A 112,615-nucleotide genomic window follows, 5' to 3' on the forward strand; every position below is an offset into this window, starting at 1 on the left:
GATCGGCTACAAAGTCGAGGCCACACCGGTTTGACCAGACACGTTTCATTTCAGCTACCGTCGCGATCTGAAGTTGGGGGTCCACGGGAGGCGGACGACCGAGGCCGACGCCACCCCGCATCGAGAACTGCTGGCAGGTTACGGGAGGCGACGACGTCAGCTGGATGTGTCGCGTCTCGCGGCCAGTTCCTGGATCCAGCGCGTGATCTCGACATCGATCCAGGCACTTGCCGCGCCGACCTTGACGGGCCTCGGAAACTTGCCGGCCTTGATCAGTTCGTAGACCGCGGTGCGGCCCATGCTGACACGTTCCTGCACCGCCGGGAACCGGATCAGCTTTGCCTCGCCAAGTGCGTTGACTGTATGAACAACAACATCGTTCGTGGAGTCGCCACGCGCGGTGTTGCCGGTTCCGGCTCGGCCCGCTTGCCGCACGGACAGGCGGCGAGTTCCCCGGTCGGGTGTAGACGCCTCCATCGGCTGGGAGGACAACAGCTGGTCCATGGCAAACCTCCATAGAGTGTGGTGCCGACGCGCGGGGGCCGCTGTCCGCGTCAATGAGTGCGGAAGAGCAATGGCGGCAAATGAGCACGTGAGCATGGAAACAGGTATGAGCGGCGACACGGCCGAGCCGACCGCAGCCGGTAGCTGTGCGCGTCGGGAGGCGGACCAGCAGTGCGCTGTTGCCGGATTCGTGGTCCTGGAGCCATGGGCTGAGACACCCTGGCGGGCCGTTCGAGCCTGCTCCATCGAGAGGCAAGCTACTGTTTCGTTTCACGATCACCAGGGCTGCACCTTGGCAGCGCCCACGTTCATGTTCATCGGCAACTGCCGTCCTCAATGTCGCGCAGCGAAGGTGTCGTGAGCGTCATCGGCGGCACCGACGGGTCAGGACTTCGCGCGAAGGCGTCGAGCCTGCAGCTCTCGCGAAGCGATCAGGAGCATGTAGGCATAGACCGACAGCGTCGGTTCGATCGGAGGGAGGGTCACGACCTCGAACGGCTGCTCTGGCCCGGGAAGGGTAGCGGCGACAGCACCGGCCTGCTTCAGAACTGAACCGTCGATGGCAGGCGTGTTGCGACGGTCAAGCGCATTAAACCGGCACCATCGGCAAGCGTCAATCAAGGCAGATCATCAGACTTGGATCGACCAAATGATCCTGCGACACCAACGATGCCTGTGCAGTCCCCAGCGGCGTCAACCACCTGGTGCCCACGAAGAAAATCGGCCCCACCGCAGATGCGATGGGGCCTGAGTTGCAGCTTCAGGCTGCCAATGATTCTTCGGATGCTTCCAGGCCTTGGGTGCCGGCCTCGTCCTTGTCGAGGTCCAGTTCGGCAGCCAGTGCGCGCTGCCTGCCCAGCAGGTCGGTCAGCCGTTCCTCATGCTCGAACGGCTTGCCCAGTTCCTCGCGCAGTTCGTCCAGCCGGCGACGTGTCGACGCGAGCTTGCGCTCGGTCTCCACCCGCCGGTCCGGCATGGCCAGGATCGTGTCGCGCAGCGCCTGGTACAGCGCCGGCCCCGTCTGGCAGGACCGGCAGTCGTGGACGGCTTCGCCCTTCAGGTACAGGTGCACATCGTCAAACTCACGGCCGATGAAGACCCAGAGCTCGAAGCTGCCGACCTCGCCCAGTATTTCCTCGGTCGACCGGGCCGACACGCTCGCGCGCGCCATCCTGATCACCGCCCGCAGGGCATCGCCCAGGTTTTCCGGACCCCGGTGCGTTCGACCGTGGACCGTAGCCACCAGGTCGCCTGCGTTGAGCAGGCGGGCAGCCGTGTCGGCGTCACTCGTCAGCGCCCTGAGCAGCTTCGCGCTGCTTTCGATGCGCATCGGCAGGTGCGCCACTTCCGACTCGTTGGCATAGCGCTGGTTGCGCCACACCATGAACAGCGACGAGTAGCGCGCGATGTCGGCATCCACGCCGGCCTTCTCGATCACCTTCGGATTGCCTGAGGCAAGCGCCTTGACCTCCGCATAGCTCAGCGTCGCGAGTTCCACGTCCTCGATGGAACGCAGGCCCTTGTCGCCGCTCATCACCTGCGCGATGAACTTCGCCTTGGTCAGCACCGTCTGCCAACTGTAGGCGTCGAAGCTGCCCTCAGCGACGTAACGCACGATCTCCACTTCCTCGCAATCGTTGCCTTGCCGCAGGATGCGGCCTTCTCGCTGTTCCACGTCGCAGGGGCGCCATGGGCAGTCGAGTTCATGCAGGGCGACAAGACGCTTCTGCACGTTGGTGCCGATCCCCATCTTCTGCGTCGACCCCAGCAGGACACGCACCGAGCCTTCGCGGACCCGGCGAAACAGCCTTGCCTTCTGGGCATCCGTTTCTGCGTCGTGGATGAACGCGATCTCATCGGCGGGCAGGCCCCGTTCGACGAGGTGATCCCGCAGGTCCTCGTAGACGCTGAATTCCCTGCCGCCCTTCGGCGTCGACAGATCGCAGAACACGAGCTGGGCACACTTGCTGCCCGCTGTTCGCTGCCAGATCTCATGCACCTCGTGGGCACACTTCACCACCTTGCCTTCGGGATCGGCCAGGGCGGTCGCGTCGACGAGCCTCATATCCAGTGCAGCCTTGCGGCCGTCATTGGTGATGCTCAGCATGTTGTCCACTCGCGGATCGATGCGCTCAGTCCTGAGCCGCTCCGCCCGGCGCACCAGCGATTGCACATACGCCTTGAGGGCGCTGCTCGGCCGGCAGGTCACCGTCCGGGGCTTCTGTCCCCTCAGGTCCGGCACCGGCAGGTTCAGCATCTCCCTCGTGCGGATGTCGGCCAGCTCACAGAACACGCCCATCAGGTCCGGCACGTTGATGAACCGCGCGAACCGCGTGTTCAGGCGGTAGCCGCTGCCGTCAGGTGCGATCTCGAGCGCGGTGACAGTCTCGCCGAAGGTCGCTGCCCAGGCGTCGAACTGTTCCAGGCCCAGGGCCTCCAGCGTGTTGGGCTGCAGGTAGCGCTGAAAGGTGTGGATCTCCGCCATGCTGTTGGCCACCGGCGTCGCGGTGGACAGAACCACGCCCCGATGCTGGCCCCGGTAGAGGCTCATCGTGTGGCGCGTCTTCAGGTACAGGTCGAACGCCCGCTGTGAGTTGGCGATCGGCAGTCCTGCGATCCGCGCCATCTTGGTGTGGCGCCAGAGGTTCTTGGCCAGGTGGGCTTCGTCGTACAGCACCCAGTCGATGCCGAGCGACTCCCAGCTCAGGAAGTCGTCCCTCTTCCTCTCGTTTGCCAAGCGGTCAAGGCGTACCTTCCAGGCCTTCTTCATCCGCTCCAGCTGCTTCACGATCCGGTTGGAACGATCGTCGGACCTCGACATGCGGACGGCCATCTCCAGGTCGTGGATGATGGCCTTGATGTGCCGTGTGGTGTAGGCCACGGACATCCCGAGCATTTCGAAGGTCGAGTGCGTCATCACGATGGCATCCCAGTCGCCGGTGGCGATGCGGGAGACGAACTCGCGCCGGCGGTCGCCGGCCAGATCGTCCTTCGTGGCCATGAGGACCGCTGCGCAGGGGTACAGGCGCACGAACTCGGCCGTGTACTGCTCCAGCATGTGGTTCGGCACGATGTGGGCCGGCTTGGCCGCCAAGCCCAGCCGCCGCAGTTCCATGCTGGCCGCCACCATGACGGCGGTCTTGCCCGCACCCACCGCATGGAACAGCCCAGTGTTGCCGGACTGCACGATGCGCCAGATGGCGTTGCGCTGGTGGCTATGCAGTTCGAAGCAGCGGGAGAACCCCGGCAGCTTCAGGTGCGAGCCGTCGAACTCGCGCGGGCGCGAGCAATTGAACAGGTCGTTGTAGATCCTGCACAGCCTCTCGCGGCGCTCCGCGTCCTCGTAGGCCCAGGCCGCGAACCGCTCCTTCAGCATGCCCAGTTTCTCGCGCGCCGCCACCGTCTCCGGCTTGTTGACAACGTAGGTGTCGCGGTCGGGATGCGGGTCGCGGACCGTCGGCGTCTGCACGTTCAGCGAGCACAGCACCAGTTCGATCGCGTTCATGCGGGCCGTGCCGAACTCCTGCGAGCAGGTCACGTTCCCCTGGGCTTCGTACTTGTTGACCTGGACCGACCAGGTGCCGGCCTTGGCCAAGTACTGCACGGCGGCGCCGCGCAGTTTGAGGACCTCGCGAATGAAGGCCTCGACCGATTCCGCCGGGATCCACACCGCACCGAGCCTGGGCTCGATGGACGCGGGGGGCAGGTCTTCCGGGATGACTCGTTCCAGGGCCCGGACGTTCGACTCGTAGGCCGTGCCGGCCGCCAGCGCCGCGTGCAGCTTGCGCTTCACGTTGCCCGACAGGTAGGCGTCGGCGGTTTCGTGGTCGCCGGTTTCGGGGTTCCTGTAGATCAGGCCGCGATCCTCCAGGTCGCGGGCCACTGCATTCGCATCGGCCTGCAGCAGTTCGGCCATGTAGGCCAGATCGACGCGCCCCCGCCATTGCGTGGAGTGCGCCAGCGCTTCGTCGGGCTCAGCGGCCCGTACCGGTTCGACGACACGGCTGACCGTGCGCCGGTGAAAGATGTCGGCCTTGGTCGCCGCTTCCTCCTCTTCGTCGTAGTGCTCCAGCGACAGCAGGAGCGGATAGTCGGGATCCCGCCGAAAGGCGAGGGCGTTGGCACGACCGGTGAGGCAGCCGTGCCTGGCGACGAACCTGTCGTAGCTGCCGTTGAGGCCGCGTCGCAGGTCCGCCAGCGCGTAGTCGCTCACGTCGTCCAGTTGGGCGGCAAGGAGCTTGCGCGCGCGGTCACGGATGTCGCACATGCCGGCGATGCGCTGGCGCATGGTGGCGTTCGTCCTGTCGTGGATGTCGACGAGTGCACCCTGCTGTGCGATGTGGATGCGCCCGCCGTGCAGCACGTGGCTGCCCGGGCGTGCGCCCTCGGGTGCGGCGACCGCGGTCGCCGGAGCGCTTGGCGCTGCAGAAGCCACCGGCAGCGGCACATAGACACCGCTGGGTATCAGGCTGGCGGCCTGCTGCAGCGCTGCGCCGAGGTCGCCGTCGAGGATGACAGTGGGCATCGGCGTGTATCCACGGGTCACCTTGTCAATGAGGCCGAGCACGTTGCGCGGGTTGGCCGCGTACCAGGCGTTGAACTGCATGTACTTGTCCTGGCAGCGCGGATCGCGCAACTCGTCGGGGACGAAGTCGAGGTCGACCCACTCCGCGCTGCCCGACTCTCCAGGCTGGCTCCTGCGCAGCATCACGATGTCTGACTGCACGTCGGTGCTCGCCAGCCGCATGAACGCCCCTTGCGGCAGGCGGACGGCGCTGACCAGGTCGGCCAGTGAAGCCGCGTGGGCCCGGGCCGATTCGTCGCGTTGGTCGAGAAACCAGGCCGACGTGATGAGGCACACCAGCCCGCCCGGCCGCACGAGGTCGAGCGCCTTGCCGACGAACCAGTTGTGGATGCTGAACCTGCTGTACGGCCGGTTGCGGCCGTCGCTGACCTGGTAGTTGCCGAACGGGACGTTCGAGACCACCAGATCGAAGGAGCCGTCAGCCAGCGTCGCGGCTTCGAGCCCCTGTACGCGGACGTCCACCCCCACGGCGCCGTACAACGCCCTGAGGATGCGCCCGGCCAGATCGTCCAGTTCGACCGCCGTGATGCGGCTTCGCGTGGAGATGTCGGCCGGCATGCAGCCCAGGAAGTGGCCGTTGCCGCTGCTGGGGTCCAGGATTCGCCCGCCCTCGAAACCCAGGCGGCGCAGTGCCGCCCAGATCCAGTGGACGATGAAGGGCTCGGTGTAGTGGCTGTTGTTGACCGAAGCCCTGGCCGACTCGTACTCCGCGGGCTGGAGCAGTGCCGACAACTGCATGGCGCGCTGCTTCCACGCGGCGTCGGTGCCGTCGAGGTTGAAGCTCGCCGGAATGCCGCCCCATCCGGTGAAGCGCAGCAGCGCGACGCGTTCATCGGGAGTGGGCGAACGTCCATCCCGCTCGATGGCGCGCAGCACGGCGATGGCTTCGATGTTGGCGTTGAACTTCGTCGCCTGGCCTTCGAGGCCATCAAGCACCGAGTCCGTCCACTGCGGCCAGGTGATCGCCGGGTTGTCGGCGGTGGGCTGGGTGGCCCGGGCCGTGGCGGGCCGCCAGGGTCTTGGCAGATCGCCGGCTGTATCCGCGGACGCGGACTCGCCTGAGTCTGCCGATAGGACTGCTGCCGGGGCTGCAGCTTCGTCGTTCGAACTGAAGAGGTCGGGATAGGCTGGGGCATCGATCTCGAAGCCCGGCAGCCAGAGGGATGCGTGCGTGGCTTTGCTTGCCATGGGGTTTCTCCAGGGAATGGAGAGCGCACGTCCCCCAGGGGGAGCGTGTGCTCCCCGGTTGGGAGGATTCGGTCGATGCAGGCTTGTGGGTTCAAGCGCGGCTGATCGACCCCGAAGGATCTGTTGGAGGTCGGCCATGCCGCTGGCCGCGCCGGTGATCGGTACGGCTGGCGTTCGGAGGCTGGACTCGATTGGGGATGTGCCCTGCGTTCAGGGCGCGTCGCGGGGGAGCGCTCTGGCGGGTCGTGCGTGCCGTGGATTCACGGCGTACGCGTTCGATGAAAGGTCATGGGCGGGTCACGACCGCTAACGCCGACTTGCGTCGGTGCGCCCGGGAGGGCGGCACGGGCTGATGCCTGAAGTGCGACGCCAGTATGGCGAAAGGCCGGCGACGGCGAAAGGGTGCGAGTGCGACCGTCGCATGCTCATCTGCTCATACCTCGGACGGGTGCGCACGGTCTGGTGACCCTGCGCTGGCCAAGGGGTGAGGGTGCACGCGGTTGCAGCATCGTCCCGCGCCGGTGTCGAGAGCCTGAATGCTCATCCGGACACCACCCATGACACCGGAAAGCGGGCCATTTGCGGCGGGATTTCCGCTGGCGCGAGGTGGATCACAGGGGAACACTGGGCCCGAACGACAGCCGGCCTGCGCGACCGGCGTGGAGCCGACCCACACGAGAAAGCACGCGATGAAGCCGGAGACGATCGCCAAGGCCAGGACGATGCTTTCCAGCGTCCTGCTCGACGGCCTGAGCTATCGCGAGGCCGGCGCCCCTTTCGGCGTGGGGCGATCGACGGTCGAGCGTTCGATCAAGAGCCTGGTGTTGGAGGTCGCCCGCGAGCACGGCATACCCGAGCTGGACGAGGACGGACTGTCCTGCTTGCCGCGCCTGCGGCAGTTTCGTGAGCCCGTCCTGCGCGCCGTCGCCGCATACACACCGGTCCATCCGCGCCGAAAGCGCCTCACCTTGCTGGAGCCCGACGAGATCGCTGCGGGTGCCAACCGCGTCCGCCTGCGCAGCGAGAACGCCAACCGGGACGTCGCGCTGATCTACGTGCTCTTCTGCACCGGCGCCAAGCCGATCGAGATCGCACGGCTTGAGGTGCGCGACTACCTGAACAGCGACGGGTCGATCCGTGAGCGCTCGGAGATGCGGCCCGAAACCGCTGTCAACGGGCGGAGTCGACCACTCTTCTTCACTTCGTCGCGAGCCTGTGCGGCGGTGGATGCCTACCTCGTCGAGCGCCGCCGCCGCAAACTCGGCGTCGCGGTGCCTGCGTCCGGTTTCGACGCCTACAGGGGACTCGATCCTTCCAGTGCGTTGTTCCTGACAGAAGGGGGATGGCCCTTCGAGATCGGTGGACGGGGCCCGAACGATCAGCGTGAGACATGCCGACTCATGATCGCGACCCTGCGCGCCATATTCAAGCGGGCAGGGTGGACTGGCGTGACTGCGCAGTCCGCCCGGCGCGTGGTGGCTCGGAGGCTCGCGGACAAGGGCGCCGACGGAGCGCAGGTCGGGGAGATCCTGGGTCTCTCGAGTTCGCGTGCGGTGCGCCGCCTGCTGGGCAGCAACCGCAGGCCGCTCGAGAACCTGGCCCGCGAACTGGTGTGAGCAGAACGCGAACGCCGGACCAGACGAGAGTGCAGGGCGAGGACACGTTGGAGTCGACCCGCTACTTCATCAAGGGGCGGACCTACCCAGCGGCCGATCCGGGGCTGCAGGACGCCCTTGCTCAGGTCTATGGATCGCCGGAGCGACCGCGTTGCCTGTGCGTGTCCGGCGGCATCGAGATGTACATCGCCAGGCACGCCGAGTACATCGTCAAGCGCATGCCCGACACCGGGCATCTTCACCATCCGACCTGCCCGTCGTTCGAACCGGAACCGGGCATGTCGGGGCTGGGCGAACTGGCGGGCGTTGCGATCATCGAACACGCGCCGGATCAGGTCGAGGTGCGGACGGACTTCGCGATGTCGCGGTTGCCGGGCAAAGCCGTCCCGCGTGGCGAAGCGGTGATCGACCCTGCCGAGGTTCACGCGCCGCGCAAGCGCATGAGCCTTCGTGCGCTGCTGCACTTCCTCTACGAGCGGGGAGGATTCAACCGCTGGTATCCGGCGATGGAAGGCCGGCGCAACCAGGGCGTTCTTCACAAGTACCTGTCCGAGGCTGCCAGGGGTGTGACGGTCAAAGGAGCATCACTGGACGAGCGGCTGTATGTCCCGGAGCCGTTCAGGGTCGAACTCAAGGACGAGATCGGCGAGCGCAGGCGCAAGAAGCTCGCGCTGCTGCTGTCGCCTGAAGATGCCGGCCAGTACAAGATGGCCATCATCGTCGGCGAGTACAACGGTTCGGAGGCGACGGCCTTCGGCCGCAGGATCGTCGTCAAGCACATGCCGGATGTGCCTCTGTACATCGAGACCAAGGCATGGGAGCGCGTCGAACGCAGCTATGCAGCCATCCTGCAGGCGCGCGACGCGGATGTGCCGAAGAAGCCGCGCGTGATGATGGCCGCCCTGGTCTATGCCAAGCGCGAGCACGTCTACCAGGTGGACACGGTGAGCATGATGCTGACCACGGATCAGTGGATTCCCCTGGACGGGTTGCACGAACTGCCACTGATCGAGTTGCTCCAGCGCGAGCAGCGCGCATTCATGAAGCCGATGAGGTACGACGCCAGATCGGCGGCGGGTTTTCCCAACGTCTTGCTGCTGGACAGTGGAACTGTGCCGATGCCGCTGCATGTGACGAGTCCCCTCATGGAGGCGAAGGAGCGGTCGGCGAAGGAGAAGGTGCTGGCCGGTCTGCCTGCTGCGTGGATATGGATGACCGCCAAGAGCATGCCAGCGCTGCCTGCCCATCGATGAGGACGTCCGCCCCTGGAACTTTCGCGACGTTTCCTGACGCACGTCGCCTGGGCCTGCTTCTGACGCCCTGAGAAGTGTTCTTATCAGACGTCGTTTGGTATCGCAAATTCACTGGCGCAGCAGACCCCCTCAGATTAGCTGGTCTTGATCCCTGCCCCGGCCTGCTGTCCGAGCGACGCCGACTCGTGCGGCACAGAGCCTTCTTTGGCTCCGTGCGGGGCGTCATCGTGAGTCGTACTGCTCGGCCATGGTCGACCGTCCGACTCCCCCTTGCAATTGGCGCGGACCAGTTCCCATGTGCTCCCTGGAGATCCTGGCGATTACTCGGGGGCCAGTCACCAGAAGCCGTGCTCGTGCCAGACTTGCCTCGGCAGTGGGCGCCTTGCCGATGCGCTATCGTCCGACCGTGAGATTCAGCCAGCGCCTTCGTGCCCGCCTCATCGGCCTTGTGTCGATGGCCTTGCTGTCCTCGCAGATCGCCGTGGCCGCCTATGCCTGCCCGGCGATGGGCGACCGGTTCAACCGGGACGCGGCCGATACGATGGCGATGGCCGGCATGCCCTGCGCCGAAATGATGGCGGCCGGGGTGCCGCTCGATCCCGAGCAGCCGGCGCTGTGTCTGCAGCATTGCCAGTTCGGCACGACCACGCAGGTGGTCGACCATGTTCCCCCGGCCTTCGTGCCGGTGACGACACTGCCCGCGTTGTTCGAGGTCTCGCTCGACCAGGGGCTGGACACGGTCCTGAGCGCATGGGCCGAAGACGAGCGCCTGCGTGACCGACCTCCTCCGCTCGCGCTCAGCATCGCGCACTGCTGCTTTCGCATCTGATCTCCTGAAGTCGCCCGCTTGAACGGTCGCGGCGCTGCCGCGGCCAGGTTCCGGACTTCAGGAGTTCCCATGATTTTCTACCTGCCCCGGAGGCGCAACGGCCTCCGATTGGCGCCGTCGATCGCGCTGTGCGTGGCCCTCGGCACCCAGGCTGCGCTCGCGCAGTCTCCGCTGTCTCTCGAACGCGCTGTGGCCGCCGCCACCGGCCGCTCGCAACTCGTGATCGCCGCCGATGCCCAGGCGCGGGCGGCGCGCGAGACGGCCACGGCCGCGGGGCAACTGCCCGACCCGGTACTCAAGCTCGGCCTCAACAACCTGCCGATCGACGGCCCCGACCGCTACAGCGTCACGCGCGACTTCATGACCATGCGCTCGGTCGGGGTCATGCAGGAGCTGACCCGGGCCGACAAGCGCAGTGCCCGGGTGCGTCGCGCCGAGCGCGAGATCGAACTGGCCCAGGTGACTCGCCAGGCCACCATCGCGGACCTGCAGCGTGACACCGCGCTGGCCTGGCTGGAACGCTCGTACCAGGAGTCGATGCAGGAACTGCTGAAGTCCCAGATCGCCCAGGCCGAGCTGCAGGTCGAAGCCGCGCAGACGCTGTACCGCAGCGGCAAGGGCTCGCAGGCAGAAGTCTTCGCTGCTCGTGGAACAGTCGAGCAGCTACGCGACGGTATCGCGCAGGTCGAGCGCCGGGTGGCAGTGGCGAGCACGCAGCTCGGTCGCTGGATCGGTGACGGCGCGCGGGACTCGCTGGCGCCACGGCCAAGGCTCACCCTGCCGGCATGGACCGAGGGTGCGCTGGCGGACCACCTGGCCCGGCACCCGCAGGTTGCAGCCGCCACTCAGCAGGAGGCGATCGCCGACAGCGATGCCGCCGTCGCGCGAGCCGCACGATCGGCGGACTGGAGCGCGGAGCTGCAGTACAGCCAGCGTGGGCCGGCCTACTCGAACATGGTGTCGATCAACCTGTCGGTGCCGCTGCAGTGGGACCAGAAGAACCGACAGGACCGCGAACTGGCCGCACGGCTGGCCGGCGTCGACGAGGCCCGTGCTAGGCGCGAGGAACTGCAGCGGGCGCACGAAGCCGAAGTGCGCGCCATGCTGCAGGACTGGCGCAGCCACGAGGAGCGGCTGAAGCGCTACGACGCGTCCTTGTTGCCATTGGCGACTCAGCGCGGCGAGGCCGCCCTGGCGTCGTATCGCGCGGGGTCCGGTCCGCTGACTGCCGTCCTCGATGCCCGCCGCGGCGAGCTCGAGGTGCGCATGGAACGCCTGCGCATCGAGATGGACCGCGCCCGCATCTGGGCCCAGCTCAACTACCTGCTGCCGTCTCACGACGGCGCCCACGGCAAGCCGGAGGCACTGCAATGAACACTCGACACACGCTGATCGCCATCGGCGCCGCTGCTGCGCTGGCCGCGGGCGGCTATGCGCTCTACCGGTTCGGCATGCACCGTGGCATGGGGCAGGCCGGCGGCGCGGCAGCGCCCACGACCGGCTCGGTCGTGGGCGAGGACCCGACCAGAAGCATCGCTGCAGGCGAGGCCGCGACGCGCCGCCATATCAAGGAAGGGATCAAGGCCGGAGATGTCGATCCGGCCACGGGCAAGCCCGTCCTCTACTACCACGACCCCATGGTGCCGGGGAAGCGTTTCGACGCGCCGGCCAAGTCGCCCTTCATGGACATGATGCTGGTGCCGGTCTACGGCGGTGCCGGTGGCGACGACCAAGGGACCGTCACCGTGAGCCCGCGCATCCAGCAAAACCTGGGCGTGCGTACGGCCGATGTCGTCGAGGGTGTGCTGCAGCCGATGGTGAGCGCGGTCGGCAGCATCGCCTGGAACGAGCGCGATCAGTCGGTGGTGCAGGCCCGAGCGACAGGCTACATCGAGAAGCTGCACGTGCGCGCGACGCTCGACCGTGTGCGCGCGGGTCAGCCCTTCGCCGAGCTCTACGTGCGCGAGTGGGTCGCCGCCCAGGAGGAGTACCTGGGGGTCAGGCGCTTCGCCGCGGGCGATGCCGGGCTGATTGCCGCCGCACGCCAGCGCCTGCTGCTGGCCGGGATGAGCGAGGCCCAGGTCGCGCGCGTCGATGCGGCGGAGGCCGTGCAGCCGCGCATCACCCTCGTTGCGCCGTCGAGCGGCGTGGTCGCGGAGCTGATCGCCCGCGAAGGCATGACGGTCGCGCCGGGGATGCTGCTCGCGCGCATCAACGGCCTGACCAGCGTCTGGGCCAACGCCGAGCTCCCCGAGAGCCAGGCCGCGCTCGTACGCCCCGGCAGCCAAGTCGAGGCACGCAGTCCCGGGGTCCCCGGGGCGGTGTTCCGCGGCAGCGTGCAGGCGCTGCTGCCCGAAGTGAACTCGACCACGCGCACCCTAAAGGCGCGCGTGCAGTTCGCCAACCATGGCGGTCAGTTGGTGCCAGGCCTGTTCGTCACGATGCAGTTCATGGACACCCGCGCGGGCAAGGCCTTGCTGGTGCCGACCGAGGCGGTGATCCAGACCGGCCGGCGCGCGGTGGTGATGGTGGCCGAAGAGGGTGGGCGCTTTGCGCCGGTCGATGTGGAAACCGGCCTGGAGACCGGCGGCCAGACCGAGATCAAACGCGGCCTGAAGGCCGGCCAGCGTGTCGTCGTCTCGTCGCAGTTCCTGATCGACTCCGAAGCCAGCCTGAAGGGCGTCGAGGCGCGGCTCAACAACCAGCCGGCGCCGACGGCCGCCAACACCGCCCAGCGCCACAGCGCCCAAGGCCTGATCGAGTCGCTGGACCGCGAGAGCGTCACGCTCAGCCACGGCCCGATCCCGAGCGTCGGCATGGGCGCGATGACGATGGAGTTCAAGCTGCCGCCGCTGAAGCAACGGTCGCGCGGCCTGGCGGTGGGTGACCGCGTCGACTTCGAGTTCTATGTAGACCCGACCGATGGCCCGACGGTGACCACGCTTACGCTGCTGCCTCCGGCTGCACCTGCTGCTGCCGCACCGGGAGCGTCGCGATGATCGCCGCGCTGATCCGCTGGTCCATCGTTAACCGCTTCCTGGTGCTGCTGGCGACCGTCATCGTCACCGCCTGGGGCCTGTGGGCCGTGCAGCGCACGCCGCTGGACGCCCTGCCCGACCTGTCGGACGTGCAGGTGATCATTCGCACGCCTTACCCAGGCCAGGCGCCGCGCATCGTCGAGAACCAGGTCACCTACCCACTGACGACGACGATGCTGTCGGTGCCGGGTGCGAAGGTCGTGCGCGGCTATTCGTTCTTCGGCGACAGCTTCGTCTACGTGCTGTTCGAAGATGGCACCGACCCGTACTGGGCTCGTTCGCGCGTACTGGAGTACCTGAACCAGGTGCAGTCGCGGCTGCCAGCGGCGGCCAAACCGGCGCTCGGGCCGGATGCGACCGGCGTGGGCTGGATCTACCAGTACGCGCTGGTCGACCGCAGCGGCACAATGGATGCGGGTCAGCTGCGCGCGCTGCAGGACTGGTTCCTGAAGTACGAGCTGAAGACAGTGCCCAACGTCGCCGAGGTCGCATCGGTCGGCGGCATGGTGCGCCAGTACCAGGTGCTGCTCGATCCCGACAAGCTGGCGGCCTACAACGTGCCGCACGGCGCGGTGATAGCCGCGATTCGCAACGCCAACCAGGAGGCCGGCGGTTCGGTGCTGGAACTGGGCGAGGCCGAGTACGTGGTGCGCGCCTCGGGCCTGCTGGCGACGCTGGACGACTTCCGCAAGATTCCCTTGAGTGCCACCGACGCCGGCGTCAGCGTGCGCCTGGGCGACGTGGCACGCATCCAGGTCGGCCCGGAGATGCGCCGTGGCATCGGCGAACTCGACGGCGAAGGCGAGGCCACCGGCGGCGTGATCGTGATGCGCTCGGGCAAGAACGCGCTGGAGACCATCGCAGCCGTCAAGGCCAAGATCGCGTCGCTGCAGGCCAGCCTGCCGAAGGGCGTCGAGATCGTGCCGACCTACGACCGCTCCAGCCTGATCGAGCGCGCGGTCGAGAACCTGAGCCACAAGCTGATCGAGGAGTTCATCGTTGTCGCGCTCGTGTGCATGGTGTTCCTGTTCCACCTGCGCTCGGCCTTCGTCGCGATCGTCACGCTGCCGCTGGGCATCCTGGCCAGCTTCATCGTCATGCACTACCAGGGTGTCAATGCGAACGTGATGTCGCTCGGCGGCATCGCGATTGCCATCGGCGCGATGGTCGATGCGGCGGTGGTGATGATCGAGAACGCGCACAAGCACATCGAGGCATGGCGGCACGAGCACCCGGGCGAGGACCTGAAGGGAGAAGCGCAGTGGCGCGTGGTGGGCGATGCCGCGGTCGAGGTCGGCCCCGCGCTGTTCTTCTCGCTGCTGATCATCACGCTGAGCTTCATCCCGGTGTTCACGTTGGAGGCCCAGGAGGGCCGGCTGTTCTCGCCGCTGGCCTACACGAAGACCTATGCGATGGCGGCTTCCGCGGGGCTGGCAGTGACGCTGGTGCCGGTGCTGATGGGCTACCTGATCCGCGGGCGTATCCCCGACGAACGTCGTAACCCGTTGAACCGCGCGCTGATCGCCGCCTACCGGCCGCTGCTCGACGGCGTACTGGCCTGGCCGAAGGCGACCGTTGTCGTCGCCTTGCTGCTGCTCGCCAGCACCGCCTGGCCGATCCTGAAAATCGGCGGCGAGTTCATGCCGCCGCTGGACGAAGGCGACCTGCTCTACATGCCCACCGCGCTGCCCGGCCTGTCGGCCGGCAAGGCGGCCGAGCTGCTGCAGCAGACCGACCGGCTGATCAAGACCCTGCCCGAAGTGCAATCGGTCTACGGCAAGGCCGGCCGCGCCGAGACCGCCACCGATCCGGCACCGATGGAGATGTTCGAGACCACGATCCAGTTCAAGCCAAAGAACGAGTGGCGCGATGGCATGACGAGCGACAAGCTGGTCGAGGAACTGGACCGCATCGTCAAGGTGCCAGGGCTGTCGAACATCTGGGTGCCGCCGATCCGCAACCGCATCGACATGCTGGCCACCGGCATCAAGAGCCCCGTCGGGGTGAAGGTGGCCGGCACCGACCTGGTCGAGATCGACCGCCTGGCCGGCGAGATCGAGAAGGCGGTAAAGGGCGTGCCCGGCGTCAGCAGTGCGCTGGCAGAGCGGCTGACCGGTGGGCGTTATGTCGACGTGAACATCAACCGCGATGCTGCGGCACGCTACGGCATGAACATCGCCGACGTGCAGTCGGTGATCAGCGCCGCGGTCGGCGGCGAAAACGTCGGCGAGACGGTGGAAGGCCTGCAGCGCTTCCCGATCAACGTGCGTTACCCGCGCGAGGTCCGCGACTCGCTGGAAAAGCTGCGCAAGCTGCCCGTCCTGACGCCGCGTGGCGCACGCATAGTGCTGTCCGACGTGGCCGAGCTGCGCATCACCGACGGCCCGCCGATGCTGCGCAGCGAAAACGCGCGTCTGGCCGGCTTCGTCTACGTCGACATCCGCGGGCGCGACCTGAAGTCGGCGGTGATCGACATGCAGAAGGCGGTGGCCGAGCAGGTGAAGCTGACACCCGGCTACTCGGTCTCGTGGTCGGGGCAGTTCGAGTTCCTGGAGCGCGCGACGGCCAAGCTGAAGGTGGTCGTGCCCTTTACGCTGGGCATCATCTTCGTGTTGCTGTACCTGACCTTCCGCCGCTTCGACGAGGCGCTACTGATCCTGGCGACGCTGCCCTTCGCGCTGATCGGCGGCTTCTGGCTTCTCTACCTGCTGCGCTACAACCTCAGCGTGGCCGGCGCGATCGGCTTCATCGCGTTGGCCGGCGTGTCGGCCGAGTTCGGCGTGATCATGCTGCTGTACCTGCGGCAGGCCTGGGACGAGCGCATCCGCTCCCGCAACACAAGTGCCGAGGACCTGCTGGATGCGATCCGCGAGGGTGCTGTGCTGCGAGTGCGGCCGAAGGCGATGACGGTCGCAGTGATCCTGGCAGGCCTGTTCCCGATCATGTGGGGTACCGGCACCGGTTCGGAAGTGATGCAACGCATCGCCGCGCCGATGGTGGGGGGCATGATCACGGCGCCGCTGCTGTCGATGTTCGTCATACCCGCCGCTTACTTCCTGATGCGGCGGCCGCGATCGGCGAAGGCCAACAGGCATGCAGTGTGGCGAAGACAACGCGCAGCGACTTGATCGTCTCCTGCGACCGCATCAGGAGGCGGCGCTGGTCTGATAACCGGCCGCCTGAAATTAACCGTTGGTGTCTTGAGGGCTCACCTGCGGGTCTGCGGATCTCTGCCAACGTAGACCGCGAGGGGTTTGGCGGGAAACCCGGCAGGGGCAATCTTGACCACATCGACCGCACGACCGCCGAGCCCGTTGAAGGTCCACGAAAACTGCTGGCCTGCGCTGCGGAAGGTCACGGTTTCGCCATAGGCGACGTTGATCGCGCCGGTCGAAGCAATGTCGACAACACGCGCTGCGGAAGCTTGCGCGGTCGGCTGTCCATAGTAGGACTGCCCGTTCATGAAAGTATCTGTTCCGTTGGCCGCAAGACTGGCTAGGGACAAGCTTGCCAGGCCAAGCAGGGCCGCGGCTTTGAGCGATTGGATCGAGCGCATTGAGGTCTCCTTCTCGGATGTTCGCCCGTGCCGCCGGTGCGGCACAGGCGATGCCGTTTCTGGCATCGAGAAGGACTGTAGGAAGTTGCTTCCAACAGTCTCTGAACGGGAACATGACAAATCTGTCATGTCCGGACCGGCCCCCCCAAGGGCTTCGCAAGAGCCTCAGAAGGGCGGCCCAGTGCGACTGCCCTGCAAGTCAATGCGCGCCGCGGATGTGCCGGTGGGGTGAAGCCGAACTGCCGTGGCTCGCAGCGCCGTCCAATTCATTCAGGATGCCGCACGCTTCGATGGCATGCGGCGCGCTGCAGCGGGCGCGAAGGGCTTTCAGGTCCTTCTCCAACGCGCGCAACTCGCGGATGCGCTGGCCGACATGGCCGATGTGTTCGTCGAGCAAGGCATTCACCTCGCCGCAGTCCTGTAACGGTGCGTCACGCAGGCGCAGCAGCGAACGGATCTCGTCCAGCGCCATGTCCAGATTGCGGCAATGGCGGATGAAAGCCAGCCGATCGGCATGTGCGGCGGTGTACAGGCGGTAGTTGTTTTCAGACCGCTGCGCGGCCGGCAACAAGCCCTCACGCTCGTAGAAGCGGATGGTTTCGACCGGGGTGCCGGTCTGCTCAGCCAGATTGCCGATGCGCATGCGAAGTCCCTCTTGCCGTCCAGGGCTTGACTCTACACCGGCTACAGGGTTTTCAATGACTGCCACAAGCAGAAGGAAGCCACAAGTGAGCACCACCGAATCAAGCGCCGAGACAGCCCCGGAAACCAAGCCCAAGTCCGCACCGGCGGACAGTTGCGGGGCCTGCCATTCCGACGCGCCCGCGAAAACGCCGACACCTGAACGCCGGACTGCAAAGGGCTGGTCCCGTTTTCGCGTGCCAACCATGGACTGCGCCAGCGAGGAGTCGGAGATCCGTCGGGCGGTCGACGGCATCGACGGCATCCGGGCGCTCACATTTCAGCTTGGGCAGCGCACCTTGGCCCTTGATGCGCCAGGAGCCGCCGTCGAACTGGCCGTCGCCGCGATGCGCAAGGCGGGCTTCGATCCACAGCCGCTTCCCGACTCCGGCGCCAGTTCCACCGATGCTGCGAGTCAGGCAGAGGACGACCACGACCACGGTGCCGGATCGGCCGGCGCCTGGCGCCTGGGGTGGGCGCTGTTGCTGGCCGTCGGCGCCGAATTGCTGGGCTTCTTCGCCCCGGACACGCAGGTCTGGAAGGGCGCGGGGCTGGTCGTGTCGGCGGTGGCCATTTGGCTGGCCGGCTTCGATGTCTACAAGAAGGGACTGACCGCGTTGCGCCACGGCCGGCTCAACATCAATGCGCTGATGACCGTCGCGGTCACCGGCGCGTTTGCCATCGGCCAGTGGCCCGAGGCGGCGATGGTGATGGCGCTGTATGCCATCGCAGAGGCCATCGAGGCGCGCGCGGTCGATCGCGCCCGCAATGCGATCAAGGGCCTGCTGGAGATGGCGCCGGAGGAAGCGGCGGTGCACCAGGCCGATGGCACCTGGTTGAATGTGCAGGTTGCGTCGGTCGCATTGGGCGCCGTCGTGCGTGTACGCCCTGGCGAACGCGTGCCGATGGACGGTGTTGTCACCGAAGGCAATTCCAGCATCAACCAGGCCCCGGTCACGGGCGAGAGCATCCCGGTCGACAAGGCGGTCGGTGACCCGGTGTTCGCCGGCACCATCAACGAGACCGGGACCTTTGAATTCAAGGTAACGGCCCTGGCGTCGAACTCCACGCTCGCCCGTATCATCCATGCGGTCGAGGAGGCGCAGGGGACACGGGCGCCAACGCAGGGTTTCGTGGACCGCTTTGCCGCCATCTACACACCTGCTGTCTTCGTCATCGCCCTGGCCGTGGCGTTGCTTGGCCCGTGGCTGCTCGACTGGACATGGCTGCAAGCGATCTACAAGGCGCTCGTGCTGCTTGTCATTGCGTGCCCGTGCGCGCTCGTGATCTCGACACCGGTCACCATCGTCAGCGGCCTGGCAGCGGCAGCGCGTCGCGGCATCCTGATCAAGGGCGGCATCTACCTGGAGGGCGCCCGCAACCTGAAAGCGATTGCGCTCGACAAGACCGGCACGATCACGGAAGGCAAGCCCAAACTTGTGGCCCGTGAGTCGATCGACCCCACCGCCGACGCGGCCCATGTGGAGAGCGTGGCCGCCGCGCTGGCCGGTCATTCCGACCACCCTGTGTCGCGCGCCATCGCTCAGGGTCTGAAGCCATCGACGTTGCAGGTCAGCGACTTCAAGGCGCTCGCTGGCCGTGGTGTGCAGGCCGACATCGACGGTGTCAGCTATGCGCTGGGCAACCACCGGCTCATCGAGGAGCGCGGGCAGTGCTCGCCAGCGCTGGAGGCCACGCTGAAGGGGCACGAGGAGGCCGGCCGCACGGTCACGCTGCTGGCCTCGCCGACGGGTGTGCTGGCGCTGTACGCTGTGGCGGACACCATCAAGCCCTCGTCGCGCGAAGCGGTGGCATCACTGATCGCGCTGGGCATCACGCCGGTGATGCTGACCGGCGACAACCAGGCCACGGCGACGGCCATCGCCCACGAAGCCGGCATCGACGAAGCGCGTGGCAACCTGCTGCCTGAAGACAAGCTCGAAGCGATCAAAGCGCTGCAGGCCAAGCACGGCCCGACCGCCATGACCGGCGACGGCATCAACGATGCACCCGCGCTGGCGCAGGCCGATATCGGTGTGGCTATGGGCGCAGCCGGCACCGACACCGCGATGGAAGCGGCCGACGTGGTGGTGATGAACGACGACCTGCGCCGCATCGCCGAGACGGTCGTGCTGTCGCGCGACACGCACGCGGTGCTGTGGCAGAACATCTCGCTGGCCTTGGGCATCAAGCTCGTTTTCCTGGTGCTGGCGGTGTTCGGCAACGCGTCGATGTGGATGGCGATATTCGCCGACATGGGTGCCAGCCTGCTGGTCGTGGGCAACGGGCTTCGGCTGCTGAAGAAGGGAGTCAAAACGTCATGAAAACGGTCTCGCCGCGTATCACCACCCGTACAGCTGCCTTCGAAGCGGCCCTGTCGGAAGCCGGCCGTCGGCTTGCCGCTGGCGATGCCGCCGCCGCGTTGCAGTCGTTGGAACGCGCCCATGTGCTGGGCCAGAACGACTTTGGGCCCCACCTGCGAGTCCACTTGCGCATGCTGCATGTCGGCTGGAGATCGCACGACTGGCACGAAGTACGCGGCCAAGTCCTGCGCATCGCACTCGTTCCCCTCGGTCACCTGCTGGGGCGGTTGCCGCGCGGCAACACGGGCGCAGCGAGCGTCAGCGCCTTCGCCCCGATGGCCATCGCACCCGATATCGAGCGCTTGCTCGACAACAAGGAGTCATGACATGGATTGTCCCGTTTGCAAGACCGAGCGCCTCTCGATGATGGAACGCCAGGGCATCGAGATCGACTACTGCCCCAAATGCCGTGGCGTCTGGCTTGACCGGGGTGAACTCGACAAGATTGTCGAACGCTCAGTGGTGGAACTGGCTGCGGCCGTACCGGGTTCAGCGCCCGCCCCGCAGCCCTTTGCGCCGCAGGCCGAGTACGGTCACGGCGGGCATCGCCCTCGACATGACGACCGTTCTTCCGGGGGACACCGGCGCAAGTCGTTCCTGCAGGACCTCTTCGATTGAACAACCGGCGGTTCAACTCACGCGACAGGTGGGGCGCGAGCCTTCTGCTCGCCGCGGTCCTGGCCATGCTGGACCAGTTCGTCAAGGCCGGCGTGGCAGCGACCCTCCCGCTCGGCAGCAGCGTCACGCTGACGCCTTGGTTCAACCTCGTGCACGTGCTCAATCCCGGCGCGGCCTTCTCATTCCTGGCCGACGCGGGGGGCTGGCAGCGCCACGCCCTCAGCGGCATCGGCATCGTCGTCAGCCTTGCGCTCGCCGTTCTGTTGTGGCGCGGCGTTCGCAGCCGTCTCGAAGCGGCTGCGTATGTCGGCTTGATCGGCGGCGCCCTGGGCAACGTCATTGACCGGCTGCGCATCGGTGCGGTGGTCGACTACCTCGATCTGTATTGGCGTGACATGCATTGGCCAGCCTTCAACCTGGCCGATGTGTGGGTGGTCGGCGCTGCCGGCCTGCTGGTGCTGGCATCGTTCAAACCCGGAGTTGCCCCCGAGCCGCGCGGCCAGGGCGGTACATCCTGAGGTGTGCCTCCACGCCGCTCAAGGGCATCGACAATGACAGCGCCCGGTGCTGCTGATCGTCAGCCTGCTGCGGGTCTGGCCCGAATATTGCCAACCTTCCCATGTCCACAGAACAGCCTACAGATCAGCTTGGTGGTCACTCCCGAAGACTCTGGGCGCCCCTGTTCCTGGCCTGGCTGATCGCCTTGCTCGCCACGGCGGGTGCGCTGTTTCTGGGTGAAGTGATGGGCATGACACCCTGCGTGTTGTGCTGGTACCAGCGCATCGCGATGTTTCCGCTGGTCGTGGTGCTCGGCCTGGGCCTGCTGGAGGCCGATGGCCGCAGCGTGCGCTACGCGATGCCCCTTGCGGCGGCCGGGTGGGCGATCGCGCTGTACCACTGTCTGGTGTTCTGGGGCCTCGTGACCGAAGCGCTGGTGCCTTGTGGCAAGGGCGGCTCTTGCGCGGACGCGGAGGTGCAGATCGTCGGCTTCGTGCCGATCCCGCTGTTGTCGGTCGCCGCCTTCACAATGATTCTGGTGTTGCTGTGGGTGTCGATGAAGGAGGTCAAAACATGAACAAGAAGTGGCTTGTCGTTGCCACCGTAGCGGTGGTCGTGCTGGCCTTCGCGGGCGGTGCCCTGGTAATCAAGGATCGCTCCGCGCAAGAAGTGAAGCAGCTTGCGCAGAACAACAATGAAGCGCTGGTGCGCCCGCACGCGCCGGTGTTCGGCAATCCAGCGGCCAAGGTCACGATCGTCGAGTTCTTCGACCCGTCGTGCGAGACCTGTCGGGCCTTCTACCCGTTGGTCAAACGCATCGTCAACGCGAGCTTCGGGCAAGTGCGGCTGGTGGTGCGCTACGCGCCGCTGCACAAGGGTTCCGACACGGCCATCCAGATCCTGGAAGCGGCCCGCCTGCAGGGCAAATACTGGGAGGCGCTGGAGCGCGCGCTGGTCGATCAGCCCCGCTGGGCGGCGCACCACAACCCGCAGCCGGCGCTGATCTGGGACTCGCTGACCGATCTTGGTCTCGATATGGCGAAGGCCCGTGCCGACGCCGCCAGCCCGGCCATCGCGCAGGCACTGCGCCAGGACATCGCTGACATGCAGGCCTTGCAGGTCAAGCAAACGCCGGGCTTCTTCGTCAACGGCACGCCGCTGCGCGACTTTGGCGAGGCGCAGTTGAAGGCCCTGGTCGATCAGGAGGTCGCCAAGGCCAAGGTCCCGTAGCGAAGACGCGGTTCGGTCTGCATCCCGGCGTGGGCGGCGCGGGCGTGCAGAGCTGGCAAGACCGATGTCGCCCCGCATCGTGCCCGTCTATACGACACTGTCCGAAGCCAAGCGCGACAAGGCTGCAGCGAATCCGGCCACCGCGATTGCCATGCTGGAGCAGGACGTGTGTGTGCAACGTGTCGAGCGCGACACGAGACAATGAGCCGTCCGGCGGCCCCGGGTCGCCGCCCTCCCGATCCACCGAGTCCACGCCGATGCAATCCAAGCCAAACGTGTTCGAACGTCTTCTTGAGTCGGCGATCTTCTCCAGCCGCTGGCTGCTCGCGCCCTTCTTCCTCGGCCTGATCGTCGCCATGGTGGTGCTGCTGGTGAAGTTCGGCAAAGAGCTGACGCGGCTGCTGCTCGGCGTCTTCGGCTATGTTGAACACGACTCGGTGATCTCGATCCTGACCCTGGTCGACACCGCGCTGATCGCTGTGCTGCTGTTGATCATCGTCTTCAGCGGCTACGAGAACTTCGTCTCCAAGCTCAGTATCGGCGACCACGAGGACCGCCCCGCCTGGATGGGCAAGATCAGCTTCTCCGACCTGAAGATGAAGCTCATCGGCGCCATCATCGCGATCTCGGCGGTTGAACTGCTGAAGGCCTTTTTGGTCAGCACGCAGCTGACGGGCGAGCAGATCGGCTGGAAGATCGCCATCCACCTCACCTTCGTGGTCTCGGGTCTGCTGTTCGCGGCGTCGGACTGGATCAGTGACAGCCGCAAGTCGCATTGACTGTTCGGCTGGAAGCCCTGCAAAGTCGATGGGATGACGCCGGGGTTCTTCGTCAACGGCACGCCGTTGCGTGACTTCGGCGAAGCGTAGCTGCGGGCTAGCCCGAGCAAGAAATCAAGAAGGTGAAGGCTCCGTAGCGGAGGGCGTCGCAGAGACACCCGGCGCGGGCAGCACGGTGAAGCCGATCGAGGTGATGCCGCTGGCTGAACTTGCAAAGGGCCTGCCACCATGCATGCGGGCGATTGCAGCGACGATGGCCAGACCCAGGCCGTGGTTCTGATGTGCACCGCTGCGTGCGCGGTCGCCACGGAAGAAGCGATCAAACAACCGCGGCAAGTGCGACGGTTCGATGGTTGCCCCGTGATTGGCTACCGCCAACCGCACTTCGCCGCCCGTCAGGGCGTCGATCTCGATTCGGATCGTCGAGCCGCGGGCCGAGTAGCGCGTGGCATTGGCGACCAGGTTTGACAGCGCGCGTTGCAACAGCGGCAGATCAAACTCTCCGCCGGTGTCGCCGATGACCTCGACCCGGACTCCGGCATCGTCCAGCGCGGCGTCGTGATAGTCAGCCACCTGCCGAGCCACCCCGGCCAGGCTGGCCGTGGCCACACGCCGCGCCGAACTGCCTCGATCGGCCTGTGAGAGAAAGAGCATGTCCTGCACGATGCCGGCCACGCGCTGCAGTTCTTCCAGGTTCGACCCGAGCACCTCGCGCAGTTCTTCGGCACCGCGCGCCCTGCGCAGCGCCAGTTCGGTGCTGCTGATCAGGGTGGCGAGTGGGGTGCACAGCTCATGCGCCACATCGGCATTGAATCCTTCTAACTGCTCATAGGCCTGTGACAAGCGGCCGAGCAGTTCGTTGAACTGCGCAATCAAAGGTTCGAGTTCTTCGGCCTGGCCTGAGCCATCCAAACGCCGATGCAGCGTATCTGCCGCAAGCAGGCGTGTCTGCTCCACCAGTTCCCGCACGGGGCGCAGCCCCAGGCGCACCAGCACAAAGCCGCCCGCCGAGACCAACGCAGCGCCGCCCAGGGCAGCGGCCAGCAGCGTGAGTGCAAGCCGACGCAGCAATAGGCGGTCATCGCCCGTGTCCAGTGTCAGGACCGCGGTCAGCTTGTCCGGTGCGGTGGCCGGCGCGGCCACTTCGAAGCGGGCCACGCGCGCGCTACCGGGGGACGACGCGCCGACGGCGCGCTGGTAGAAGACGCTGCCATCGGGCCGCGCCAGCGACAAGGCCAGATCCTGGTGCCCGACGAAGAAGTCGTCGAGCTTGTGGGTCAACGTGCTGGCGTCGCCGCGCTGCGGCTCTTCGGTGAGCAAGTGCCGCACCTGCGTCTGCTTCTGCGTCAGCGCCTCGATCTGCCGCGCCTCGAGGTTCACGTGCGTGACGGCGTAGACCGCGACGCAGACCACGGAGAGTCCGGCCAGGCTCTGAAGCGCCAGCCATGTCGACAGCCGCCGCCCGAGGGAACCGACGCGGCTCCTGCTCATTGGGGCACCCTACGGCCTGCGGCCGGTCCCGCCAAGCGGGAGCATGAGCACTTGGGGCGGCCCGGCGTGTTCATTCCTCGCGCTCCTCCAGCACGTAACCCATGCCGCGCACCGTATGCAGCAGCGTGCGCTCGAAGGGCGCGTCGAGCTTGCCGCGCAGCCTGCGTACCGCCACGTCGATGACATTGGTGGCGCTGTCGAAGTTGATGTCCCACACCTGCTCCGCAATCTCGGTGCGGGAAAGCACCTCGCCCTGACGGCGCAGCAGCAAGGCCAGCAAGGTGAACTCCTTGGCCGTGAGGTCGAGCCTTCGGCCAGCCCGTGTGGCCTTGCGGCGCAGCAGGTCCATCTCGAGGTCAGACAGACCCAGGACCGTGGCACCTTCAGGCTCGCGCGCCGGACGCGCGCGGCGCAGCAGAACCTGGATCCGGGCCACCAGTTCGGAGAACGCGAACGGCTTGACGAGGTAGTCATCTGCACCCCCTTGCAGACCCTTGACACGGTCCTCGACCCGGACGCGCGCCGTGAGCATCAGCACAGGCGTTTGCTTGCTCTGGCGCAGGGCGGCCAGCAAGCCCAGCCCGTCGATGCCGGGCAGCATGCCGTCCAGCACGAGCAGGTCGTAGTCACCCTCCATCGCCAGGTGCAGACCGTCGACGCCGTTGTGCGCCACGTCCACGACATAGCCTTCTTCGGTCAGCCCCTTGCGCAGGTATTCGGCGAGCTTCACCTCGTCTTCGATCACCAGCAGTCTCATGCCGTTGAAGCCCTCATTTGGCAACCCCAGCAAGTGACCGACTTGTCATCTGCTGGACCGAGTCTTGTTGGAGGCCGGTTTCTAAAGTCATGGTCATGCCATAGGGCATGCCGCGACGCGGGGTCGCGGGCAACCTCTTCTTCCAGGAACCCTGACCATGAACTTTCGCAAACACGCCGCCTTGCCCCTCGTTGCGCTGGCCCTGACGCTGCCGGTGATGGCGCAGGCCAACTCGCTGTATCACCCCGCTGACACTGACGCCGGGTACACCGAACACCCGGACCACTGGAAGAGCACCAAGACACGTGCTCAGGTGATGGCCGAGGTCGAGGCGGCCCGCAAGGACGGCACGCTCGCACTGATGCAGCGCAACGCGCCGTTTCCCATGAAGGCCACCGGGCCCGGCAAGACCCGCCAGCAGGTGGTCGCCGAGCTGCTCGCCGAGTCGCCCGAACAGCGCCGCGCGCGCATGGAACTGCAACGCGGCGGCTGAGCCTCCGGCAAGCCTCGGCGTTCGCGCGGGCCACCAGCATCTGGTGGCCCGCGCTGCCTTTTGCCTTTGCCGTCGCGGCGGGCAACCGACAGCCGCTTCGACAGCGATTGGCTGTAGGTGAGCTTCTGTTCGGGTTTCGGCGGTGGGTGGGCCCTCCGCCATCGACGCCAAAGCGCGACCAGCACGAGAGCGACAACCACGACGGCCACCCAGATCCACAGCATCGTCTGTGCGATCGCTGCATCCGGGGGCTGCATCCTCATCGCGCGCCTCCCGTTCTTGTGTCGAGTCGGCCGAGGTCAGGGAGCATCGGACAACGGCAACTCCACCCGCGTTGTCGCTCCACCTGCAACGCGTTGCAGGCCTATGGGCTAGCATCGCGAAGCTGGCGCACCCGTTGACAAGCCAGTACTCAAGCGCGATCAGCCAATATCCGCGACCAGCGCAGAGGTGCAGCCCGAGCACGCGATTCCGTGGGATCACAGCGCTCCAGCCGGTAGCTGCTGCCCCATGACCAGACCGAACCGACCAGTTCGTGCAGGTGAGCTTGCGGCTGTACCACTTGCCGATCGCAAAACACTAGGTGCCGTCCGCGTTGGCCGGGCGCACCGGTTTGGTCATGCAGCCCGCGAGTGGAACCAGCCCGACTGCCGCCAAGCCGATCAACAGGATTCTGCGTTGCGGAAGTCTGGAGTGGTCCACGGCGGTGTTCCCTACTTGATCGTGAAACGCACCGTGCCCGCCGGTTTACCGGACATGGTGACGACAGCAACGGCCTTGGTGCCCGGGCCGACCTTGAAGCTGCCGGTCGCTTCGAGCTTGTCGCCGGCTGGCTTCAGCTCGACTTCCTGCTTCTCGGTGCCGGTCAGCAAGGTCAGCTTGGCGCTGGCCTTGGACACGTCGGCCGGTTTGCCGTGGTCGCGCAGGTGCAACTGGATCGCGGCTGGCTTGGCGACCAGTTCGTAGTCCATGTCCTTGGCCTCGGTGACCACGCCGCCATGTTTGGGCGAATGGTCGTGGCCGCCGGCAGCGAAGGCCGTGCCGGCCAGGGTCAGGGCAAGGGCGGCGAGGAGGGTTGTCGTCTTCATGAGAGTCCTTTCAGGGGTTGGAAAACGTTGACAGAGGGATGGGATCAAAGTGCCTCGGCATCCTTGCTGTCCATCAGCGCTTCGGCGGGCTTGCGGCCGAAGAGCCAGAACATCGCGGGTGTGAGGAAGGTGTCGAGCAGGGTCGAACTGATCAGGCCACTGAAGATGACCACGGCCACCGGGTGCAGCACCTCGGTGCCGGGCTGCTCGGCCTCGAACAGCAAGGGCGCCAGCGCGAAGGCTGTCACCAGCGCGGTCATCAGCACCGGGCTCAGACGTTCCAGCGAGCCCCGCAGGATCATCTTGTGGTCGAAGTTCTCACCCTCGAAGCGCATCAGGTTGATGTAGTGGCTGACCTTCAGGATGCCGTTGCGCACCGAGATGCCCGCCAGGGTGATGAAGCCCACCAGCGCGGCCACGCTCAGTGGTTGGCCCGAGAGCCACAAACCCAGCACCGCACCGACCAGCGCCAACGGAATGTTTACCATGATCAGCGCCGCCAGCACACTGGACTTGTAGCGGCTGTAGAGCACCACGAACATCAAGGTCAGCGACACGATGCTGAGCAGACCGACCAGGCGCGAGGCTTCCTCCTGCGCCTGGAACTGGCCGCCCAGGGTGATGAAGTAGCCCTCGGGCAGCTTCGTCTCGGCCACCACCTTGCGGATGTCGGCCACGATCTCCGACAAGGCCCGCCCGGACGCGTTGGCCGACAATACGATGCGCCGCTTGCCGTCGTCGCGGCTGATCTGGTTCGGGCCGTCGCCGTCCTCGATGGTCGCGATCTTCGACAGCGGGATGCGGCCGTTCGGCGTCTCGATCAGGATCTGGCCCAGGCCCTCGACCGAGCGGGCCGATTCCGGCAGGCGCACCACCAGCGCGAACCGACGGCTGCCCTCGACGATCTGGGTGATCTTCTCGCCCTCCACCAGGTTCTGCAGCGTGGTCAGCACCTGGGGCGCGGGCACGCCGTACTGGGCTGCGGCGGCGTAGTCCACGCGCACCTTGATCTGCGGCGCGAGAACCTGCTTTTCGATCTGCAGGTCGGCGATGCCGGGGATGGCGGCCAGCTTCGCACGCAGCACGTCGGCCTGACCGCGCAGGGCATCCAGGTCTTCACCGAAGATCTTGATGGCGATCTGCGAACGAACGCCCGAGAGCATGTGGTCGATGCGGTGCGAGATCGGCTGGCCGATCTCCAGTGCGGCCGGCAGGTTGATCAGCCGCGCGCGGATGTCGGCCTTGATCTCGTCCATCGTGCGCGTCAGCTCGGCGGTGGGCTTCAGACCGACGTCGAGCTCGCTGACGTGCACCCCTTCGGCGTGTTCGTCCAGCTCGGCCCGTCCGCTGCGCCGGCCCACATGCGTGACCTCGGGCACCTGGCTCACCAACACTTCGGCCTGGCGGGCGAGTGCCGAGGTCTCGGCCAAGGTCACGCCCGGATTCAGGCGCAGGCCGATCAGCAGCGTGCCTTCGTTGAAGGGTGGCAGGAATGTGGTCGGAAAGAACGGCACGGCCGCCGCCGCCACTACCACCGCCACGCCGGCTGCGGCCATTGCCGCCCGCGGCGCATTCAGCACCGATTGCAATGACGACTGATAAGCCGACTTGAGCCATCGCAGCACTTTGGTGTCGCCGTGATCGAGGTTCTTCATCCGCGGCAGCAGGTAGAAGCTGAGCACTGGCGTCACCGTCACCGAGACGATCAACGAGGCCAGCGTCGACACGATGAAGGCGATGCCCAGTGGCACGAACAGCTTGCCTTCCAGCCCCGGCAGCGCGAACAGGGGGATGAAGACCAGCACGATGATCACGGTGGCGTAGAGGATCGCGGAGCGCACTTCCATCGTGGCGTGCGCCACCACCTCGATTGGATGTATGCGGTGGTGCGGGTGCTTGGCGCGGTCCTCCTTCAGGCGCCGCAGCACGTTCTCGACACCCACCACGGCATCGTCGACCAGCCCGCCGATGGCGATGGCCAGGCCGCCCAACGTCATCGTGTTGATCGACAACCCGAAGTAGCGGAAGACCAGGGCCGTGATGAAGATCGACACGGGAATGGCCGTCAACGCGATGATCGTCGGCCGCAGCGTGCCGAGGAAGAAGAACAGGATCACCGCCACAAAGATCGAGGCGCCTATCAGCTTGCCCTGCAGCGTGGTGATCGAGGCCTCGATGAAGCTGGCCTGGCGGAAGGTGACCTTGGGCTCCTGCATGCCGACCGGCAAGGAAGTCTTCAACCCCGCCAAGGCTTCCTCGATGTTCCGCGTCAGCGCGATGGTGTCGGCCGAAGGCTGCTTCTGGATGCCCAGAATGACGGCCGGCTGGCCTTCATAACCGGCGTCGCCGCGCTTGTTGGCCGCAGCGAAGGTCACGTCGGCGATCTGGCGCATGAGGATCGGTTGGCCTGCCTTGGATGTCAGGGCCAGGTTCTTCAGGTCGTCCAGCAACGAGGTTCGGCCCAGGTTGCGGATCAGGTACTCACGCCCGTTCAACTCCAGGAAACCGCCCGAGGTGTTGCTGGAGTAGCCCTTCAACGCCGCTTCCAGTTGCTCGTGCGTGATGCCGAGTTCGGCCATGCGCACGGTGTTGGGTTGCACCTGGAACTGCCGCACCTCACCTCCGATGGGGATGACCTGCGCCACGCCCTGCACCGACAGCAGGCGAGGGCGCAGCACCCAGTCGGCGTATTCGCGCACCGCCATCGCGCTGATCTTCGTGGTGTCCACGGGGATCGCGATCTGCATGATCTCGCCCATGATCGAGCTGATCGGGCCCATGCGCGGCAGCACGCCTTCGGCAATGCCTTCCTCCATCGCCGCGAGCCGCTCGCTGACGAGTTGGCGGGCACGGAAGATGTCGGTGCTCCAGTCGAAGGTGACGTAGATGAAGGACAGGCCGGCCGATGAGGTGGAGCGGATCGTCTCCACGCCCGGCAGGCCGTTCATCGTAGTTTCCAGCGGGAAGGTGATGAGCTGTTCCACTTCCTCCGCGGCCATGCCGCCGGCCTCGGTGATGATGGTCACCGTGGGCTTGTTGAGATCGGGGAACACGTCCACCGGCGTACGCGTCAGCGTGAACGCGCCGTAGGCCATCAGCACGACGCTGGCGATGATCACCAGCAACCGGTTGCCGAGGCTGTTGTCTAGGAGCCACTTGAACATGTCAGCGCACCTGGTTGATCAAGGTGGCGCCCTGGGTGGCGACCTTGTCGCCGGCCTTCAGGCCAGCGGTGACCGACACGCTGATGCCGTCCAGCGATTCGGTCGTCACCGTGCGGGGCTCGAACCGTTCCGGCGCAGTCTTGACCCAGACGATGGTCTGATTGGCCGGGTTCTTCATCAGTGAAGCGACCGGGACCGCCAGCCCCTTGACCTTCTCCTTGGTCTGCACGAAGACACGCACCGGCTGGCCGACGGCCAGGCTGTTGAGGGCAGCGCCCTGGGCGCGGAAACCCAGCGGCAGCGCCTGCTCGCGCAGGCTGCGCGCGGCACCGATGAACTCCAGCGGCACACGCTGGTTGCCGATGGCCAGCGTGGCGCTGCCCACATTGGCCGCCAGCGCTGGATCGAAGGCCAGGGCCTCGATGCGCAGGCGGCTCGGGTCGACGATCTCGAACAGCAGCTCGCGGGCATCCACCACCTGGCCGGCCACCGCATGGGCCGACGCGATGACGCCGGACACGGGCGCCACCAGGGCTTCACGCGTGGCCAGGCCGCCACCGATCGCGGCAATGCGCTCGGCCAGACTGGCGGATTCGCTTTCCGCCGCTTCGATGTCCTTGCGCGGCACGGTGTCCGCCAGTTCCTTCAAGCGGGCCACGCGCTTGTCGGCCAGCGACTTGGCCGCCCGCAGCTCCGCCAGCTGGGACGACTGGTTGGAGCGTTCAATGGGTGCTGTCGAGGGCACCACGTAGGCCAGCACCTCGCCCTTGCGCACCGTCTGGCCCGGGTTGGGCAGGCCACGCGGACCGGGCTCGATGCGCCCGGCATTCAGCGGTTGCACCTTGCCCCCGGCGTTCGGGTCCATCAGCACCTTGCCGGTGAGTTCCACCGAGCGCGGCAGCTCGGCGTCAACCGTGGCCATGGTGCGCACCCCCAGCTGACGCTGCGCCGGCTTGGGCAGGAACACACTGCCGTCGGGCAGGCGCTGCGGGCCATTGGCACTGGGTGCTGCACCGCCGTCGCCATGGTCATGGCCTTCGCCAGCTTGTGCCTGAGGCACCGCGGACAGCACCATCACGATGCTGGCGATGATGGCCAGCCGCGCGTTGGAAAGGATCAGGGCGCGCTTCATGCGACACCTCCGACACGGGTCTGGCGCGACGACAGCACGCGGCGACCGACCGTCAGCAGGATCGCCAGCACGGCGACTCCTCCCGCCGCCCAGCCGGCGTATTCTTTCCACGAGTGGACAGGGGCCGCCTCGTCAGCGTGTGCGGCTTCGTGGATGTCGAGCTCGCCAGCCAGCAGGTCGGCGTCGGACCCGGCGCTCACCGTGGCGGTGATCGGCAGGACGCCAGGCTTGGGCGCTTCGGCCAGCACGACCTCGAACTCGTCTGTGCCTTGTTTGGCCGCCTTGAACTTCTTGCCGCCGATCTCGAGTTCGATCTGGGCGTCGGTGACCGGGCTGTTGTCGGCGGCCCGGTCCAGGTACAGCGTGATCTGCTTGCCGTTGAGCACGCCGACCAGTTCGAACAGGTCCGACACGGCGGCGAACCTGGGCAGGGCGGGACCGGTGGCGGTGGGTGCGGCTTCGCCGTGGTCGTGGCCGTCGCCTGCCATTGCAAGTTTGGGGACCAGGATCAGGATCGCAAGAGGAATCGCGACCAGGGTGTGGAAGGGTTTCATGGGAGGATGTCCGGAAGAGGTGTTCGGTAGGGCGTCGTTTGGCTTCATCGCGGCTGCGGGCTTCACTGCGGCAACAAGCCGAGCGCCTGGCGCCATGCGGAGATGGCGGCTGCGAGCTCGATGCGGCTGCGTGCAGCCTGGCGATCGGCCTCGGCCGCTTCGGCCTCGATGCGCAGCCGGGTCGGCAGATCGGTCTCGCCCAGCCGGAAGGACTTGTCGAAGAAGCCGCGGGACTCGCGCGCCAGTTGTGCGCGGCGCTCGGCCGCTGCCAACTGCAGTCTGGCCGAATCGGTGCGTGCCTTGGCCGAGTCGCGTTCACCCGCCAGCCGGGCCCGCTCCAGGTTCAACTGCGCCTGCAACTCGATGGTCTCGGCCCGCGCAGCCGCCGTGCGCGCGTCGTGACGCGGACCCGCCCCGAACGGAATGCGCACGCCGACCGTGAAGGTCTGTTGCCAGGCTTCACCCGAGGCACCACGGTCACGCGTGGTGGCGATCATCAGTTCAGGGTTGGCGCGCGACTGCGTCGCCGCCAGGGCCGCCACGCCTTCGGCCACCAAGGCGCGGTCCTTCAGCGCCAGCAACTCGCCGTGCGTGTCCATGTCCGTTGCCGCAGCGCCAGGCTCCGGCTCGGCGATGAGATCCGCCGGGCCGGCTGTGAGCGCCTGGCCGGGCGACGCCACCAGCGTGCGCAGGGACTGCTCGGCCACGATCACGGCGGCTTGCGCCTGCGCCACCGTCGCCTGGGCGGCAGCCACGGCGCCATCGGCCTGGTGCTGGTCGGCCTGTGCCAGATCGCCGGCCTTGAGCCGTTTGCCCACATCGGCCGCGATCCGTTGCGCGTTGTCGAGCTGGCCCTGTGCGGTGGCGGCATCGGCACGCGCGCGTTGCCAGTTCCACCAGGCCTCACGCACCGCGGCGGCCACACGCAGCTGGGCTGCGGTGGTGCGGCTTTCGACAGCACGGCCTTCGGCCTGCGCCAGTGCCTGGCTGCGCCCGCGTTCGCCGGGCAGCCACAGCGGGATCGCGAGGCCTGCTTCGTATTCGCGTGTGCCGAGATTGCGGTTCAGGCGGTCGGTCTTGCCGGTCACCTCCACCGCCACGGGCTCGGGTGTCCAGGACTGCGCGGCTTGCTGCTGTGCCCGGGCTGCGTCCCGGCGGGCCGCCAGGGCCGCGAGTTCGGGTTGGCGCGCCCATGCCGCTTCGAAGGCCTGGCTCAGCGTCAACCCTTCGGGTTTCGCCGTGGTTTGGGCCCACGCACCCGCTGCGACAGCGTTCAGCGCAAATGCAACGGCAAGGGCCAGCGTGGCGCTGGCGGTCGTTCGCCAGCGTGCGTGCGTGATGATATTTCGTCGGTGCATCCGATGCTCCAGGGTTGAGGACAACTCACGGGAGATCGGCAAGGGCGACCCAGCAGGTCGCGTCGCGGCTGAGCGGCCGTCGACGACGGCACGCGGTCAGGCGCGAACGGGCTTCAGGAAGAAGAAGTGGCCGCCTCGCCGATCAGGCGAGGGGTGCCCACTGAGGGCGCTCGGGCGGGCTGTGCGTCAGAGTGCGCACGGTACCTTCGGCCAGCGTGACCGGATGCGAGGCCACTGCGAGCGGCATCAACCCATCGCCGTGTGCGGGCATCTCCGAGCAGCTGCCATGGCAATGTCCACAGTCGTGGTCGCTGCTACCCAAGGTCTCACCGGCCACGTCGTCACTGTCCTGGTCCACGATTGCATCGCCATCATGCTGGTGCTCGTGGTGTCCGAAGTGCTGCGCCTGCGCATCGCTTTCGTGCCCGCAATAGCTTGCCACTGCAGCCCAGGTGAACTGGAACGGCAGCAAGGCGAGCAAAGCAATGGCGAACCAACGACGCATGCGGAATAGTCTAGCAGCTACAGGGTTTGGGGCGAGCGAGTGGGTTCAATGCAGTGCGGCACTTCACCGCATTTCGGCACGCACGTGACGGAATTAGGCGTTCTTGGACGGCGATCAATCGCGTTGCAGGCAAGCCTGGCCAGGATGCCGTGAGCAAGCCGTCCCGACCGACTCTGCGCTCTTGGCGATTCCTCCCCGCCTGGGATGAGTTTTCGACCCGGCGTGCGAGACCACGGCACGCCGCTGCGCGACTTCGGGCAAGCACAATTGAAGGCGCTGGTCGACCAAGAGATCGAGGGGGCCAAAGTACCGTGACAGCGCGGTGTTGCCGGACGTGCCATCTTGCTGTGCCAACCGGGTTTGCCCGTTGTCTGGATGGCCCCAAGCGCGTGCGATGCGAGGACTGCGGCCGCCGTTGGAGCGCAAGCCGGGTAAGCTGTGCCGACAGCGCGGCCTGACTGGGGAGTCCCGACCGGTCATCAGAGGAGAAACTCATGAAACCCACCACTTTCCCGACTGCGGTAGCCACTGCAGTACCCACCCCCGCGCAGGAGTTGCTGGTGCAAGCACCCTTGGACACTGGGGCCATCGCTTTGCGGCCCGAGCAGGTGCCGCAAGCCGAGCAGGCACTGGCCGCGCTCGACTTCGCGGCCATTCCGTCCGGCGACATCATCAAGATCGGCCTGGGTGCCGAACAGGCGCTGCAAAAGACGCTGGACGGCTTTCTGGCCCGGCTCGACACGAAGACGGCGTCCAAAGTGTTCGCGCTTTTCGGGCGCCTTGAGAAAGGTGTCGATGACGCCAAGCTGCCTGAAATCCTGGAGAAGATTCAGGAAGGCGAGGATCCGGGGTTCTTCGCCGGCCTGTTCGCCAAGTTCACCGGCCGCAAGCCCGAAGAGGCCTTCAGCGAGTTCATGCAGGAGGTCGGCGATTTGATCTCGAGCCGGACGCGCACGTTGGCCGACGAGATGGGCCGCCTGGAGGGCGAACTGTCGAAGGAAATGAAGACGCTGTTTGGCGAACTGCAGGCGCTGGAGAGCCTGAAGCAGTCGTACGGCACGCACTTCGCCAGCTTCACCGTCGATGCCGCCGTGGCGCGGGCGTTTCTCGAAAAGGCTCGGCAGGTGGTGGCTGAGCAGACCGCGGCCGCCAGCCCCGCCGACATGACAGCACAGGCTCGGCTGCGCGAGCTGCAGGACAAGCTCAGGCTGCTGGAAAGCCGGGCCCTCGCGCTTGAAGGCACCTACACGCGGCTGCCGGCCGATCAGATGGTGATCCAGCAGATCGAGGCCGCCGGCATCGCGACGCTGCAGGAGACCGCCACCACGGTGTCCTCGCGTTTTGCGTCGATCAAGATGACCTTGCTGGCCATCCACGGCGCATTCGCCGTCAAGTCGGTGCAGCAGATCGCCGAGCGCCAGGCGCGCCTGGACCAGCAATTGACGCAGTTGCGCGGCCAGGCCACCAAGGACGTGGCCGTCGCCGCGGCCAGGGCGCCCGGTGACAACCGTGTCGCACAGGCACAGCAGATCGCCGCGATCATCACGCAGACGCGCGAGATCCACGATCTGGTCGAAGCCGCCAAGCAGGAGACCGAAGCGAAGTTCGAGACGGCGCGGCAGATGTTCGAGCAGTCGCGGGCCGAGCTCGTGGCGCTGCGCAAGGCATAACAACGATCTGGAGAAACCATGCTCACACTGACCCTTGACAAGCCCGGCGCCGCGCCGGCCCGCAAGCTGCAACTCTCGCTCAGCAAGGGCGCCGCGTTCAAGGTGACCGTCGCATGGCGGTGCGACGCCAGCCACCAGGACGACATCGACATCCACGCGCTCGAGGCCCGCAACGGCGGCAGCGGCGCCAAGGTCACGGCGCTCGAAGAGATCCTGTCGACCTACAACACGACGAAGATGAGCCCGAAGACCGGCGTGCTGCCCACCGCGGCCGATGGCTCCTTCGCCACGCCTTCGGGCGGGCTGCGGCACTCCGGCGACGTGCGGGTGCAGGGCAACACCGAAACCATCGTCATCGATGGCGCGAAACTGCCGGCGGGCGTGAACGAGATCCCGCTCTTCGCCACCGTCCACAAGGCCGAACACGGCGCCGGGCACGACGAAGGCTCCGAGGACGAGGCCGAGGACGAGGCGGCCTTCGCCGACATCGAGGTCTGCACCGTCACCATCGCCGACGAAAGCGGGCGCGAGCTGGGCGCCTACCAGCTGTCCAAGGAGTTCGGCGAGTTCAACGTCGTGCAGCTGGGCAGCGTCATGCACGGCGACAACGGCTGGGAGTACGCGCCCGTCGGTCGCGGCTTCACGGGCACGTTCAACGACGTGCTGGGCCACTTCTCCTGAAAGCTTGGCCGTGCCGCCCGCGAAGGACAAGTTGCGCCCGACGGTCATCGGCGCTTCAGGCGCTTCGCCGCGCAACCCTGCGCTGAGCGTGCCGCCGGCGCACGACATGCCGTCGCCGGCGCGTCATGCATCTGCTGTCGCGCCGGTAGTGCAGCCGCCGGTGGTGCGGCAGCCGACAGCCATTCCGGGCGCCGCACGCACGCGGATCGAAGTGACCGCGCGCGATCTGCAGGCGTTGTCGCCGGGGGCTGATGCCGGGGTGTACCAGCAGGCGCGGGCGCTGGTCGGCACCTTCGTCGTCGCCAAGGCCTCGCAGCGCAAGGCGATCCTTTGGGGCCACGAGCTGCAGAAGTCGCACGGAGAACTCGTCGCCGAGATGCTGGCCCTGGCGCGCAGCCCGGTGCTGCGCCAGGTGCAGGCTTACCTCACGCGGATGATGGACATCCTGGGATCGATCGACCTGATGGCCGCCTGCGGACACAGCGGCGACGGTGTCGTTGGGCGGCTGTTCCAGGGCATCAACCGCCGCATCGACACGCCGGGCGAACTGGCCAAGGCCCAAGCCGAGCTGGAGCAGCTGCTGGCGCTCATGGGTGGGGCGCTCGACCCCCTGCTGGACCTGAAGGACCGGCTGCTGCGCCTTTCCGGGTCGATGGAGGAGACCGCGACTCAGGTCGAGGCCGCGGCCATCGGCGCGCTGTTCCTGTCCGAGCGCTTGCGCCAGGACGACGCCGCACTGGCGCAGTGCTTTGCCGAGCGCAGCATGAGTCTGACGCAGACCCTGGCGCAGATGCGGCAGGCCGGCTCGACGCGGGACTTGCAGATCGAGCAGCCGATCCGTCTGATCGGCGCCATCCAGAACGTGGCGCTGGTCGTGATGCCGGCGTTCATCGGCAGCATCGCGTCCATCACCACCCTCGGCGCCACGAAGACCACCGTCTCGCAGACCGAAGCCGGCGAGCTGGCCTATCGGCTGCGCGACATCATCAACCAGTTGAAACCCTGAACCAGGAGCCCGCATGAACAGCAAACTCACACTCAATCTGGACAAGTCGGCCAACGCGCTGCGGCTGGCGCTGGACAAGGCCGGCGTGGTGGCCAGCGTGAAGGCGGAAACCGCCGCCATCATCGACGTCTCGGGCTCGTTCGAGCACGAGCACGAAGAGGGCACCACCAGCATCCTGCTTGAGCGGCTGGTGCCCTACTGCATGGTGCTCGACCCCGACCGCAAGATGGACGTCTTCACCTTCAGCGCGGGCGAGGACAGCGCGCATTACGTGGGCGTTGTGACGCCCGACGATGCGCGTGACTACATCACGCGCAACATCGTCGAACGGGTGCCCGGCTGGAACGGCGGCACGACCTACAGCTTCGTGCTCGAGCGCGCACTCGAGCACTTCGGCTGGAAAACGTGCGAGGAGGCCCACCGCTCGGCCCAGGGCGCCGGCTTTCTGAGTCGTCTGTTCGGCTGGTCGCCGAGCGGGCAGGTGCACCAGCACGGCACCCCGCACACCCACGACAAGCGGCGCTCGCTGGTGCTCTTCATCACCGACGGCGAAAACGACGGCAGTGACGAGGCGCGCACCATGCGTGTTCTCGAGGAATCGCAACAGCGCGGCGACCAGGTCTACTTCCTGTTCATCGGCGCCTGCGAGGACAAGGGCGTCACCTTCGAGTTCGTACAGAAGATTGCTCGCCGGTTCAAGAACACCGGCGTGGTCGTGATCCGCGATCTGGAAGCCTTTGTCGCGCAGTCGGACGAGGAGCTCAACGCCACGCTGCTGGGCCCCGAGCTCGTTGAATGGCTCAAGTCGTAGCCGCCAGGATGCCGTCCCGTCGACGATGGCGGGAACTGGGCTTGACCTTGGCGCTGCAGCTCGCAGCCGCGGCTACGGCACAGCCGGTGGATGACACCATCAACCCCGACCGCCCCGGCCTTGCCGACGGCAGCAACGTGGTCGGGGCGGGCCGCGTGCAGGTGGAGACGGGGCTGCAGCGGGACGACCGCAGCGGCAACGGCACGCGGTCTCGAACGCTGTTCCTGCCCACGCTGCTGCGCGTGGGGCTGACCGACAAGGTCGAGTTCCGAGTCGAGAGCAACACCTACACCCGCGTGACGCAGACCGATCCGACGCAGGGGAGGGTCAAAACCGAGGGCGTGGCGCCCGCGGCGGTGGGCCTGAATGTCCACTTCATCGACGCCGACGGATCGCAACGACCCTCGGTCGGAGCCATTGTTCGCTTCTTCCCGCGGTCCGGCAGCAGCAACTTCGGGACGACCCGGGCCACCGGCGACTTCAGGCTCGCTGCGGACTGGGATTTCCTGCCCGAGTGGTCTTTGAACCCAAACGTCGGCGTCGGCCTCTACGAGGGCGAAGCCCGACGCTTGTACACGGCCGGGCTGTTCGCCGCGACGCTCAGCTACAACCCCAGCAAGAGCCTGAATTTCTTCGTGGACACCGGCGTGCAGACACCTGAAACACGACACGGCCGCACCGCTGTCCTCGTCGATGTCGGGATGGCCTGGCTCATCGGCCGCGACCTTCAGTTCGACTTCAGCGCAGGGTCAAGGGTGGCAGGCGAAACACCGCCACGGACGTTTTTGGCGGCGGGCATCAGCCAGCGCTTCTGAATGCAGCACAACGTGTGTCGGGGCAGGTCGGCGACATATTCAGCGGGCGGCTTCCATCGGCGTTGAAGGCGCAGCGGGCAAGCTGCGCGCCATAGATTCCGCTGGGTGGGCCAGATGCTGACGCGCGACCAAGTACCCCGGCACACCAGCAGAGCCGGCCCTTCGACCGGCCCTGGGATCACACCGGAAACGCTCTACTTCTTCTTGCCGCTCGTGTCCTGGTGACCGTGCTGATCCTTGTCGCCAGGCACGTGGCCCTTGTGGTCATGGTGCTCGTCGGCGCCTTGCTTCTTGGCCGGCACGGAAGTGTCCCTGTGACCGTGTTCGTCCAGATCGCCAGGCGTGTGGCCCTTGTGATCGTGATGCGGTCCGGGCTGAGGGGTCGGTTGCTTGGTACTCATGGTGGTCTCCTGAAGGGGAAGCCAGGCTACGGTTCCATCACCGTGTCTGGTGTAGGACAACGGGCTGACCGCCTGGCGGAAAAGGCCTGCTGTCGTCAAACGTGATGGCGGCTTTCGGAGTGGCGCCGCACCCGAGCGACATTCCAATTCAAAGGGTGGCATGTGCTGGCCATCACCCAGGCCATTTGCGATTGCTGCAAGCGCCTGGGTATCGAGGGACCCTTGTTCCTGGGTGCCGACACGCATGCGCTGTCCGAGCCTGCCACGGCCAGCGCGATGGGGGCGCTGGTCGCCAACGGCGTGGACGAGATGCTGGCGCCACGTGGGCAGTTCACGCCGACACCGGCGGTGTCCTTCGCCATCCTTGAACACAACCGCAGCCGCTAGCGCCTTGCGCGTGCCGACGGCATCGTCGTGACGCCGTCGCACAACCCGGCGCGCGACGGTGGCTTCAAGTACAACGCGCCGCACGGTGGCCCCGGCAGACAGCGGTATCACGGTCGACATCCCGACATCCAGGTGGCGGCGAACGCGCACCTGGCCAAGGGCCTCAGGGGCGCCCACTGGCCGTGCGCGCCCCCGGCTCCCGCGAACCGCGACTTCAGAAGTTGTACTTGACGCCGAGCACGATGCCCGGTTTGCCGAGTTCCTTGCCGTTGATGGGCGAGGCGTAGAAGACCTTGTCGGCGTCGGTCCCGACGATCGCAGCGCTGACGACGAGGCCGCTGAAGTCCTTGCTGATCGTCAGCGAGTAATCGGTGTAGGTCGCTGCGCCGCCGACTGGCCCCTTGATCTTCTGATAGCCGATATGCGGCGTCAGCATGAGGCCGCCGCCCACGTCGAAGCCGGCCGACAGGTCGAGGTAGAACGAGTTCTTGCTGTCAGGGTTGGCGAACGTGTTGGTGACCGCATGCGAGTACTTCAGCGTGGCCGCCCCATATGTGAGAGCGCCGTAGAGCTCGGTGGTGTTTGCCGAAGGGTTCAGGTCATTGCTCGGGTACTGGTACGTCAGCGCGCCGACGTCGAAGCCGATGCCGGGCATGACCTCGCCCTTGTAGCCGCCGTAAACGTCGATCTCGACGCCGGCGTCACCGCCAAAGTCCTTGATCCACTTGATCGACGAGGCCCACGCCCCGACGTAGAAGCCGCCCGCCGCGTAGTCCACGCCACCCTGGATCGCCGGTTTGAGACGGGACTGCGAGATGCCACGGTAGCGGTAGTCACTGACGGCCCCCACGTTGAAGGCGAGCTGCGCCGAGGCGACGGTCGGTGCTGCGCAAGCGGTCAAGGCCACAGCGAGGGCGCAAAGCGTTTTCTTCATCAACAGGTCTCCAGGGAAATTCGGGTTGCGATCGGCAACCGATGCGCAGTTTCTGTGCCATGCACCCCGGTCCTGGAGAATGTGCCTGCAATGCCCGGGTTGCGCTGTTTTGGTGCCCTCTCGCGCCGTCTGGTGGCATTCGTGCACCAGCTCACCAAGATGGAGCGCCGGGTTGATCGTGCAGCGTCCGCGGCGGAGGCCCAATGTTGCCTGATGCGCCACGGCACGCCCGCTCGGACTCTTGGCGCCCGAGGCTCACCGTGATGGTGCGGCCACTATGCACGCACGGTCTGCTCGAGCGTGCTGCACATCGACGTCGCGGCCCCCCCTTCGACACCGCGACCAGCATGAAGAGGCTACACAGCGCGTGCGCCCTCGGCCGCGGCGCTTTCGGCATCCTCGATCTCGATCGTCGTGTGTGACAGGGCGAACCGGGTGGCCATGGCCTCCCGCGCCGCAGCGAGCACGGTCTTGGCGTCCGTGCCGCCATCGACAACGAGGTGGCCGCTCATCGAGTCCAGGCCGGAGGTGATGGTCCACACATGCAGGTCGCGCACCCCGGTCACGCCGGGGATGGCGAGCAGCTTGCGCTCAAGCAGCGCGACGTCGACTTCAGGCGGCGTGCCCTCCATCAGGATGTGGATCGCCTGCTTGAGCAGGGTCCAGGTGCGCGGAATGATGAGCAGCCCGATGCCAGCGCCGATCAGCGGGTCGGCGAGCTTCCAGCCGGTGAGGATGATGATGGTGGCGGCGGCCAGCACGCCCAGCGAACCGAGCATGTCGCCCAGCACCTCGAAGTACGCGCCTTTCATGTTGAGGCTTTCTTTCGAGCCGGCCGCCAGCAGCTTCATGCTGATCAGGTTGACGACCAGGCCGGCCGCGGCCACCGCCAGCATCGGCACACCCAGAATCTCGGGAGGGTTCAGGTAGCGCTGGTAGGCCTCGTAGAAGATGTAGATCGTCAGCAGCAGCAGCACGACGGCATTGGTCAGCGCGGACAGCACTTCCATCCGCACATAGCCGTAGGTCTTCTGCGGCGTGCGCGGGCGCTCCGAGAAGCGGATGGCCAGCAGCGCCAGCGCCATCCCGCCGGCATCGGTCAGCATGTGTGCGGCGTCGGACAGCAGCGCCAGGCTGCCGGTCCACAACGCGCCCACGACCTCGATAGCCATGAAGGCCGAGGTCAGCGCCAGCGCCCAGGTGAGGTTCTTGCGGTGCCGCGATGCGGCCGTGCCTGCGGGTTTGTCGGGCACTCTGTTCACCTGCGTTGGATCACTCATTTTTTCTTTCTGCGCGAAGCCCGATTGCTCCCTCGGCGCATCGTAGCGGCTGCCCAGGGGCGTCTCAAGCCATCGCGTCCGCTGAATCGATGTACAAGCGTCCCAGCCAGCGGAGCAACCGCTGGGCAGGAGACCACATGATGACAACGAACGAGGGCGTACCAGCGCTTGAAAGTGCCCCGGGCGCCGCAACGGCGGCCGACGGCGATGACGACGGCGACCTGACCGACATGCTGGGTGAACTGCGCGTGTTGCTGCCCAGCGCGCAGTTGTTGTCGGCGTTTCTGATCACGGTGCCGTTCAGCAGCGGCTTTGCGGCCGTTGTGGCGGCCGAAAAGGGCGTCTTCATCGCGACCTTCATGCTGGCGGTGGCCAGCTTGGTGATGCTGAGCGCACCCGCCGTACAGCACCGCGTGATACGACCGCTGATCGACCGCGCGCACTTCAAGCGGCTCGCCACGCGCCAGATCGTCTTCGGCTCGATCACGTTGGCGCTGGCGCTGGTGCTGGTGACACAACTGGTGCTGTCGGCGGTGTTCGGCCACCTGCTGGGCAACGTCGCGGCCGGCGGCATCGCGGTGTTGATCGTGCTGTTGTGGTGGGTGCTGCCGAAGGTGTACCGGGCGCGGGGCCGGCTGTGACGCCGGCCGGAAAGACGCACCTGCGCGGCCGGGCTGCCAGCGATCACAACAGCGCGCTGCGTTCGCGCACCAGCGCGTCCAGGCTGCGCCGCAGCTGCAGGGCAGATGCTTCGAGCGTGCGCTGTCGCTGCAGGTATGCGGCCGAGAAACGCCGCCCCTGGCGGTCGCCTTCCTGCACCGCGATGCCGCGTTCACGCTCGGCTTCGGCAGCCTGCAGTTCGGCATAGGTGGTGACGATCTGCCGATCAAGCTGGCGCAGCCGCGCCGCCCGCGCCTCGGCGTCGCGCAGCAGCTGCTGGCGCGTCATCGCCAGCGCACGCAGCCCGGCTTCGGTCTGGGCCGAGTCGGGCGGATGGATCTCGACACTGATCTTCTCGCTGCGACGCGCCTGCGGGTCCGGTGCGTCGCCATAGACGACGCGACCGTTGGTCAGCACCGACTTGTACAGCGTGCGCTCGGCCGGCGTTGCGGCAAGCGCCCAGCCCAGGCCGGCTACGGCCAGCACGCTGCGCAGCAGCCTCAACGTGATCAGCAGGCAAGCGGTCGGAAACGGGTGTGTGGTGTCGGGCATGGATCCTCCGTGGGGCTGATCTCCATACTTCGGTGCAAGACAGGAATGACCATGAGCACTGCAAAAAAAGTGCAAGCAGGCCTGCGAACCTTGTGCTGCCGCTTGCGCCAAGCATGCGTCGGAGAAGCACACGGCCTGAATCGCGTCCGCCCCGATGGCACCAACTTCGTCAGCGGCGACGCCGTGCAGTCATGACGCACCCATGATCGGGGGTGGAGCCTGCGTCGCTGATCCGGGCACCGTTGCGGTCTGCAGGGTCATGCCGATCGATGTGTCGCCATGGGCCGAATGGGCAAAGGCTCGGCCTCCGTGCATGCGTGCGATGGCCGCGACGATCGCCAGTCCCAGCCCGTGATTCTGTGCGGCGCTGCTGCGCGAACGGTCGACGCGGTAGAAGCGGTCGAAAAGCCGGGGCAGATGTTCAGCGCCGATGGTGAGGCCGTGGTCCACGACGCTGATCGTTGCTTCACCGGATTGCGCTGCACCGATCTCGACCCGGATCACGGTTCCGCGCTCGGCAAAACGGGTGGCGTTGGCCACCAGGTTGGACAGGGCGCGCTGCAGCAGTGGCGCGTCAAACTCGCCTGACGCGTCGCCGATGACCTCCAGGTGCAGCCCGGCATCCGCCAGCGCTGCCTCGTGATAGTCGCCGACCACGCGCGCCACGGCAGCCAGGCTTTCTACCGGTACGCGCCGCGCTTCTGCCCCATGATTGGCATGCGACAGGAACAGCATGTCCTGCACGATGCGCGCGATGCGCTGCAGCTCTTCGAGGTTGCAGCCAAGAACTTCGCGCAGTTCGTCCAGGCCACGCGCCTTGCGCAGTGCGAGTTCGGTGCTGCCGATCAGTGTGGCCAAGGGCGTGCAGAGCTCGTGCGCCACGTCGGCATTGAAACCCTCGAGCTGTTCGTAGGCCTGGCCCAGCCTGCCAAGCAGCGCGTTGAACTGCGCAATCAGCGGCTGGAGCTCTGCGGGCTGCGCCGAACCATCCAGGCGAGCGTGCAGCGTGTCGGCCGCGAGTCTGCGCGTTTGTTCGACGAGGTCCCGCACGGGACGCAGGCCGATGCGAACGAGAAGAAAACCACCAGCGGACACCAACATCGCGCCCGCTATTGCGGCGGCCACCAGCGTGAGACCGAGTCGCCACAGCAGGGGCCTGTCGTCCCGCGTGTCAAGTGACAGGGTTGCCGAGAGCGTCTCGTCCTTTGCAGTTGGAGACGGCACGTCGAGGCGGGCCGCGCGAACGCCGGTGCTGTCGCCGGCCGGCGCCTGGCTCTCGTAGAACACGGTGCCATCGCGGCGCCGGAGCGACAGCGCAAGGTCGCGGTGGCCGACAAAAAAGTCATCAAGCTTGTGCTTGAGCGCCGCCACGTCGCCGTCAAGCACCGACTCCGCCAGCAGGTGCCGGACCTGCGTTTCCTTCTCCGCGATCGCTTCAAGCTGCCGCGCCGACAGGTTCGCGTCGGTGACTGTGTAGACCACAGCGCAAACCGCGGCAAGTCCGGCCAGGCTCTGCAGTGCCAGCCAGGACGACAAGCGTCGGCCCAGCGAACTTGCGGTGTGCCTGCTCATTCTTCACGCGCTTCCAGCACGTAGCCCATGCCCCGGGTGGTGTGCAGCAGCGGGCGCTTGAACGGCGCGTCGAGTTTGCCGCGCAGCCGCCGCACCGCCACGTCGATGACGTTGGTCGCGCTGTCGAAGTTCATGTCCCACACCTGTTCGGCGATTTCCTTGCGGGACAGCACTTCGCCCTGACGCCGCAGCAATAGGGTCAGCAGGGTGAATTCCTTGGCCGTGAGTTCCAGCCGCTGACCGGCGCGGGTGGACCGGCGGCGCGCGAGATCGAGTTCGAGATCGGCAAGTCTGAGGACGGTTGTCTCGTCAGATTCCCGGGCCGGCCGGGATCGGCGCAACAGCACCTCGATCCGGGCCACGAGTTCCGAGAACGCGAAGGGTTTGACCAGGTAGTCGTCAGCACCACCTTGCAGACCCTTCACACGGTCCTCGATCCGGATCCGTGCGGTCAGCATCAGGACAGGCGTCTGCTTGCTTTGGCGCAGCGCGGCGAGCAGGCCCAGGCCATCGATCCCCGGCAGCATGCCGTCGAGCAGGATCAGGTGGTGGTCGCCCTGCACCGCGAGGTGCAGGCCATCGACGCCGTCGTGGGCGACATCCACGACGTAGCCTTCCTCTGTCAGGCCCTGGCGCAAGTACTCGGCGAGCTTGATCTCATCCTCGACGACCAACAGTTTCATGCTGCTCCCGGTTCTGGCTGCCTCTTCAGCGAAGGTGACGAATTTGTCATCCCCCGGACTCGATCGTGTTGGTGTCCGGTTTCTAAAGTGGCGCTCATGCCATCGGGCATGCCCCGGCAGGGCGCCGGCGGCCACACCCCACCAAGGAGCCAATTTCATGAATCTTCATAAAACCACCGCGCTGTGTGTCATTGCTGCTGCGGTCACGCTGCCCGGAATCTCGTTCGCCGCTTCGGAATGGCACCCCACGGGCGGCGAGGAGGGTGGCACCTACCACCCGAACCACGCGACCAGCGCGAAGACCCGGGCTGCCGTGACTGCCGAGCTTGATGCCGCGCGCAAAGACGGCACGCTGGCCATCATGCACCGAGGGGGTGCCGTCCCTGTCAAGAGCACCGGGCCAGGCAAGACGCGGGACCAAGTAGTCAAGGAAATGCGCAACGAGTCCCCCGAGGCGCGCCGTGCCCGCATGCAACTGTATGCGGGTGGTTGAAGTTGGCTGCATTGCCATGCACCGGCAAATGGCAACGACGCAGCAGTTCCCTGCTAGCGGGGTTTGCATCCAGGCAGGTGGCACGGTGGCAGGAGGGAATCCTTGAACGCCGGATGTCATGGTCGCTGCGCGGCTGAATTCAGCACTGGCCAGTTTCATGAACGGGGTACGGGTGGGTGTGTCGCAGCAGCAACTGTCGTATCGGCGCCGGCGGCTGGCCCGCTCGCTCTCGTTGTGTCGATCTTGTAGGCCAGCAGGCGCAGCGCGTTGATCACCACGATGACAGTCGATCCTTCGTGGAACAGCACCGCCGTGCCGATGTTCAGGCCGAAGATCGTGGCGGGGATCAGCACGGCCACCACGCCCAGGCTGACCCACAGGTTCTGCTTGATGATGCGGCTGGTGCTGCGCGACAGGCCTACCGCAAACGGCAGCTGCGCCAGGTCGTCGGCCATCAGCGCCACATCCGCCGTTTCCAGCGCCACGTCGGAGCCGGCGGCGCCCATCGCGATGCCGACGGTGGCATTGGCCATGGCCGGCGCGTCGTTGACACCGTCACCGACCATCGCGACCTTGCCGTGCTCTTCGCGCAGCTTCTTGATTGCTTCGACCTTGTGCTCGGGCATCAGGTCGCCGCGCGCCTCGGTCAGGCCGACGGTCTTGGCCACCGCGTCGGCCACCTGCTGGTTGTCACCCGAGATCATGATCAGCCGTTCGATGCCCAGCGCCCGCAGCTCGGCCATGACCTGCGCCGCCACCGGGCGCGGCGTGTCCATCACGCCGATGACGCCGAGGAAGCGCGCACCTTGGCGCACCACCATCGTCGTGCGGCCGGCCGCGACGAGCTTGTCATTGGCTGCGCTCACTTCGGCCGTCAGGGCCACATCGGGCAGTTCCGAGAAGAGCACCGGCTTGCCGATGAGCACACGCTCGCCGGCCACCTGCGCTTCGATGCCGCGCCCGGTGATGCTCTTGACATCGGTCACCGCAGGCGGCTGCACCCGGCCGGCCAGCCGCTCCCGCGCGCCACCGACCACGGCCGAAGCCAGCGGGTGGTCGCTGTGCTCCTCGACCGCCAGCGCCACCGCCAGCAGTTGATCTTCGGTGGCACCAGCCACCGCCACCACGTCGGTCAGCCTGGGCTTGCCTTCGGTCAGCGTGCCGGTCTTGTCGAAGGCAATGGAGGTCAGCGTGCCCAGGTTTTCCAGCGGCCCGCCACCCTTGACCAGCACGCCGCCGCGGCCGGCGCGGGCCACGCCGCTGAGCACCGCGCTGGGCACCGATATGGCCAGCGCGCAGGGGCTGGCTGCCACCAGCACCGCCATGGCGCGGTAGAAGCTGGCGGCAAAGGGCTCGTCGATCACGACCCAGGCAAACAGCAGCACCACCACCAGCGCCAGCACCAGCGGGACGAAGATGCGTTCGAACTTTTCGGTGAACTGCTGCGTTGGTGAGCGCTGCGCTTCGGCTTCGGTCACCATCTTGACGACGCGCGCCATCGTCGACTGCTCGGCGCGGCGGGCCACCATCACTTCGATGGCGCCGGCGCCGTTGATGGTGCCGGCGAAGACGCGGCTCTCCGGCCCGACCTTGTCGAAAGCGGCGAGCGCGGCCTTGGCGGCTGCGGCGTCGCCGATGGGGCGCTTGTCCACCGGCACGCTTTCACCCGTCACCGGCGCCTGGTTGACGCTGGAGTTGCCGACGACCACCACACCGTCGGCAGGCATGCGCTCGTTGGGCTTGACGATCACCACGTCGCCGAGTTGCAGTTCGCCGACCGCCACTTCCTGCGTGCTGCCGTCGCGGCGCACGGAAGCCGTTTCGGGGGCCAGTTTGGCCAGCGCCTCGATCGCCTTGCGCGCCCGGCCCATCGCGTAGTGTTCGAGCGAATGGCCCAGGCTGAACAGGAACAGCAGCAGTGCGCCCTCGGCCCACTTGCCCAGCGCCGCCGCGCCCACCGCGGCCACCAGCATCAGCGTGTCGATCTCGAACCGCTTGGCGCGAAGGTTCTCGATCGCCTCCTTCAGCGTGAAGTAGCCACCGAAGAAGTAGGCCGCGACATAACACGCGGTCGGCAGCCAGCCTGGCGCCGCCGCAGCGAAACTCTCGATGAGCCAGCCCCCCGCCAGCATTGCACCGGACAGTGCGGCGAAGATCAGTTCCGACTGTTCGCCCAGCGGCCCGCCGTGGGCGTGGTCGTGGTCGCCGCCGGCTTTGCCGTGCTCGCCCTTGGCGTGATCGTGCGCGGCATGGTCGTGCTTGCCTTTGGCGTGGTCATGGCCGGCGTGGTCGTGGCCGGCGTGCTCATCCGCGGGGGGCGATGGTGGGACATGGGCTGCAGTCGCTGGCGCCGCTGCCGCCACGGCCGCGGGCTTGGCTGCGCGAACGCCCACGGCTTCGGCCTTCGACAGCAGCACGCTCTCGGACACCACCGACCTGTCGTATTCGATCCGCACCGTTCCGGATGCCGACACGTCGGCCTCCAATACGCCCGGCACGCTGCGCAAGGCCTCGGCAGCGCTGCGCGCGGCGCGCGCATGCAGCGTCGCGCCACCGCGGATAACCAGATGTGCAAAACGTTCGGTCAATTCGGCGCCGGCTGCATGCACCAGCTCGCGCACCCGGGCCAGCGGCAGGGTGGCCGGTTCATAGTGCACGCAGAGCTGGGGCGCGCCGCTCTCGCGCCCGACGACATGCGCCTGCGAGATGCCGGGTCGGCCCGACAGGGCGGCGATGAGGCGTGTCACGCAACGGTCCTGCGCATCGTCCACATCGGGCAGGACCAGCGGCAGGTCCAGGCGCAGCGTTGTTGCTTCGGTCATCGGGGCTCCTCGTTGTTTGTTGTAGGGCAGAAAGTGCGCATGTATCGCATCACCTCACAGCGCCGGGCGGCGCCGGGATGGCGGCCGTCAGGCGCAGGCTGCCGTCGTAGCGGTCAGCGCGGAAGACGATGGCGTCGCCGACCCGGATACGAACCACGAGTGCGGGGTTGAAGTACCGAAACGTCGTCGTCGTGGCGGGCAGGTGGAGATGGGCGATGGGGGCATGCCGCAACGTCACCGTGCCACGTTCGCCGTCGATCCGGATGACCGTGCCGGCGATGAGGTCCGAGGTCGATGCCTGCGCCAGGACTCTGCCAGAACCCCATGGCGCCAGCCCAAGGCAGAGCAGGAGCGTCCTGCGCCGCAACGCAGGCACGGCGCACACACCGTGCCAGGCGGCGGCATCAGATTCCGGAGCAGGCATCAGTGGCGTCCCCCGCTGTGGCCGCCATGCCCGCCGTGATGGCCATGGCCACCGCGATGACCTCCCGCATAGCCGCCGTAGCTGCCGTAGCCCCGGTAGTAGGGCAGGCCACCGTAGTAATGCAAGCCGTCGTAGTACCCGAGGTAGTTGTAGCCCAGGTACAGCGCGCCCGAGTACGCGTTGAGCCGGTAGCGGCCCGACACGATCTTCGCCCTGAGGTCTTGTTCGCCGCGGGCCCGCCCTTGCAGGTAGCGCAGCAGGCCTTCGCTGACGCCCGCAGCACGCTGCTGCTCGAAGTCTTGCGGCGACAGCACGAAGGCCACGCCTCGCGTCTCGATCTCCGCGATCAAGGCTTCGTCGCCCAGCCCCTGCTGCGACATCACGACGACTTCATCCAGACGCAGGCGGGGGGCCTGCGCTTCGGGAGCCTGGGCGGTGGCGCAGCCCGTCAAGGCGACTGCCGAAACCAGCGCGAACAGCGTCAAAACGTTCTTCATCAGAGGTCCCCTTGTGATGAACCTTGGGTGCGGCCAGGCCACCGGTTGTTCCGTGGCGTCGTCGAAGAGTGTTCACCGTGTGGCCGCAGTCTCCCGCGTTCTGCGGGCCGCGCGCGCCGCTGCCCACAGGTCGAGCTCGGGCCGGTAAGCCTGCGTCTGCGTGCCGAAGGCGCCCAGCAGCGTATGGAACAGGTTGTCGTGGCTGTAGGTGCCCCCGGCAACCCCTTGCAGCGCGCCCGCATCGATTTGCAGTCTGCTCGCAATGCCCGTCGAAAGCCAGGCCATCATCGGGATAGCGGTCTGCTCGGTGGGCGCCAGCAGCATGGGCAGCCCGTGCAGGTACACCTTGCCTTCGCCCAGCGATTCGCCGTGGTCCGACACGTACAGCAACAGGCTGTCCATGCGCTCCGACTCGCCAGCCAGCCAGTCGATCGTCTGCGCCAGCACCTCGCTGGTGTAGGCGATGCTGTTGTCGTAGGTGTTGATCAGCGCCTGGCGCTCGCAGCTCTGGATCTGGTTGGTGTCGCAGGTCGGCGCGAATCGGCGTGCGCCGCTGGGGTAGCGCTTGTAGTACGCCGGCCCATGGCTGCCCTTCATGTGCAGCACCACCAGGCTGTCTTGGCCTGTCGCCGGCCCGGTCATGGCGGCCCGGAAGCCGCGCAGCAAGACTTCGTCGAAGCACTCCTCGGGGCCGCAAGGGCCGGCCATCGCGCCTTGACCTGGGAACTGGGTGTCGACGCGCTGGCACACGCCCTTGCAGCCCGAGTTGTTGTCCAGCCAGCGCACGGCGACGCCTGCACGCTGCAGCACATCGAGCGCGTTCTCACGCGCGGCCGCGGCCGCCACCGAAAACCGCTGCGCGCCGAGGTCTGAAAACATGCACGGCAGCGAGCTGGCGGTGTCGGTGCCGCAGGACGTGACCTTGTCGAAGTAGACGACGCCCTTGCCGGCCAGCGCCTGGTTCGTCGCCCGGGCATAGCCGCCCAGCGAGAAGTTGGCCGCGCGTGCGGTTTCGCCGACGACCAGCACCACCAGCAGCGGCTTGCGGCTGCCGGCTGCCGCCGGCCGGACGGCATCGGCGCCCACGGTGATGAGCGCCGCCGCCGGCCGAGCGCGGCCTTTCCACAGGCCGACGAAGCTATTGGCCACGTTGGTCGGCGTCAGCAGGTGGCGCAGTTCGCGGTGGTTGCGCGCTGCGGCGGCGTAATCAGCGTAGAAGGCGGTCAGCGCCGCCAGCAGCAGCAGCGTCAGTGCCAGCGCGTGTCTGGCGACACCGGCGGCCACGGCCGGCCAACGTTGCCGCTTCACCGGCATGGCCAGCAGCAGCGCCGCCGGCAGCAGCCCGCGCCAGGCAAAGTCCCACCACAGTGCAGCCGAAGACAAATCCGCTGCTTCGCGCCAATCGGTTTCCAGCACGTTGCGGATCATGCCCTTGTCGATCAGCACGCCGTAGTTGCCGATGAAGTGCGCTGCCAGGGCGCTGACGAGCAGCACCGTCGCGAGCAAGGGCTTGCCCACCCAGCGCCAGCACAACATGCGCAAGATCAGACTGAACAGCAGCCACAGCACGGCCGCGAGCGCCACCATGGCCAGAATGCTGCGCGACGAGGACAGGTCCCGCGCGGCCCACAGCGTGCGCCAGAAGCCGGCGTTGTCAACGATGAGCAGCCACAAGGCCGTGGCCGCGCACAAGGCGGCAGCCGAGACAGGGCGGATGGAGCAAGTGGTCATCGCGCAGACGTGTTCAGGTTGGTGCAGCCAAACACTGCATTGCGCGTCGCCGCTCGAAAGCAGCAGGGCAGCCATCCCGGCAGGCGCTCCTGACGTTCAGGCCCGTATCCATGCCACTCTGCAAGAACTGCTGAACAAGTTGACAGCCAGCAGGAGCGCCTGACGTCGGGCACGTGCTCATGCGGTTGTCCCAAGCGTCGAGCGTGCCAAGGCAATGCCAACGACCTCCAGAGTCAAGGTCCACGTGGCCGTTTGCGCTGCGGCTTCGATCGTTTCGGCGGTTTGCCCGCAGCTCGGTGCGCGTTCAATCGGTGCTGCAGCCGCTGCGCATAGGGAGGTTCTGGCTTCGGCACGGGCAGGGGGTGACGCTTGCGCCACCAGAGGAACAAGCCGTATCCGACGACGGCTGCGACCACAATGGCCAGCCACATCCACGCCATGGTCATGGCCAGTGCGGTGTCCAGCGTCTTCTAGCGCATCGTCCGGCCCTCCGTTCATCGCGGTTCGTGCAGCCCTTGGCCCAGCAGCGACGATCATGATTCGACGCTGAATGCGGTTCATGGTGTGGCGCCGTCCCATATCACTTGAGCGTGAAGAGTGCCGATACGGCGGCTTTGCCGCTCAGCGCCGCCTCCGCCAACACCTTCGTGCCTGCTCCGACCTTGAAGCTGCCATCGCCTACTTGCGACTGGGCAAGCTCACGCACCTGCCAAGCTCCCCTTTCGCACCACCTGTGCCGTAGTCAGCGGGCGTGACCAGTGCCAGCCTCTATCGGCGGTTGTTCGGGTCTTCGGCGATGTACACCACGAAGGGCTTGGACGTGAACCCAGGCGGCGCAATCTTCGAGACGTCGACGGAACGACGATCAAGACCATTGAAGGTCCACGAGAACTGCCGACCTGCGTTCCTGAAGGTGATCGTCTCTCCGTACTCGACATTGAGGTACTTGGTCGATCCGAGATCGACTGTCTTGCCCATTGCAGCGGTAGCTGCGACTTGGCCGTAGTACGACTGGCCATTCCTGAACGTATCGGGTCCAGCCGCAGCCGCGGCCATCGTTATCCCAAGCGACGCAATCGCCAGAAGTACCCTTGCAGGTGTCATGTTGTTCATCGCGCGGTTTCCTCTGTATGCCATGGTTTCATCTCCAGCCACCCGCCACATTGGCGTGCATGCAGTTTAGAAATGCCAAGGCAACAGAAACTCAACGTGATGATGACGAGTTCGTCATCTGCTCAGCAGCTGGTACTGTCGATAAAGGGAGCTTCGCTCGGGTTGTCCCGATGGTGACGCGCCTCAAGCACGTAGCCTGCGCCTCTGACGGTGTGTAGCAGAGGCGTCGAGAACGGCCTGTCGAGCTTCGATCGGAGGCGTCTGATTGCGACTTCGACAACATTCGAGTCACTTTCGAAGGACTCCTCCCAGAGCTCCTCGCGCAGTCTTGATCGGCACAGTACAGCTCCTGCGTTTCTGGCAAACAGTGCGAGCAACTTGAACTCCTGCGCAGACAGAGCCAGCGAGCGCCCACCGCGATGAGCCTGTCGTCGCTGAAGGTTGAGTTCAAGGTCAGCGACGGTCAAGCAATCTCCGGTCGGTGCTCTGGCAGTCCGCCTGCGCCACAGCGCGTGAATCCGGGCGAGCAGCTCTGACATGGCCACGGGCTTGACAAGGTAGTCGTCAGCACCGGAGCGAAGGACGCGAGCTCTTTCTTCGGGATCGTTCAACTCGCCGAGCATCATCACTGGAGTCGTGAGTCGTTGTCGGACTTGCTCGAGAATCTGCAGGCCTGTTACGGGCGCTGATCGGTCACTCAGAACCAGAATTTCGTACGTTCCCTCCATCGCCAAGTGGAGGCCATCCAAGCCGTCGTGGCATATGTCGGCAACGTGACCGTACTCGGTCATCGCATGCCGCATCCGGGCAGCAAGGCGGGCGTCTCGTTCAACGACCAATACTTTCATGCTGTGGTCTGGGTGTCGCCGCGGAGCTCAAAGGAGCTAACGGGCGGCCACAGATGCTGCGAGCGCCAACTTCAGAGGTTCCCTTGCGCGCAAGGCCCACTTTCCTGCCGTTCTAAGGGAGTCCAGGGTGGCAGAACTCGCCTTTGCAAAGAACAAGGATTCGTCGAGGTTGTGGTGCGCAAACAAACGGCGCTGGCTCAGAGAACGCCGCCGCCAGTCGCCTTCGATCAGGTCGCCATCCAGGCGACTTGATTCGAATAGAGCGGATACCCGATGAAGGGTTTCTAGTGCGGCGGGTGTCAACGCCGGAACGGCTCTGGGTGCGGCAAGTTTCGACAGAACGATGAACGGGTTAGGGCCGACCACCAGTCCCCATGCGCGCTTGCCGGCGACCGGGTCAACACAAAGCGCTTCCAGCTTCGTCAAGCCAAAGTCACGTGACAGACGAAGACGCGCCGCCAGCCAAGGGTTCGAAGCGCGGACGATTTCCAAGGCCCTCTTGGCCATGCCTTCGTCGCCGTCTACTGGGAGGACGAGTGTTCGAAGAAGGGCCTGAGCCGGAAGGTCCCCTTGGCTCGAAGCCAAACTCAGCCAGTGATTTGCACTCTCTGAGTCTCTGAGGCCTGCGCCAGTCTTCAGCAGGAGTGCGCCGAGCCGTCGCTGCGCTTCGACGTTTCCAACGGCTGCGGCCTTCTCGAGGAAGAAGCGGGACAACTGCGGATTCGCGACGCTGCATCGATGGTCCGCATGAACCCAATGCAGGTTCATCCAGGCTTCATGGCAGCCGGCGTCGGCGGCGCGAAGGAGAAGGGCAGCTCCCTTGCGCAAATTGGAGCCCTCCACGACTCGCTCTGAGCTCATGCCCGGGACGGAGATTCCGCAAAGGGCGCGTCCCATGATGTGTGCTGCGTCCATGTCGCCGTGGTCAATGAGCGTCTCAAAACAGGCCTGGATCTGCGATGGTGAGAGACGCTGCCACGCTACCGATGTGTTTGCCGACGTCTGCACGAGGCGCTTGACCAATTCGGCTGACTCGGCCGTGATGGCCGGAGCGCAGAGCAGCGCGAGGTGCAGCAATGGTCGAGTCGGTAGACATCGTTGTGCTGCGTGGCCTGAGCGGCAGCCGCCAGGCAGATGGCGTCAAGGCTCATTGAGCTGTGTTTCTGCAACGCTTCCAGCAGCGCGCCTTCTTGAGGCCGCTTGCTCCGAAGCAGATCGGAGGCGACGAGCCGGGCCTTGCCATGGCCGCTGCGCTCTGCAGCCGTGAGCCAGCGGGCGCAGCCACGGACGCTTCCGTGGCCCAAGAACTGCCAGACCGCAAGTTTGAACTGCGCCTCTGCGCTGCCTGACTCTGCAGCTCTGACCAGCGTCGCCTCGCGTTCCAGGGATACAAGGCGTTCCAAGGGCAGATGTTCCGAGACGATACGGTCTACGTCATTCGTGTCGCGGATGCCGTCATGGTCGAGGTACTGCAGCGCCAGCGACTCGTGACGGGGAAAGCCACCCGACCCTGTCAAGTACTTCAATCCGACCTCCAACTGCGCAGAGGCTTCATGTCGTGCTCGCGCGAGCAGTACAACGTTTTCTCTCTTCAACTTGGCCCCTCAAGTGTTGTGTAGGTGGCACGCAGTACCTGGCGCGGCAGGGCAAATGGGTCGGCTTTCCCGGCCTCTCTTTCACAGTACATGCTAGAGAGACAAGCCTGACGCCAGCGTGGACTGAAGATGACAAGGCAGTCATCGTTTCTAGCTGCGTGTGTTTCTGTGTTTCAACGCTCGCCGAATGATTCAGCGAACCAAGTGCGGGCCACGCGTGACTGCCTGGCACGGCGTCGTGATCTGGGGACACGAGAGCACGGTTCTGGCGATGCGCGCATGCGTCGCCCCTATTGAAGTGACATGCCCTCTGGGTCATCGGAGAAATTCATCCTAGTCTCTCGAATCGGACGGAACAGTCATTGCGCCAGAGTCGGCGATGGTTAGGCCATGTTGGTCCCCGACGTGACTTGGCGTGTTCCGGCTGACCTCGAATGCCCTCAACTCTGGAGAAGACACAATGAAACGAAATCTGATAGCGCTCGCAGTCCTTGCAGCGGTTGGCGCACCTGCCGCCGCTCAGTCCTCTGTCACCCTCTACGGGCTGATCGGTTTGGAGGTCGGCAAGAATCCCGGCTCGGATAACAAGGTGGTTCAGAACGGCGCCAACAGCCGCTTGGGCGTGCGCGGCGTGGAGGATCTGGGCGGGGGCATGCGAGCCTTCTTCACCCTCGAAAACCGCTATGAGCCCGACACCGGGACGCAGAGCGACGCGGGCCGCTTCTGGAACGGCCGCTCGATCGTCGGGCTGGAGGGCGCGTTCGGCAGGGTGTGGATGGGCCGGGAGTACACGCCTCTGTTCCTGAACGTGGCCCTGATTGGCGATCCCTGGGGCTGGACCGGGATTGGAGCCCTCGACTCGGGCTTGGGCGGTATCGGCGCGTACACACGCTACGACAACTCGGTGAACTACCAGTTTTCAGCAGGCGGCATGACAGCGTGGATCCAGACTGCCGAACGCGACAACAACGGCAACAGTGCGGGTACCGCGGTCGCACAGAAGCGGCCGATGTCTCTGGCTTTGACGTACGGCGCCGGGCCGTTCTTCGCGGGTGTCGGCTACGACAGCCGCATCAACAACAATGACAGCCTCTTGACCTTGGTTAGCACCTACAACTTCGGCGTTGTCAAGTTGTTCGGAACCTATGCGCGCGGCGAGACGGCGACAGCTGCCAAACATCAAGAGATCGCACTCGCGGCGACGGCCCAGCTTGGCATGGGACAACTCCGTGTTGGCGTCGATCAGATCAAGCGGACGTCCGCCCCCGCGACGACACTCAAGCAGCAGGTTGCGCTCGGCTATCACTACTCGCTGTCGAAGCGCACCACGGTTTTCGCCGACGTCACCAACGACAGTAAGGCTTTGCGCAGCAAGAGCGGCTACGGCTTCGGCGTCAAGCACGCTTTCTGACGAACGTTTTGGGCCGATGACTTGATAAGGTGGTTCTGCGGCGGCCGAAACGGCCGCCGCAGAAGCCCCGTTTGAAGTGGCGCTTGAGGCTCAATGTTCGCTGCCTTCACCAGGACTTTGGCAGGTTGACCGTGAGGCATGCTTCGAAAGCACGATGCCGACGGTGGTGAGGTCTTCGTCGGAACTGGCGAACACTGACCCACCATGCATCCTGGCGATGGCGGCGACGATAGCCAACCCGAGGCCATGATGGCTGCCGTTCCCTGGCCTGGCCTTGTCCACCCGGTAGAAGCGGTCGAAGATCATTGGCAGCTCGCGCTGGGCTATCTGCAGCCCCACGTCCGAAAGCGAGATTCGGGTGTATCCAGCCGGGGTTTCGTCTTGAATGCGCACGTTGACGCACGAACCAGGGTGGGCGTAACGCGTGGCATTGAGCAGCAGGTTTGACAGTGCACGTTGAAGCAGTGGCAGATCGAATTCGCCGGCAGCGTCCCCTGAGATCTTGAGCGTGACTGAGGCCGCGTCCATGGCGGCCTCGTGATAGTCACCAACTTGCTGGGCAATGCGGGCGAGACTGGATACCGAAGTCCTGCGGGCGTGGGCACCCCGATCAGCGCTGGACAGGAACAACATGTCATGCACGATGCCGGAGAGTCTTCTCAGATCCTCCAGGTTCGAGGCAACGACATCCTGAAGTTCCGGCCCGGCTCGTGATCGACGCAGGGCCAACTCGCAACTGCTGATCAAGGTCGCCAAGGGGGTGCACAGCTCGTGTGCTACATCGGCATTGAAACCTTGCAGTTGATCATAGGCAGCGTCCAGGCGCCCCAACAAGTCATTGAACTGTTCGACAAGCGGCGCCAGTTCTTCGGGCTGGTCGGTTCCGGACAGACGCCGGTAAAGGGTGTCGGCGGCCAGGCCGCGCGCTTGCAATGCAAGCGAACGAACGGGCCGCAATCCCATTCGCACCAGCCAGTAGCCTGACAATGACGCCAGAACTGCACCGCCGATTGCCGCGGAGATCAAAGTCAGGCCGAGCCGACGCAGGAAGAGCCTGTCGTCGCGGGTGTCCAGAAAGAGGGTGGCGTGAAGGATGCCCGATCCGGGAAGGGGTCGCCGTGTCGTGAACCGCACAGACATTCCATCCTGGTCCGCGGCGGTAAGAGTCTGGCTCGTGTAGGTCGGATTTGCAGCTCCATCAGCTAACCTCAATGCAACTTCGTCGTGACCGATGAAGAAGTCGTCCAGTTTGTGCTTGACTGCGTCCCACGAGCCATCGCCATCGGCTTCGGTCAAGAGATGCTGAATCTGAACGCGTTTGTTGGCCAGCGTTTCAATTTGGCGGGCCACGAGGCTTGAGCGTGCATCAAAGTAGATGGCTGTGCAGATCGCCGCCATGCCGAGCAGGCTTTGCAGAGCAAGCCACACTGAGAGACGCTTGCCAAGTGATCCGGGCGGGGTCAAGTATCGACCTCCCGCTCTTCAAGAACATAGCCCATCCCGCGGACCGTGTGGAGTAGTGGCCGGGTGAAGGGCTGGTCCAACTTGGTACGCAGGCGTCCGATGGCGACATCCACGACGTTCGTCTTGCTGTCGAAGTTCATGTCCCACACTTGCTCGGCAATCTCGGTCCTCGAGAGCACTTCGCCCGATCGACGCACCAGCAACGCAAGCAAGGTGAACTCCTTCGCGGTCAGATCGAGCCGAATGCTTCGACGGCTGGCGCGCCGCCGCACCAGGTCGATTTCCAGATCATCGAGCGTGAATCTGGTCGCTTCATTGCCTTGCTCGTTGCCTGAACGGCGCAGAAGAACCTCGATTCGCGCTACAAGCTCAGAGAAGGCAAAGGGCTGGACGAGGTAGTCGTCAGCGCCTGACTGCAGACCTTTCACCCTGTCCTCGATCGCGACGCGCGCCGTCAGCATGAGTACGGGTGTCTGCTTGGTCTGACGCAAAGCCGCGAGCAATCCGAGGCCGTTGATGCCAGGCAGCATCTGGTCCAACACCAGGATGTCGTAGTCTTGTTCCATGGCGAGATGAAGGCCATCCACACCGTTGTGGGCAACGTCGACCACGTAGCCTTCCTCGGTGAGTCCCTTGCGGAGGTACTCCGACAGTTTCAACTCGTCTTCCACCACCAGAAGCCTCATTGGAAATCTTCCCCGACGAACTGCCCGCCGTCGAACAAGTTGCCAGCCGGTAGACCAACCATGTCACCAGGCCGACTGCGAATGGTGCCGGCCAGATGATGGTGATTGCCTGGGCCAATTCTGTGTTGCGAAGCTTTCTGCGCATGCTGGCGCCCCGCGGGAGGGCAGACCGCGCGTCGCGAGCGAAGCGTCGTCAGGCGGTAGGCACGGCTGTTGGCGGAGCGCGGCTCGGGCGGCGTGGCACAGCCAGTCCCGACCGTGGCAGCGCATCCCGCCGCAAGTAGAAGTTGTCTGCAAGCGAACATTAGAGTCTCCGTGATTGATCAATGTCTCTAGACTGGGTTGCTGTTCGGTCTGCCGCGCACGCGCCGGTCGACAAAGTTGCAGCCATCAGCGGCGTGTTCGCACGCGGGTCTCTCGAGTTGCAGGGTGGTGTGATGAACGCGAAAGCGGTCGGCCAGAACCCATTGCAGCCGGCCGATCAGCGCCGTGGCTTCAGTGCCTTCCGTGGGAACGACATGCGCCGTCAGGCTGTTCTTGTCGCTCGTAAGGGCCCAAACATGCAGATCGTGCACGTCCTGCACTCCGTCGACCGAGCGCATCGCCTGGGCGACTTCGTCGACGTCAATGCCCTCCGGCGTGCCCTCCAGCAGAATGTTCAGGCTCTCCTTCAGCAGCACCCAGGTGCGCGGCAAAACCCACAGGCCGATGCCCACTGCAACCAGGGTATCGACCCAGGCCCATCCGGTGAAGCGGATCACCAGTGCGGCGACGATGACACCGATCGACCCGAGCATGTTGGCCCAGACTTCCAGGTACGCGCCCTTGACGTTGAGGCTGGCGTCCTTGCCGCTCTGGAGGAACCGCATGCTCAGCAGATTGACGGCCAGCCCCAGGGTGGCCACCACCAACATGCCCAGGGGCTGCACTTCGGCCGGGGCGTTGAAGCGGCTGTAGGCTTCGTAGAGGATGTAGAGCGCCACGCCGAACAGCAGCACCGCATTGAACGCCGCGGCCAGGATTTCGAAGCGGTGATAGCCGTAGGTGCGTTTGGCGTCGGCCGGCCGACGCGCAATGCGCACGGCCGCCACGGCGATGGCCAAGGCCGCGGCGTCGGTGAACATGTGCGCTGCATCGGCAAGCAACGCCAGGCTCTGGAAAACGACGCCGGCGATGACCTCGGCGATGAGAAAGGTCGAGGTCAGGCCCAACGCCATCCAGAGGGCCCGCTCATTGCCCGTCGCGGGAATCGCGTGGCTGTGCCCGCCGCTCATGCCAGCGTCCTCTGCGCCGAAGGTGCCCGGCCGATGTCAGCGGACATCAGGCTCAAGGCCCACGCGGTTGTTTGCGCGGGGGCTTCGACCGCTTCGACGGTTTGCCCGCTCCGCGGTGTTCGTTCAATCGACGTTGCAACTGCTGTGCATAGGAAGGCGCGGGCTTCGGAACCGGCAGAGGATGCCGCTTGCGCCACCAGCGGAACACGGCGTATCCGACGACGGCAGTGACCAGGATGACGAGCCAAATCAACGCCATCGTTTGGGCCAAAGAGGTTTCCAGCCACTTGTAGCGCATGCTGTGGCCCTCCGTTCATTGCGGCGTGTGATCGAACGCCAACCTGCGGATGGCAGCGAGAGTCAATGTGCCTTCGCTCCGGCCCAGCAGCGGCAGTGACAAAGAGGGCCGCAGCTGCGCTTACCCTGGCGGGCGCGCGCTGCGGGCCGCGACACCGATCACATCGTGGGCTAGGCATCGACGCTTGCGCTCCAACTACTGCACATCGGCAACCAGCCGCAGCCGCGCGACGCGAGTGCGGCCCTCGGCCAGGTCGCCATGTTCGAGTCGGTAGGTGCTGCCCCAGGTCCAGACGGACCCCACCAGTTCCACGACCCGCACGTCACCGGCTGCGCCGGTGACCGCCAACTCAGTCGCACCCTCGCTCCACGTGGCAGCGAACGTGTGCGGGCCTGGCCGCATGCGCAGGCGCACGAAGGACTCAGGCGTCGTCACCACCGTCGGACCGCCGTCGACTCTTAGCTGCACCGGGTTGACCGTATCGCCCCACCGCTTGCGAACGACATACACGGTCAGAAGGCCAGGAGTCGGCTCGAAACGCTTCGATTCAACCTCGACCGATTCCGGCGGAATCGGCGTGGGCGTGCAAGTCAACTTTCGGCTGTGCCACTTGCCAGTCGCGAAGCAATACGTGCCATCCGGGTTGGGTGGCTGCATCGGCTTGGTCATGCAACCCGCGCTGAGCAGGCCGACAAGTCCAGCACCGACGAGCACGGTCCGACGCGAAACGTGTTTCATGGTTTGGTGCCTTTACATGTCACTTGAGTGTGAAGCGCGCTGACACGGCGGGCTTGCCGTTCAGCGCCACCTCCGCCAACACCTTGGTGCCGGCGCCGACCTTGAAGCTGCCCTTGGCTTCCAGCTTGTCGCCCGCGAGCGCCAGCGGCGCCTCGGTCTTGTCGTTGCCGTTGAACACCGTGATCTTGCCGGTGGCGCTGGTCAGCTTCATCGCCTTGCCATGGTCGCTGACGTGGATGACGATGAGGTCTGGCTTGGCGACGAGTTCCATGTCACCGGCCTTGGTCTCGACCACAACGCCGCCGAACTTGGGCGCATGGTCTTCGGCGGCATACAGCGCGGTGGCCGGCAGCGCCAGTGCGGATGCGGCCAGCAGGGGAATCAGAAACTTTTTCATCGTGAGTCCTTTCGGGGTTGGGGGAACGGAGTTGGCGTCAGTGAATGGCGATGGCCTGCACGACCTCGGTGACGGTGATCCAGCCGGCAACAGCCTGGCCGGTGCGTGCCGATGCCTGGATGGCAGCGACGATCTCGTCCACTTCGCCGTCCTCGCAAAGCAGTTCCAGCTTGTATTCGTTGACCACCTCGTCGCCGAGGTCCATCGAGTAGTGCTGCTCGCCACTGTCCAGCGGCATGATCGAACCCTTGACGACGTACATGGCCAGGTTGTGGCGCCGGCCGGCACGTTGTCCGCCCCAGGCGGGGGAGTTCTTCAGGGCCGCGATCACATCGGCGACGCGGCTGCTGTGTACATAGGCTTTGACTTCTTTCATGGCGTGTCCTCGGTGGGTGTCTGGAGCAGGGGAGGGGCAGCGTTGTCCTGCATTTCTTCGGCGGCTTCACGTTTGCGTTGCCTGGCTTCCGCGCGCGACTCGGACCACTCGTAGATCAGCGGCAGCAGCAACAGCGTCAGCAGTGTCGAAGTGATCAGCCCGCCGATCACGACGGTGGCCAGCGGTCGCTGCGTCTCGGCGCCGACGCCGGTGGACAGCAGCATCGGCACCAGGCCGAGGATGGCGACCGAGGCCGTCATCAGCACCGGCCGCAAGCGCAGCGCCGCACCTTGGCGCACGGCGTCGCGTATCGACAGACCGTGTTTTCGCTGGTCGTTCAAGAACGTCACCAGCACGATCCCGTTCAACATCGCCACGCCGAACACCGCGATGAAGCCGATGGCAGACGGCACCGACAGGTACTGCCCGGTGGTGAACAGACCGATGATCCCGCCGATGATGGCGAAGGGTACGTTGGCGATGATCAGCGTGGCATGCCGCACCGAGTTGAACGCGGTGTAGAGCAGGATGAAGATCAGGCCAATGGTCAGCGGCACGATCACCCCCAGCCGGGCCATGGCACGCTGCTGGTTCTCGAACGCACCACCCCATTCGACCCAGTAGCCGGTGGGAATCTTGACCTGGGCCTTGATGGCCGCGTCGGCGTCCTTCACGAAACCGTCGATGTCCCGGCCCTGCACGTCCATCTGCAGGACGGCGTAGCGTTGCAGGGCTTCCCGGCGCACGAAGGTGTAGCCCTCGGCCAGCTCGATCTTCGCGACTTGAGAGAACGGCACGATGGCGCCCTCAGACGTGCGGATCGGGATCTGCGCAATCGCCGACGGGCTGCTGCGGAACTCGTCGGCCAGACGCACGGCGATGTCGAAGCGGCGGGTGCCGTCGATCAGCGTCGAGACCGTTTCACCGCCGACGCCGGCCTGCACCACCGCCAGGATGTCGTCGGCGTTCAGGCCGTAGCGCGCAGCGGCCTGGCGATCCACCTTGATCACCATCTGCGGCTTGCCCTTGTTGGCCTCGGCCGCAAGATCGGCCACGCCCGGAACGGCGCCGATCACGCCCTTGATCTGCGCCGAGAGTTCTTCGAGCTTGTCCAGGTCTTCGCCGTAGATCTTCAGCGCCAGGGTGGCGCGAACGCCGGAGATCAGTTCTTCCACCCGCATCTGGATCGGCTGCGTGGCGCCGAACACGGCCGTGGCGACCTCGCCCTCCAGGAACTCCTGCATCTCCTTGCCGAGCGCCGAATACGACTGCTTGACGGGCCATTCCTCCTTGGGTTTGAGGTCGAGCAGCACCTCCATGTAGTTGACGTCGGCCGTCTCGCCCTTTTCGGCGCGTCCGATCGTGGCCAGCACCGACTTCACCTGCGGATACTTCTTGCGCAGGCTGGCGTCCATCACGTTGGCAACGCGGATGGATTCGTCGAGCGACGTGGACGGAATGCCGACCACGCGGAACATGATCGCGTCTTCCTGCAGCGTGGGCATGAACTCCTTGCCCAGGAAGGGGAACAGCGCCAGGGAGCCGAGCAACAGCGCGACGGCGGTGCCGACCACGATCTTTTTGCGGTCCAGCGCCCAATCCAGCGCCGGCAGGTAGGCCTTCTTGGCCCAGCGCACCAGCCAGGTGTCCTTCTCTTCCTTCGGCTTCAGGATCAGCGCCGCCAGCACCGGCACCAGCGTCAGGCTGAGCAGCAGCGAGCCTGCCATCGCGAAGGTGATGGTCAGCGCCATCGGCTTGAACAGCTTGCCTTCCAGCCCCGTCAGCGAGAACAGCGGCAGGAACACCACGATGATGATCATGATGGCGAAGGCAATCGGGTTGGCCACTTCGCGCGCCGCTTCCAGCACCACGTGCGTGCGGTTGATGGGCCGGCCGGACTCGCGTGCGTGGGCCAGCAGCCGGAAGGCGTTTTCCACCATCACCACCGCCCCGTCGACCATCATTCCGATGCCGATGGCCAGGCCCGCCAGGGACATCAGGTTCGCCGACATGCCGAAGCGCTGCATCATGATGAAGGCGAAGAGCATCGCCAGCGGCAGCGTCACGATCACGACGATGGCCGAGCGGAACTCACCGAGGAACAGGAACAGGATCACCGCCACCAGGATCGAGCCCTCGATCAAGGCGTTGGTGGAGGTCTTCAGCGCCTTGTCGACGATCTCGGTGCGGTCATAGGCCGCCTTCAACTCGATGCCCTTGGGCAAGGCCGCCTGCGCGATGGCGAGCTTGGCTTTGACGGCCGCGACCACGGTGGCGGCGTTCTCGTTGATGCGCGCCAGGGCGATGCCGAGCACGGTCTCCTGGCCGTTGCGGGTGACGGCGCCGAAGCGCACGGCCGGCGCCTCCTTCACATCGGCCACGTCGCGTACGTAAACCGGCGCGCCATTGCGTTCAGCCACCACGATGGTGCCAATGTCAGCGGCGTTGCTGACCAGCCCGAGACCGCGCACCAGATACTGCTCGACGCCGATGTTCAGGTACTGGCCGCCGACCTGCTTGTTGTTGGCCGTCAGCCGCTCCATCACCTCCTTGAACGACAGCCCGTACTTCACCAGCTTGCGCGGGTCGATCTGCACCTGGAACTGCTTCTCGTGGCCGCCCCAGGTCGTCACGTCGTCCACGCCCGGCGCCGTACGCAGGATCAGGCGCACCGTCCAGTCGTGCAAGGTGCGCAGGTCCATCGCGCTGAGCTTCTTGTCGGCGTCTTCGATCGTGTACCAGAAGACCTGGCCGAGGCCCGAGCTGTTGGGCCCGAGCTCCGGCTCGCCATAGCCAGCGGGCAGACGACCCTTGACCTCTTGCAGCTTTTCACCCACCAGCCGGCGCGCGAAGTAAATGTCGACGTCGTCAGCGAAGTAAACCGCCACGTAGGACAGGCCGAACAGCGACACCGAACGCACGACCTCGACCTTGGTCAGGCCCGCCATCGCGGCTTCGATCGGTACGGTCAGCAGCTTTTCGATGTCTTCGGCGGCGACACCGGGAGATTCGGTGTAGATGTTCACCTGTGTGGGGGTGACATCGGGGAAGGCATCCACCGGCACCTGCCGGTAGGCCATGACGCCCAGGCCGACGAGCACGGCAAAGGCCACGAGAACCAGCACCTTGTAGCGCAGGCTGGCATCAACGAGTGCATTGAGCATGTTCAGTGGTCCTTCTCAATGCCCGTGGCCAAGCTGCGACTTCAGCTTGCGTGCCTTCAGCGCGTAGGCGCCCTCGGTCACCACCTGGTCGCTGGGCTTGACGCCTGACTTCAGCACCGTGCGGCCGGCGATGCGCTCGCCCGGCTCGACCTCGCGTGCTTCGTACGCACCCTGCTCGAAGACGAAGATCGTCGGCTTGCCCTCCAGCAGCACGATGGCTGCGTCGGGCAAGGCAATGGCTTCGCGTTTCTCACCCACCGCTTCGATGGTGGCGGTGGCAAACATCTCGGGTTTGAGCCGGCCGTCGGCATTCGGCACTTCGATGCGCGCGGCGACGGTGCGCGTGTCCTTGTCGAGCATGGCGCCGATGTGGCCAACCTTGCCCGTGAAGGTTTCGCCTGGATAGGCGGGCACGGTGACCTTCGCACTCGCGCCGACGCGCACCTTCGACAGAGCTGCTTCCGGCAGCGCGGCCTGAATCCAGACGCGACTCAGGTCGGCGACGGTGAACATGGGTTCACTCGGCGTTGCCAGTTCACCCAGCGTCACCTTCTTCTCGATGACGGTGCCTGCAAACGGCGCTGTGACCGCGAAGCCGGACACGCTGTTGCCCGCGGCACCGGGCGCTCCGCCCAGCAGGCGCAAGCGGTCCGATGCGGCGCGCAGGGCAGCCACGGCCTTGTCGCGGTCGGCCTGCGCGCGCAGGAAGTCCTTGCGCGGGATGATCTCTTCGGCGTTCAGCGACTCGGCGCGCTTGAAGTCGGCTTCGGCAATGCGCAGTTCAGCCTGCGCCTGTGTCCACGCGGCGTGGGTTTCGCCGACCTCCACGCTGTCCAGCGTGGCCAGAATCTGCCCTGCGCGCACCTTGTCGCCCAGCTTGGCGGGCGCCGAGAGGATGCGGCCGTCGATGCGCGGCGACACCCGCACCAGGCGGTCCTGGTCGGGGAAGATGGTGGCGGTGACGACCACTGTTTCCCCCAGCGCCTGGGCCTTCATGGCCTCGACCTTGATGCCGGCGCGTTCGGCCTCTTCGCTGGTCAGCGTCAGCTCGCTGGCGCCTTCGGCGTGCTCGTCCTTGCCTTCGCCCTTCTTCTCGCCAGCGTGCGCGTCGGCCTTGGCGCTTGGCGCCGCCGGTGCATCCTTGGCGCTTTCCTTGCTGCAGGCTGCCAAGCCCAATGCCAGAGCCACAGCCCCGGCGATGGCTGCAAGGCGCAGCCGAAAGGTCTGATCAGGCGTGCTCATCGTGATGTTCCTTCTTGCGACCAGCCGGCCGCGTTTTCAAGTTCGATTCGGGTGGCGTGGTACTCCGCCAGTGCGTCGCCCAGTTCACGCTCGGCGTCCAGCGTCTGGCGGTTGATGACCAGTTGCTCCAGCAGGCCGATCTGGCCGGCCTGGCGCGACTTGGCCGCCAGTTGCTGGTTGTCGCTGGAGGCCGGCAGCAAGGTGCGCTGAAGGCGTTGCACACGCTCGCGCTGGCTGCCGAGCCGGCTCCACAGGCGCCTGACCTGGGCTTCCTGGTCGCGGATGACCACCGCGCGCTCGACTTCCGATGTCGTCACGTCGCTGAGCGCCTGACCGATGCCTGCCTCATTGCGCTTGAACAGCGGCAGCGGCATCGACAAGGTCAGCATGGTGACGCGGTCGCGTGCGTTGCCCGGCCCTTCGCGGCCGACGTTGAGGCCCACCGTCAAGTCCGGCAAGCGGCTGGCTCGCTCCACGCCCAGCCGGGCGCGTGCCGCGTTTTCGCGGGCAGACAGCGCACGCAACCGCGGCAGCGCCTGCGCAGCGGTGACGAGCTGGTCCAGGCTGTAAGGCAGGCCTGTGCCCAGTTCGGTGGCCAGTTCACCGGCAACGGAAGGCACAGCCGAAGGGGGCAACTGCAGGGCAGCAGCAAGCTCGCTGCGGGCGTCCAACCACTGCTCGCGGGCGACGGCCAGCGCATTGCGCGCGCGCTCGGCCTCGACCAGCGCCACGTTGGCGTCAAGTCGGGTGTCCTCACCGGCCGTGCGCCGCTTGGCGATGGCCTGAGCCGTGCTGTCGAAGAGGTCCACCGAGCGCTGTTCGATCTGGATGCGGCGCTGAATGGCGAGCACGGCGTGGAAGCGCAGTGCAGCGTCGCTGCGCGCCTGGCGCCGCGCGTCTTCGATCTCGGCCCGCAGCGCATCCAGCGCAGCGGCCGCAGCTTCGCGGCGCCGGGCCTGCTGGCCACCGATCTCGATGGGCTGGGCGATGCCGACAGACCACCCGTTGCTGCGCTCGTCGGGCGGCGGCGTGATGCGGGTCTGCGTCCTGTTGCGCTCGAGGCTCAGCTCGGGGTTGTTGGCCAGGAGGGTCGACGCCTGCTGCCGCGCGCCTTCGGCGGCAGCCAGCTGAGCCTCGCGCAGCTTGACGGCGGGACTGGCCAATTCGGCCTGTCGCAGCGCCTCTGCGAGTGTCAGTGCAGGGGGTGAGGCCGGCACCTGTGCGCTGGCAAGGCCATGGGCGGCGGCCAACAGGCAAGCCGTGCAGGCTGCCACCAAAACGGGAAATCGCATCGAATCATCCTTCTGGTCTCACGACAGAAGCGATTCGGAGGCGACGTGGGGGTGTCGTCAGTCAGTCCATGAGTCAGACCACCACGCCGCTGCCGGATCGCGCGGCAGGAGCGGGGACGACTCGATCAGGACGTTGTGGGGCGGACGGTACGTACGATGTGAAGCGTGGTTCTCGACAACCCGGAGCGCGGGCCTGGGGCAGCGCATGGATCCCGGGTACGTTGACTTGCACGGCCGCGGAGCACCCGAGGTGGCAACTCTCGCAATCGGCGTGGTATGCACCCGCGCCATCGCCCTGGTTGTCGGAAGTCGGTGTGACCTCGCCGCCGGCTTGGTGCTTGTGCTCGTGATGGCCGAAGTGCTTCTTCGCCGAGACACTGGCCTCATGCGCGCAGTAGGGCGCCGCCGAGCCCCAGACCAACTGGAACGGCACGACAAGCAGCAGGAACGCGAATACCCAACGACGCATGTTTCAGATTCTAGACTGACAATTTTGGTCGCGGCCCGCAAGACATGCGGTGCGAGTCTTGGCTCATTGCGCTTTCCGCCCACAAAGGCCACCAAGGCAACTCCAAGTCGCCGCGCGGCAGGGCCATCCTGATCGAGGGCCATTGGCGGAGTCGTGCGGCTGTGAGCAATCCCGGCTCAAAGCCGCTTGGCAAGTGCCACCGGCACCCCGGTCAGCATCCGGCCCGAAGTTGAGGCTTGTCCGGACGGCTTGGAAGCATCGAGACGCGCGGCAATCGCCATCGGCACCCCGGACAGTTTTGCAGGCGTCACCGAGACTTCTGGCAACGAGCGGGCATCGAGTCGCTTGGCAAGGCTCATCGAGACGCCAGTGAGCGGTGTGTCCGACGGCGTAGCCGCCGCGTAAGTTTGAGTGCTCGCAAGAGAGGCGATGGCCAGGACGATCGAGGACGGGTTCATGGCGTGCGGTCTTTCAGCATGGCGCGGCAGCAGGCAAGAAGGCAGGTCAGCCCCGCGCCGGGTTGAGGAGCTCACTCAATCTACGCACCGGCAATCAACAGAAATCTGTCCAGAACATGACAGGGCGGTCATGTTTCGCGTCAATGCTGCAGCAGGCGTGGCGCGACCCCTCCAACCCTTTTGCGGCACATCGGGGCTGGCGCGCTACGATATTTGCCGAGCGCGGGTTTCCCGGGCTCTCCTGCTTTTCCTCCCTGAGCAGGAGCGTGGTCGCGATGACAGCGGCCAGGCTTCGCGCCTCGGCTTCAGGGCCGGGGCGTTTTCTTTGGCGCACCGAGTGGGGCGTACCATAAAGAGCCCCACAGCCTTTCGGCCGTGGGGGTGAAGTCAGTCACGCTGCTTCGCGCAGTTCTTCAGTATCGACTTTGGCCGTGCCGGCCTCGTCTTTATCGAGGTCGAGCTGGCTGAGCAGCTGGCGCTGCCGGGTCAGCAGATCCAGTAGTCGGCCTTCGTGCTCGAACGGGCGCTGCAGTTCGTGCCGGACGTCGAAGGCGAGGCGCCGGTGGCCCGGTGGATCGAGCTGCACGACAGCACGTCCTCGTCGAGCGACTACCTGGTCTGTGCATCACCGATCAGTGGCAGCGACAAGTTGCGCCACCTGCTCTGGAACCGGGCCAGCGGCGTGATCCTGATGTCGGCGACGCTGACTTCCTGCGGCGCGTTCGACCTCTTCCTCCAGCAGTCCGGCCTGTCGGTCTACGCGGCCGTGCAGTTTCTGCGCGGGGAGTCACCGTTCGACTACCGTTCGAACGCCAGGCTGGTCATTCCTGCGATGCGCACGGATCCTGGCGATGCGCGGCGGCACAAGGACGAGGTTGTCGAGCGCATGCCCGGTCTCGTTCAGACGCTCGGTACGCTGGTGCTGTTCGCGTCGGGCAAGCAGATGCGCGAGGTCTATGCGCTGCTGCCGGAGGACCTGCGGCGCTGCACCCTGATGCAGGGCACGATGCCGAAGATGGAGATGCTGTCCCGGCATCGTGCCGCAATCGACAGCGGCGAGCGATCGGTCCTGTTCGGACTGCAGAGCGTTTCCGAAGGCGTCGACCTGCCACGCGAGTACTGCACGCACGTGGTGTGCGCCAAGTTGCCGTTCTCCGTGCCTGACTCTCCGCTCGAAGAGGCGCGCCGGGAGTGGATCGAGTCACAGGGGCGTTCGCCCTTCATCGACATCACCGTCCCGGAGACCGCGGTCCGCCTCAAGCAGCAACTCGGACGCCTCATCCGCACCGACGAGGACCACGGCACGGCAACGATCCTGGATCTCCGCCTCGTCTCCAGGCGCTGGGGTCGTCTGCTGATGCGCGGCCTGCCCGACTTCGAGCTTGTCGTCGAGCCGGCCCGCGGATGTGCAGCGAGCGGATCGCGGGGTTGATGAACGCGTTTCAGGGGCGAGCATGGTTGCTCCATCCCCCTCAACCTGGACAAGGAGCCTGCAATGGCAAGTGCAATGGAGAACGTGGCGACGAACGGCCAGGCCGGTCCCGTCGCAGTGGTGCAGGGCGGTGCGCTTGCCGTGCCCACACTGCTGGGCCGCACGGCACCCCGCATCCCGGTGGCCGGCCGCATCCGTGCCGGCATCAAGGTGCTGACGCGCCGCGCGGCCGAGAACGAGCGCGTGCGCGCCATCTACGAACGCGGCGTCGAGCAGGGCAAGAGCTTCGACAGCATCGAGCGGGAGATCGCCGACGCCGCGCCGGACCTGAAGAACCCGCTGGCGCCGAAGAACGTCCCCTACTTCACGGTGCGTGGGGAGGACTTCCCGAACCCGGAGATCGCGCGGCAGATCACGGACCTTTTCGGTGAAGACCGGGGCGACGGGGTGAAGCGGCTGTACCGGTTCCCGGTGGTCTTTCCGGCCGATGCGTGGCAGTCGGTGATGCCGCATGAACTGGTGGCGTGGACGGCCAACGAGCGACGCTTCTGGTCGGAGTACGCCCCGGACGGCCAGACCCGCTACTGCATGAGTCACGCGCCCGTGCCGGTGGTCAGCGGCACGCGCCGGGCCATCCGCGTCTGGGGCGGCCGCAAGACCATGCGCCGCGCCGACAACGGCGGCCTGTGCGATCCCGAATCCTGTGCCGAGTACCAGGACCGCAAGTGCAACCTGTCGGGACGGTTCATCTTCTTCATCCCCGGGATCAAGTCGATCAGCGCCTTCGAGCTGCCGACCAACAGCTTCTACGCGATGAACGCCGCGATCCAGAAGTTCCAGACCATCGGCTTCATGCGGGGCGGCCGAATCTCCGGCTTCCTGGACGGCAAGCACACACCGTTCTACCTGACCAAGCGGCTGGTCGAAGTGCCACGGATCGACGAGGAGGGCCGGCCCGTGCGCACCTCGCAATGGCTGATCGAACTCGAGGCGCCGGTCGACGTGGCGGCGCTGCTGCGGCCCGACGAAGGACTGGACGGTGCCGAGGCACGGGCTGCCGAGGCGCTGAACGTACTTGAGGGCGGGCCTGCGGACCGCCGCTTCGCTGGCGGAACAGTGTTCGGCGACGATGGCGTGATCGACGCGTCCGCATCCTCACCTCGGGCTGCACCGGCACACGGACTGGCATCCGATCGTGCCGCAGCGCCGGCCTCCGTAGCCGGTCAGGGCAGGGCAGAAATGCCGGCCCGCAACGCCCGGCTCGAACCGCAGCGCGAGCAGGCGCCCAACGGCGGCGACGAGGCTGCAAGGGTGGCACAGGCCGCCGCGGCGCTGGGTGTCGTGGCCGAGCGTTTCGAGCGCTACGCCGACAAGCGCTGGGGCCGCGGCTGGAAGATGAACGCGAACGGCCGCAAGCGGGCGTTCGACGAAGTCGCTGGATTCGCCGACGACGGCGAGGGGTTCCGCGCAAAGGTCGATGCCGAGCTCGATGTCTTCAGCTGAACCCGATGGCGCCGCCTTGATCGGGCGAGGCGGCGCGCGACGATGACAACACGTCCGAACCCCGATCGAAGCAACAGCGAGGTGAACCCATGATCCGAATCGCGCAGTTTTCCGACCTGCACTACAGCGAGAAGAACCTTGCCGAGGCCGACCGCTGCTTCGGCTTTGCGGTGGACGAAGCCATCCGGCGCGGCGCCGAAGTCGCGGTCATCTCGGGCGACTCGACCGACCACGCGCTCGACGTGCACAGCCCGGCGGTCGAACGCCTGGCGCGGCAGGTGCGCCGGCTGGCGGATCACTGTCCGGTGCTGATGCAGCAGGGCACGTTCTCGCACGAGCCACCGGGCACGCTGGCCATCTTCCGCCTGCTCGGGGGCCGCTACGGCGTGCATGTGGCCGATCGCATCGGCCAGGTGGCGCTGCGCCTGGACCGCACCTGGCTCGGCACGCAAGGCTGGCGCTTCGACGGCGCGCAGGACCAGTTGCCCGACGGCGCACGGGTCTTGTTCACGTGCGTGCCGACGGTGAACAAGGCGACCGTCGCCGCGAGCGTCGGCGCGGCGGACGCCGGAGTCGCGCTGGGCCAGGAACTGGCGGCCCTGCTGGCCGGGTTTGCGGCCAGCAACCAGGCGGCACGTGAGGCGCTGGTACCGACCGTCGGCGTGTCGCACGGCACGGTCACCGGGTGCATCACCGAGCACGACGTGCCGATGGCCGGCTTCGACCACGAGTTCACGTCGGGTGCGCTGTTCTCGGCGCAGGCCCAGGCCTTCATGCTGGGGCACATCCACCGACACCAGCACTGGGAGCAGGGCGGGCGCATCGTGGCCTACGCCGGATCAATCGGCCGCTTCCACCATGGCGAGGTCGGCGACAAGGGCTTCGTGCTGTGGGAGGTCGCGGCTTCGGCAGTGGCGTTCGAGCTGGTGCCGACCCCAGCGAGGCGGACGGTCGACCTGTTCTTCGAGGGCAAGCCCGACCTGGCGCGGATCGAGTCGGCAGTGGCGGCTGGTGACCTGGAAGGTGCCTGGGTCCGCGTGCGCTGGACGGTCGCCGACGAGGATCGGCACGAGGTCGACCGCGAGGCCATCAAGCGCGCGCTGGCGGGTGCGGCAGGCGTGCAACTGGAAGGGCGGTTCGTGCCCATCGTGCGCAGCCGGGCAGAAGGCATCTCGCGCTGCGCCAGCCTGGGCGACAAGGTGCGCGCGTGGGCCGGGGTCACGGGCGCCCGGGTGGAGCCGCTGCTGGCGTACCTGGAGCGCCTCTCGCACCAGACGCCCGAGCAGATCGCCGGTGAGGTGCTGACGCGGCGTCCTCGGGCGGAAGTTCCAGACCCCTTGTCGCTGGCGGTCAGGCCGGACGCTTGCGCCACGGAACCCAGATCGATCGCGGGCGGTGCAGCAGCCGAGTTGGAGCTGTTCTGAGCCCTCGGCACGCCCGAACATCGAGCGGTCAGTCCGGGATCTTCCGCGGTCACGGCAGCAGCGCTTTCGAACCGATGCGCGCCGCTATCACACAGAGAAGGGCGAGCCATCCTTGTGCAAGAACCGGCCGTCGGCGTTGGAACTCATCATGTCGATGTCGGAGCAGGTGGTGAGGTCGTTCGGATTGCGCGAGCCCACTTCCAGATAGACGGCGATCGCGGAGGACCTGTTGATGAGGTGGTGGCCGTTGCCGCTGCCCTTCGGAAATGCCGCGCAATCGCCGGCGCGCATCAGCGTCTCACCGCCGTCCTCGACGAGTGTCACTTCGCCTTCAAGCAGATAGACGAACTCGTCCTCGTCGCTGTGCCAGTGGCGCTGGCTGGACCAACCGCCCGGCGGCAGGGTCATCAGGTTGACGCCGAAGTCGCGAAGCCCGCCGGCTTCGCCCAGGCGACGGCGTGTGCGCGCACTGCAGGGCGCGTCGAACGGCTTTGGGTAGCCCGATCCCCGGCGTCCGGGTACGGCGGTGACGTCGATCCTGGGCATGCAGTTCTCCTTCGTTTCGTGCTGTCTGCCTAGTCGGCAAGCGGAAGAGATACGACGACCGTCGTTCCCTTGCCGGCGCGCGACTGCAGTTCGATGCGGCCGCCGAGCTTGGTGACCAGGGACTTGACGATGGCCAGGCCAAGGCCCAGACCGTCCCGTCGGGCCGGCGACTGCGCCGCCTTGAAGAAGGGCTCGAAGACGCGGTCCTGGACGTCTTCCGGGATGCCGATGCCGGTGTCCGCGACCACGATCACGAGTTCGCGCGGCCCGGACGCGGTCGATCGAACTTCCGCCGAGACGCTGACCTCGCCGGTGGCGGTGTACTTGACGGCGTTGCCGACGAGGTTCTCGACGATCTGGCGGACCTTGCTGAGGTCCAGCAGCAGTTCCACGTCCTGCGCAGCAACCTTGAGGGCGAGCCCCTTCGCGCCGGCGGTCGACGCGTGAAGGTTGGTGATGTCGCCGAGGACGGCGGACAACTGCGCGAGCTGCAGCCGATCGTCGGTGCGCCAGGACTGGCTGCGCGCATAGTCGGCGATCCCCTGCATCTGATGGGCCATCAGGTCCGCGGCGGAGTGAAGCCGGCGCAGGGTCAGATGCAGCTCCGGGCTGTCGGCGAGTCGGTGTTCTAGGAACTCGACATCCGCCATGATGATCTGGGCGGGCGTACGGATCTCATGGCCGACCTTGGCCATGAAGACCTGCTGGCGCTCCGTGGCCGTCAGTTCGGCAGTGCGCGCAGCCGACGCCGCCTCGACCAGCATCGCCTGCTCGCGTTCGATCGCTTCGTGGCGCAACTGGTCAGTGACCTGGTGCGTGCGCAGCAGGTTGCGCGTCGTTCGTCGCACCTGGTCCGAGATCCGATACGCCGCCACGGCGTAGAGCACCAGCAGGAAAGCCGTCACCCAGAGGTGCTCGGTCTCGATGAAGACGGTGGCAACGAGGAAGGAAGCGAACTGCACCCCCGCCAGGACCCAGAAGCCGCGGTGCGCACCCGGCAGCAGGTACATCGAACCGACGCTCATCGATCCGAGTGCGCAGAGCGCGTAGGTGACGGCGTGCCCCTTGTCGGTGATGGCCGGATACACGATTAGCGAAGCTGGCGCCCAGAAACAGCAGACCAGGTAGGCGTTGCGGTCCAGCGCGGCATGGAAGCGGCGCTCCAGATCCTCGCGCGGCAGGATGTCGACGGCGGCCATGCCGGCGATCGACCAGCGCCAGATCGCGGTGGCCAGTCCCGTGGCGACCAGCGCCAGCGCCAGCAGCCTCCGATCTGCGAATCGCCAGGCCAGCCATCCGACATAGAGCGTGGCGAAGCCCAGCGCCACCGAACTCAACCTTGCGTTGTTGGCGGTCGCGCGCAGCAGGCTGCGGCGCAGCCGCGCCTCGCTCTCGTTCTGCGCGGCATCGCTGTCGCCGCTTCCCTGCCCGACCTCCTTGCTGTCCGCCGGTAAGGCGGAGTCGAGGTCGCGCGAGCTCACATCGCCCACCTTTTCGGCGCGATGGGTCTCGGGTCGATGAAACAACGTACTGCGGACAGCAGCCACCTGACGGGCGCGCGTGTCTCGCGGCCGGTGGTTGACGCCCTGATCGTTGGCGAGAGACTCATGAGCATGGCTGGCCTTGCTGCACAGCGTACCTTGGAAAGGGGAATTGCAATGGGCGACAAAAAACACGGTGAGCAACCGAATGCGGCGCGCGGCTACCGCCCCCTAGTGCTGACACTGACCGGCTTCAAGGGCATCCGCAGCGGCCTCGGCCGCAACACCCTTCGACTCGACGTCGAGGCACTGGCCGGCGACGCGACGCTGGTGGCCATCGCCGGGGCCAATGGGCGCGGCAAGACGACAGTGATGGACAACCTCCATCCGTACCTCGTCATGCCCTCCCGCGCCGGTGCCGATGGTCTCGGTGCGTTCTCGTACTACGACCACGTCTTTCTACCGGAAAGCCAGAAGGAACTGACCTGGGAGCACCGGGGGCACCGCTACAAATCGCAACTTGTGTTTCGCGTCAACGGCAAACGCAAGACCGAGGCCTTCCTGTTCGAGCAGTCCGGCAGCCACTGGACACCGGTGGTGCTCGCCGACGGCACCGTCAGCGACGGCAAGGTCGATATCTACGAGCAGGCCGTGCGCGAATTGCTCGGCTCGCCGGAGACCTTCTTTACGTCGGTGTTCTCGGCCCAGGGCAAGCGGCCACTGTCGGCCTACCGCAACGGCGAGATCAAGGGCTTGCTGGCCGACCTGCTGGGCCTGGACCAGGTGCGGCAGCAGGGTGAGCACGCAGCGGAGACGTCCAGGCTGCTCAAGAATGGTCTGGCGCTGATCCGGCAGGGGCAGGCCAGCGCGGCGGCCGAAATCGCGCGCCTGGCTGGCGAACTGAGCACACTAGGCGATCCCGAGGCAGCCCTCTCGCGGGCGACCAGCGAACGAGACGCCGCAGCGCGATCACTGGATGCCGCCCGTGCTGCCGAGGCAACTGTGCTCGCGGACTCACAGGCGGCTGCGGAAACCGACAAACGAAGTACCGAACTTGCCGCCGAGCGCGACAGGGCTGCAGTCGGCGCCAGGGAGGCACTCCAGCGGCTTGCGGAGGAATTCGCTCGACTCGACGTCAGGGCCGGCGCGCTGGCGCAGCGGGCCGCTGCCAGGAAGCGCCAGCATGCCGAACAGCGGGTCCGGCTCACCCGACAGCGCGATGCACTCCGGCAGTCGTGCGCTGGAGCGGGTCGGGTCGCATGGGCATCGCGCAGGCTGATGGCGGCGGAACGGGCGGTGCAGATACGAACCGAGCGCGCGGCGGCCGCCCAGGCGCTCGCGGACAAGGCGGACCAGCTTCGCGGCAAGGTGAGGCTGCTGGCCCAGCAGATCGAGGGCATCGAGCGCGAGGCTGGGCAGGTGTCACTGAGGCATGCGGACCTACAGCGGCGCTTCGGACTTGCCGCGGAAGTACCCTGCGTCGGGACCGACCTGCAGGGTCGCTGCAAGCTGCTTGGTGACGCCAGGGAAGCGCAGGCCATGTTGCCGTCCGTCGATGGTCAGATCGCCGCGCTGCGTGATCGCCAGCGCGCTGCAGATGCGGAACGTGCCGGTCTGTCCGAAGGACTGCGCCCGCTGGCCGGGGTTGGGGAACTGCGCAACGAAGCCGAGCGACGACTCGAACGTGCCAGCGCACGTTTGTCGAGCCTGGCACGGCTGGCAGCACGGGAAGGCGAAATGCGCCAAGCCCAGGCCGCACTCACGGCAGTCGAGGTGGAACTGGGGTTGCTTTCCAACGACGCGCCGGCCGAGACCGACGAGGAGGCCGCCGAGCGTGCCGACATCGAGGCAGCGCGCGCCCGAGTGGCTGCAGAGCGCAATCGTCTGAGCACCGAACGCGATGCGTCGATCAGCCGGATCGAGACCGCAGTCGCCGCCTTGCCTCCCGCCTTCGACAGAGGCCGGCTCGAACTGGCGCGGCGCGCTTCGATACTGGCCGAGGCCGGACTGCACAGTGCGGAGCAGGCGCACCTCGCGGCTGTTCGCACTCAGGAGCGCCGCGCTGCGCTCCAGGCGCAACAAGCGCGCGTCAGTGGCGAAGCGGCCGCCACCGACGCGCGCGCATCGGCGGTCGAGTCCGAATTGAGCGGCTGGACTCTGCTGGCAAGATGCCTGAGCAATGATGGCGTGATCGCGCTGGACATCGACGACGCCGGACCGACGCTCGCCGGGCTGGCCAATGACCTCCTGCTGGCCTGCTACGGGCGGCGGTTCACGCTGGAGATCCGCACCCAGGTGGCGACTGCCAAGGGCGAGATGCGCGAAGGCTTCGACATCGTCGTTCACGACGGCGAAGGTGGCGAGTCCAAGAGCGTGGCCCTGCTGAGTGGCGGCGAACGGGTCTGGATCAACGAGTGCCTGACCCGCGCGATCGCGCTCTACCTGGCCGGCAACGCAGGCCGCGAGTACGGCACGCTGTTCTGCGACGAGGCCGACGGTCCGCTCGACCCGGATCGCAAGCGCATGTTCATGGACATGAAGCGCGAGGTGATCCGGCTGGGCGGCTACCAGCGCGAGTTCTTCGTCTCGCAGACACCGGAGCTCACAGCGATGGCGGACAAGGTCATCGACCTGGACAGCTTCGTGCTCGCGCAGGAGGCGGCGACGTGACCGGCGCCAGCAGGGGGGACATGATGGCTGGCTTGCCGTTGCGCTGTTATGTCGTGCTTCCAGGGTTGCCGGCAGGGACCAATGTCGCCGTCTGCGAGCGGGGCAGCGATGGCGTGCGCATCACCAGCATCGATTTGGGAGGCTTCTTGACAGCAAGGCGCCTGGTGCGCGCGCTCAACGACGCGCTCGGGATCGACGCTGCGGCCGAACACGCGATGCTGGTCGGCTGTCTCCGGGGCTGGAGCCGCGGAGCGGCAAGCCCGGAATTCCCCCGCGCGGAGGCTCGGGGCTTCATGAAGGTGGCGCGGCAAGCCAGGGGCCATAGCGTCCTCCACTGACGATGCGCCTGCGTCTGGCCGACGGGCTTGCGCTGACCCTGCCGGGGCGGAAACTGTCCGCAGATCGGAAGGACGCCGCAAGTGAGCATCACGTTCAAGCTCGAGATCGATTGCCATTCAGAGGCGCTCAATGTCAGCAACAGCAACGCTGCTGCGCTACTGGCACTTGCTGGTCTGCTATCGGCGCCCTATGGCGAGATTCCGTACGAGCAGCTGGAAGCCGCCATCACGAAGTTGCTCCGAGCCATGAACTCCGACCCTGCGCGCGCGAAAGCGGTGACGTCGGTCACCGAAGGCCCGAGGTGGTCGGAAGGCGCGCGCACCGACGAGTACTTGCAGAGGCGAGCGGGCGAAGTGATGGCAATGCTGGTCCTCGCCCGAACGCACGGCTGTGGAGTCACTTGGGGTTGAACGCAGCCTGACGCCGGTGCCGATCGAAAAGGGGCGGATCGCAAACCTGTGCGTCGGTTTCGTCGAGAACGACCCGTTGCAGCCAGTCATTTCCTGGTTGTAGATGACCACTCAGCGGCGGAAAACGGACATTAGTGCGCGAGCCAAGGCCAATGGTAGACAGCCCAACAGCTCAGGAAGCGAGCCCCCTCCAGCGAGACATCATGCCGAGTCGGACTGCGCTTGGCGTCGACGACATACGACTCGCATCGGGCAGCTGTCCATAGCCCACCGGGCTGTCTCCTGGGGTCGTCCCAAGCGCGCAGCGGCAACGCTCGGCGACGCCTTGCACGTTCGATCGGCCCATCCGAGCCCTCGCAAAGGAGGGTAAGGTGCGAAACCCATGGGGAGGAAACAATGCAGGTCGCGCGTATTCATATCGAGAACTTCCGAGGCGTTAAGGACACAACCCTCGATTTCACCAAGCACGCGGTACTTCTTGGGGACAACAACACGGGCAAAACAACGGTGCTGGAGGCGCTCGATCTTGCCCTCGGACCCGACCGGTTGAACAGGACACCGCCGATCGACGAGCACGACTTTTACCACGGCAGATACGCCGCCAAATCTAAGAAGTCCGCCCAAGGCGATCACGGCGAAGGTGGACCGCAGGAGCCTGGCGCCGAGAACGGAGGAGCCGCCGCGTCGGAAGATGGCGCCGCTGTGGAGGCACCGGCCGAAGATCCGGCGCTACAGATCAGGGTCGACGTCACGATCATTGATCTCTCCGAGGAGCAGCGAAATCGATTCGGGGACTACATTGAATTCTGGGACAACAAGGAGAAGAAGCTCTATCAGGAGACATCCCCAGAAGGGGTTGATGCGGACACGATCTCCCCAGCGTTGCGCGTTACCTTTATCGGAGAGTACGACCCGGAAGAGGACGACTTCGTGGGCAAGACGTTCTACACGCTAACGCTTGTGGACGGCCACACGCCCCAAACCTTCTCGAAGAAGGACAAACAGGTCTGCGGATTTCTGTATCTGCGCTCCATCCGCACAGGCTCCCGGGCCCTGAGCCTCGAACGGGGAAGCCTGTTGGACATCATCCTGCGCCTCAAAGAGGTGCGCCCCCAGATGTGGGAGGACGCCATCGGGAAAATATCAGCGTTCTCAGTCGCGGAGGATCCGAGCCTGGGCATATCCGGAGTCCTTCAAAGCATCAACAACGCATTGAAGAAGTACGTGCCGAAGGAATGGGGCATCGAGCCGCATCTCAAGGTCTCGAACCTCACGCGGGACCATTTGCGAAAGGTGATCACGGCGTTCATCGCGACCGGCGATGGAACGCACGCCGCCCCGTTTTACCGGCAAGGTACCGGCACGATCAACATGCTGGTGCTCGCAATGCTGTCGCAGATCGCCGAGGACAAGCAGAACGTCATCTTCGCGATGGAGGAGCCCGAGACCGCCATTCCGCCATACGCGCAGAAGCGCATCATCCATGAGGTCCGCAAGCTGGCGTCGCAAACGCTGTTCACGTCGCACTCGCCCTACGTGCTCGAAGAGTTCTCACTCGACGAAACCGTCATCCTGTCCCGCGACACCACCGGAGCATTGAAGCAATCCCGGGTCTGGCTCCCGCAAAGCGTCAAGCTCAAGCGCTACCGGCAGGAGTTCAGGACCAGGTTCTGTGAAGGCTTGCTGGCCCGGCGTATTCTTGTTGCAGAGGGTGCGACCGAAGCTTCGACATTTCCGGTGGCCTGCCGGCGCCTGGCCGAGCTTGATCCGGCGAAGTACGCATCTCTGGAAGCGCTCGGTGTTTGTGTTGTCGATGCTGGCGGCGAGGGAAGCATCCCTGATATGGCAAAGCTGTACAAGGAAATCGGCAAACGGACGTTTGCCCTGTGCGACCTGCAAGACGCCGCTGCTCAGGCGCAAATCCAGGCCCAGGTCGAGCACATGTACATGCACAACGAGAAGGGAATCGAGAACCTCATCCTGAAGAACACGCCGCAGGCGGCGATGGAGAGGTTCTGCGACGTTCTCCAATGGCCCGCAGACCTGGCAGCGAAGTTTCCGAATCCAAAGGCGGATGTTGTCAACGCACTGATGGCGTACTTCGCGAAAACAAAGGGCGACTTCGGCATCGCGGAGTACGTCGCCCAATGCAGCGAGGCCGAGATTCCGCAATGGATCAGAGAGGCCTGCATCCACCTGAGAGGACTGTGCATGCCGCCGGCCGTGCCTGCGGCCGCGGTCGTGGCGCCTGGTGGCATCCCGGGCGGTGATGACGATGAAACTCTCTGAGAAGCAAAGGGAAGTCCTCGAAGCCGAGGTCCATCTCCTGGTGATCGGCGGCCCAGGGGCGGGCAAGACAACCATCTCCATCCTCAAGGCGGCCAAGGTCGCGACGTCCCTACGTCCCGGCCAAGAAGTCTTGTTCCTTAGCTTCGCGCGCGCCACCATTGGCCGCGTCATTGAGGCCATCGAGAGCGAACACGACATCCCGAAGGCCATCAAGTCGCGGATCAATGTCGAGACCTATCACTCGTTCTTTTGGCGAATCCTCCAGACCCACGGGTATCTGCTGGGTCTGCCGAGGCCGCTAACGATCCTGACTCCCGCCAACGAGGCGATCGCGCTATCGGCCATCCGAAGCGAATACAAGGCCGAAGCCAAGCTCAGTGAGGCGGAGAAGGCCGAAAGGAAGGGCAAGGAGCAAGCCGAACGACTTCTGCAGGCCAAGGTCGAGGGTCGCGTATGCTTCGACCTGTTTGCCCGCCATGTCGCCGAACTTCTCGAGCGAAGCAAGCGGCTTCGCCAGCTAATTGCCGATCGTTACCCCGCCGTCATTCTGGATGAGTTCCAGGATACGAACGCCGATCAATGGCGAGTCGTGCAACAGCTTGGCCGTGAGGGCACGTTGGTCGCTCTGGCGGATCCTGAACAGCGCATCTATGACTGGATCGGCGCAGACCCGGCCCGGCTCGACCAGTTCCGCGCGACGTTCAAGCCCAAGGAGATCGTGCTGCATGGCGAGAACCATCGCAGCGCTGGAACCGAGATTCTTCTGTTCGGAAATGAGGTCTTGACGGGCGAGTTTTCCAAGGAGAAGTACCTCGGCATCGAGCTCAAAACCTATCCCGCGAATGAGAACGAAGCCTGCACCGCGCTCGTCACCCATGCGTACGCTGCTCGCAAGAGGCTCGTCGACTCCAAGAAGAAGGATTGGTCGCTCGCCATCCTCGTTCCCACGAAGAAGATGACGCGAGCCGTCTCGGATGTGTTCAGGCAGCCACTCGCGAAGATGCCGCCGATTCGACACTCAGCCGCGGTCGATCTGGATGCAGCCATTCTGGGAGCCGAGATCGTCTCTTTCATGCTGCAGCCGCCGAGTCTGTTCTACGTCGATGGGGTGATCGACCTCCTGTGCAACTACTTCCACGGGAAGGGCGGCCACCTACCGGCGAAATCGGACCTGCAGCAGGCGGTAAGCATCCGCAAGGCCTTCGCCCTCTACGCGGAGAAGAAAGCTGCCGGTAAGCCGCTGCCCAAGAACAGCCTCATGGCTCCGCTCTTGCAGACATGCGAACAACTGAGAGCAATCTCCCTCACGGGCGATCCGGATCAAGACTGGCGAGCGGCCAGGAAGGCCCTGGAGAATGGTCCTTGCATCCGCTTGAAAGAGGTTGCCATCGAAGTCAAGAACATCCGTCTGCTGGAGCGTGGAACCCAATTGCGCCAAGAGCTTTCGCAGGACTGGCGGACCTTCGGGCGATACGAAAACGCCCTGCACATCACAAGGCAGGCATTTGTTCGCGAGCACTTCGCTACTCAGTCAAAGCCAGAAACTGGGGTCTGTGTGATGAACATGCACAAGGCCAAAGGAAAGCAGTTCGACGAGGTGATCATCTTTGAAGGCTGGCCCCGCTATGTGAAGAAGAAGATCGTGGCCAACCCAGACCGGATCGTGAGAGCAAATCTGAAGGAGAACATTGACAATCAGGCCAGACAGAATCTTCGAGTCAGCATCACACGAGGGAAGCAGAGAACGACGATCCTGACCCCGCTAGGGGATCCTTGTGTGATCTTCGTCTAGGTGATTCCATCCTTCGCGCCCCCGCAGAATTCGGAAGTCCGCTTTCAGCCTATGCTGTCGGACGAGCCATTTTGGCGAAGGACAGTTCGTGGCCGACCGACGACTTCTGACCCGGGAGCTTCGCCACCATGGAGCAGCCCCCTGAATTGCCTTCGGCGCGTTGCGATGTGTGCTGCAGTTCAGTGGCCGACCGGGGCTGTTAGCACCTGCGTCGAGTTCCTCCGCGATCGCGCTCAGCCTCGAACCATCGGCATCTCGTCCCACCGTGTCGTGAACCGCGGCGACCGGCGCTCCTGTCTGGTCGCCCAACTGCGTTCGTCGGTGTCGTGTGCGCTGGTCGAAGCGCTCCCGATGTGCACCGAACTCCGGCCGAATCGCCGGTTCAGTTCATCCATGGTGGCCATCAGCGCCGAGCGGTCTCGCTGCAACTGTTCCCCTGGCGCGCCGGCGACGGCGGAAAACAGGTCGAGTTCGCCCTGCCGTTGGCCTGCAGGTTGGAGGTCCACCAACATGACGCCCGCCTTGACGTAGTTGAAGCCAGGACGAAACAGGCGGTGCACGGCGGCGACGGCAGCGCCGACCAGGTGCCGGGAGTCCGAAGTGGGTCGAACCAATGGCACCGTCACGCTGGGGCTGTGCTGCCGATCGTTCTGGCGGAACGGGCTGGTCGTGAAGAACACGTTGACGGCCCCGGCCGCGCCATCCTGCAGACGCAGGCTCTCTGCCGCGCGTGACGCAAACTCGCTGACCGCCTCGACGATGCCGGCGACATCGGTGACCGCCTTTCCGAAGGAGCGCGAGACCAGGATCTGCTGCTTCGCCGCCGGCGCCTCGTCCATGCTCAGGCAGGAGGTGCCGCGGAGTTCGAGGACCGTCTTCTCCAGGACGACGCTGAACTGCTTGCGCAGGGTCGCGACGTCGCAGCGCACCAGGTCGAGCACCGTCCGCACGCCGCCTTCGACGAGCCGTGCTCCGATCTTCCGTCCGACGCCCCAGACGTTGCCGACTTCGGTGGCCGCGAAAGCCTTCAATCGATCCGCCTCGGACAAGGTGACCAGATTGCAGACCTGAGCGAGGTGTCCTGGGTAGGAGCCCGGCTTCCGATCAGCGGTCTTGGCGATGTGGTTGGCAAGCTTGGCGAGCGTCTTCGTCGGGCCGAAGCCCACGGATGTCGGCAGGCCCGTCTCCATCAGGACGGTGGCCCGGAGGTCGCGGCCAATACCGACCAGATCGCCGCGCACGCCGTCGAAATCGAGAAAGGACTCGTCGATGCTGTACACCTCCTGCCGCGGCGCGAAGCGCGCCACGACGGCCATCATCCGGCTCGACATGTCGCCGTACAGCTCGAAGTTGGCCGACACCGCGAGCAGGCCGGCCGAGCGCTCGAGGTGGCGGACCTGGAACCAGGGCTGGGCCATCTTGACGCCGAGGTCCTTGGCTTCGTTGCTGCGCGCGATGCAGGCCCCGTCGTTGGAGGACAGCACCACGACCGGGCGGCCGCACAGCCGCGGCTGGAAGACGCGCTCGCAGCTCACGTACATGTTGTTGGCGTCGACCAGGGCGAACATGGCGTCGGACCTCTCGCCGAAAGCTACCGCGGCATCAGCGACTTGATCACCGTGGTCACGACGCCCCAGACCTCCACCGGCGTCCCTTCGTCCGGGACGATGTCGGTGTGGGTGGCGGGGTTGTCGGTGAACGCGGCTTCCAGCCTCGTCGAGCCGGCCTGTTTCCACAACCGGCGGCAGACCAATTCGCCATCCACGACCGCCACGACGATGTGACCGTGCGACGGCTGGATCGCGCGATCCACCAGCAGCACGTCGGCTTCATCGATCCCGGAGCCTTGCATGGCGGCGCCCGCTGCCCGCATCACGAACGTGGCATCAGGGTGCCTTATCAGCGCGTCGTTCAGGTCGATGCGCTTGACGGTCGAATCCGCGCCCGGCGAGCCGAAGCCGGCAGCCGTGCTGCGGGTCTCGCGGGGTCGGGCGGAGGGGTCGCTGCCAACTGCGGCGCCTTCGGGAATGGCATCGAAGCTGTACATTCATCCAGTGTATACCGTCGCGCCGGCCATGCACCAGGGATCGGTGCAGACATTCCGCGCACCGACGCGCATGGAGTCCTATCCAGACCAGCAAAAGGGGGCACCCCGATGGGTGCCCCCGATTGCCTGGTCCGGCTCAATTCGTGACGGGCGATCGCAACACGTCGTGTCGGACATCAGCCGGCACGCGCTGGGGCATGCAGTCAGATTGCGCTCGATCCGCTGGCTCGACGGTCGCCGCAGTTGCGGAAACCGCCTGCAGTTCAACCTGCCGCCGCTGCAGGTCCGCGAGTTCCTGCTGCGCGACCGGGTCCCAGACATCAGGGACCGAAGACTCGACCTGGAACGCAAAGTTGCAGGCCGCCGCGTCATCGCCGCTGTACCGCACGGAGACCTCGCGGTAGGTGCCGAAGTCGTGCGGGTGGCTGCGAACCACGTACTTCACCGGCAGGCCTTCCGGGATCGGAAGGACCCGTTCGAGCATGCGGCGGAAAACCTCGCACTCGCGCATCGAGCGCGCGAGGTAGTTGTCGGTACCGACCTGAGCGCAGGGCTCGCCGGCCGGCACGGGGCCGAGTTCGATGTACTCCATGGAATGGCTCCTTGAATGTGGGTGGATGGGATGAATGAAGAGGACGGTCAGAGACGACCGGTGTCCCGCGCGAAGGCAACCGCGTGGGGCTGCCAGTCGGCGTCGGTGGCTCGTGGGACTCGCGGCACCGTGAGGTAGCCGCTGTCGATCGCGTCGGTGACGTCGTCGTCCCACAGGTCGAAGATCACGCGGCCGCGTGGCGTCTCGAGACGGACGTTCTGGCGGTCGCGCTCGAACCAGGTCACGCAGACGTACTGGTGATCAGCGGTCTTCGCGAACTGAAGGGCTTCAGGGTTTCGGGGCATGGGTTGCTCCTTGGGTGTTCGAGGCGGCGCGGGTGGGCCGCGATGCCTCAGCGACGAGACGGGGAGCGGTGGCGCTCCCCGCGGGTCAGTGCATCGCCAGGGCGGCGGTGGCTTCGTCGGCGGACAGGAAGACGTCGTTGGTGACGTCGTAGTACGCGTGCTCGCCGGTGGTCGGGTTCCACATGTAGAGCAGACGCCGCCCGGTGCGGGTCGTGAACGGTGTCTCCGTTCCACCGCACGCTGGAATCCACTCCGCCTGCGGAACGGCCTCGGTGGTCACAGCAGACCCCTTTCCGCAAAGCTCGTGCAGGTCGAGCCCGAGACCACCATGTGGTCGAGGACACGCACGTCGACGAGGCTCAAGGCGGACTTGAGGGTCTGGGTGAGGAACTCGTCCGCGCGCGAGGGTTCGCACTGCCCGCTGGGGTGCGGGTGGCCGAAGATCACGCCGCCCGCGTTGTGGTGCAGCGCGCGCTTGACCACCTCGCGTGGATAGACGCTGGTCTGCTGCAGGGTGCCGGCGAACAGTTCTTCGGTCGCGATGACACGCATCTGCGCGTCGAGGAACACGACGACGAAGGTCTCGCGCTCGGCGCCGGCGAAGTGGACCTTGAAATAGTTCTTCACCAGGGTCGGGCTGTCGAGCACGCAACGGCCGACGAGCGCCGTGTTGGCCGAACGAACCAGCAGTTCGTGCGCTGCTGCAAGCACATGCCGGATTCGGGTCGGGCGCTCGGCCGGGCCGATTGGCAGGCAGTCGAGCGTGATGCTGTCGGAGCACTGGAGCGGATGCACCTCCACCCGGGGCGGGTTCAGAAGGATGTCCTCCAGTTGCTCGCGGTCGAGCATGGAGAGGTTCATGGTGTTCTCCGGTTGAATGGGGAACACCGATGGCCCGGACGGGGACGGTGTCCCCGATGGGATGCGCAGGCGTGCTGCGCGCTGTGTGTGCGGGTCACGACCGCTAACGCCACCGCTGAGCGGCGGATACCTCCTCGCGATGAGGACGGGCCCGTGGGGCCGCAAGGTGAAATCAGTATGGCAGTGGGCCCATCACTCGGCAACGAGGTCGGCGGGTCGTCACGCGATCACTTGACCGGCCGATGCCGAAGGCTCCTGCAACGCTGGAGATTGCGCAGGTGCAGGGTGCATCTCACGCGCCGGGACCGGGTCCATGGAGCCGCCATCGCCATTGAACGGGCCGGTCAGTGTGGCGAGCTTGACGGGGTACCGGATCAGGTGTGACCTGTACTGCGACCCCCCGAAGTGGCTGGGCATCGAGGCGATCGACCCATGCAAGCGAACAGCGTCAACGTCAGTGGTCTTCAGGTCGCAAGTGGCCGACTTGCAGCGGGTTGACCAGGCTTGCTTGCGCGGGAACATGACCTTGCGCCGACCCATGGCGCACTCGCCACAAGGAGGCTGAATGCAACCGACACTGAAACTCAGTGCCATCGTCTCGGGGCCGAACCACCGGCAGTACTTCGATCCGCAGGCGATGAAGGAACTCGAAGCGGGGATCCGGGCGGCCGGCGGCGTGACGCAGCCGATCCTCGTCCGTCCGCACCCGGAGCGCGAAGGCGTGTTCGAGATCATGGCCGGCGAGCGCCGCTGGCGCGCGGCACGCACGGTCCATGGCGACGACTACGACATGCCTGTCGTCATCCGCGATGCGAGCGACGCGGAGGCACGGTCGCTCGGCATCATCGAGAACCACTTCCGCGACGACACCAGTGATGTCGAGCAGGCCGAGGGTGCTGCCTCGCTGCTGGCCTACAACAAGGGCGACAAGCACGAGACGGCACTGCAGCTCGGCTGGAACGTCGACACCCTTGAACGCCGCCTGCTGCTGCTGAACTGCGCGCCGACCGTGCGCAGCGCGCTCAACGAGCGGCGCATCAAGCTCGGCCACGCCGAACTCCTGGCGGGCCTGCCTGCCGGCCGGCAGGAGAAAGTGCTCGGTGGCGTCATCGAGCACAAGGTGCCGGTGGAAGTGCTCAAGAAGCAACTCGGCCAGTTCGCCAAGCGGCTTGCCGATGCCATCTTCGACACGGGGCAGTGCATCGCATGTCCCCACAACTCGGCGCAGCAAGCTTCGCTGTTCGACGAGTCCATCGGCGAAGGCTTCTGCCAGCATCCGAGCCACTACGACGAACTGACCATGGCGGCACTGGAGGCGCGCGCCGTGCCGCTGCGCGATCAGTTCCCGGTTGTGCGTTTCGTCCGGCTGGAGGACGGATTCGCCCCACTCACGGTCGGGCCGGATGGTCCGATGGGCGTGGGCGCCACGCAGTACACAGCGTGCAAGGGCTGCGAGAACTTCGGGTGCAGCCTGTCGGCGATGGCGGGCTCCTACGGCGATGTTTGCGAGTCGCTGTGCTTCGATGCCGCATGCCACGCGAAGAAGGTAAGCGCCCATCGCAGGACAGTGCGCGAGGCGGCGCGAACCAGCGCTGAGGGCAGCGGGCCGGCCGATGCCGGGTCGAAACCCTCGCCCAGAAAGGCAGCGACCCCCGCATCCGGCGCTACGGCCGCGCACCATGTTCCCGCGAGGGTCGTCACCTACAGGATCGAGCAGTGGCGCAAGTGGGCCGCGAACGCCCTGATGGCGCAGCCGCAACGCAATCAGCGTGTCCTGGCGGCGCTGGTGCTGGCGGGCGACATGCGCGCCGTGGTGCGGGACCGCTATGCCGAGGTCGCCGCCAAAGTGACCGGCGCTGCCACTTCGACGAAGGCGGCAAGCGGGCCGCTGCCGTTGCGCAAGGCAATCGAACAGGCGGACAGCTTCGATGACCAGCAGGCCGCGACGATGGTCCGTGCGGTGGCCGCAGCGGCGGCCTGCGGAATCGACAACGACGGGCTGGAAACGATCCTGAACTACCTCGAGGTCGACGAGGCCAGGTCCTTCGTGCTCGATGGCGGCTACCTGGACCTGCTGACCGTCAGCGAACTGGAGTCGCTGTCCGACGAGGTCGGACTGAGACAGGCCATGGGCGGCGCCTATGCGAAGGCCAGGGCCGGCAAGCGGGCCGACTTCATCAAGGCACTGCTGGCAGTTCCCGCCTTCGCCTACGCAGGCGCGGTGCCGAAGTCGATGCGCTACCCGAGGCGTGGCTTCGGCAGGACGGATCGGACAGGCAGCGGGACCGGGGCGGCACCAGCCCCTGCGGCCTCGCAGGTCGCTTGCGACGCAGCCGAGGCTGTGAGCGCATGACGGGTTGACGGCGAGGGGGCGAGCCCGAAGATGAATGTCGAGGGCTTGCCTCTCACAGCCAGGAGATTGATGCAATGTTCAAGGAACTCTTCGAACTGGTCCGGGCATCCGGGCCGCTGACGATGGCGGTGTCGGCCGACGCGCCGCGCGGCACCATGACCGTGGTGGTCATCCCGAAGCCGGCTGATGCCAAGGACGAGCCGGCGCTCGCGACCCCGCTGTCCCTGACCGCGACGCCCGAGGAATTCGATGCCGAGTTCACCACGGTGCTGGCGGGCTACCGGACGCAGCGCCTGAGCCTCGCCGAGCAGGTGGCGGCCACGAACGAGGTTCTCGCAGCGGCACGCGAGGCCTCGGTGCAGAAAGGCAGCAAGGCTGCGACGACCGCGATGGCCAGGACGCCCGTGAAACACGTCGCAGCCCCTGTGGCAGCGCCGAGCGCAGCGGCGGCAGGCGAAGACCCGGACGACGACGACAGCGACGCAGCGCAGGCGCCGGTGACTGGCGCCGGCGCGGTGACCGCCGCGACCAGTGAATCGGCCCGGGCCGGTGCGCCCGATCTGTTCGGTTGAGGAGGGCGACATGGCCATCGAAATCACCGAAGTCAAGCGGCGGTTCCGCTACAACGGCGTGACCCTGCCCGATGTCGCCGGGTTGAGCAACCAGCAGGTGCGTGACCTGTACAGCGCGCAGTACCCGGAACTGATGAGCGCGGACATCGAGGTCGGGGAGGTCGCCCGTGGCGTCCAGGACATCACCTTCCGGCGCGCGGTCGGCACCAAGGGCTGACGCCGGCCGGGTGGAGCGGTACGCCGCTCTGCTCGACCTGCAGTTGCATGGCGGCAGCGACTCGGCCACCGGTGCGCTTGAGGAGGCGCTCGGTCGCCGCAGACTGGTCGAAGCCGGACAGGCCATCGGCGAGTTCGCCTCGGCGGTGTGCGTGACAGGCGAACGACGCGTCGCACCTGTGGCGGTGCCGTTCCCGTCCGAAGGCCTGCCGCCCATGCCCTGACCCGACTGCTCACCATGCTCTCCCTGCCCAGGATCGATCCCGACATTCCGCTGCGCCTCGTGCCAGCGGCGGCGCGGAAACGCGGCGCACACCTGGCCCGGGTGCTGATCCAGGCCGGGCTGATCAACGCCCGCACGCTGCCGGCCCGGATGGACACCGACCACATCGCCACCTGCCGGGCAGCGCTGACGGCATGGCTCAACCAGCGCCTTTGCGGGCTGCGCTGCCTGCGTCCGATGTTCTCTCTCGGCCTCGACGAGGCGGCGGGGAGCGAGGGTGCTGGCGAGCACGATGGATACCGTATCCGTGGCCAGATCGCCTGGTATGGCGGCGGCGGGACCTGGTGCGTCGGCCCCGCGCTCGAATGCCTGGAGGCCTTCCATGCGCGGCTGGGGATGACGGTGCTGCACATCATCGAGGACCGTTCGTGGCGGACGCTGCCGCTCTTCACGCTTAGCACGGCGCTCGATGTGGCGCGGGACTTCTACTGGTACGGCGAGGAGGACGAGGAGACGGCACTCCAGGAATCCTGGGGCGAAGATGCGGATGCGCGCGAGGAAATGCGCGCCGGCATGGTGACCCGCGCGCTGTTCGATGCCACCTATCCAAAGTGGGCGCAGCCGGGCGCAAGCCAGCGTCGCCCCTTGCGTACGCGGCAGATCGCGGAGGCCGCCGAACAGGCGATCGGATCGGCCGGCCCGCGCATCCAGGGCGTCATCCAGGACGCGTATGCGCTGATGCGGCTGCGCCTACCCACGAGAGCGCCACAGGCGCAGGACCAGGAGGGCTACTTCATCGGATTCGCGGGCGTGCTGACCTGGCGCGACGACGACCCGGTCACCCCGCGCGTCGTCGACGACTTCGAGCAGATGGTCGGAGAGAGCGGCGAGTTCTTCGAGGAGAGCGGTACGTGCGAGGTCGACCTGTGCGGCCCTGAAGCGCTGTTGCGGTGGGTCAAGGACATGGAGCCCTGGTTCGCCGCCGTGCGGCTCATCGACAGCTTGATCTTCAGGCTCTCGGACGGAGACTGGTCCGACCACGGCAAGGTTGCGAAGGACTGGCCATGACGAAGGAACTCGAATTCCGTGTGATCGAGGAAGCGGTCGGCGGCGTGGCGCTGGACAGCGCGGTGCTGATCTACCGGGGTGCCAACAGCACCGCCTTTGCGACCGTGCACCCGATCCACCACGACGACGCGGGCGCAGCCACCATCCTGCCGGGCCGGCCGATGACCATGCTGGCCGTGGCGCGCCTCGCGAAGCGGCTGAGCAGCGCAAGGCGGCCGGGTAGCTTCGTACCGATGAGCCTGCTCTACCAGGACCTCACGACGATGGCGTGGTGGGTGCCACCGGCACGGCGGCACATCTGGTTCCGCTGCACCGGCGGCGAACTCGGCGCCCATGAGCGTGGGGAGTCGGTGCCGCACCCGGGGCTGGTATTTGCCGCCGCCTCGGACAGGACATGGCGCGTCTGGGCGGTCAAGGGCTGCGAGCGCCCCTCGGAGGCCACGCCGCTGTTCCAGGCGCCGTACTTCAACGTGTACGGAACGGGTGCGATCTGCCAGGGGAACGTGGATGTCCCGACAGGCGGGTTTGCTGGATCAGTGGCCGACCGGATCGAGGCATGGAACAAGGCCTTCTTCGACTCGTTCTTCACGCACCCCAACACCCAGGGGCCGCTGGTCAACTACAAGGGCGGGCCGTACCGGTTCTGGCGCGCCATGCTCGATGGTCGGCACGCGGTCTTCCCGGAGTCGGCGCTGGTGCCGCTCGGCACGTCGCTCGCGCAGGTGCTCGACCGCCGAGGGCCGGATGGTGGCTGAAATCGGGGCTGATCCGCGCGACATCGCGCTGCAGCAGGCCTGTCCCTGCGTGAGCATGCCGATGTTCGGTCCATTGCCGACTCTCGCCTGCGGGCAACGCATGGTGCTGGGGCGCAACGGGGTGTTCCTGCAGATGCGCACACCCTGGCTGGACTGCATCACGCAGGTCGGGCAACTGGCCGAGCGACTGCCGCTGCCCTACGGGCTGGTGCACGAGCGCATCGCGTTCGATTTCGGGGCCATCCCGATCCGGCTGCTCGAAGACTTCATCGAACTGGCCAGGGTGGCGCTGCCGGACGAGGTCGCAGGCGCGCTCATCTACGACGAGCGCCGCCGTTCGCTGTCGCTGCGCAGGCATGCGGGCCTCGATGTCGGGCGCGGCCACGTCCACTACCGGATCGACGACCTTCGGGAGGGCGAAGTGCTCGCGGTCGACCTCCACTCCCACGGCCTGCACGGGGCGTTCTGGTCGGCGGAGGACGACCGCGACGACAACGGCGTTCGGGTCTGCGGCGTGTTCGGCAACTTGGATCGCGCGAGGCCGACTGCGCGCTTCCGTCTCGTGCTCAACGGGCACTTCGTGAGCCTGCCCAACCCCTGGAATTCAGAAGGCAGTGAGCTGGCTTGAAGAAGGCGGCGCACCTTCGACACTGGTGGCAGCAAGACGAGGACACGCATGGAACACCGAATCAATTCCACACTGTTGCGCGGCCGCGTTCGAGTCCATCTCGTCGGTGTCGGCGGCAATGGTGCGCAGATGGCGCACTGCCTCGCGAGGCTCGACCTGGCGCTGCGCGCACTCGGGCATCCGGCCGGGCTGCACCTCACGGCCTACGACGCCGACAGGGTGAGCGAGGCCAACGTGGGCCGGCAGGTCTACAGCCCGTCCGACATCGGACAGCACAAGGCCGTGCTGACCATCCACCGGCTGAACCAGTTCTACGGGCTGGACTGGGAGGCGCTGCCGACGCGCTACGCAGGCCCGCGCGCAGGTCACCCGGCCCCCGACATCGTCGTCAGTTGCGTGGACTCGGCCCGATCCAGGCGCGATGTCCACCAGGGGCTCTTCGGACACTGGACGGGCACGCGCTACTGGCTGGACCTCGGCAACACCGAGGCCACCGGTCAGATCGTGCTCGGCGAACCCCGGTGCCGGGGAGCGAAGGACGAGTGGGCCCGGTTGCCCTGCGTGACCGAACTATTCCCTCAACTGCTCGATGAAGGGATCAAGGAAGACGACACGCCGTCCTGCTCGGTCCGGATGTCGCTGGCCTCGCAGGGCCTGTTCGTCAACGACATCGTGGTCCGGTGGGCCGGGCAGTTTCTCTACGAACTGTTCTCGACCGGCCTGCTGCGGCAGCACGGTGTGGTCGTGAACCTCGACGCCAAGCGCTGCGGCCCCATCGACGTCGACCCCGCCGTCTGGAAGCGATTCGGCGTCCGGCGCCGGCGACCGAGAGGACTGGCCGCGAACTGAGCCGCAGGCCTGCGCCGCCACCGCGTGCAGCGGAGTTTCCACCGGGATTCCTGCTGGCGCAGGGGCACCACAACCGGCACGATGGTCGGTGCCGCGCCGAAAGCGGCGGCGCCCGGCGCTTGCCGGCAGGGACGAACAGGAACAGGGATGCAACTGACTTCGGAACAGCAACGCATCGTCCGATCTGGCGCCGCACGGCTGGCGGTCCAGGCCGGCGCCGGGGCGGCCAAGACGACGACGCTGTGCGCCTACGCGCAGGCACGACCGCAGTCCCGGGTGCTGTACGTCGCCTTCAACAAGGCGATTCAGCTGGAAGCTGTGGCCAGGATGCCGGTGAACGTCACCGCCCGCACGACGCACTCGCTGGCGTGGCGCAAGGCACGGGAGCTCTTCGGGGACCGCGCCGGCGAGCGGGTCGGCAGCACCTACCCCTCTGTGGTGTCGCGCGCGTTCGGCTGCACCCCGCTGGCTGCCACGGCGGCCCTGCGGGCGATCCAGAAGTGGTGCGGGTCGCTGGAAGTGGAACTCGCGGCCGAGCACCTGCCTGCCGAAGTCGCATCGCGCCTGCCGGACCCGGCCGGCCTGGTGGCGTTGGCCCGGGCCGTCTGGAAACGGATGGTCGACGCGAACGAGCACGAAATCAATCTGCCCCACGACGGTTACCTGAAGCTGTACCAGATGGCGAGGCCCGTGCTGAGCGGCTTCGATCTGATCGCGGTGGACGAGGCGCAGGACCTGAACCCGTGCACTTTCGACATCGTGTGCCGGCAGAGCGTCCCTGTGGTGATGGTCGGCGATGCCGCCCAGGCCATCTATTCGTTCAGGGGTTCGACCAATGCGCTGACCCTCTTCGAGGCCGATGAGCGACTGCCGCTGACGCGGAGTTTCCGGTTCGGGCGCGGAATCGCGCAGCTGGCCAATGCGCTGCTGGGGCACTTCAGGCACGGTTTCGATCAACCGCTTGTGGGCGCCGGCGCGCCGCAGCGGACACGGTTCACGGTGGACACCGGCAAGGCCTTTGCCGTCATCGCGCGGACCAACGCGGTGGTCTTCGAGGAAGCCGTCGCCTTCCTAGATCTGAACCGGCGCTTCCACTTCGTCGGCGGCACGGAAGGCTACAAGCTGGAGAAGGCGCTGGACGCGTATCGGCTGTGGGTCGGCGAGCGCGGCCTGATGCGCGATCCGTACCTGCGGAGCTTCGGTTCCTTCGACGAACTGGTCGGGCTCGCCGAGGCTTCCGAAGAACCCGAACTCAGGCAACTGGTGCGTGTGGTCTGCGACTACGGCCACCAGATCCCGCACCTGATCGAGGACATCCGGTCGCGTCACACCGACGTGCCCAAGCACGCCTGGGCGGACTTCGACGGCATCTACTTCTGCACCGCCCACAAGGCGAAGGGGCTGGAGTTCGAGCAGGTCTGGCTCGCCGACGATTTCATGCGCTTCTTCGAGAACGGGTGCGAACTGCGGCCGGACCAGGTCGACCAGGAGGAAGTCAACATCCTGTACGTGGCGCTGACCCGGGCACGCGCGGCGATCCGGCTGAACGAGTCCTTCGACGATTGGGTGCGCCACAGGCGACTGCTGCCGGGCTGACGGGTTGATGCAGGGCCGCACGGCCGGAACATGGAGTCCTGTCGCGAAGCGCTCCCCATGTCGAAGCCCATCATCCGATACCTGCGGTTCCACTGCCCGACGCCGACCTCGATGCCGCAGGCGAACCGCGACGGGGCGCTGGCGGTGGCCGTAATCCGCGAGGACGCCCAGCTCGCACAGATGCTGCTGATCGACATGCGGCGATGGGATCGCAACGACGGCGCCAGCCTGAGGGATGCGCTGGGAGTCCTGGTGCCTGCGGCCCACCGTCGTCTCGTCGCCGGCTTCGGCATTCCGATGGCCGACACCTTGATCGTGGAGTGGGACGGCGGGGACGTGTTTTTCAGGCTGCGCGCCGACGGCGAAGCGACGCAGCGGAGCCTCGATGACGCCCCGGCCTGCTCAACGCGAGGAGGCGATCCGTGTGGAAGGTCTTCCTTCCTCGCCTGGGCGGGACCGATGGGTGCGGCGATGCTCGAGAAGGTCGAAGCCGTGGTGGGCGGTGTGTGGGCGGGTGTCGAAGGGTGACCGATTCGTCCGGCATCATTCACTCCAAGGCCCGGCCCCGAGGGCGCCATGACCGCGAGCGATTCCACGGCGGGGCCGGCGGCCTGAGCTCGCCCGATAGGAGGGTCTTCTAACGTGAGCGAACGTCCATCGAACTTTCGGCGCCAACAGACAGTCAAGCTGGCAATAGATTGCGAGACCGGAGAACTCGTGGCGGCGGAGACTCTGCATTCCATGCCGGAGGCCGACTTCACCGCCGTGCGGCGGGCTGCCATGGCGGCTCGCGTCGATCGCCGGCGCGGCGGTAGTGCCATGCGGTTCCGATGCGCGCTCTGCGAACATCCGCTCTATCTGTCCAGGCATGTCGACGGGCTCCAGAACCGCTGGTTTGTGCATGACGGCAAGGCAGACCACTGCCCCTGGTACGAGGGCAACCACCTCGCCCCCGATCAGATCAAGGCGCTGATCTACCGTGGCCAGCAGGAGGGCCGTGCCCACCGCGAGTTGAAGGAGTTCATTGCCAATGCATTGGCGAAGGACCCGCAGGTGTCCAATATCAGCCAGGAGAAGACGACAGTTAGCCAAGTACTCAAGGGGGAGTGGCGTCGCCCGGACGTCAAGTGCGAGTACCGGGGCATGCCCCTGGTGTTCGAGATCCAACTGTCCTACACCTTCCTGTCGGACGTAATCGCCCGTGACGAGTTCTACCGTCGAGAGCGCATTTTCATCATCTGGGTGTTCGCCCGCTTCGATCCCAGGCGCGCGGCGGTCACCGACGAGGCCTTCTTCAACCGGCGCAACCTCTTCGTGATGGACGCGCGAGGGAGGAGCGACACGGACGAACTGGGCCAGCTGACGTTCAGCGGCTATCGACAAACACCGACGCTTTTCGGGGAGCACATCCGGGATGTCTGGCAGGCTGCTCCGGTCGGACTGCATCAGGTGACGTTTCCGCCCGGACACGGACGTCCGTACTTCTTCGACTACGAAGACGAGCGCAGGCGAATCGAGTCCGCGAAAATAGAGTCGTGGCGCCGAGTGCAGGAGGAGGCATGGGCGAGGGGCATCCAGGACTACCTGGCGGCTGCCATGGCTTACTACGACAGCGACCACGCCGCTGCGGAGGAGGGCGCGCTGCTGGCGATCGTCGAAGCCATGTACTACAACCCTGTGTGGCATCGCGGTTTCGAAACGCTTCGTGACAAGCACTTCTACGGCTACCACTGCGTACTGCCCGTGCTGCTTTCAATTCAGCATGCGCGCTCGGTGGGTTACAGCAAGCAGTTGTCGGCATACCAGGTCATCGAGGCAGGACTGCGCAGCAGTGGCAATCACATTCACAAGCACGCCTTCGCGATCCTGTACTTTTGGGCTTACAACGCCTACCAGCCCGCAGTCAATGAGAAGCAGCAGCGCTGGTTGCGCGACTACGCGCACGCGGTAAAAAACTCAGTCGATGGCGGCGAGACGACTTACCGTCGATTCGAGGGATACGACGAGGCCATCAGCCTGTTGTTCCCTGAACTTGCCGAGCCGCTCTCGACGCTGTTCGGAACAGGTCGCGAGTGATGCCACCGCGAGAGTGCCCCCGTCAGAGGGATGGGTCCCCCTGAAAGTGCGGGTGCCCGCCAACGGTGGGCGACAGGCGGTGCCGTACCGGAAACCATTGCAGCCATGCCGGAGACGTGCCGGTCACGGAGGCGCCCTTGAAGTCGAAGCAGATGGAAGTGATCAACATGCGGCTGGACTTCATGGCAATGGTCCTGACCGTCCTGGCGCGGTCCCTGCCGCCGCGGGAAGCCGCCCATGCCCTGCAGGTGATCGGAGAGCGGGTGCTGGAACAGTTGGGCCACGACCCAGCCCCTGAAAGCGCCGAGGAAGCGGTCGCCGCGGACCTCGCTCCGATCATCGCGGCCTTGCAGCAGCGCTGAAGCATGCGTGCCGGCAAAACCCAGTGCGTCCGAGCCGCGGCTGCGCGGGTCGTTGCAGCCTGGCTCTATTCGGGCCGCAGGCCCCATGCGGTAGCCAGTGCTTCGGCGAACTCGATGCAGTCTGCCTTCACCATGATGTTGAGCAAGTCCTCCCGCGTTGTCTTCGGTTTCCGGAATCGCTTGAGCATCCTGTCGATCGCGGCCGCCACGGCGGGTTCGGCATTGACCAGTTCCGCGAGAAGCCGCCCGGGGCGTGCCACCCGAACCTTGGTGCCCGCAAAGGCCGCTTGCGGCAGGTCGGTGACGTTGGAGGTCACCAGCACCACGGGCTCCCCGCCGTACACCGCCTTGCTGCGTTTGAGTGCGCCAGCAGCGACGTGTTCGTCCTTGGGATCGGTGCGCCCGACGAACTGCGGGACGAGACTCTCAGAGCCGAGGACGAGTGCCTGAGGAAAGTGGCTCCGCATGAGCTTGAGCATGCGATCCACGCGAACGGCGTCCAGCCCGAACCGGCCTTCAGGGTCGATGAGGTTGCGCCGGGTCTCGACCAGCACGCCCTCGGACCAGTTCGCCTGCAGGAGCCCGGCCTCGCTCAGCTCGAGGAATATCGAGCGCAGGTACTCGGGGATGAGGATGTTCGCATCGAGGAAGACAACGGGCCGAACTCCCGGCATCACCAGCGGCGTGGCTGCGGCGGCCGCGCTTGCCGCCGTCCTTGCCTTCGGTCTCTTGGCCGGTGCGGACTTCTTCGTGCCGGTCACGGCGCCTTGGCCACCCAGCGACGCGTCACTGTCTTCCTGGCTTCGTCGAGTTCGCGCTGCCGCAGATCTCCGTTGAACTCCTCGATCTCCTGAATGCCCTTGCGCATCTGCGTGTGCATCAGCTCACGCATGCGCAGCACCTCGGGCTCGGGAATCCGGCGATGGTTGGCGCCCGTGCGCATCACGCCCTTGAGCGTTCCCGCGTCGGCCAGACCGATGACGTAGGGCCGAGAGACGTTCAGGACCTTCGCGGCCTGCTCCGTCGTCAGGTACTTCGGACCAAGCTCGGGAAGTTCGGCGGTTGTCGCAGGGCGCACGCGCAGGATCACCGCGGTGTTGTCCATCGGATCGAGCGACGATTCGACCACGAACTTCCGGTCGATGTTCTCGCCCTTTGGTCGGAACCGAAGCGTCTTGACCTGCATCCAGCCTTGCTGGTGGAGTCCCTCGTTGAGCTTACGGCTGTACGACTGCAAGGTTGCCAGCTTCGCCGGGTCGATGCCTTCAGGAGGCGTGGTGCGGCCAGGTGCCGCAAGAGACTGCGGAGGTTTGGATTTGGCAGACGGTGACTTAAGCCGGCTTCGCGCAGCGGTCGACGGCGTCTTGAGTTGCGTGGCGGCCCGGGCACTGCTGAGCATGGCGAGCACTGTGCTTTCCAGCGTGCCGCCGGAGGCCGAAACGTCGAGCCCGAGAGCCAGCAGGTTCGGCTGCCTGGCCTTGCGCGGGGATGCCTTGACGGCTGTCTTGTCTGTTGCCATGGTGCCAGCGTAGCACCATCACCGCAAATTCGCAAATATCGAAAGCCGTGCGGGGCTTGGGAGGCGATCAGGCCTGCAGGTCCAAGTCACGCCGCAGGAACGGTGAAGCGCCCGATGGGTGTCGCGCCGTCCTGGCAAACAGACGGGGACTTGCGGGCGGAGAGAGCCGCAGCAGGGGCGAGGGGTGGCAGCTCAATGGCCGCGAGCCGCAGTGCGGTTTTCATGCAGGCTGGGCAGGATCGTCGGAAACTCTCGGCCGTGCTGCGGACCCAAGCAGACACGCACAGTGCAACGCAGAACTTCGACATGATCCGCCTCGGAAACCAGCTTCGCCTGACGGGCCGGGAGGTCGAGCGATTCACGCGGATCACCGGCATCGAGCCGGTGGGCGTGAAGTCGCTCGACGACCTGGACGATTACATCGGCCGGTGCAAGGACTACTACCAGGGCGCCTCTCACGAGGCGCGTTTCCTGCGCTGGCTCCTGGACGAGGAACGCTCACGCTGCCTTTGCGCCGCGTGATTCTTCGTGCTGCCCCGCGATCGGCGTCGCGCCGTCGGACGTCGCCGTGAACCTCTCGGCCGCTTTCGCGAACTCGGGGTCTCGGGTGAGGGTGCTGACGCGGGCCTTGGCGGGATCCCTGCGTGCAGGGGGAAGCATCTCCACTGCGACATCGCTGCCGGTCGACAGCAGCGAACGCAGCAGGCGGAAGGGGCCGACGACCACGATGGCCACGACCGATCGCGCGAAGGCACCGATGCGCTGGTTGCGCGCGTCGGCAACCCGGCGTTCCCGCAGGGTCGTTTTCGCGCGCAGGTACAGCGCCAGGTGGCTGCGCCGGGCTTCGGCGTCGGCATCAAGCTGCTTGACCACTTCTTCGGCTGTGGCGGCTTGACCGACGCTGGCGTACAGCTGGGCCCAGGCACGGTCTTCGTCGGCCGTGCGGCGGTTCGACCCGGGGTTGAACTGCGCGGGAGGCTGTGCATTCTCGGGAGCTTCGGACATGGTTCTCTCCTTGGGAGGATGCGGAGACGAACCACCCCCGGCAGGGGACGACAGGTCCCCATTGGGATAGCATGGAAACGTTGCAACGGCGGCTGCGGTTGCGACACTCCACGGACAGGCCTTCACGATGAATCGCTCCGGCACTTCTCTTCGCGTGATCGATGGCGGCAGGGCCACGCTCGAAAGGGAACTGATGTGGGCGGCGGCACTGGGCCGGCCCACACTGGAATCCCTCTCGAGGCGCCTCACGCGCTCTTCGAACGCCGGACTTGCCTGCGTGACGACAGGTTCTGACGGATCAGGACCTCCTCGTCGATCAGGCGGAGCATCCGACGGATGTCGGAGCGAACGCCTGGATCGGTGACCTTCTGCAGGACACCGGCAAGCGCATCCTTGCGCTGTTGAAGCTCGGCTTCGCTTCCTCCGTCGATGAAACGGAAGAAGCTTTTCCACTCTTCCTTGTCCATGACCCACTCACGCTGCCAATGGCAACGGGAGCAGCGGGACGGCCGTGTCTGCCGGGGTGCGGCTGGACGGCGCAAACAGGGCGGGAAGCTTGCGGGTCGGCACCGCGACGAGCGATGGCCGGCCGGAGCCGCCCAGCAGGCGGCAGACGACGTGGCGAGACGTGTAGGGTGACATGGTCGTTCTCCTTTGCGTGAGCAGGAGGCACACCACGTCCCCGGATGGAGAAACGATGTTCCCCATGCGGGTTGAAGGCGCCACCGAACGGCGGGCCCGTGGATCGGCGAGGAGACCCATGCCGAAGCGATGGGTCTCTCGCACATTCAGGACTTGCGTCCCAGGGATTCAGGCCAGCGGCTTGCGCCGTTGACCTGTGGTTCGCGCGATCCACAGTCCCTTTCCTCGCGGAAGGGGCGGTCGATGCGCTGTTGATGCCGGCCACCGTCTCGGCGACGGGACTGGGCGCCAGGTGTCGCAATCCATTGCCTGCGACTGCCGATGTGGCAGACAGCAAGTCACGGGCGCATCCCGGTGCGGGTCGCTCTCACGAGCGATGGATTCCTAGAAAAGTTCGGATCACGCTGGTCCGTGAGGACAGTGCAAGCCGGCCATCGACAACGAAATGTCGATGGCATTCGAAGTCCGCAGTTGCGGAACGATGCATCGCTTGCGCGACAAGGCCAGCGAGTGGCCGATTCGAGTGCGGGTCACGACCGCTAACGCCGGATGCGTGAGCACCCGGATCCTCAACGTGGACCGAAGACGGCCCATGGTGAAGGCTGTGCCAGCACGAGCGCCGACAGGAAGCTCCTGGAGTCTGCCACCGTGCCGCCGCGAGCGAAACCCCCGCCGCCCACTGTCGCATGCTCATGTGTCCTCACGGCGTGCAATGAGTGCGACGCGGGCGCCTGGCGCCGGCGGGTTGAAGGCGGAAGACCGGGCCATAGCCTGTCCGAAAGGACCAGCCATCGGCCATGCACACCGCCACCATCGAACTGCCGTCACGCTGGCAGCCCGACCTCTTCGCCGATCAGGTGGCGCTGGCCAGGTTCGATGTGGCGACCACGCCCGAGATCGAGTCCGCGCTCGACAGCCAGGCGCCGGTGTTCATCGGCGTCAGCGGCGGCAAGGATTCACAGGCGCTGGCCTACCGGCTGTGCGACCACCTCGACAACCGAGGTCATGCCGGTCCCCGCCTGCTGATCCACAGCGACCTGGGCCGGGTCGAGTGGCGCCAGTCGCTGCCGGTGTGCGAAAGACTGGCGGCGCGGCTCGGTGTCGAACTCGACGTCGTGCGCAGGCAGGCCGGCGACATGATGGACCGCTGGCTGTCGCGATGGGAAGGCAACGTGGCGCGGTACGCGAACCTGGAGTGCGTGAAACTGATCCTGCCCTGGAGCACACCCTCGACGCGGTTTTGCACGGCCGAGCTCAAGAGCGCGGTGATCGCCAGCGCGATGCGCAGGCGGTTTCCCACGGGCGAGGTGATCTCGGCGGTCGGCATCCGGCGCGAGGAGAGCAGCGTCAGGGCACGGATGCCGGTCTGGCGCCGCGACGAGCGCACGGTGCGCAAGTCCGGCATGGGCCACACCTGGAATCCGATCCTGGGCTGGTCGCGCGCGGACGTGATCGACTACGTGCGAAGCCGCGGAGACCGGCTGCACGAGGCCTACACGACTTACGGGTCCAGCAGGGTGTCGTGCGCGTTCTGCATCATGGGCTCGGAGCACGACCTGCGTGCATCGGCTGGCTGCGCCGACAACGTCGCGATCTATCGGGAGATGGTGGAACTGGAAGCCCGGTCCACGTTCTCGTTCCAGGGCTCACGCTGGCTGGGCGACGTGGCACCACATCTGCTTGATGCGCCGCTGCTGGCGCGGCTGCAGGTGGCCAAGGAGCGCGCCGCCGAGCGGCAGCGCGCCGAGGCGTGTCTTCCGGCGCACCTGCTGTTCACAAAGGGCTGGCCGACCGTGATGCCCTCGCCGGCGGAGGCTGGACTCATTGCCGACGTGCGCAGGCGCGTGGCCGATGCCGTCGGGCTGATGGTCATGCACACGGACGAGGCGGCCGTGCTGGCGCGGTACGCGCAACTGCTATCGAGCGCGCCATCCAGGTGACGTGCTCACGGGGCGAGGTGCCGGCGGGTCAGCACGCGAAGTGGCGACGGCCCAGACCGGTGTCTGTCACCAGTCCGGCTCGAGTGGGATGCGCAGGTCGAACTCCCAACCCTCGTAGGGCTGCAGCAGTTCGAGGAACTCATCCCAGCTGACGAGGCGACCATCGACGACGACGCCCTCGGAGTCGATGCGGCCGCGGATGCGCTCGAACGGCATCTCGATCGTCGCGCCGTCCTTGATCAGGAAGCGCTGCGCGAGTCCCTGTCGGACCTTCCCGCGCAGCCTGGCCAGCGCCATCGTGCCGCTTGCCTCTGCGAAGGCCTTGAAGACGTAGCCGCCGTGCTCGCTGGTCGTCACCTCGCGTGCCTCGGCCGCGTAGCCATGGTTCGGCAGGTGGCGCACCTCCAGCTCGAAATGGCGGCGTGCGCCGGCGCAGTCGACGAACGATTCGCTGCTCGGGAAATCCGCCTCGGGTGTGCTGTCCATTCATCTTCCTTTGAGGGCCGTCAGGGGTCCGCCGCGTACTCGACGACAGCGGCGGCGATACGCAGGAGTTTGCCTTCGGCGCCGCCAGCCGCAGCGACGGCGGTGCGCAATTCGACGAGGTTGAAAGTCCGCGGCCCCGGGAGATCCTGAAGTTGCGGACTGCTTGTCCGCTGACCGCAAGGGCTGACCCCATGATCGACGATGAAATCGACTTTGCTGGCGAGGTTCGCCGGCTGCTGCAGGCCGACGGCTATGCCGTGCATGGCGGCGATCGTGCCGATGATCCGGAACTCGTCGGCAGATTCTGGTTCACCTGGATGCAAACAGGCATGGCCGAGGCCGAAGTCGGCCCGACCCGCGAGACAGAGGCGGGTGCATGGACGACCGCCCTCGCGCACCGCCTCGACAACAGCCGGATCGAACTCCACCGGGTGGGCAACGAGCCACCGCCAGCGACGATGGAGCCGTTCGAGGCGGCACGGCTGCCGGAGGATGCTTTCGATGCAGCGATGATCGCCAGGAAGTTCGGTGTTCCGCACGACCTGGCTGCCGCGCAGGTCGAACAGTTGCGGCGACAGTCGGTCCATATGAACAACCGCTATCAGGTGAACGCCCAGACCCTGGAAGCGCCGTTCGGCGAATTCGTGGGTGACGTGATCTGGCTGTCGATCAAGCGACGCGACAAGGCGCCTGTCCACGACTGGCGCGACCTGCAGGTGATCAAGAACCTGATCGTCGGGCCGGAGCACGAGGGCTTCGAGATCTATCCGGCCGAGTCCCGGCTCGTCGACACCGCCAACCAGTACCACGTCTTCGTGTTTCTCGACCCCAAGGTCAGGTTGCCGGTCGGCTTCCGTACGCGCGAAGTCACAGGGGCAGAGCAGGCCGCTGCGGTTGGTGCACGGCAGCGGGACTTCCACTCAGCGGTCTGATCGCTCGCACCGAATTCGAGGCAGGGTCGAATCGCGGGGCCTGCTGCCCGCGACCAAACATCAGGCGTCAGGCTTGGCCAGCAGGTCTTCCGGTTTCCTGCCGGCCGCCAGCGCATCCTTGAACCAGTTCGGGCGCTTGCCGATGCCGCTCCAGGTCCCGCCCTTGCCATCGGCGAACTTGATGGTCCGGGCAGCCTTCTTGCCGGCAGGCTTAGCCTTGGGTTTCGGCGCCGCAGTTACAGCAGCGCCCTTCGGCGCTTTTGACTTCGCGCTGTCGAGGCCGAGGTCGGCGACTGTCAGGCCGTAGTGCACGATCGCCTCGCGGATGCGCGCGACGACTCCGGCAACTTCCTTGGCGCGAAGCGCTTCGGCCTGGGCCTGCAGCTTGGCAATCTGCGCGTTGAGCGCGGCAAGGGTCGGACCGGTCTTCTTCGTTGCCATGTAGGGGTTCATTCGCGGGTGGACGAGGCTGCGAGCATATTCCGGAACGCGACAGCTCAGACCTGCTCGCGGCACGTGCCGACGAGCCGGGCCCGCCCATTTGGCGTGTCATGCGGTGCACGGCGGCCGTGTGGCCGAACGTGCCCTGTTCTCGTTCTGCTGCAGCGTTTGCTGCAGACCCGACCGCGCCGAGAGATGGACCACCAGGCAGCGACCCATAGAATCCCGCCTCCGATCCGTACCCATCAACCCCTTCAACAGGCGTTCACGACTCAATGGCAACCGCAAAGAAGACCACCCCCGTTTCTGCGTCGAAGAAGACAGTGAAGGCCGCAGCGCCCGCGAAGGCACCCGCCGTGCTCAAGCCGATCAAGACGGCGTTCAACAAGACCGGGTTGATCGCACACGTGGCAGAACTGGCCGCCGTCGAGCCGAAGGCAGCGAAGGCGGTGCTTGCGGCCCTCGAGGCAACGATGCTCGCTTCGATCCACAAGAAGGGCCTGGGTGAGTTCACACTGCCGGGCCTGTTGAAGATCACGGCGCAGAACGTTCCTGCCAAGAAGAAGCGCCTCGGCAAGGATCCGTTCACCGGCGTGGAGCGCATGTTCGCGGCCAAGCCGGCGTCGACCAAGATCAAGACCCGTGCGCTGAAGAAGCTCAAGGACGCAGCGCTGTAATCAGTGCTGGGTGCGGCGCCAGATGCGTTGTGCCCGGATGCGAGAGTCTCCTGAGACGGGTGGCCTGCGGCCAACCCCTGCCTGATCCTCAGGCTTCGTCGTTCCTCAGCCAGCAGAAGGCGATGACGAAGATGACGATGGCAAAGGCGAGCACGGCGACCGGCCAGGGCGCACGCCGAGGTGTGGCCGGCACCTCCTCGTCGATCGGCATGACCAGGATCGCAATGCACAGAGCCACCATGGCCAGCGTCAGCGCGGCTGCCAAGGTCGGCGCCCTGGCCAGCACGTCCACGAAGTCACAAGGGACACCCGCAGCCGGATGTCGTCCGGGCTCGTGACGGGTTGTCCCCAAGGCATGGCGCGGTCCGGTGGGCATGCGGCTCTCGCGCTGTCAAGGCCAGGTCGGCCGGTCCGTGGCGTCGTCCTCCCGCGACAGCGGTGGTGCGGGTTCCAGCAGAGCCTGCGGAGCGGCGACCTCCTGTAGCTCGCCGAAAGGAATCGCAGCACCCAGCAGGCCCAATGGTCTTTCGCGCCGAGCGCCGGCGGCCGCCGTCGATGGCTGCAACAGCGACGATCCCGCAAGCATCGATGCCGGCGCGAGTGACGATGGGTCCGCTGACTTGGCTGCCGATGAAACCGGCGCCAATCCCCAGAAGCTCAGAGCGTTCTGCGATGGGGCCGTTCGGCGTGCCTTCGAGAGGATTGCCTTGCGTGTGCGGCCGGACTGCGGTCCAGCCGGCGGTGTCGTCGGCGTGAGGCGCTTCTCTAGCGACGAAGGCGCATCGTCGAGTTCGGTCCGCAGGCGTGTTGCCTGCCCCCAATCGTTGACCTGGCTGACGGTCGGCACACCGCCAGGCACTTCAAGTCTGCCGCGCCCGAGCCTGCGCAGGCCCTGCTTCAGCTGGTCGAGGAGTCTGATCATGCGGGAAGTGACCCATTGGGTGTCGTCTGCTTCGAGGCATCCAATCTGCCGGTGCGCGGCCGTCGGGTACAGCAGAAATCCCGCCACAAATCATCGCGAAAGTCCCGCTCAGCGTGGGCCATGCAGCGCGCTGAGGTTTCACGGGGCTGAGCCTGGGACCCGCCGCTACGCAGCGACTTGATGGTGCCGAGTCCACCGGTATCTTGTCCGCAGGAGGTTCGATATGGACGAACTGTCGGTTGTGGAATCGGTGGAAGCTGGGCAGTCGCCTGCTTCGGCGGCGCGATCAGTCAAGGACATCCCGCTGGGCATCACGCGCGGTATGGCCTCCGATGACTATCACGCCGAGCGCAGTGCCGTGTCGTCGTCGCAACTCAAGCGCATGCTGGTCAGCCCCGCCCACTTCATGTGCGGCCTGAACGAGCCGGAGGAATCGACCGAAGCCATGCTGTTCGGCACCATGCTTCATGGCCGCATGCTGGAGAGCGATTCGTTCACGACACGATTCTTCGCGACGCCGAAGGTGAACCGGCAGACGAAGGAGGGCAAGGCGCTCGCCGAGGGCTACAGGCTCGAGGCTGCCGGACGGACGATGTTTCCGGCGGACTGGTTGCCCGGCATCGAGCGCATCGTGGACAACGCGCGAATGCACGACAAGGCCCGCGTGATCCTGGGCACGGGCGAAGCCGAAGTGGCGCTCGCCTGGATCGATCCGGAGACCGGCATCAAGTGCAAGATCAGGATCGACTGGTGGCATGGCACCAGGACGCTCGCGGACGTCAAGTCGGCGGTGGACGTCACCCGGGATGGCTTCTCGAAGGCCTGCGCGCGAATGCACTACGCGCTGTCCGCTGCCATGTACTGCGAAGGCGTGTACCAGGTGACCGGCGAGGAACCGGAATGGGCCTTCATCGCCTGCGAGAAGGAGGCGCCGAACACTGTCGCGGTGTACCGGGCCAGCGATGCCTTCCTGCGACGGGGCCAGCAGGACTTCCGACGTGCCATGCGACGCCTGGCCGAGTGCCGCAGCCGGAACCACTTTCCCATGTTGCAGGGCGACGGCGATTGGGAGAGCATCGACCTCCCACGCTGGGCCTGAGCACATGCCGACGAAACAGAGTCCCACCGGTCGATCGGTGCCCGAACCGCCATCACCTGCGCTGACCAGGGCAGGGCCTCACGTCGGCCACCGTGGGGCCCTCACGAAAGCGCCGCGGAACGCGCGGATCGTTAACGCCAGCAGGGCCGGCGAGCCGGCACAGAACATCGCGCCCAATCACGGCCTGAGTGTCGAGCGCATCCGGCAGATCGTCGCGGCGGCTGAGGGCCTGGAGCGCGGCAGACCCGAGGCATTCGACTATCTCTGCCGGCGAACGCGTGATCTGCTCGAACGGCAGGGCTGGACGACAGTTCCGCTCGTGCGTGACGCCTACCTGGCTGTGCCGGGTGGTGAACGGCTGTTGCAGGTGCCGGGATTCGGTCGCAAGTCCCTGCGGGAAGTGCGACGCTAGCTGTGGCTACAGATAGGCGATCCGCGCTTCGAGGACCTCGACAGTCCAAACGCCGCAGGCAGAAGCGGGGCACCGGGGCAGACGATGCGCAGCAACGGGTGATGCGCCGGCCGGTACGATGCCGGCATGTGCAATCGGTATGTGTCCCCCGAGGCCGGCGACATGGAACGCTACTGGCATGTCGGTGCCCGCCAGCCCTGGCGTGCCGCCGAAGTGTTTCCACGGGCGCCGGGTCCGTTCCTGCGCGCCGACAGGGAGAAGCCGCTGAGCCGCGAACTGGTCATCGGCCAGTGGGGGCTCGTGCCCTGGTTCGCCAAGACGGCCAAGCTGACCTACTCGACCAACAACGCCCGCTTCGAGGAGATCACCACGAAGGCGTCCTTCAAGAGTTCGTGGAGCTACGGCAAGCGCTGCATCATCCCCGCGGTGTCGTTCGACGAACCGAACTGGGAGTCGGGCAAGAACGTCTGGTGGCGCTTCCGGCGCGCCGACGGGGCACCCTGGGGTCTTGCTGGTCTGTGGAACACCTGGACGGACAAGACCACCGGTGAAGTCGTCGAGAGCTACACGATGCTGACGCTGAACGCCGACATCCACCCGTTGATGAACCGCATGCACAAGCCGGACCCGAAGCTCGGGCCCGACCGACAGGACAAGCGGTCCGTGGTGCCCATCGAATTGGAGGACGTCGATGCTTGGCTCAACGGTTCGCCGGAGGCCGCTGCCGCGCTGGTCAGGCTCGCGCCCGCGCAAGTGTTCGATGCCGGTCCCGTCGCGCCATGACTCATGGCCCGACACGCCGCAGCGGTGAAGGCGCTCTCGGAGTGGAGGCCACCTGATGGTGGACACCGAACGGCTTGAAGCGAAGGGCCCTCGCGGTGAGGCCTGCATCATCATCAGGACATGGGCGGCACCAGCGGCGCCGCCAACTGGCGATGCGGCAAGTGAGCGGGGGCAGCCGTCCTACCGCCTGGCCACCGGCGAGCGCCTCAACATGACCGACAACCCTGCGGTGTTCGAGACGCTTGACCGGTCGCGCCGGTTCACGCTCAGACCTGACTTTGACAGTTCCAAGTGACAAGCCGTCGTAAGCCCGCGCTGTGCAACGAGTTTTCGGCCCCACGCCGCAGGGCCGTGTATCTATGGGGTTTGCCCGTATCAGGCGAGCTGAAGAACGGGCGGCGGTGGCTTGATTTGCAAGGATTTCAAGCACTTAGCCGCCTCCGGCGCCGGGTCGGTGACCTGCCAGACGGTACCGTGAGGGCTCAACAATTGCGCGAGCTGGATGCGCCGCAGCCGGTCCGAGACGTTGCGCCACGTGTCGGCGCAGGCGTGCTCGACGGTTCTCTCCAGCAGCAGCGACAGCACCGTGATGGCCACATGCGAGTGGATGCGGTGCGGCGCCCAGTGGAACACCGGGCGCATGTCCAGCGTGCTCTTCATGTCGCGCCAAGCCTGCTCCACGCGGATCATCTGCTTGTACCCCAGCGCCATGTCTTCGGCACTGAGCGTGTCGTCGTTGCCGTGCACGAGGAACTTGCCGTCGTAGTGCTCGGCGGCCTTGATCGCCTTGGCATCGAGCTGCAGCCCCTTGTCGCCCAGCGTGAGGTACTTGCCCCAGCGGCTGGAACTGCGCAGCGCGGCCACGCGTTTGCTCTGCACATCCTGGGCGGCGTCCCCCATCGCGGCCAGCTCGGCCTCGAGATGGTCGAGCAAGTGGCGCCGATGGGCCTGCTGCCGCTGCGCCTCCTCGGGGTTGAAGCACACCACGTAGCGCAGGCGACGCTCGCCGTCGCCGATCACGACCTCCTTGATCTGCAGCCGCTGGTTGACTGTGCGGTAGCGGCCTGCGCGCGAGAGCACCTGTTGGGTCAATGCGTCGCCGCGGCACATCGGCATGCACATGAGGTACTTGCCGCCGCCGGCGGCCAGCGCCTTGAAGTTGGCCGCCGAGACCATGCCCGCATCGCCCACGAACAGGCAGCGCGTGAGTTGCCAGTCGCGCAGGTCGCGCTTGACCTGCGCCACCGTGCTCACGTCCACCGTGTTGCCGGGGAACACCCAGTGCCGCACGGGGAAGCCTTCGCGCGTGACGGCCATGCCCACGACGATCTGCGGCGCGTCCCCTCGCCCGTTCTTGGACAGCCCGCGCTTGCGCGGCGCGCGGTAGGCCTTGGCCCCAGCGGCCTTGCTGCCATGCACGAGGTCCTCGGCTCCGACACCCTCATCGTCCAGGTCGATCTCGAAGTGCAAGGACGTTCGTGTCGTAGAACAACACCTCCACGTCCAGATTCAGCAGGTCTGCCACACGAAGGAAGATCTCGCGCTCGATGGGCTCCTTGTTGGCCTCCAGGAAATCCATCGCGCGGTACAGGTGCTGCAGCGACAGGCCCTGGGTGCCCGGGATGTGGACCTCCTCCTTGAGCCACTGCTCCCAGCAGTACAGCTTGGAGCAGGGCGCGCAGGCGCGATTGGCCACCATCGCGAACAGCGCACGTTCCACATCGAAGCCCAGGTGGCGGGATCGCGCCTGTGTCCGGATCACCTGGTCGATGCCCAGGCGTTGCCACAGCGCCTGCAGCACGTAGACCTCGCCGTAGGGCCAGGCGCACACCAGGCGCAGATCGCCGTTGCTGGCGCCCACGATCTCCTCGGGCGAGCAGCGCCGAAGGATGCTGGCGGCAAGTCTGCGCAAGCGCTCGACAACGGCAGGGTCATCGGCGCGGCCACAGTTGTAGACCACGTGCGTCTCGGAGCGGCGCCGCTCGGGCGCCCAAACGTTCTCGGCCAGTTGGAGGTACGACACCGTGCTGCCGTCGGCGCGTCGCTGCTTGGACTCACGCAGGTACATGTGCCCAAGCGTAGGCAACATCTCCAGGAAAAAGCAAGGGGTCTGCGCCGATCCGTGTATCTAGGCAATTGGCGCCGATCGACCCCTACCACCCTCGCCAAATCAACAACTTACGCAACCTCGACGCGCCAGAACCGGGTCTATGTGCCCCAGAACTGTCAAAGTCAGGTCAGAGATCCGACCTGATTCAGGCGCGCGGTGTGCGCGCGGTGCCCGGCGAACGGACCGGGTCCGGCACCACACGGGTACTGCGCGCAATTGCGCAGGGACTTCCGGTTGAGTTGAACGGCCTGACCGCTGACATTGGCACGACCGGCACTCTCGTCGGAGTGGCAGTGGAGGCTTGCAGGACTGCGTTTCGGCGTAGGCCCATGACCTCCACTCGCCCGGTGTCGACATGCTCAATCAAGCCCATCGCTGGCGCCCCGGGAAGGCATTGCAACTGCCGCCCCATCGACAGACAGCAGTGGATTCGGTCCGGGCCGGTCGCACATGCACAGGAGGTGGGTCGCAATGGATGGATTGACCGAAAGACTGCTCGCGATGGCGCGGGGCGCGAGCCATGAGCAGCAGGACTACCTCGAAGTGATCGAGCGGGTGCTGGACCAGCGCCAGGCGGACTTCGACGCCCTGGCCGCTGAAGCGCTGGATCACTTCCTGGAGTCGGGGCTCGACCGCGATATCGGCTTGGTCGGGGTGGCCACTGCTTTCTGGTTGCAGAACCAGGACAGTGAGCGGGCGGCCATGAACGGCGCCGAACTTCTTGCCAGTCTCGCTGCGATGGGTCTGCCCAGCGCCCTCTACAACATCGCCGTGCTTCAGATCAGACAGGGCGAGAACCTGACCGAGGCCACGCAGTTGGTTCGCGAGGTGTCCCGTTTGCCAGACGTCGAACAGGACCTGCGGGCCCTGGCACTCGCAGTGCTCGGGGACAGCCTTGCCGATGGACGCGGCTGCCGCCGTGACCTGGACCGCGCGTATGCCTGCTTCGAGGAAGCGGCTCGACTCGGCAACCCGGATGCGATGTTTGCGTTGGGTGTCTTCCTGCAAGGCAAGGAAGAGCAGTGGCGTGGTGTCCGCGACCTGGACCGGGCGGCAGATCTCTACTGCCGAGCGATGTCGCTTGGTGTGCACCTGGCGCGGACCAACCTGGGCTGCCTGCACGCTGCAGGACTGATCCGCGCCGCGGATCGCGAGCATGGACTGTCCTTGCTCAGGCAGTCGGTGGCCGAGGGCGACATGGTGGCGCGCGACGCGCTGCGGGCTCTCGAGCAGGGCGTGCCCGGCGGGTCGCCCAGCGACCGGTTACCTGGCGGTGATGACGGGAATACCGGCAAGGACGCCTGACGCAAACGCACGGGGACAAGTGCGAGTGGTTCCTCGTGTGCGTGACCACGCCGTGCTTGCTGGAGTCGTGCAAATGCACTATGATGCTTGTGCGTTTGCACGCAACCCGGGGTCACACATGACAGCACTTGCAGCAGCGACAGTCCAGCCCTTGCCACCGCGACCTGCGGCGTCGCTCTTCGAGTGGGCCGCCGCCATCAACGGACTCGCGGCCAGGGCGGGGAGCGCGCGCAAGGGCTCCAAACCGGCCAGGCGCGGCAACACCGAGCCGGCAGGCGCCGGCCGGCTCCTTCTGACGGGCGGCGACCTGGATGCCGGCACCGTCCCGCACCGGACCCCTGGCGGCGAGGCACTCGGGTATCGCATGGAACCGGATGTTGCGGAACATCTGGCCATCGACGGACTGGACCCGGACTTCCTCGGCGACATCGCGGGTTTCAGCGGTCTCGATTCGCGCGACGTGCTGGACTTCGCGGGCATCGACCGAACGACGGTCAGCCGCCGCAAGGCCAGTGGCTCGGCGTTGCCGCAGGATGCCGCCGTCAAGGCACTTCAGATCACGGATCTGCTGACCCAGGCCACCGAGGTCTTCGGCTCGCCGGCGCAGGCGTCGACGTGGCTGACCCGGCCGCATCCGTCACTGGATGGCGAGACCCCGCTCAAGCGCGCGCGCACGCCGTGGGGCATGAGCAAGGTCCAGTCGATACTCGTCGCACTGCGTTACGGCGCCGCCGCTTGAGCATCACTGTCTTCCGCATCGGCCTGGCCGCCGCGAAGACCGTTGTCGATCAAGCCTACGGTTCGGCACTGGCGCCCGGCCGCTGGCACAGCCTGCGAATGGGTGCTGCATCGCGGCGGGTGATCTACTGCGCAGGGTCGCGCGCGCTGGCGCAACTCGAGAAGCGTGTTCATGCGAACGGCATCGCGCCGGTCGGGCAGGCCCTGTTCCGACTCGAACTGCCCGCCGGCCTGGTGGTCCGGACCGCGCAAGCCGCCGGGCTGCCGGGCAACTGGCGCGACAGCGAGGCCGTGACGCAAACGTTCGGAGATCGATGGCTGGATGCGGGCGCCGAATTGGCGCTGTGGGTCCCGTCATACGTCGAGCCTGCCGAACACAACCTGATCATCAATGCCCTGCATCCGAGGCTCGCGGAGGTCGCGCTCGTACCGGAACGCGACCCGTTCGAGTTCGATCCTCGCCTGGCTTAACCTCGTCACCGACGGCTTTCGCGACGAAGAGACGGGAAGTCTCGCGAGGGAGGCGGCGGGCCGCACCGACCGGTCCTCGGCGGGCCCCCGCGCTCGCCGGAAGCTGTTGCCGAGCGCCGGTGGCCAGGGTGCGCGGTTCGCATGACACGGGCATCGATCAAGCGGCAGGATCGTTGGCAGCTTCGGGCAGGCCCGCATCGGACCCCAGGTAGCCCGTGCTGGCGCGTTCACGGTTGTGGCCGAGCACCCTGGACACGCGCTTCCTGGCCGGCTTGTTGCCCTCAGGGCGAGACATTCCACCACGCACTGGCGACGGGCCGCCGGCGTCCGCCTCGAAGTGGTCGTTGGCGTATTGGTGGCGCAAGCCGTGCGACACGACGCCAAGGTCGGCCTTCGAGATGCCGAACTTGCGGATGACGTAGTAGAAGCGCGCCTGGTTCTGAAGGCTGGTGAAGCCGGGCCGCCCGACATAGTGGCCTGGGGGCACGAGCTTCATGACCCGGTCGAGCAGTTCCTGTTGCGCCTGCGTCTGGATGGGGATGTCCCTGGGGCGCCCGCCCTTGGAGCCGGCACTGATGTGCAGGAAGGTCCGGCATTCCGGAAACGCTGCCGCGTCCCGCGGGCTGGCGGCATCGAAGGTGACGATGGCGCCGTGGGGCTTCAGGTGCCGTGCCTCCTTGCCCCGCAGGCCGAAGCCGGCCTCGAGTTCCAGCTGCAGGCCTACCCAGTGGTCGAAGCGGGCGATCTCCGCGATCTTGGCGGCGATGTCGACGTTCATGGCCGACCAGCTGCGGTCTTCCGTGGCAACTTCCGATCGATGGGCGTGCGGCGAGTCGGCGCCGACGTAGAACTCCGGCTCGCGCACCATGCCCGACTTGCCGATCCAGCCCGCGAACGTGCGCAGGAAGCTGAGGTAGTTGTGGATGGTCGCGGTGGAGAGGCGACGTTCCAGCCACCGCGCCACCATGGCTTCGATGTGGCGGTTGGCCAGCTGCCGCGGATCGAGGTTGCGGTACGGCGTCTCGTGGCGCAACTCGCGGAAAAAGCTGACCACCATGCGCTGTCGGTCGTGCATGGTCTTGAACGACACGCCCTTGTTCTTCTTGCTGTGTTGGCTGTTGTACTTCGCGAAGTAGGCGCCGATGACACGCAGGTAGTCGGGGGTGCCCATCGGCAGCGATGCAAGGACGATGTCGGGGTCCGACGGGGAACCCGTCGGT

The 112,615-nt window shown here is 66.2% G+C and carries 112 protein-coding genes and 1 pseudogene (1 of these 113 cut by a window edge); 55 read left to right on the forward strand and 58 right to left on the reverse strand.

Translation table 11 applies throughout. From position 1 onward, the window contains the following. Window positions 1-156 precede the first annotated feature (156 nt). A complete protein-coding gene (locus Q0654_RS19890) occupies window positions 157-504 on the reverse strand; it encodes an AlpA family phage regulatory protein (RefSeq protein ID WP_298856758.1) in 348 nt (115 codons plus the stop codon). A 760-nt stretch (window positions 505-1,264) separates the two neighbouring features. Beyond that, window positions 1,265-6,277, reverse strand: a complete 5,013-nt coding sequence (locus Q0654_RS19895; RefSeq protein ID WP_298856759.1) for a hypothetical protein — start codon at window positions 6,275-6,277, stop codon at window positions 1,265-1,267. 689 nt (window positions 6,278-6,966) lie between these two features. On the opposite strand from Q0654_RS19895, the gene Q0654_RS19900 reads away from it, so the two are divergent. The 6 genes from Q0654_RS19900 (at window position 6,967) to Q0654_RS19925 (ending at window position 16,141) form a co-directional block, all read left to right on the forward strand. Next, a complete protein-coding gene (locus tag Q0654_RS19900) occupies window positions 6,967-7,893 on the forward strand; it encodes a site-specific integrase (RefSeq protein ID WP_298856760.1) in 927 nt (308 codons plus the stop codon). 29 nt (window positions 7,894-7,922) lie between these two features. Continuing rightward, window positions 7,923-9,146, forward strand: coding sequence for a DUF1173 family protein (locus Q0654_RS19905; protein WP_298856761.1), 1,224 nt, complete (start codon window positions 7,923-7,925; stop codon window positions 9,144-9,146). A 388-nt stretch (window positions 9,147-9,534) separates the two neighbouring features. Further along, window positions 9,535-9,975 carry a hypothetical protein gene (locus Q0654_RS19910; protein WP_298856763.1) on the forward strand — a complete coding sequence of 147 codons (441 nt, stop codon included), beginning with the start codon at window positions 9,535-9,537 and terminating at the stop codon, window positions 9,973-9,975. 69 nt (window positions 9,976-10,044) lie between these two features. Further along, on the forward strand, window positions 10,045-11,349 hold the full coding sequence (locus tag Q0654_RS19915; protein ID WP_298856764.1) for a TolC family protein: 1,305 nt from the start codon (window positions 10,045-10,047) through the stop codon (window positions 11,347-11,349). Further along, window positions 11,346-12,974, forward strand: a complete 1,629-nt coding sequence (locus Q0654_RS19920) for an efflux RND transporter periplasmic adaptor subunit (RefSeq protein WP_298856766.1) — start codon at window positions 11,346-11,348, stop codon at window positions 12,972-12,974. The genes Q0654_RS19915 and Q0654_RS19920 overlap by 4 nt, the downstream gene beginning before the upstream one ends. Next, window positions 12,971-16,141 (forward strand): efflux RND transporter permease subunit, encoded by a 3,171-nt coding sequence (locus Q0654_RS19925; protein WP_298856768.1) that lies wholly within the window; start codon window positions 12,971-12,973, stop codon window positions 16,139-16,141. Before Q0654_RS19920 ends, Q0654_RS19925 begins: the two co-directional genes overlap by 4 nt. Window positions 16,142-16,221: 80 nt before the next feature. On the opposite strand, the gene Q0654_RS19930 is transcribed toward Q0654_RS19925, so the two are convergent. After that, window positions 16,222-16,569, reverse strand: a complete 348-nt coding sequence (locus Q0654_RS19930) for a CzcE family metal-binding protein (protein WP_298856769.1) — start codon at window positions 16,567-16,569, stop codon at window positions 16,222-16,224. Between the two features lie 199 nt (window positions 16,570-16,768). Further along, entirely contained in the window at window positions 16,769-17,212 is a 444-nt protein-coding gene (gene cadR, locus Q0654_RS19935; protein ID WP_298856770.1) for a Cd(II)/Pb(II)-responsive transcriptional regulator, read from the reverse strand. A gap of 85 nt (window positions 17,213-17,297) precedes the next feature. Between cadR and Q0654_RS19940 the strand changes: the two genes are divergently transcribed. From Q0654_RS19940 to Q0654_RS19975, 8 genes are all read left to right on the forward strand, one after another. Further along, window positions 17,298-19,574 carry a heavy metal translocating P-type ATPase gene (locus tag Q0654_RS19940; protein ID WP_298856771.1) on the forward strand — a complete coding sequence of 759 codons (2,277 nt, stop codon included), beginning with the start codon at window positions 17,298-17,300 and terminating at the stop codon, window positions 19,572-19,574. Beyond that, window positions 19,571-19,939: a DUF3703 domain-containing protein gene (locus Q0654_RS19945; RefSeq protein WP_298856772.1), complete on the forward strand. Its 369-nt coding sequence runs from the start codon at window positions 19,571-19,573 to the stop codon at window positions 19,937-19,939. The genes Q0654_RS19940 and Q0654_RS19945 overlap by 4 nt, the downstream gene beginning before the upstream one ends. Before the next feature lies 1 nt (window position 19,940). Continuing rightward, window positions 19,941-20,231, forward strand: coding sequence for a zf-TFIIB domain-containing protein (locus Q0654_RS19950; RefSeq protein ID WP_298856773.1), 291 nt, complete (start codon window positions 19,941-19,943; stop codon window positions 20,229-20,231). Then, a complete protein-coding gene (gene lspA / locus Q0654_RS19955; protein WP_298856774.1) occupies window positions 20,228-20,749 on the forward strand; it encodes a signal peptidase II in 522 nt (173 codons plus the stop codon). Before Q0654_RS19950 ends, lspA begins: the two co-directional genes overlap by 4 nt. 185 nt (window positions 20,750-20,934) lie before the next feature. After that, window positions 20,935-21,306 (forward strand): disulfide bond formation protein B, encoded by a 372-nt coding sequence (locus Q0654_RS19960; protein ID WP_298856775.1) that lies wholly within the window; start codon window positions 20,935-20,937, stop codon window positions 21,304-21,306. Continuing rightward, a complete protein-coding gene (locus Q0654_RS19965; RefSeq protein ID WP_298856776.1) occupies window positions 21,276-21,959 on the forward strand; it encodes a thioredoxin domain-containing protein in 684 nt (227 codons plus the stop codon). The genes Q0654_RS19960 and Q0654_RS19965 overlap by 31 nt, the downstream gene beginning before the upstream one ends. Window positions 21,960-22,023: 64 nt before the next feature. Further along, entirely contained in the window at window positions 22,024-22,164 is a 141-nt protein-coding gene (locus Q0654_RS19970) for a hypothetical protein (RefSeq protein WP_298856777.1), read from the forward strand. A gap of 52 nt (window positions 22,165-22,216) precedes the next feature. Further along, window positions 22,217-22,738, forward strand: a complete 522-nt coding sequence (locus Q0654_RS19975; RefSeq protein ID WP_298856778.1) for a TIGR00645 family protein — start codon at window positions 22,217-22,219, stop codon at window positions 22,736-22,738. Between the two features lie 114 nt (window positions 22,739-22,852). On the opposite strand, the gene Q0654_RS19980 is transcribed toward Q0654_RS19975, so the two are convergent. Beyond that, window positions 22,853-24,229 (reverse strand): heavy metal sensor histidine kinase, encoded by a 1,377-nt coding sequence (locus Q0654_RS19980; protein ID WP_298856779.1) that lies wholly within the window; start codon window positions 24,227-24,229, stop codon window positions 22,853-22,855. Window positions 24,230-24,299: 70 nt separating this feature from the next. Then, window positions 24,300-24,986 (reverse strand): heavy metal response regulator transcription factor, encoded by a 687-nt coding sequence (locus Q0654_RS19985; protein ID WP_298856780.1) that lies wholly within the window; start codon window positions 24,984-24,986, stop codon window positions 24,300-24,302. A gap of 157 nt (window positions 24,987-25,143) precedes the next feature. Here Q0654_RS19985 and Q0654_RS19990 point away from each other — a divergent pair, with 157 nt between their 5' ends. Beyond that, on the forward strand, window positions 25,144-25,479 hold the full coding sequence (locus tag Q0654_RS19990) for a DUF4148 domain-containing protein (protein ID WP_298856781.1): 336 nt from the start codon (window positions 25,144-25,146) through the stop codon (window positions 25,477-25,479). A 713-nt stretch (window positions 25,480-26,192) separates the two neighbouring features. Here the strand turns inward: Q0654_RS19990 and Q0654_RS19995 are convergent. The 6 genes from Q0654_RS19995 to Q0654_RS20020 form a co-directional block, all read right to left on the reverse strand. Beyond that, on the reverse strand, window positions 26,193-26,567 hold the full coding sequence (locus Q0654_RS19995) for a hypothetical protein (RefSeq protein WP_298856782.1): 375 nt from the start codon (window positions 26,565-26,567) through the stop codon (window positions 26,193-26,195). 44 nt (window positions 26,568-26,611) lie between these two features. Further along, window positions 26,612-29,731 carry an efflux RND transporter permease subunit gene (locus tag Q0654_RS20000; protein ID WP_298856783.1) on the reverse strand — a complete coding sequence of 1,040 codons (3,120 nt, stop codon included), beginning with the start codon at window positions 29,729-29,731 and terminating at the stop codon, window positions 26,612-26,614. A 1-nt stretch (window position 29,732) separates the two neighbouring features. Next, a complete protein-coding gene (locus Q0654_RS20005) occupies window positions 29,733-30,863 on the reverse strand; it encodes an HlyD family efflux transporter periplasmic adaptor subunit (protein ID WP_298856784.1) in 1,131 nt (376 codons plus the stop codon). Then, window positions 30,860-31,465, reverse strand: a complete 606-nt coding sequence (locus Q0654_RS20010) for a hypothetical protein (RefSeq protein ID WP_298856785.1) — start codon at window positions 31,463-31,465, stop codon at window positions 30,860-30,862. The genes Q0654_RS20005 and Q0654_RS20010 overlap by 4 nt, the downstream gene beginning before the upstream one ends. Before the next feature lie 14 nt (window positions 31,466-31,479). After that, window positions 31,480-32,775 (reverse strand): TolC family protein, encoded by a 1,296-nt coding sequence (locus Q0654_RS20015; RefSeq protein WP_298856787.1) that lies wholly within the window; start codon window positions 32,773-32,775, stop codon window positions 31,480-31,482. Window positions 32,776-32,917: 142 nt separating this feature from the next. Then, window positions 32,918-33,280, reverse strand: a complete 363-nt coding sequence (locus tag Q0654_RS20020; protein ID WP_298856788.1) for a hypothetical protein — start codon at window positions 33,278-33,280, stop codon at window positions 32,918-32,920. A gap of 494 nt (window positions 33,281-33,774) precedes the next feature. On the opposite strand from Q0654_RS20020, the gene Q0654_RS20025 reads away from it, so the two are divergent. The 5 genes from Q0654_RS20025 to Q0654_RS20045 are packed head-to-tail and all read left to right on the forward strand — an operon-like array spanning window position 33,775 to window position 38,263. Next, window positions 33,775-34,950, forward strand: a complete 1,176-nt coding sequence (locus Q0654_RS20025; RefSeq protein ID WP_298856789.1) for a hypothetical protein — start codon at window positions 33,775-33,777, stop codon at window positions 34,948-34,950. A gap of 18 nt (window positions 34,951-34,968) precedes the next feature. Continuing rightward, window positions 34,969-35,631 carry a TerD family protein gene (locus Q0654_RS20030; RefSeq protein WP_298856790.1) on the forward strand — a complete coding sequence of 221 codons (663 nt, stop codon included), beginning with the start codon at window positions 34,969-34,971 and terminating at the stop codon, window positions 35,629-35,631. A gap of 10 nt (window positions 35,632-35,641) precedes the next feature. After that, window positions 35,642-36,637 (forward strand): hypothetical protein, encoded by a 996-nt coding sequence (locus Q0654_RS20035; protein ID WP_298856791.1) that lies wholly within the window; start codon window positions 35,642-35,644, stop codon window positions 36,635-36,637. Between the two features lie 13 nt (window positions 36,638-36,650). Further along, window positions 36,651-37,448: a VWA domain-containing protein gene (locus tag Q0654_RS20040; protein ID WP_298856792.1), complete on the forward strand. Its 798-nt coding sequence runs from the start codon at window positions 36,651-36,653 to the stop codon at window positions 37,446-37,448. 41 nt (window positions 37,449-37,489) lie between these two features. Further along, on the forward strand, window positions 37,490-38,263 hold the full coding sequence (locus Q0654_RS20045) for a transporter (protein ID WP_298856793.1): 774 nt from the start codon (window positions 37,490-37,492) through the stop codon (window positions 38,261-38,263). A 194-nt stretch (window positions 38,264-38,457) separates the two neighbouring features. Here the strand turns inward: Q0654_RS20045 and Q0654_RS20050 are convergent, their stop codons facing one another. Next, window positions 38,458-38,664: a hypothetical protein gene (locus Q0654_RS20050; protein ID WP_298856794.1), complete on the reverse strand. Its 207-nt coding sequence runs from the start codon at window positions 38,662-38,664 to the stop codon at window positions 38,458-38,460. Between the two features lie 135 nt (window positions 38,665-38,799). Between Q0654_RS20050 and Q0654_RS20055 the strand changes: the two are divergent. Next, a pseudogene (locus Q0654_RS20055) lies at window positions 38,800-39,282 on the forward strand (alpha-D-glucose phosphate-specific phosphoglucomutase); the annotation flags it as partial. Here Q0654_RS20055 and Q0654_RS20060 read toward each other — a convergent pair. Both Q0654_RS20060 and Q0654_RS20065 read right to left on the reverse strand, forming a co-directional pair. After that, a complete protein-coding gene (locus Q0654_RS20060; protein WP_298856795.1) occupies window positions 39,266-39,985 on the reverse strand; it encodes a TorF family putative porin in 720 nt (239 codons plus the stop codon). The pseudogene Q0654_RS20055 and the gene Q0654_RS20060 overlap by 17 nt on opposite strands. A 356-nt stretch (window positions 39,986-40,341) precedes the next feature. After that, window positions 40,342-41,265, reverse strand: coding sequence for a cation diffusion facilitator family transporter (locus tag Q0654_RS20065; RefSeq protein ID WP_298856796.1), 924 nt, complete (start codon window positions 41,263-41,265; stop codon window positions 40,342-40,344). 140 nt (window positions 41,266-41,405) lie between these two features. Here Q0654_RS20065 and Q0654_RS20070 point away from each other — a divergent pair, with 140 nt between their 5' ends. After that, on the forward strand, window positions 41,406-41,906 hold the full coding sequence (locus Q0654_RS20070) for a DUF6328 family protein (RefSeq protein ID WP_298856797.1): 501 nt from the start codon (window positions 41,406-41,408) through the stop codon (window positions 41,904-41,906). Window positions 41,907-41,949: 43 nt separating this feature from the next. Here the strand turns inward: Q0654_RS20070 and Q0654_RS20075 are convergent, their stop codons facing one another. From Q0654_RS20075 to Q0654_RS20085, 3 genes are all read right to left on the reverse strand, one after another. Then, a complete protein-coding gene (locus Q0654_RS20075) occupies window positions 41,950-42,477 on the reverse strand; it encodes a DUF4124 domain-containing protein (RefSeq protein WP_298856798.1) in 528 nt (175 codons plus the stop codon). Window positions 42,478-42,666: 189 nt separating this feature from the next. Continuing rightward, complete coding sequence (locus Q0654_RS20080; protein WP_298856799.1) at window positions 42,667-44,049, reverse strand: heavy metal sensor histidine kinase; 1,383 nt, start codon at window positions 44,047-44,049, stop codon at window positions 42,667-42,669. Then, entirely contained in the window at window positions 44,046-44,732 is a 687-nt protein-coding gene (locus Q0654_RS20085) for a heavy metal response regulator transcription factor (protein WP_298856800.1), read from the reverse strand. The genes Q0654_RS20080 and Q0654_RS20085 overlap by 4 nt, the downstream gene beginning before the upstream one ends. Before the next feature lie 157 nt (window positions 44,733-44,889). On the opposite strand from Q0654_RS20085, the gene Q0654_RS20090 reads away from it, so the two are divergent. Further along, a complete protein-coding gene (locus Q0654_RS20090; RefSeq protein ID WP_298856801.1) occupies window positions 44,890-45,225 on the forward strand; it encodes a DUF4148 domain-containing protein in 336 nt (111 codons plus the stop codon). A gap of 155 nt (window positions 45,226-45,380) precedes the next feature. On the opposite strand, the gene Q0654_RS20095 is transcribed toward Q0654_RS20090, so the two are convergent. The 8 genes from Q0654_RS20095 to Q0654_RS20130 form a co-directional block, all read right to left on the reverse strand. Next, a complete protein-coding gene (locus Q0654_RS20095; RefSeq protein WP_298856802.1) occupies window positions 45,381-48,047 on the reverse strand; it encodes a heavy metal translocating P-type ATPase in 2,667 nt (888 codons plus the stop codon). A gap of 49 nt (window positions 48,048-48,096) precedes the next feature. Then, window positions 48,097-48,471, reverse strand: coding sequence for a copper-binding protein (locus Q0654_RS20100; RefSeq protein WP_298856803.1), 375 nt, complete (start codon window positions 48,469-48,471; stop codon window positions 48,097-48,099). Continuing rightward, window positions 48,471-48,968 (reverse strand): hypothetical protein, encoded by a 498-nt coding sequence (locus Q0654_RS20105; RefSeq protein WP_298856804.1) that lies wholly within the window; start codon window positions 48,966-48,968, stop codon window positions 48,471-48,473. The genes Q0654_RS20100 and Q0654_RS20105 overlap by 1 nt, the downstream gene beginning before the upstream one ends. A gap of 72 nt (window positions 48,969-49,040) precedes the next feature. Next, a complete protein-coding gene (locus Q0654_RS20110) occupies window positions 49,041-50,774 on the reverse strand; it encodes a phosphoethanolamine--lipid A transferase (protein ID WP_298856805.1) in 1,734 nt (577 codons plus the stop codon). A 505-nt stretch (window positions 50,775-51,279) separates the two neighbouring features. Further along, window positions 51,280-51,405 carry a hypothetical protein gene (locus Q0654_RS20115; protein WP_298856806.1) on the reverse strand — a complete coding sequence of 42 codons (126 nt, stop codon included), beginning with the start codon at window positions 51,403-51,405 and terminating at the stop codon, window positions 51,280-51,282. Window positions 51,406-51,467: 62 nt separating this feature from the next. Continuing rightward, complete coding sequence (locus tag Q0654_RS20120) at window positions 51,468-51,812, reverse strand: CzcE family metal-binding protein (protein ID WP_298856807.1); 345 nt, start codon at window positions 51,810-51,812, stop codon at window positions 51,468-51,470. A 122-nt stretch (window positions 51,813-51,934) separates the two neighbouring features. Continuing rightward, on the reverse strand, window positions 51,935-52,660 hold the full coding sequence (locus Q0654_RS20125) for a response regulator transcription factor (RefSeq protein ID WP_298856808.1): 726 nt from the start codon (window positions 52,658-52,660) through the stop codon (window positions 51,935-51,937). Window positions 52,661-52,696: 36 nt separating this feature from the next. After that, window positions 52,697-53,737 (reverse strand): hypothetical protein, encoded by a 1,041-nt coding sequence (locus Q0654_RS20130; protein WP_298856809.1) that lies wholly within the window; start codon window positions 53,735-53,737, stop codon window positions 52,697-52,699. Window positions 53,738-54,715: 978 nt separating this feature from the next. Here Q0654_RS20130 and Q0654_RS20135 point away from each other — a divergent pair. Beyond that, window positions 54,716-55,666, forward strand: coding sequence for a porin (locus Q0654_RS20135; RefSeq protein ID WP_298856810.1), 951 nt, complete (start codon window positions 54,716-54,718; stop codon window positions 55,664-55,666). 90 nt (window positions 55,667-55,756) lie between these two features. Here Q0654_RS20135 and Q0654_RS20140 read toward each other — a convergent pair whose 3' ends face one another. From Q0654_RS20140 to Q0654_RS20195, 12 genes are all read right to left on the reverse strand, one after another. Further along, window positions 55,757-57,130, reverse strand: a complete 1,374-nt coding sequence (locus tag Q0654_RS20140; RefSeq protein WP_298856811.1) for a heavy metal sensor histidine kinase — start codon at window positions 57,128-57,130, stop codon at window positions 55,757-55,759. Then, window positions 57,127-57,816, reverse strand: coding sequence for a heavy metal response regulator transcription factor (locus tag Q0654_RS20145; protein WP_298856812.1), 690 nt, complete (start codon window positions 57,814-57,816; stop codon window positions 57,127-57,129). The genes Q0654_RS20140 and Q0654_RS20145 overlap by 4 nt, the downstream gene beginning before the upstream one ends. A gap of 332 nt (window positions 57,817-58,148) precedes the next feature. Beyond that, window positions 58,149-59,090 (reverse strand): cation diffusion facilitator family transporter, encoded by a 942-nt coding sequence (locus Q0654_RS20150; RefSeq protein ID WP_298856813.1) that lies wholly within the window; start codon window positions 59,088-59,090, stop codon window positions 58,149-58,151. Window positions 59,091-59,142: 52 nt separating this feature from the next. Beyond that, the gene (locus tag Q0654_RS20155; RefSeq protein ID WP_298856814.1) at window positions 59,143-59,388 is read right to left on the reverse strand and encodes a hypothetical protein; all 246 of its coding nucleotides are present in this window, start codon (window positions 59,386-59,388) and stop codon (window positions 59,143-59,145) included. 195 nt (window positions 59,389-59,583) lie between these two features. Continuing rightward, window positions 59,584-60,126 carry a hypothetical protein gene (locus Q0654_RS20160; protein WP_298856815.1) on the reverse strand — a complete coding sequence of 181 codons (543 nt, stop codon included), beginning with the start codon at window positions 60,124-60,126 and terminating at the stop codon, window positions 59,584-59,586. Window positions 60,127-60,145: 19 nt separating this feature from the next. Further along, the gene (locus tag Q0654_RS20165; RefSeq protein WP_298856816.1) at window positions 60,146-60,523 is read right to left on the reverse strand and encodes a hypothetical protein; all 378 of its coding nucleotides are present in this window, start codon (window positions 60,521-60,523) and stop codon (window positions 60,146-60,148) included. Between the two features lie 37 nt (window positions 60,524-60,560). Next, window positions 60,561-60,899, reverse strand: a complete 339-nt coding sequence (locus tag Q0654_RS20170) for a P-II family nitrogen regulator (protein WP_298856817.1) — start codon at window positions 60,897-60,899, stop codon at window positions 60,561-60,563. Further along, entirely contained in the window at window positions 60,896-64,063 is a 3,168-nt protein-coding gene (locus Q0654_RS20175) for a CusA/CzcA family heavy metal efflux RND transporter (RefSeq protein WP_298856818.1), read from the reverse strand. The genes Q0654_RS20170 and Q0654_RS20175 overlap by 4 nt, the downstream gene beginning before the upstream one ends. Window positions 64,064-64,078: 15 nt before the next feature. Further along, entirely contained in the window at window positions 64,079-65,305 is a 1,227-nt protein-coding gene (locus Q0654_RS20180) for an efflux RND transporter periplasmic adaptor subunit (protein WP_298856819.1), read from the reverse strand. Then, a complete protein-coding gene (locus Q0654_RS20185; protein ID WP_298856820.1) occupies window positions 65,302-66,597 on the reverse strand; it encodes a TolC family protein in 1,296 nt (431 codons plus the stop codon). Before Q0654_RS20185 ends, Q0654_RS20180 begins: the two co-directional genes overlap by 4 nt. Before the next feature lie 645 nt (window positions 66,598-67,242). Further along, window positions 67,243-67,524, reverse strand: a complete 282-nt coding sequence (locus Q0654_RS20190) for a hypothetical protein (protein ID WP_298856821.1) — start codon at window positions 67,522-67,524, stop codon at window positions 67,243-67,245. Window positions 67,525-67,915: 391 nt separating this feature from the next. Next, window positions 67,916-68,110, reverse strand: a complete 195-nt coding sequence (locus Q0654_RS20195) for a hypothetical protein (RefSeq protein WP_298856822.1) — start codon at window positions 68,108-68,110, stop codon at window positions 67,916-67,918. Here Q0654_RS20195 and Q0654_RS20200 point away from each other — a divergent pair. The 3 genes from Q0654_RS20200 to Q0654_RS20210 all read left to right on the forward strand — a co-directional run bounded on the left by Q0654_RS20200 (window position 68,087) and on the right by Q0654_RS20210 (window position 71,883). Beyond that, complete coding sequence (locus Q0654_RS20200) at window positions 68,087-68,956, forward strand: helicase C-terminal domain-containing protein (protein WP_298856823.1); 870 nt, start codon at window positions 68,087-68,089, stop codon at window positions 68,954-68,956. The genes Q0654_RS20195 and Q0654_RS20200 overlap by 24 nt on opposite strands. Window positions 68,957-69,031: 75 nt before the next feature. After that, window positions 69,032-70,459, forward strand: coding sequence for a hypothetical protein (locus Q0654_RS20205; RefSeq protein ID WP_298856913.1), 1,428 nt, complete (start codon window positions 69,032-69,034; stop codon window positions 70,457-70,459). 89 nt (window positions 70,460-70,548) lie between these two features. Continuing rightward, entirely contained in the window at window positions 70,549-71,883 is a 1,335-nt protein-coding gene (locus Q0654_RS20210) for a hypothetical protein (RefSeq protein ID WP_298856824.1), read from the forward strand. An 87-nt stretch (window positions 71,884-71,970) separates the two neighbouring features. Here the strand turns inward: Q0654_RS20210 and Q0654_RS20215 are convergent, their stop codons facing one another. Beyond that, window positions 71,971-72,429 (reverse strand): cupin domain-containing protein, encoded by a 459-nt coding sequence (locus Q0654_RS20215; protein WP_298856825.1) that lies wholly within the window; start codon window positions 72,427-72,429, stop codon window positions 71,971-71,973. 29 nt (window positions 72,430-72,458) lie between these two features. Beyond that, entirely contained in the window at window positions 72,459-73,910 is a 1,452-nt protein-coding gene (locus tag Q0654_RS20220; protein ID WP_298856826.1) for a HAMP domain-containing sensor histidine kinase, read from the reverse strand. Between the two features lie 36 nt (window positions 73,911-73,946). Here Q0654_RS20220 and Q0654_RS20225 point away from each other — a divergent pair, with 36 nt between their 5' ends. The 5 genes from Q0654_RS20225 to Q0654_RS20245 all read left to right on the forward strand — a co-directional run bounded on the left by Q0654_RS20225 (window position 73,947) and on the right by Q0654_RS20245 (window position 81,410). After that, window positions 73,947-76,580 (forward strand): hypothetical protein, encoded by a 2,634-nt coding sequence (locus Q0654_RS20225; protein WP_298856827.1) that lies wholly within the window; start codon window positions 73,947-73,949, stop codon window positions 76,578-76,580. Then, the gene (locus Q0654_RS20230; protein WP_298856828.1) at window positions 76,577-76,918 is read left to right on the forward strand and encodes a hypothetical protein; all 342 of its coding nucleotides are present in this window, start codon (window positions 76,577-76,579) and stop codon (window positions 76,916-76,918) included. The genes Q0654_RS20225 and Q0654_RS20230 overlap by 4 nt, the downstream gene beginning before the upstream one ends. 81 nt (window positions 76,919-76,999) lie before the next feature. Further along, complete coding sequence (locus Q0654_RS20235; protein ID WP_298856829.1) at window positions 77,000-77,329, forward strand: DUF1840 family protein; 330 nt, start codon at window positions 77,000-77,002, stop codon at window positions 77,327-77,329. A 396-nt stretch (window positions 77,330-77,725) separates the two neighbouring features. Next, window positions 77,726-79,618 carry an AAA family ATPase gene (locus Q0654_RS20240; protein WP_298856830.1) on the forward strand — a complete coding sequence of 631 codons (1,893 nt, stop codon included), beginning with the start codon at window positions 77,726-77,728 and terminating at the stop codon, window positions 79,616-79,618. Next, window positions 79,605-81,410 (forward strand): ATP-dependent helicase, encoded by a 1,806-nt coding sequence (locus tag Q0654_RS20245; RefSeq protein ID WP_298856831.1) that lies wholly within the window; start codon window positions 79,605-79,607, stop codon window positions 81,408-81,410. The genes Q0654_RS20240 and Q0654_RS20245 overlap by 14 nt, the downstream gene beginning before the upstream one ends. A 233-nt stretch (window positions 81,411-81,643) precedes the next feature. On the opposite strand, the gene Q0654_RS20250 is transcribed toward Q0654_RS20245, so the two are convergent. The 6 genes from Q0654_RS20250 to radC form a co-directional block, all read right to left on the reverse strand. Continuing rightward, the gene (locus Q0654_RS20250) at window positions 81,644-82,978 is read right to left on the reverse strand and encodes a Y-family DNA polymerase (RefSeq protein WP_298856832.1); all 1,335 of its coding nucleotides are present in this window, start codon (window positions 82,976-82,978) and stop codon (window positions 81,644-81,646) included. 23 nt (window positions 82,979-83,001) lie between these two features. Continuing rightward, window positions 83,002-83,457, reverse strand: a complete 456-nt coding sequence (gene umuD, locus Q0654_RS20255) for a translesion error-prone DNA polymerase V autoproteolytic subunit (RefSeq protein WP_298856833.1) — start codon at window positions 83,455-83,457, stop codon at window positions 83,002-83,004. 136 nt (window positions 83,458-83,593) lie between these two features. Then, on the reverse strand, window positions 83,594-84,049 hold the full coding sequence (locus Q0654_RS20260; RefSeq protein WP_298856834.1) for a hypothetical protein: 456 nt from the start codon (window positions 84,047-84,049) through the stop codon (window positions 83,594-83,596). Window positions 84,050-84,096: 47 nt separating this feature from the next. Further along, entirely contained in the window at window positions 84,097-84,354 is a 258-nt protein-coding gene (locus Q0654_RS20265; RefSeq protein ID WP_298856835.1) for a hypothetical protein, read from the reverse strand. Between the two features lie 85 nt (window positions 84,355-84,439). Next, on the reverse strand, window positions 84,440-84,634 hold the full coding sequence (locus Q0654_RS20270) for a hypothetical protein (protein WP_298856836.1): 195 nt from the start codon (window positions 84,632-84,634) through the stop codon (window positions 84,440-84,442). Beyond that, on the reverse strand, window positions 84,631-85,203 hold the full coding sequence (gene radC, locus Q0654_RS20275) for a DNA repair protein RadC (RefSeq protein ID WP_298856837.1): 573 nt from the start codon (window positions 85,201-85,203) through the stop codon (window positions 84,631-84,633). The genes Q0654_RS20270 and radC overlap by 4 nt, the downstream gene beginning before the upstream one ends. Before the next feature lie 577 nt (window positions 85,204-85,780). Here radC and Q0654_RS20280 point away from each other — a divergent pair. The 12 genes from Q0654_RS20280 (at window position 85,781) to Q0654_RS20335 (ending at window position 95,913) form a co-directional block, all read left to right on the forward strand. Next, window positions 85,781-87,568 carry a PRTRC system ParB family protein gene (locus Q0654_RS20280; protein WP_298856838.1) on the forward strand — a complete coding sequence of 596 codons (1,788 nt, stop codon included), beginning with the start codon at window positions 85,781-85,783 and terminating at the stop codon, window positions 87,566-87,568. Window positions 87,569-87,642: 74 nt separating this feature from the next. Further along, window positions 87,643-88,140: a PRTRC system protein E gene (locus tag Q0654_RS20285; RefSeq protein WP_298856839.1), complete on the forward strand. Its 498-nt coding sequence runs from the start codon at window positions 87,643-87,645 to the stop codon at window positions 88,138-88,140. A 10-nt stretch (window positions 88,141-88,150) separates the two neighbouring features. Continuing rightward, window positions 88,151-88,357: a PRTRC system protein C gene (locus Q0654_RS20290; RefSeq protein ID WP_298856840.1), complete on the forward strand. Its 207-nt coding sequence runs from the start codon at window positions 88,151-88,153 to the stop codon at window positions 88,355-88,357. A 10-nt stretch (window positions 88,358-88,367) separates the two neighbouring features. Beyond that, window positions 88,368-88,580, forward strand: a complete 213-nt coding sequence (locus Q0654_RS20295) for a hypothetical protein (protein WP_298856841.1) — start codon at window positions 88,368-88,370, stop codon at window positions 88,578-88,580. A gap of 14 nt (window positions 88,581-88,594) precedes the next feature. Further along, the gene (locus tag Q0654_RS20300) at window positions 88,595-89,647 is read left to right on the forward strand and encodes a PRTRC system protein F (RefSeq protein ID WP_298856843.1); all 1,053 of its coding nucleotides are present in this window, start codon (window positions 88,595-88,597) and stop codon (window positions 89,645-89,647) included. Further along, window positions 89,644-90,402 carry a PRTRC system protein B gene (locus tag Q0654_RS20305; RefSeq protein ID WP_298856844.1) on the forward strand — a complete coding sequence of 253 codons (759 nt, stop codon included), beginning with the start codon at window positions 89,644-89,646 and terminating at the stop codon, window positions 90,400-90,402. The genes Q0654_RS20300 and Q0654_RS20305 overlap by 4 nt, the downstream gene beginning before the upstream one ends. After that, the gene (locus Q0654_RS20310) at window positions 90,392-91,030 is read left to right on the forward strand and encodes a PRTRC system protein A (protein ID WP_298856845.1); all 639 of its coding nucleotides are present in this window, start codon (window positions 90,392-90,394) and stop codon (window positions 91,028-91,030) included. The genes Q0654_RS20305 and Q0654_RS20310 overlap by 11 nt, the downstream gene beginning before the upstream one ends. A 48-nt stretch (window positions 91,031-91,078) precedes the next feature. Next, window positions 91,079-91,879 carry a PRTRC system ThiF family protein gene (locus Q0654_RS20315; protein WP_298856846.1) on the forward strand — a complete coding sequence of 267 codons (801 nt, stop codon included), beginning with the start codon at window positions 91,079-91,081 and terminating at the stop codon, window positions 91,877-91,879. Window positions 91,880-92,026: 147 nt separating this feature from the next. Next, complete coding sequence (locus tag Q0654_RS20320) at window positions 92,027-93,475, forward strand: UvrD-helicase domain-containing protein (RefSeq protein ID WP_298856847.1); 1,449 nt, start codon at window positions 92,027-92,029, stop codon at window positions 93,473-93,475. Between the two features lie 57 nt (window positions 93,476-93,532). Continuing rightward, on the forward strand, window positions 93,533-94,003 hold the full coding sequence (locus Q0654_RS20325) for a hypothetical protein (protein ID WP_298856848.1): 471 nt from the start codon (window positions 93,533-93,535) through the stop codon (window positions 94,001-94,003). A 114-nt stretch (window positions 94,004-94,117) separates the two neighbouring features. Further along, window positions 94,118-95,551, forward strand: a complete 1,434-nt coding sequence (locus Q0654_RS20330; RefSeq protein WP_298856849.1) for a DUF6035 family protein — start codon at window positions 94,118-94,120, stop codon at window positions 95,549-95,551. A gap of 137 nt (window positions 95,552-95,688) precedes the next feature. Continuing rightward, window positions 95,689-95,913: a hypothetical protein gene (locus Q0654_RS20335; protein WP_298856850.1), complete on the forward strand. Its 225-nt coding sequence runs from the start codon at window positions 95,689-95,691 to the stop codon at window positions 95,911-95,913. 65 nt (window positions 95,914-95,978) lie between these two features. On the opposite strand, the gene Q0654_RS20340 is transcribed toward Q0654_RS20335, so the two are convergent. Together Q0654_RS20340 and Q0654_RS20345 are read right to left on the reverse strand one after the other, a co-directional pair. Then, window positions 95,979-96,674 (reverse strand): PIN domain-containing protein, encoded by a 696-nt coding sequence (locus Q0654_RS20340; protein ID WP_298856851.1) that lies wholly within the window; start codon window positions 96,672-96,674, stop codon window positions 95,979-95,981. Continuing rightward, the gene (locus Q0654_RS20345) at window positions 96,671-97,432 is read right to left on the reverse strand and encodes an excisionase family DNA-binding protein (protein ID WP_298856852.1); all 762 of its coding nucleotides are present in this window, start codon (window positions 97,430-97,432) and stop codon (window positions 96,671-96,673) included. Before Q0654_RS20345 ends, Q0654_RS20340 begins: the two co-directional genes overlap by 4 nt. Before the next feature lie 195 nt (window positions 97,433-97,627). On the opposite strand from Q0654_RS20345, the gene Q0654_RS20350 reads away from it, so the two are divergent. Next, window positions 97,628-97,954, forward strand: coding sequence for a hypothetical protein (locus Q0654_RS20350; RefSeq protein WP_298856853.1), 327 nt, complete (start codon window positions 97,628-97,630; stop codon window positions 97,952-97,954). Here Q0654_RS20350 and Q0654_RS20355 read toward each other — a convergent pair. From Q0654_RS20355 to Q0654_RS20365, 3 genes are all read right to left on the reverse strand, one after another. After that, window positions 97,931-98,437 carry a hypothetical protein gene (locus Q0654_RS20355; RefSeq protein WP_298856854.1) on the reverse strand — a complete coding sequence of 169 codons (507 nt, stop codon included), beginning with the start codon at window positions 98,435-98,437 and terminating at the stop codon, window positions 97,931-97,933. The two genes, Q0654_RS20350 and Q0654_RS20355, sit on opposite strands and share 24 nt — an antisense overlap. Before the next feature lie 245 nt (window positions 98,438-98,682). Further along, window positions 98,683-98,904, reverse strand: coding sequence for a hypothetical protein (locus tag Q0654_RS20360; protein ID WP_298856855.1), 222 nt, complete (start codon window positions 98,902-98,904; stop codon window positions 98,683-98,685). A gap of 7 nt (window positions 98,905-98,911) precedes the next feature. Then, window positions 98,912-99,079, reverse strand: a complete 168-nt coding sequence (locus Q0654_RS20365; RefSeq protein WP_298856857.1) for a hypothetical protein — start codon at window positions 99,077-99,079, stop codon at window positions 98,912-98,914. Between the two features lie 797 nt (window positions 99,080-99,876). On the opposite strand from Q0654_RS20365, the gene Q0654_RS20370 reads away from it, so the two are divergent. Next, on the forward strand, window positions 99,877-101,019 hold the full coding sequence (locus Q0654_RS20370) for a phosphoadenosine phosphosulfate reductase family protein (RefSeq protein WP_298856859.1): 1,143 nt from the start codon (window positions 99,877-99,879) through the stop codon (window positions 101,017-101,019). 66 nt (window positions 101,020-101,085) lie between these two features. On the opposite strand, the gene Q0654_RS20375 is transcribed toward Q0654_RS20370, so the two are convergent. Further along, entirely contained in the window at window positions 101,086-101,505 is a 420-nt protein-coding gene (locus Q0654_RS20375) for a hypothetical protein (protein ID WP_298856860.1), read from the reverse strand. A gap of 191 nt (window positions 101,506-101,696) precedes the next feature. Between Q0654_RS20375 and Q0654_RS20380 the strand changes: the two genes are divergently transcribed. After that, complete coding sequence (locus tag Q0654_RS20380; RefSeq protein ID WP_298856861.1) at window positions 101,697-102,437, forward strand: hypothetical protein; 741 nt, start codon at window positions 101,697-101,699, stop codon at window positions 102,435-102,437. Between the two features lie 60 nt (window positions 102,438-102,497). Here Q0654_RS20380 and Q0654_RS20385 read toward each other — a convergent pair whose 3' ends face one another. After that, window positions 102,498-102,878: an H-NS histone family protein gene (locus Q0654_RS20385; RefSeq protein ID WP_298856862.1), complete on the reverse strand. Its 381-nt coding sequence runs from the start codon at window positions 102,876-102,878 to the stop codon at window positions 102,498-102,500. A gap of 275 nt (window positions 102,879-103,153) precedes the next feature. On the opposite strand from Q0654_RS20385, the gene Q0654_RS20390 reads away from it, so the two are divergent. Beyond that, window positions 103,154-103,555, forward strand: a complete 402-nt coding sequence (locus tag Q0654_RS20390; RefSeq protein WP_298856863.1) for an HU family DNA-binding protein — start codon at window positions 103,154-103,156, stop codon at window positions 103,553-103,555. Window positions 103,556-103,643: 88 nt separating this feature from the next. On the opposite strand, the gene Q0654_RS20395 is transcribed toward Q0654_RS20390, so the two are convergent. After that, complete coding sequence (locus tag Q0654_RS20395; RefSeq protein WP_298856864.1) at window positions 103,644-103,847, reverse strand: hypothetical protein; 204 nt, start codon at window positions 103,845-103,847, stop codon at window positions 103,644-103,646. Window positions 103,848-103,946: 99 nt separating this feature from the next. Further along, window positions 103,947-104,564, reverse strand: a complete 618-nt coding sequence (locus Q0654_RS20400) for a hypothetical protein (protein ID WP_298856865.1) — start codon at window positions 104,562-104,564, stop codon at window positions 103,947-103,949. Between the two features lie 136 nt (window positions 104,565-104,700). On the opposite strand from Q0654_RS20400, the gene Q0654_RS20405 reads away from it, so the two are divergent. From Q0654_RS20405 to Q0654_RS20420, 4 genes are all read left to right on the forward strand, one after another. Further along, on the forward strand, window positions 104,701-105,576 hold the full coding sequence (locus Q0654_RS20405; RefSeq protein ID WP_298856866.1) for a PD-(D/E)XK nuclease-like domain-containing protein: 876 nt from the start codon (window positions 104,701-104,703) through the stop codon (window positions 105,574-105,576). Window positions 105,577-105,580: 4 nt separating this feature from the next. Next, the gene (locus Q0654_RS20410) at window positions 105,581-105,988 is read left to right on the forward strand and encodes a hypothetical protein (protein ID WP_298856867.1); all 408 of its coding nucleotides are present in this window, start codon (window positions 105,581-105,583) and stop codon (window positions 105,986-105,988) included. A gap of 126 nt (window positions 105,989-106,114) precedes the next feature. After that, window positions 106,115-106,771 carry an SOS response-associated peptidase family protein gene (locus Q0654_RS20415; protein ID WP_298856868.1) on the forward strand — a complete coding sequence of 219 codons (657 nt, stop codon included), beginning with the start codon at window positions 106,115-106,117 and terminating at the stop codon, window positions 106,769-106,771. A gap of 55 nt (window positions 106,772-106,826) precedes the next feature. After that, window positions 106,827-107,066, forward strand: coding sequence for a hypothetical protein (locus Q0654_RS20420; protein WP_298856869.1), 240 nt, complete (start codon window positions 106,827-106,829; stop codon window positions 107,064-107,066). Between the two features lie 80 nt (window positions 107,067-107,146). Here Q0654_RS20420 and Q0654_RS20425 read toward each other — a convergent pair whose 3' ends face one another. Together Q0654_RS20425 and Q0654_RS20430 are read right to left on the reverse strand one after the other, a co-directional pair. Then, on the reverse strand, window positions 107,147-108,241 hold the full coding sequence (locus Q0654_RS20425) for a transposase (RefSeq protein ID WP_298856870.1): 1,095 nt from the start codon (window positions 108,239-108,241) through the stop codon (window positions 107,147-107,149). Continuing rightward, complete coding sequence (locus Q0654_RS20430; protein ID WP_298856871.1) at window positions 108,213-108,839, reverse strand: hypothetical protein; 627 nt, start codon at window positions 108,837-108,839, stop codon at window positions 108,213-108,215. The genes Q0654_RS20425 and Q0654_RS20430 overlap by 29 nt, the downstream gene beginning before the upstream one ends. A gap of 513 nt (window positions 108,840-109,352) precedes the next feature. On the opposite strand from Q0654_RS20430, the gene Q0654_RS20435 reads away from it, so the two are divergent. The 3 genes from Q0654_RS20435 (at window position 109,353) to Q0654_RS20445 (ending at window position 111,395) form a co-directional block, all read left to right on the forward strand. Then, window positions 109,353-110,186 (forward strand): hypothetical protein, encoded by an 834-nt coding sequence (locus Q0654_RS20435; RefSeq protein WP_298856872.1) that lies wholly within the window; start codon window positions 109,353-109,355, stop codon window positions 110,184-110,186. A gap of 118 nt (window positions 110,187-110,304) precedes the next feature. Then, a complete protein-coding gene (locus tag Q0654_RS20440) occupies window positions 110,305-110,925 on the forward strand; it encodes an antitoxin Xre/MbcA/ParS toxin-binding domain-containing protein (protein WP_298856873.1) in 621 nt (206 codons plus the stop codon). Next, window positions 110,922-111,395: an RES family NAD+ phosphorylase gene (locus Q0654_RS20445; RefSeq protein WP_298856874.1), complete on the forward strand. Its 474-nt coding sequence runs from the start codon at window positions 110,922-110,924 to the stop codon at window positions 111,393-111,395. The genes Q0654_RS20440 and Q0654_RS20445 overlap by 4 nt, the downstream gene beginning before the upstream one ends. Before the next feature lie 157 nt (window positions 111,396-111,552). On the opposite strand, the gene Q0654_RS20450 is transcribed toward Q0654_RS20445, so the two are convergent. Next, a protein-coding gene (locus Q0654_RS20450) for a phage integrase N-terminal domain-containing protein (RefSeq protein ID WP_298856875.1) crosses the window boundary here: on the reverse strand, window positions 111,553-112,615 show its 3' portion. Its footprint extends 116 nt past the window's final position; the window shows 1,063 of its 1,179 coding nt (coding positions 117-1,179); its start codon lies off the right edge, out of view — the gene reads right to left on this strand; the stop codon is at window positions 111,553-111,555.

Origin of the sequence: uncultured Aquimonas sp. (assembly GCF_937888285.1) — a bacterium.
Classification (GTDB): Bacteria; Pseudomonadota; Gammaproteobacteria; order Xanthomonadales; family Xanthomonadaceae; genus Aquimonas.

Bases quoted from the DNA above. Each gene is read 5' to 3' on its own strand.
- Q0654_RS20350 (WP_298856853.1), top strand. From the start codon at position 97,628: ATGGCCGCGAGCCGCAGTGCGGTTTTCATGCAGGCTGGGCAGGATCGT.
- Q0654_RS20420 (WP_298856869.1), top strand. From the start codon at position 106,827: ATGGTGGACACCGAACGGCTTGAAGCGAAGGGCCCTCGCGGTGAGGCC.
- Q0654_RS19990 (WP_298856781.1), top strand. From the start codon at position 25,144: ATGAACTTTCGCAAACACGCCGCCTTGCCCCTCGTTGCGCTGGCCCTG.
- Q0654_RS20290 (WP_298856840.1), top strand. From the start codon at position 88,151: ATGGCCATCGAAATCACCGAAGTCAAGCGGCGGTTCCGCTACAACGGC.
- Q0654_RS20435 (WP_298856872.1), top strand. From the start codon at position 109,353: ATGGATGGATTGACCGAAAGACTGCTCGCGATGGCGCGGGGCGCGAGC.
- Q0654_RS20380 (WP_298856861.1), top strand. From the start codon at position 101,697: ATGATCGACGATGAAATCGACTTTGCTGGCGAGGTTCGCCGGCTGCTG.
- Q0654_RS20090 (WP_298856801.1), top strand. From the start codon at position 44,890: ATGAATCTTCATAAAACCACCGCGCTGTGTGTCATTGCTGCTGCGGTC.
- Q0654_RS20085 (WP_298856800.1), bottom strand. From the start codon at position 44,732: ATGAAACTGTTGGTCGTCGAGGATGAGATCAAGCTCGCCGAGTACTTG.
- Q0654_RS19995 (WP_298856782.1), bottom strand. From the start codon at position 26,567: ATGAAGACGACAACCCTCCTCGCCGCCCTTGCCCTGACCCTGGCCGGC.
- Q0654_RS19975 (WP_298856778.1), top strand. From the start codon at position 22,217: ATGCAATCCAAGCCAAACGTGTTCGAACGTCTTCTTGAGTCGGCGATC.
- Q0654_RS20280 (WP_298856838.1), top strand. From the start codon at position 85,781: ATGCAACCGACACTGAAACTCAGTGCCATCGTCTCGGGGCCGAACCAC.
- Q0654_RS20310 (WP_298856845.1), top strand. From the start codon at position 90,392: ATGGTGGCTGAAATCGGGGCTGATCCGCGCGACATCGCGCTGCAGCAG.
- Q0654_RS20030 (WP_298856790.1), top strand. From the start codon at position 34,969: ATGCTCACACTGACCCTTGACAAGCCCGGCGCCGCGCCGGCCCGCAAG.
- Q0654_RS20005 (WP_298856784.1), bottom strand. From the start codon at position 30,863: ATGAAGCGCGCCCTGATCCTTTCCAACGCGCGGCTGGCCATCATCGCC.
- Q0654_RS20225 (WP_298856827.1), top strand. From the start codon at position 73,947: ATGAAACAACGTACTGCGGACAGCAGCCACCTGACGGGCGCGCGTGTC.
- Q0654_RS20385 (WP_298856862.1), bottom strand. From the start codon at position 102,878: ATGGCAACGAAGAAGACCGGTCCGACCCTTGCCGCGCTCAACGCGCAG.
- Q0654_RS19920 (WP_298856766.1), top strand. From the start codon at position 11,346: ATGAACACTCGACACACGCTGATCGCCATCGGCGCCGCTGCTGCGCTG.
- Q0654_RS19915 (WP_298856764.1), top strand. From the start codon at position 10,045: ATGATTTTCTACCTGCCCCGGAGGCGCAACGGCCTCCGATTGGCGCCG.
- Q0654_RS20095 (WP_298856802.1), bottom strand. From the start codon at position 48,047: ATGACCGAAGCAACAACGCTGCGCCTGGACCTGCCGCTGGTCCTGCCC.
- Q0654_RS20325 (WP_298856848.1), top strand. From the start codon at position 93,533: ATGTCGAAGCCCATCATCCGATACCTGCGGTTCCACTGCCCGACGCCG.
- Q0654_RS20240 (WP_298856830.1), top strand. From the start codon at position 77,726: ATGCAGGTCGCGCGTATTCATATCGAGAACTTCCGAGGCGTTAAGGAC.
- Q0654_RS20285 (WP_298856839.1), top strand. From the start codon at position 87,643: ATGTTCAAGGAACTCTTCGAACTGGTCCGGGCATCCGGGCCGCTGACG.
- Q0654_RS20365 (WP_298856857.1), bottom strand. From the start codon at position 99,079: ATGTCACCCTACACGTCTCGCCACGTCGTCTGCCGCCTGCTGGGCGGC.
- Q0654_RS20180 (WP_298856819.1), bottom strand. From the start codon at position 65,305: ATGAGCACGCCTGATCAGACCTTTCGGCTGCGCCTTGCAGCCATCGCC.
- Q0654_RS20175 (WP_298856818.1), bottom strand. From the start codon at position 64,063: ATGCTCAATGCACTCGTTGATGCCAGCCTGCGCTACAAGGTGCTGGTT.
- Q0654_RS20150 (WP_298856813.1), bottom strand. From the start codon at position 59,090: ATGAGCGGCGGGCACAGCCACGCGATTCCCGCGACGGGCAATGAGCGG.
- Q0654_RS20100 (WP_298856803.1), bottom strand. From the start codon at position 48,471: ATGCCTGCTCCGGAATCTGATGCCGCCGCCTGGCACGGTGTGTGCGCC.
- Q0654_RS20015 (WP_298856787.1), bottom strand. From the start codon at position 32,775: ATGCACCGACGAAATATCATCACGCACGCACGCTGGCGAACGACCGCC.
- Q0654_RS19985 (WP_298856780.1), bottom strand. From the start codon at position 24,986: ATGAGACTGCTGGTGATCGAAGACGAGGTGAAGCTCGCCGAATACCTG.
- Q0654_RS20360 (WP_298856855.1), bottom strand. From the start codon at position 98,904: ATGGACAAGGAAGAGTGGAAAAGCTTCTTCCGTTTCATCGACGGAGGA.
- Q0654_RS20405 (WP_298856866.1), top strand. From the start codon at position 104,701: ATGGACGAACTGTCGGTTGTGGAATCGGTGGAAGCTGGGCAGTCGCCT.
- Q0654_RS19950 (WP_298856773.1), top strand. From the start codon at position 19,941: ATGGATTGTCCCGTTTGCAAGACCGAGCGCCTCTCGATGATGGAACGC.
- Q0654_RS20050 (WP_298856794.1), bottom strand. From the start codon at position 38,664: ATGAGTACCAAGCAACCGACCCCTCAGCCCGGACCGCATCACGATCAC.
- Q0654_RS20080 (WP_298856799.1), bottom strand. From the start codon at position 44,049: ATGAGCAGGCACACCGCAAGTTCGCTGGGCCGACGCTTGTCGTCCTGG.
- Q0654_RS20300 (WP_298856843.1), top strand. From the start codon at position 88,595: ATGCTCTCCCTGCCCAGGATCGATCCCGACATTCCGCTGCGCCTCGTG.
- Q0654_RS20250 (WP_298856832.1), bottom strand. From the start codon at position 82,978: ATGTTCGCCCTGGTCGACGCCAACAACATGTACGTGAGCTGCGAGCGC.
- Q0654_RS20160 (WP_298856815.1), bottom strand. From the start codon at position 60,126: ATGAAACACGTTTCGCGTCGGACCGTGCTCGTCGGTGCTGGACTTGTC.
- Q0654_RS20110 (WP_298856805.1), bottom strand. From the start codon at position 50,774: ATGGCTGCCCTGCTGCTTTCGAGCGGCGACGCGCAATGCAGTGTTTGG.
- Q0654_RS20155 (WP_298856814.1), bottom strand. From the start codon at position 59,388: ATGCGCTACAAGTGGCTGGAAACCTCTTTGGCCCAAACGATGGCGTTG.
- Q0654_RS19910 (WP_298856763.1), top strand. From the start codon at position 9,535: ATGCGCTATCGTCCGACCGTGAGATTCAGCCAGCGCCTTCGTGCCCGC.
- Q0654_RS20145 (WP_298856812.1), bottom strand. From the start codon at position 57,816: ATGAGGCTTCTGGTGGTGGAAGACGAGTTGAAACTGTCGGAGTACCTC.
- Q0654_RS20430 (WP_298856871.1), bottom strand. From the start codon at position 108,839: ATGTACCTGCGTGAGTCCAAGCAGCGACGCGCCGACGGCAGCACGGTG.
- Q0654_RS20165 (WP_298856816.1), bottom strand. From the start codon at position 60,523: ATGAAAAAGTTTCTGATTCCCCTGCTGGCCGCATCCGCACTGGCGCTG.
- Q0654_RS20215 (WP_298856825.1), bottom strand. From the start codon at position 72,429: ATGCCCAGGATCGACGTCACCGCCGTACCCGGACGCCGGGGATCGGGC.
- Q0654_RS19980 (WP_298856779.1), bottom strand. From the start codon at position 24,229: ATGAGCAGGAGCCGCGTCGGTTCCCTCGGGCGGCGGCTGTCGACATGG.
- Q0654_RS20245 (WP_298856831.1), top strand. From the start codon at position 79,605: ATGAAACTCTCTGAGAAGCAAAGGGAAGTCCTCGAAGCCGAGGTCCAT.
- Q0654_RS20355 (WP_298856854.1), bottom strand. From the start codon at position 98,437: ATGTCCGAAGCTCCCGAGAATGCACAGCCTCCCGCGCAGTTCAACCCC.
- Q0654_RS19930 (WP_298856769.1), bottom strand. From the start codon at position 16,569: ATGCGCTCGATCCAATCGCTCAAAGCCGCGGCCCTGCTTGGCCTGGCA.
- Q0654_RS20060 (WP_298856795.1), bottom strand. From the start codon at position 39,985: ATGAAGAAAACGCTTTGCGCCCTCGCTGTGGCCTTGACCGCTTGCGCA.
- Q0654_RS20010 (WP_298856785.1), bottom strand. From the start codon at position 31,465: ATGAAGCCAAACGACGCCCTACCGAACACCTCTTCCGGACATCCTCCC.
- Q0654_RS20440 (WP_298856873.1), top strand. From the start codon at position 110,305: ATGACAGCACTTGCAGCAGCGACAGTCCAGCCCTTGCCACCGCGACCT.
- Q0654_RS20125 (WP_298856808.1), bottom strand. From the start codon at position 52,660: ATGAAAGTATTGGTCGTTGAACGAGACGCCCGCCTTGCTGCCCGGATG.
- Q0654_RS19895 (WP_298856759.1), bottom strand. From the start codon at position 6,277: ATGGCAAGCAAAGCCACGCACGCATCCCTCTGGCTGCCGGGCTTCGAG.
- Q0654_RS19925 (WP_298856768.1), top strand. From the start codon at position 12,971: ATGATCGCCGCGCTGATCCGCTGGTCCATCGTTAACCGCTTCCTGGTG.
- Q0654_RS20265 (WP_298856835.1), bottom strand. From the start codon at position 84,354: ATGCCCCGAAACCCTGAAGCCCTTCAGTTCGCGAAGACCGCTGATCAC.
- Q0654_RS20075 (WP_298856798.1), bottom strand. From the start codon at position 42,477: ATGCCCGACACCACACACCCGTTTCCGACCGCTTGCCTGCTGATCACG.
- Q0654_RS20320 (WP_298856847.1), top strand. From the start codon at position 92,027: ATGCAACTGACTTCGGAACAGCAACGCATCGTCCGATCTGGCGCCGCA.
- umuD (WP_298856833.1), bottom strand. From the start codon at position 83,457: ATGTACAGCTTCGATGCCATTCCCGAAGGCGCCGCAGTTGGCAGCGAC.
- Q0654_RS20120 (WP_298856807.1), bottom strand. From the start codon at position 51,812: ATGAACAACATGACACCTGCAAGGGTACTTCTGGCGATTGCGTCGCTT.
- Q0654_RS20020 (WP_298856788.1), bottom strand. From the start codon at position 33,280: ATGCGTCGTTGGTTCGCCATTGCTTTGCTCGCCTTGCTGCCGTTCCAG.
- Q0654_RS20210 (WP_298856824.1), top strand. From the start codon at position 70,549: ATGATCCGAATCGCGCAGTTTTCCGACCTGCACTACAGCGAGAAGAAC.
- Q0654_RS20065 (WP_298856796.1), bottom strand. From the start codon at position 41,265: ATGAGTGATCCAACGCAGGTGAACAGAGTGCCCGACAAACCCGCAGGC.
- Q0654_RS20415 (WP_298856868.1), top strand. From the start codon at position 106,115: ATGTGCAATCGGTATGTGTCCCCCGAGGCCGGCGACATGGAACGCTAC.
- Q0654_RS20345 (WP_298856852.1), bottom strand. From the start codon at position 97,432: ATGGCAACAGACAAGACAGCCGTCAAGGCATCCCCGCGCAAGGCCAGG.
- Q0654_RS20375 (WP_298856860.1), bottom strand. From the start codon at position 101,505: ATGGACAGCACACCCGAGGCGGATTTCCCGAGCAGCGAATCGTTCGTC.
- Q0654_RS19945 (WP_298856772.1), top strand. From the start codon at position 19,571: ATGAAAACGGTCTCGCCGCGTATCACCACCCGTACAGCTGCCTTCGAA.
- Q0654_RS19970 (WP_298856777.1), top strand. From the start codon at position 22,024: ATGTCGCCCCGCATCGTGCCCGTCTATACGACACTGTCCGAAGCCAAG.
- Q0654_RS20305 (WP_298856844.1), top strand. From the start codon at position 89,644: ATGACGAAGGAACTCGAATTCCGTGTGATCGAGGAAGCGGTCGGCGGC.
- Q0654_RS20070 (WP_298856797.1), top strand. From the start codon at position 41,406: ATGACAACGAACGAGGGCGTACCAGCGCTTGAAAGTGCCCCGGGCGCC.
- Q0654_RS20190 (WP_298856821.1), bottom strand. From the start codon at position 67,524: ATGAACCCGTCCTCGATCGTCCTGGCCATCGCCTCTCTTGCGAGCACT.
- Q0654_RS20205 (WP_298856913.1), top strand. From the start codon at position 69,032: ATGGAGAACGTGGCGACGAACGGCCAGGCCGGTCCCGTCGCAGTGGTG.
- Q0654_RS20315 (WP_298856846.1), top strand. From the start codon at position 91,079: ATGGAACACCGAATCAATTCCACACTGTTGCGCGGCCGCGTTCGAGTC.
- Q0654_RS19890 (WP_298856758.1), bottom strand. From the start codon at position 504: ATGGACCAGCTGTTGTCCTCCCAGCCGATGGAGGCGTCTACACCCGAC.
- Q0654_RS20170 (WP_298856817.1), bottom strand. From the start codon at position 60,899: ATGAAAGAAGTCAAAGCCTATGTACACAGCAGCCGCGTCGCCGATGTG.
- Q0654_RS20000 (WP_298856783.1), bottom strand. From the start codon at position 29,731: ATGTTCAAGTGGCTCCTAGACAACAGCCTCGGCAACCGGTTGCTGGTG.
- radC (WP_298856837.1), bottom strand. From the start codon at position 85,203: ATGCTCGACCGCGAGCAACTGGAGGACATCCTTCTGAACCCGCCCCGG.
- Q0654_RS20105 (WP_298856804.1), bottom strand. From the start codon at position 48,968: ATGAAGAACGTTTTGACGCTGTTCGCGCTGGTTTCGGCAGTCGCCTTG.
- Q0654_RS20185 (WP_298856820.1), bottom strand. From the start codon at position 66,597: ATGCGATTTCCCGTTTTGGTGGCAGCCTGCACGGCTTGCCTGTTGGCC.
- Q0654_RS20390 (WP_298856863.1), top strand. From the start codon at position 103,154: ATGGCAACCGCAAAGAAGACCACCCCCGTTTCTGCGTCGAAGAAGACA.
- cadR (WP_298856770.1), bottom strand. From the start codon at position 17,212: ATGCGCATCGGCAATCTGGCTGAGCAGACCGGCACCCCGGTCGAAACC.
- Q0654_RS19900 (WP_298856760.1), top strand. From the start codon at position 6,967: ATGAAGCCGGAGACGATCGCCAAGGCCAGGACGATGCTTTCCAGCGTC.
- Q0654_RS20370 (WP_298856859.1), top strand. From the start codon at position 99,877: ATGCACACCGCCACCATCGAACTGCCGTCACGCTGGCAGCCCGACCTC.
- Q0654_RS20040 (WP_298856792.1), top strand. From the start codon at position 36,651: ATGAACAGCAAACTCACACTCAATCTGGACAAGTCGGCCAACGCGCTG.
- Q0654_RS20025 (WP_298856789.1), top strand. From the start codon at position 33,775: ATGAAACCCACCACTTTCCCGACTGCGGTAGCCACTGCAGTACCCACC.
- Q0654_RS20260 (WP_298856834.1), bottom strand. From the start codon at position 84,049: ATGGAGTACATCGAACTCGGCCCCGTGCCGGCCGGCGAGCCCTGCGCT.
- Q0654_RS20135 (WP_298856810.1), top strand. From the start codon at position 54,716: ATGAAACGAAATCTGATAGCGCTCGCAGTCCTTGCAGCGGTTGGCGCA.
- Q0654_RS20410 (WP_298856867.1), top strand. From the start codon at position 105,581: ATGCCGACGAAACAGAGTCCCACCGGTCGATCGGTGCCCGAACCGCCA.